Raw genomic sequence first — 114,096 nt, 5'->3', positions numbered from 1 at the left:
CCAGCCGCATCGTCCCCACGACGTTGTTTTGGTAGTAAGTCATGGGTTGAGCGCTGGACTCGCCGACCGCCTTGAGCCCGGCGAGGTGAATTACCGCGGTCACGCCGTGGGTGCGCAGGATCTCGTAAACCGCATCCTCGTTGCAGATATCGACATGACGGAATACGAGCGACCGCCCGCAGATGGCCTGTACCCGCTCAAGCGATGCGCGATTGCTGTTGCAAAGATTGTCGACCGCAACGACATCCAGCCCGGCGTCGAGGAGGGCGACCGCGATGTGTGACCCGATATAGCCGGCGCCTCCGGTCAACAGGATCATTCTGATTCCATTTCCATTCCGCGTCTGCACGCGCACGATCGCCAGGCATTTGCAGCTGTCCTGGCAACGCCCGCGTCAAGCGTTTGCACCAACATCAAGGCGGCCGGCACCAATGGTGCCGATCGCCACATCGATGGGTGCCGCATCCATTGATGTGGCACGAACTCCAGCTCGAGATATCCGGCCGAAAGCTTCGCGGTGGGTGGCCGAACCAATTTCGGCTACTTTCGCAGTCGGATCGCTCCCTCGGCCTTCGAACCGATATCCTTGCGGGCGTGGCCGTTTGTAAGAGGCACTTCGAAGTAGTTCACCGCATGGTCGATTGCACCGAGTGGTGCGGGCCGGCCTGTCCTCGCCATCTTGGGAAGTTCTCTCTTCAGTGGGAGCGGGCGCTCGGTTGCGCTAGCGGCCGGGTAGGCTGTCCCGTTTGACGGCCAAGCTGTAGGTCGATGGTTCAGCCCCCAGATCGCCGCCTGTGTTCTGTTTTGAACACGAATCTTGCGGAGGATCGCCTTGATGTGAACCTTCACCGTGGCTTCCGCGATATTGATCTTGCGCGCGATGCACTTGTTGGAATCGCCTTCGATCAGACACTGGAGGATTGAGATTTCTCGCGGCGAAAGCTGCTGTGCAAGCCTACTTTCACCGTCTGCAGCGCCACGACTTTCATCGACGAGTGCAGGGGCACCGTCCGCATCACGCCTTTCGACATCAAGAGCGGACGTCAAGAAGTCGGTCGGAAATACAGTTCCGCCCATCATGACAAGCTCGATGGACTTGATGAACGCATCGCAGTTCATCACGTCGATGAAATAGCCGGTGGCGCCAGCTCGGATTGCAGCAGTCAACTCGCTCAGTCGATAGTGATCCGCGACGACAGCAATGCGTCCATCCGCGTGACAGCGCTTGAAACACTCGATCTGCTCGATTGTAGGGCCGAAATCATCGCCGCTATGAACGATCAGGAAGAGTGCCGGGCAAACCGAAGCACCTTCGACATTGGCCTTGCCAGGCAAACCATCGGCATCGGCCATTGAGGCTAACACTTGAAAATTTTCGGAATTTAGAATTCTGGCGAGACCTTCTTTCCGAAGACTGTTTTCACCGCCAAGCACAACAGAAAAAGAATATTGTCGTCTCATGGAACTCTCCTGGACGCTACAAAAATATGAAACAGGCTCATCGGTTTAACCCGACTCGTTTCTTGGATGGCTTGCCAAGCCAAAACGGCGACGCATTGAAATTGCTTCTTCAGATTCCGATCGCTTGGACAGGAATTTGGGGCGAAAAAAGCCCTGAGCATGCGTCAAAAGATTTACTAAGATTAGATGCTAATCCCCAATATCCATATATGCCGTTGGTTATAGGCATGTTTGGGATGTCGCCCGTAATATTCAGGCCGGTGTTCTACGGGCGCGATCGCCGAAGACTTGCCAGATAGCGCTCGCTCTGGGCGACGTCGATGCTTGTGTGCTAATTAAAGTTGTAAATTTGCGGAATTCGGCCTAGCCGTGATGACAAAATTTTACTTGAATGCCTCAAATTGAAGTAGCTTAGGAGCGATATTGGGGTGCCGATTTGAACTGGGGGACTGAGGATTGGCCGAAAATGCATTTCAGTCGTGTGGTCATTGCTAGCAGATATCCCGTTGTTTTATTGGGTCTGAACTGTCTTCTGGAAGCAGAACGTGATTTCAGCGTTGCTGCTCGATGCAGCGATAGTGCGAGTAGTTTCAATGCAATTCGCGCTCTCGTTCCCGATATCGCCATTTTGGACATATCGATGCCTGACATTTTTGGGCGGGCATTGCTCGATATCGCAAATTCCCGGACTCCTGCTGTTCGGCTCGTGTTCCTCGCAACCTCGGTTGAGGATCGCGACCTCACCATGTTGGCAGAAGTGGGGGCTGCCGGCGTTATCCTGCACGACGAGGAGCCCGAAACTCTTCTCCAGACATTGCGGCAAGTCGCGGACGGCCAAAGGATGCTGCCCGCGCCCTCGAGCGAAGTGGCTATCTCTCCTGGGCAGTCAGCGATCGCGGAGAAGCATCTTTCCGTGCTGACGGACCGGGAGCGTCAGATCATGCGTCTGGTATCGGAGGGATTGTCAAACAAGGAGATTGGCCGTCGTCTGAAGGTAACCGACGGCACCATCAAGGTTCATCTCCACCACATCTTTCGCAAGCTCGAGATCGGCAACAGGACAGCTCTTGCTACGCTCGCGGTCTCATACGCAGGGCAAAGTGGCTTGCCTTCCGATTAGCACGCAAGCTTTTTGACTTAGTACGATATCAACCGACCTGGCGCTCGGCTGCGCCGGGGATTGTATGAGTCTTTGCGCAGCCACCAGCCCAAGACAGACAGTCATCGAGACAGCGCGCGAACCCGTCAGCGCGACAGTTAGGCAGGAAGCCAAAGCGTGCGAACGTCAGGGGCCTCTAGGTCTTTTGATGTAGCCCATCCATACATCTAAATATCCATCAGAGCTCCTTGTTTTCGCGCTTACGTGATTGTTCAATCGAAGAAATCCGCGTGAACGGGAGCTGCCGCTCCAGAAGGAATGCTCCGGCGCGCACGAGCGCTCCTGCGATCGGAATCCGCGTATGACGCTTGACTGGCCTGAGTTCGACCTTACCCGACTTTCTGGCGCGGGCGGGACCGATGGTCGTGGCGCGGTGGCTTTGAGCCAGAATTTTCATGTTGCCAGTTTTCATGTTGCCTCGGCCCGCTCGGGGCCTCGATCGCTGCAGTTCGCCGAATTCGACGTCAGTCGGGCTCTCGTCGAGCCAGCGTCCTTTTCGAGCCTCCTCGATAAAGGAATTGAACTGAGGGCCGGGATCATGGTGCCGGTTCTCGAGAATGATTGCTTGGAGGTTCTCGCATGCATGCTCGATGTGAAGCAGGACATCATTCGCGGCATGGGCGCCTTCCTCAACGGAGCGGAGCGTAGTCGCGCTGAAGGGCTGAAGTCGGAGCGGGACCGCCGTCGCTTTATTGCTTGCCGTGGACAGCTGCGCCAGATCCTCGCTTCCAGACTGGGAATCTCGCCGTCCGACGTCGAACTGGAATATGGACGGTTGGGCAAACCTCGCCTCTCACACCGAATGCCTTCGCGCGATTTGCGCTTCAGCGTCTCTCGATCCGGAGACGTGGCAGTCATCGCGCTCTCGACCGGGCGAGAGGTCGGAGTGGATATCGAGGCAGTGCTTCCCGTGCCCGAAGCGGACGAGATCGCCGCGCTGTGCTTCTCCGCCTCCGACTACGAATCCTATGCCGCCCTCGGTCCGGACGACCGGCTGGAAGGCTTCTTCCGGCGTTGGACCCGGCTGGAGGCTATCTCCAAGGGCCTGGGATGCGGCTTGGGACACCCCAGCTCTTCGGATGACAAGGATTGGGTTGTCCGAAGTTTCGTACCTAAAACGGGGTATCTCGGGTGCGTGGTTGTTCGGAAATGAATGGTCGTCTGGACTGGAGTTTCCGCGATGTAATCTTCACTGAGGATAGCGAGGAACTCGGCCAATTTGTTGGAAAGCACCGAACTTCAATCGAAACCGCGCCTGTTCGAGATACCTCGCGGTCGCAGTAGGGAGCATGGGAATAGCCTATGCACGCGCGCGTGACGCAGTTTTCGGAGCTGCTTGCAGACCTCGCGGTCAAGGACATCAAGGTCTGGGTCGAGGGCGACCGGCTGCGTTGCAGCGCACCGGCGGGTGCGATGACGACGGAGCTGCGCGATCAATTGCAGGGACGGAAAGGTGAGATCATTGCCTTTCTGAACATGGCCACCGCCGCGGCCACGCAACAGCCTGCGATCATTCCCTTGCAGTCGCGCGGAACACGCACACCCATTTTCGCTGTACCGGGGCATGTCGGAGCACCCTTCTCATTCTCGGACCTGTCGAAGCACCTGGGCGGCGATCAACCGTTCTACGCGCTTCAACCGCCTGGCTTCGACGGGCAGAGCACGCCGATGGACCGCGTCGAAGATATCGCAGAGTACTTCGCTCGCCAGATCGTTCAGTATCAGCCGGTCGGTCCGTACGTCATCGCTGGATACTGCTCCGGCGGTCCAACAGCTTTCGAACTGGCCAAAATTCTCACAAGACGCGGAGCAGACGTTCCGTGCGTCGCTCTCTTTGGTCCTCTTCACCCCACCACCCATCAGGAATTGCTGCGTCTGCTGTACTTCACTGCCTGGGGGACGATCCGATCGGTCCGGCGATCGGTGGCGAAGTTGCCGACCTTTGGCGCTCGCCTTCGATATTTCGGCAGTCGCCTTCGCGAGCGCGCCTTGATGCCGCTCGTTCGCAAGGAGCCTGTCACGACGGACCCGGTGCTAGCCAGCAGAGCTCTGCTCAAATCCACGGCGATGGCGGCATTTCGGCGGTACACTCCGACTCCGTATTCGGGCCGTGTGTGCATATTCCTTCCGAACAAGGCCTGGCTGCGATCGGGCGCAGCACCTCATCGATGGCGGCTCGTGGCGCCCGATGCCGAATTCTATTTCGGCCCCGACGACTGCGACGAAGCCTCCATGCTGGAAGAGCCTGACGCACCTGCCGTCGCGGAGCTGTATCGCCGGGCAACCGAGAAACTCGGAGATTGACGTGATTCGATTTTTAAACTTACCGGATGGGAGCGCATTTCATGAATGAAGTCCGACCTATCGTGGCGGAGAGCGTGGCGCTTCCTCTGCTGCAAGATGCCGATCATCGGGCGCTGGTCGTCGATTACAACGCCACGTCGGCGCATTACCCATCGGACAGGACGATCATCGATCTCTTCCATGATCAGGTGATGCTCAGTCCTGACGCTGAAGCTATCCGCTTTGGCGATGCAATGCTGACATACCGGCAGCTCGACGAACGCTCCAACCAGATGGCCGCGCATCTGGGCTCAAAGGGCGTGGGCTCAGGGCGGATCATCGTTGTCTTCATGGAACACTCCATCGAAGTCGTTGTCGCAATCCTGGGTGTTCTCAAGGCTGGCGCAGCCTATGTGCCGATTGATGCGGCGACGCCGAAAGGGCGCATTGCTACGATCCTGAAAGACATTTCCGACGGGACGGGTGGGCAGACGCCGGTGGCGATCACTCAGGCGCGTCTGCGATCCGCCATAGCGCCGGACCTTGCCGACATCTTCGTGCTCGATGCCGATTTCGGCTCGATTCTGAATCAGCCGAAATCGGCCCGACCGTCCGCCGCCAAGTCGAACGGCGTCGCCTACATCATCTTCACTTCAGGCTCGACCGGCACTCCCAAGGGCGTCGAGATCGAGCATCGCAGCCTCGTGAACTACATCTGGTGGGCCGCGCGGGTGTACAGTTCCGGCCAGCCGCTCGCATGGCCACTCTTCTCGTCTCTTGCGTTCGACCTGACCGTCACAACGCTCTTCGCGCCACTCATCACGGGCGGCCGGATCGTGGTCTATCTTGGTGATCCGGGGGTGAAGAACATGGTCGTGCTCAAGGTGGTCGACGACAATGCCGTCGATATCATGAAGCTGACACCGGCGCATCTCGCGATGATCCGCGACCGCAATCTTGAGGCCACGAGATTGCGCAAGTTCATTGTAGGCGGGGAGGACTTCAAGACCGAGTTGGCCCGCGACATCACGAAAGCCATCCCTCATCCTGTCGAGATCTACAACGAGTACGGACCAACCGAAGCCACAGTGGGCTGCATGATTCATCGGTTTGACGTAGAGCAGGATCGCTCTGCATCGGTGCCGATTGGCGTTCCGGCCGCCAATGCGGGAATTTACGTCCTCAGCAAGGAATATCAGCCGACCGGCCCCAACGTCATCGGCGAGATGTTCATCGCAGGCGATGGTCTTGCGAGAGGTTATTTTAATCGCCCGGACCTGACCGAAGAGCGTTTCCGCACGGCTACAGATCCTCGAGATGGCTTTTCGAGGCTGCGGCTGTACAAGACTGGCGATCTTGCCCGCTGGAGCTCGGAAGGGCGCCTGGAATTTCTCGGCCGCGCGGATCATCAGGTGAAGGTTGGCGGCACGCGTATCGAGCTGGGCGAGATCGAAGCGCGGCTTCTCAAGCAGCCCCACGTTCAGGAATGCGCTGTCGTAGCTATTCCCATTCCTGTGGGAAATGCTGAAGAAGGCGCAATCACGCGGCTCGTAGCCTACTATGTCTCCTCGAAACCTCTGACCGTGGCGGAGCTACGCGCTCACCTCGCCGAAGAACTCCTGGAGTCCATGATTCCGGCGCACTATGTCTGCCTCGAACGGATGCCGCTCACGTCCAACGGCAAGATCGACCGCGCCTCGCTTCCCGAGCCGACCGCGGACAGCATTCAGCCGGCTCACGAGTTCGCCGCTCCGTCAACCGAGACCGAGAAGGCTTTGGCCGCCCTCTGGTGCAATCTCCTCAAGGTCAAGTCGATCGGACGTCGCGACAACTTCTTCGACCTTGGCGGGGAGTCGCTCCTGGTCGTGAGAGCAGTGGCGCGCATGCGAAAGATCTTCGGCGTCGACGTGCAGCTTCGTAACCTGTTCGAGCGTCCGACCGTGGCCGAATTGGCGGAAGTGATCGACGGGATGCGCTGGGTGGCCGATTCCAAAGCTGCGCCACTCTCGGGCGGACCGCGAGAAGAACTCGAACTCTAGTCTATCGGAAGGGCCGCAAGTGGTTGTTCTCGGGGCGCCGGTACGGTCTGGACCTCGAGTGTTGGACTCATAGAACGGACGAAGATGATGGATAAAGCTTGGGTACCGGAGCAAGGGCAGGAGCTGCCTTGGGCGGCGGCGGAATATGAGCTCTTGCGGGACCAGGTCCGTCGCTTTGTCGAGGAGGAAATCAAGCCCTGTGCAGATCGCTGGGAGGAGGAAGGGGGGATTCCGCGTCCGGTCCTGCGTCGCATGGGCGAACTTGGCTTCTTCGGTATCCGCTATCCGGCCGAGTTCGGTGGTGCCGAGATGGACGCAGTCGCGTCGACGGTCTTCGCGGAGGAGCTCGGTCGTTCCACCTATGGTGGCGCCGCAGATGCAATGCTGGTCAATGCCGAGATGGCTTCCAGTTATGTCTTTCACGACGGGACCAAATCCCAACGGGCTCGTTGGATGCCCGGCATTGTGAGCGGAGAGGTGATCACTGCGATCGCCATCACTGAGCCGGACGCGGGCTCGGACGTGAAGGCCATCCGCACGCGCGCGCGCCGAGACGGCGACTCCTATGTGCTCGATGGTACGAAACTATACATCACGAACGGCGTCTGCGCGGATCTGTATTGTGTTGCGGCCAAGACCGATCCCGCGGCAGGGAGCAACGGGATCACGATGTTCCTCGTCGAGAAGGGCACGCCGGGCTTCAGCGTGGCTCGCGAGCTGGACAAGCTCGGCTGGCGCTCCTCCGATACGGCCGAGCTCGTCTTCGATGGTTGCCGCATTCCTGCCGAGAATGTGCTCGGCGCGGAAGGACAGGGTTTCTACTCCATCATGCGCAACTTGCAGAACGAGCGCCTTGTCCTCGCCGCCATGGCTATCGGGATGGCCGAGGCGGCGATCGATATGACCCTCACTTACGTGAAAACGCGCCGCGCATTCGAAGGCGTCCTTTGGGACATGCAGGCGATCCGTCAACGACTCGCGATGCTTTCTGCGAGGGTGGAGGCAAGCCGCGCCTTTCTCTATGCCACCGCTTGGCGCATGGCGGCGGACGATGACTGCATGCGCGAGATCTCGATGTTGAAGGCCATCTGCGGCGAACTCGTCAACGAGGTGGTGTATGCGTGCGTCCAGTTCCACGGTGCCATGGGAGTCATGCGGGAAAGTCCGATTGAGCGCATATCGCGCGACGCCCGCGTCCTCTCCATTGCCGGCGGCGCGACGGAGGTGATGCTGGAGGTTGTCGCGTCAATGTCGTGAGCCTAAGGCGAAGAGCGACATTTTTAGACCAACGCCGGGGTTTCTATAATTGGCGACATGGCCAGCCGAACGGTTCAAGCCAATCCCTCGACGTGGAATGCTCGCTATCTTACCTGTCCGGTCGCATCAGTCGCTGCGCTACAGGCCGTCCTGCGGAGCTGAACCGTTCGAACCGAGTTTTTCTACCGGCCATCACCTGCTGTCATTTGCTCAAGCCGTCGCGGGAATTGCGGCCATGCGGCATGGCGGTACTAAATGTCGCCGAGCCATCGGCCGATTTCTCTAGATCCGACGACGCGTTTTGGCTGGTACGGGTTGATCGTTCCGGCCGAAAGGCCCGTGACTCTCCGGTCCTGCGTCAGCGTCCTCGTGAACTGCTTTGCTTCCAGTTCGGATTCGAACGTCGCAGTCCTTCGCGCATGCCTATCGGGTGGAGCGTCGCGTTGATCAACAAAGGAGACGTACCAGATGTGGCCTTGAGTCATGTAGTGACCTCGGAGATGGGGTCAAAGTGCGAAAACGAAGCTCTGCCAGGTTAACCGAGCTGGCGGCCAGGTCCCGGATAAGGGAAGGAAAATACGGCTTCCGCTCAGAGTGTGCCTAGGGTCTTTCTAAGTAATACGTCTGAGCAGAAAGTTTGCAGGCCGTGTGGTGTAAGATGGCGTGAGGTATGACTGACTTCGGCCTCCACGCTGATGGCCCTCTTTTCGCACTGCTGGGCGATCGTCGAGCGCTGCTGAACGGCGCCGACTTTGGATGTGAGGCAACGAATTTCAGCATTGCTTCGTAGCGGTGCTTGTCGGAAAAGCAGAAGCGGCGCCCCTCCCAGGACGCTGTTCGCGCGTCCAACTCTATCATTCTCCAAACCACAAGATCGGCGGCGCGAATTCGGGCGTTGCGGATTGGCTGGCGAAGGACCAGTCTTGCGGCAAGGGAGCGGGCCGCCATGGCGGAATGGTATTTCATCTGGATCGACGGTCCGCGCGGGCCTGAGCCGCAGAAATGGTCGTCGGACGCGCTGTGGGGGCAGGTGGCGCGTCAGGACATCATTGTCCGTTTTCCCTTGAGCGATCGCGAGGCAAGGTTGTCGCTCGATCAGTTGGCCCGGCTGCATCCGATCCCGGAGTGAACCGGCACTGTGGTGTCACACCACTAGCTGTCCTTCGCGCTCCGCGACCGTGATCTGCGCTTCGGTCCCTGAATTGAAATCGAGCCGGTCGGCCTCGATGCCGTCAGAGAAGATGACGCCGTTCTCCGGCATCAGCGAGCGCACGTTGAGGTGCTGGGCGCGCTCGAGGTTGCCGCAGACGAGCGTCGCCTGCGAGGTGCGGCTCGGAAACGGCTCGCGCACGGCAAAGCGCAGCGCGCCGCCGTCCCAGGCTTGCGGCAGATAGGGCGGGCTGTCGCTGCCGCTCCCGAAGGCGCCGGCGATCGCGAGCGATCCGGTCACGATGCTCCTGAACCAGGCGGTCGAACCGAGGCCGGTCGATCAAGGTTGGCCGACGGCACCATCAAGGTTCATTTGCATCACATCTTCCGTAAGCTCGAGATCAGCAACCGGACGATTCTTGCGACGCTCGCCGTCTCACAGTCCGGACCAGGCGGCTGACCAGGACTCCTCGCTGCGTGGTCTTGATCTGAGCTCCCAACATGGATTTCGGCACGTCCCCGTGAACCGGAGGCGTTTTCACGCGAGGGATAAAGCTGCGCCGAATGCTGCTTTGGTGGCGCGCTCGAATGTTAGCACCGTCACACTGCGGACGGACGGCCCGCTGCGGCTTGAGACCCGGTCCGGCCCTCGGCAGGAATGAGCTCGATCGACGACGCGGCAAGCCGCAACACAATTCCGCCCCAACGAGACGCATATTTTTGACCGCCACGACGGGCGCGGGAATGGAAGAGGCGAGAGAATGGCTCGAACGGTGCGGGGCATCACGGCCGGATTGATCGCAGCGATCGCAAGTCTAGCCGGGACTGCCGGCAGCTCGGCGCAAGGGCCGCTGACGTGGTCCGGCTTCTGTGCGCTCGACGCGGCGCAGCCGAAGCCATGCAGCGTCAGCGATACTGTTGCGGCGGATGGGCAGCATGACCTTCGATTTTCGTTCGGAAGCATCGCAGTCAGCTTCTTCGGCAGAAATGCCGGAGCCTGGTGGTCGGGCGAACTGAACGGCCGGCCGGCGATGGGCTACGAGCGAAATCGCGGCCATACGGTGCTCTCCGCCACCGACCTCCAGACCACGTTCGAATGGTGCGACAAGCTCTCGGCGGACCGGACTTGCTGAGCCCCGCATGATGTCCCGGAGATTGCGGTGAGCAAAAGATGGCAGTCGCCATGAAACGAAAAGCGCAGCTCGGGTACGCCTTGTCGGCCGCATTTATTGGAGTAGTGCTAACGGTGGCTCCGGCCGACGTGCGCGCGGTGACGATCCTCGACTCGAAGATCGATTTTCAGGGTGCGGTGTCACTGAAGCTCGGCTCCGGACATGCGGACCTCTCCATCAAGAGCATCTACAATCAGGGCACCATGCCCTCGGGGTCGCTCCGGATCTCGCTGTGGGCGGCACGGGCTCCGAAGGCAGGCAACAGCCCGAATATTCAGGGATACAAGACGGCCGAGATCTATGCGCGGGACCTCTCCGGTGGGGCGGACGTGCTGGGGCCCAATCAATCGTTCGACGATCTCCAGCTTCAGCTGCGGTTTGAGCCGCCCGCCGACCGGGCCTACAACGCCTATTTGCTTGTGGTGGAAGAACGCTTCGCCAATTGCAGCCAACCGGACCACTATTGCGGCGACGCCTACGTCAATGTCGTGCCGGGTCAGTAGCGCGGTATCGGCGACGCAACGCTCCTGAACTGGCAGTCACTGCCGCCCGTTCTTCTCCGCAAGATAGCGTTTCAGGTAGTCCGCAAAGCGTCGGTCGTCGACGTTTCCCGACAGGCGGTAGGGAGCACCGTATCCATAGTCGAACCGGTAACGTCCGTCGCGCTCGATCGTGACAGTGCAGGTCGTCCAGTATGTCCCGCTCTGGGCATGCATATCGCGCTTGACGCGTTCGAGGCCGTCTTCTGCTGCATCGGACAGGCGAAAGTCGACACATTCATGACGACCGTCCCTTCGGCGCGCGACGGAGAACGCAATCGCGCTGGTGGCCTCGTCTGGCACATGAAGCAGCGTTTCGTAATTCACCACGATCTGCTCCCAGTCCCGGTCGCCCCAATCGCCGTCCATCACGTCAGAAACGCAATCGACGATGGCCTGGACGCTGTCGCGGCAGCTGTCTTCCGGATTGTTCATTGCCGTCTCCGCCTGTTCCGCACGGTCGGTCGCATCTGGTCGGGGTTGCCGTCGCTCGCATCAGATCTTCAGGCAATTGTTGTGAGACGACTGCGGCAAATTTTCTACGCTTCCTCTTGACGATCGGGGGCATGGCGGAGGTCCTGTGCGGGTCATAGGGTTTGGTCCGGGGAACCTCCATTGGGAGTGACGAACGGCGCGGCACCCATTATTCGTCGTGTACGGCTTGTCCTGACCGAAAGAGACCCAATGATCGCATCCCCTGTCATGATCAGGCGCCTGAGCCCTGCGGACGCTGCGCTCTATCGCGACATCCGCCTCGAGGCGCTGCGCTTGAGCCCTGAGGCATTCGGCAGTGCGTATGAGACGGAAAGCGCCCATCCCGTCGCCTGGTTTGCGGAGAGGCTCGCACGTGGCGCTGTGATGCTCGGAGCGTTCCGGGGTGGCGAACTCGCCGGCATCGTCGGCTTCGTCGCGGCCGATGGGCCGAAGCGGCAGCACAAGGGCGCGCTGGTCGGCATGTATGTGCGCCAGGCGGCCCGGCGCGGCGGTGTCGGCCGCCTTCTGGTCGAAGCCGCGCTCGAGCTCGCCGCGCAATCGGTCGAGCTGGTGCAACTCATCGTCGTGAAGGGCAACGAGCCTGCCGTTCGGCTCTACGAGAGCATGGGCTTTGTCGCGTATGGGCTGGAGCAGCACGCGCTGAAGATCGACGGCCGCTACTATGACGACATCCTGATGGCGAAGGATCTGGTCGGGCGCGGCTGACGCGCGCGATATGGCGACACAATTCCGGCATTCCAGTACGATAGGCGCATCCATTCGCACATTCGCTTGCTGCCGTCGCCCGGGGAAACTGCCATGCCGAAGATCGACCTGACAAGGGTGCCGGAACGCAAGGGGACCGGCTATCCGGCCGAGTTCGCCGCGCCATGCGCCGAGCGGGTGCGGCAGCGTGTTGGCGATGCCGGCGGGCTCGTCGACTTCGGCGTCAATCTGATGCGGCTGCCGCCCGGCAATTGGTCGAGCCAGCGCCACTGGCATTCGGACGAGGACGAATTCGTTTATGTACTCGCAGGCGAGGTGGTGCTGGTGGAGGACGGCGGCGAGGCGGTGCTGCGCGCCGGCGACTGCGCGACGTTTGCGAAAAACTCCGGCAACGGGCATCATATGATCAACAGGTCGCAGATGACGGCCACCTATCTCGAGGTCGGCTCGCGCTCGCGCGCCGATGTCATCACGTGCTCGGACATCGACATGATGAGTCCGAGCTCCGATGGTCGCTTTCTGCACAAGGACGGCAGGCCGTACTGACATGAGCGCGTCGAGGTGGATGCCGTGATGTTCTGGATCGCGAGTGTTGCGGGATTGGCGATCGCTTACCTCCTCGGTTCGACGCCGACAGGCTATCTGGCGGGCAAACTGCTCAGGGGCATCGACATCAGGGAGCATGGCTCCAGATCCACCGGCGCAACCAACGTGTTGCGGACCTTGGGCAAATGGCCTGCATTGGTGGTTCTCCTGATCGATGTGCTGAAAGGTGCGGGCGCGATTGTCTTTGCCGATTGGTTTTATCCCCGACTCACGACATGGCCGTCCTTCGCGCCGCCGGCGGGGGGGGACCTGCAAATCTGGCTGCCCTGGGCGGTCGGCCTGGCCGGACTGGCTGCGCTGCTGGGGCATGGCCGCTCGGTCTGGCTGAATTTTTCAGGCGGAAAATCGGCAGCCACCGGGCTCGGCGTGTTGCTGGCGTTGTCCTGGCCAGTGGCGTTGGGCGCTGCGGCCATCTTTGCTGCGACGCTGGCAATCTTCCGGATTGTCTCGCTTGGTTCGATGTTCGCGGCGTTGACGGCGATCGCCCTTATCTGCGGCTTGGAGCAGCCGTTGCCCTACCGGTTACTGGTGATTGCAGGCGGCATCTACGTGATCGCGCGCCACCGCGCCAACATTCAGCGGCTGCTGGCGGGGACGGAACCGCGCCTTGGGCAATCAGCCATTGCGGATGCCGCGGTGAAGCGCCAATCTTGAACCCATGCCGATCATCGGACGCTTGCCATGACGCAGTGGTATTTCGTTTGGGTCGAAGGTCTGCGTGGACCAGAGCCGCAGAAATGGTCGTCGGACGGGCTCGTGGGACAGCTTGGCCGTCAGGACGTGATCGTCCGTTTTTTCCCTGACCGATCGGGAAGCCGACCTCTCGCTCGACCAGCTGGCCAAGCGGCATCCTGTTCCGGAGTGACTGCGCTACGCTCGCGGTGGCGTCACACCACCAGCCGTCCTTCGCGCTCCGCGACCGTGATCTGCGCTTCGGTCCCCGAATTGAAATCGAGCCGATCGGCCTCGATACCGTCAGAGAAGATAACGCCGTTCTCCGGCATCAACGAGCGCACGTTGAGGTGCTGGGCGCGCTCGAGGCTGCCGCAGACAAGCGTCACCTGCGAGGTGCGGCTCGGAAACGGCTCGCGCACGGCAAAGCGCAGCGCGCCGGCGTCCCAGGCTTGCGGCAGATAGGGCGGGCTGTCGCCACCGCTCCCGAAGGCGCCGGCGATTGCGTGCGATCCGGTGACGATGCTCTTGAACCAGGCGGTCGAACCGAGGCCGGTCGCCACGATTAGGCCGCTCGACGACTGTCGCTCTTTCTGCTCGGCGAGCGCGATCTCGTAGACGGCCGACGTGTGCGTGCGCGCGCCGATGAAGAGGTCGTTGACCGCGTACAGCGTCTGGCCGTTGGTCAGCTCGGCCTTGGCCATCGTCACCGCCTTGTGGCCCCGCCTTTCGGCGGCGACTTCGCGCAGCAGGGCAGGGATGTCGCGCGGCACGAAGGGCAGCAGGATGCCGTCGTAGCGCTTGGCATCCGGATTGACGCCGATCAGCGGATGGCCGTCGAGATATTTCATCGTGTTGGCGACCACGCCGTCCTGGCCGAGCGCCACCACGATATCGGACGGGCCGAAGATGAAGTTCGGCAAGAAGCTCCGGTCGATGATCTGGTAGCGACCCCATTGCTCCAGCGCCTGCACGGTGACGCGGCGCTCGGCCTGGTAGACATCGTGCTCGCGCTGGTAGTCGGAGAAGTCGGCGCCGAGGTGCTCGACATAGAACCGGGCCTGCGCCGCCGTCAGGTATTTTGCGATCAGCTCCTCGAGCCGCGTCTTGCGGGTGACGAGGACGATCTTGCGGTCATTGTCGGCGGGCACGGGGAGCCTCCACTGCGGGCTTGTCCAGCAGCGTGTTGAGCAGATCGGGCGAGACGTTGAGCTGGCCGATCTTCTCGGCCTTCTCTGCGATGCCGCTGAAGGCCTGCGCGATCAGCTGTCCCGGCTGCATGCCGGCTGAGGCCAGCGCCTGGATCACGCGGGTGTCGACGCCCTCGAAGATCTTCATCAGCGCACCGACCCGATAGGCCTCGGCATCCGCCAGTGTGCGGGTGTTTTCGGCGTTGAGGCCGACGAAATCCTTGCGCCTGCTCTCCAGCGTGATGTCGGCGACCATGCCGGCCTCGCGCAGCTCGGCCTGCTTGGCCGCGACGCTGGCTTCGGCGTCCATCTGGGTCTCCCGGATCGAACGCTTCTTCTGCTCGACCGCGATCTCGGTGTCGAGTTCGCTCTCGCGGATGGCGCGTTCCTGCTCCACCGCAAAGTTGCGCCGTGCGAAGATGGCCTCGTCCGCGCTCTTGAGGATCGCCTCGCGCGCTTCGGCCTCCAGCGCCTTGGCGGTATCCGGTGTCGGCTTCACGCCGCGGATCGAGACGCCGAGGACTTCGAGGCCGAGGGAGGCGATATCGGCGCGGCCGCGCAGTCCGCTCTCGATCAGGCCGGCGATGCGGTCGGCGGCCTGCAGCGCTTCCTTCAGGGTGAGTTCCTTGACCGCCTGCTGCGCCAGCACCTCGACGGTCGCCAGGATCCGCTGCGGCAGCTTTTCCGGATCGTCGGATTCGTAGGTCTTGCCGTCGGCCTTGAGCGTGAAGTTGAGCATCGCGGCGGCCTTCTGCGGCTCGCTGATCCGGTAGGTGACATGGCCCTGAATGGTCAGCGCCTGAAAGTCGCGTGCGATCTGCTGGAAGATGAAGGCGGCGTCGCGGCTGCCGATCGGCACCGCGACCAGCGAGGTGACCGGCCCGTAGTAGAAGCCGGACAGGCCGGCGCCTTGCTGGGTCACCGCACCGCGGCGGTATTTCATGAGATAGGTGGTCGGCTGGGCCTTGATGAAGCGGAGACCGAACATGGCGTTGCACTCCTAGATAAGTGTGTCTGGACAACTAAGTTAGTTTGACTGTACAACTAAGTATGTTATTGTCAAGCCGGGACGTGAAAAGGTTCAGAGGAGGACGGGGAGAGCATGCAAGAGAAGCCGGAACTCGACTTTCCGCGGCCGTTGACGACGGTTGATGTCGTCATCTTCGCCATCAGGTCAGACGCGCTTCAGGTCCTGCTGGTTCAACGCCCGAAGGCGGAAAGCGAGCCGTTTCCAGGAGCTTGGGCGTTACCCGGCGGCTTCGTCGATATCGCCGGCGACCGCGACCTCGAAGCCTGCGCGGTGCGCAAGCTGAAGGCCAAGACCGGCGTCGTCAGTCCGTATCTGGAGCAGCTCGGCAGCTGGGGCAGCGCCACGAGAGATCCGCGCGGCTGGTCTGCGACGCATGCCTACTTCGCATTGCTGCCGGAGCACGCTGCCGGCGGTGCGTTGGCCGCGGATGCGCAGTGGTTCGCGGTCGAGGGCGAGAAGGCGAGGCCGAAGCTTGCCTTCGACCATGCCGAGATCCTGCAGGCGGCCGTGCTGCGTTTGCGCAACAAGGTCGAATACACCTCGCTGCCGGCCTATCTGATGCCACAGGAATTCACGCTGCCGGAACTGCAGCGCACCTACGAGATCGTGCTCGATCGTCCGCTGGAGAAGAGCGCGTTCCGCACCCGCATGCTCGCGGCCGACCTGATCGAGCCGGTCGCGAAGATGCGCAAGGGGCCGAACCGGCCGGCGCAGCTCTATCGGCTGAAGAAGGCCAAGGCGCCGGTGTTCTTCACGCGGACATTCAATCCGCCGGGGTGACGCCGGTCGGGGGCGCGCCCGCGTCACGGCGCGCAGGATCGCTGCAATCCAGACAATTTGAAGCAATCCGTGACGGCAAATTTAATGCGCCTGCGTCAGATCGTTCAACCTGGAATAGTGGAGTGCGAAATGCGGTTGCGGTTGGTTCGCCTTCTGGGCGCTTCGGCGATGTGTCTCGGCGTTTTCTCTGCGCCGGCCAGCGCCAATTCGGAATGGATCATCAACAGGATGGGCGGCGCGATGCGTGCGGACGTGACCTGGGAGCAGGTCAGGTCGCAGATGCTGGCCGCGTTCTATCAGAGCAATCCGGACGAGCGCGGGGTCACCGCGCAAGGCATCGACGATTTGCGCAAGATCGCGGCCGCGCAGCGCCGATTGCAGGTCATTACACAGGTGCTGGCTTACGATCTCGATGGTGACGGAGCGGTCACCAAGGCAGAGGTCGTCGCGGTGATGCAGCCGCGGGCGCGGCAAATGATCCACGCCAACGGGGTGCAGCTCGAGCCAACGCCGGAGCAGGTTCGTCTGCAGCTCGAGAGGCTTGTCAGCGAGGCGCTCAAGCTGGATGCCGACCAGGATGGCGTCATCAGCGCCGCTGAAATCCGGCAAGAAGGCCAGCGACAGGCCGATCAGGCCAGCGTCAGCTGGCAGCAAGGCGCGACCCAGTACGTCCCGATGACGCTCGATGCGAACGGAGATGGCGCCGTCTCGCTCGCCGAATACGAGGCGGCCGTGCGCGAGCAATTTGCCGCGATTGACCAGGATCGCGATGGCCGCATATCCGCCAGCGAATTCGCGGATTTCGGCAAGCGCCTGAATGAGGCCCGACAGGCGGCGCAGCGCGCGCGTGAGATCCAGCTCCGGAAGCAGCAACTGCAAACCGCCGTGGCGGGGTGCGATGTGCCCGCCGTCCCGCGCGAGGTGCGTCTCATTCTTCTGGGGGCGCAGGAGGGCAAGGCGCTGTCGAACGCCTGGGTCGGCAACCAGGACCGGGTCACCTACGTGACGACCGTCGAGATCGCGCCCGGACCCGAACCGATCTATCTCGCGCTGGCGAGTGGCGGCGCGATGATCTGGGATATCGTCGGAGCGACCGAACGCATCGCCGGCGTCGTGGCCGATGCCGACGCGACCGTCGACAAGTCGGGTGACGCGCGTCTGCAGCGGTTCGCGGCCGCAGGCGGTGCAGGACCGCAGCGCGGCGGCAAGCCGCTTGTCGGCATCATGGGCGTGCCGCGCGAAAAGGTCCACTTCACCGCACACGCCGGATGTCTTGTGCCGGCGACCGACGCAACGATGAAGGATGGTCGCGCCGAGGAGATCGCGTCGTTGCTGCTCGGGCGCGCCGTGGATGAGACCGGCGGCGAGCAGAGCGCGGGGACTTTCCGTGTCCCGGCGGCGCGGCATTTTCCGGATCGGCCGGTTCGCAACGCGATCCAGTTGCCGACGGAAGGCCTTGGCGAATTGTTGTGGCGCGACCTGCGGGTGGATTACCCGGCCGGAATTGCGCAGATCGACGTCGAGGCGGTCGTCTCGGCGCATCCGGTCAACCACTATTCCGTCTTGCCGGGCCGCGCCGGTCTGGCGGAATTGGTCGACACCGGCGCGCTCATGGTCACCGGGATGAGCCGCGGCGTTCGGATCAACGATGGCGACTTCAAGCCGTTCACCGTGCCGGACAAGTTCAGGATTTCCAAGAAGCTCAGGCTTCCTGCCGGCGCACGCGGGACCTTCACCTTGCCGTCCCAGGTGCCGCCGCCCGACGGCGATCTGAGCGCGACCTGCGTGCTGTCGGAACCGGAGATGAAGCCGATCAGCGGATCGCGCACGAATTGCAGCTAGGTTTTCGGGTGGAGTAACTGCCGGTTCGGGTGAAGAAAGCGCGTCAAACCGAAAGATCGAAGCCGGGCGTCGCGACATCGGAGAGGAACGAGGCGAGGAGCATCTTGCCGACCACGTGCTTGGCCGCCGGCGTGCCGACCTTGAGTCGGCCGATGCGGGTAGCCTCCGCGAGTTCGGCAAGCGTCGGCGCCGCGAGGCTCGTGTCGGGTGTGGCGCGCGGCGCCGTCGCGGATGCGCTGAACAGCACGCCGGCATAGTAGAGCCGGGTCAGGGCGCGGACATGCGCGAGCCGGGCCCGGAGCGCGTCATCCAGCGGGCGGCCGAGCCAGGCGCGATGCAGAATGTCTTCCAGCTCAGGCGTTCGTGCGATGCTGCCGCCGACGATTGCAAGATCGACCAGCGGATCGGTGCGGTAAGCGGACTCCCAGTCGATCATCCAGAGCCTGTTGCCGTCGAACAGGATGTTAGCGGGCAGCGGGTCGTTGTGGCTCGAAACCGAATTCGCTTCGTCCCAGACATAGGTCGCGCGGATATGCGCAAGATGTTCGTTGCACCGGTCGAGCACGCCGGGCGCAAACAGGCCGGTGCGACAGACATGGGCCCAGAGGCGGGCCACGATGTCCGGGTAGCGCACGAAGGACGGAAAGGTCGGCGTTGCCTGCAGCCTCGCCAGCAATTCGCCGAGTACCTTCGCCAGCGCCGGCAGGCCGCCGGGATAGAGGCCGAGCGGTTTTCGGGAGATAAAGTCCATCACGACGATGCGCGATGTCTCGTCGACAAAATAGAGTCGCGGCGCGATACCGGCGTCAGCGGCAATCCTGAGTGAAACATATTGATACGGATTGCGCAGCGGGCTCGGCACGCCTTCGATTCGTAGCAAATAATTCTCGCCGCTCGCATCGATTCTGAACAGACGCGCCGACGTGGCGCCGCCGGAGACAGGTGTGACGGAGTCGATCGTTGTCGCGCCGATCACCTCACGCAGTGCGGCATGCGCTGCATCGCGCTCGAGCGGCGGGAGTGTATCGAGATCACTCATGCGCAAAAAGTTAGCATGACGGCTATGCGTGCCGAAACTGCAATGAAACCCGGTTCCCGATCTTCAATCACTGGATGCGCGCGATGAAGCATGAAACAATGCCGCAAAAATCATGTCGGGAGAAAACTTGATGTCGTTCGAGCGGGGGTTGCATCGCGCCGTTGCGTGCAGGATCGCTAAGTGCAGTTCGTGGATTGCGTTGCCATTATTCTGCCTGATCAGCACGTTCGGAGTGATGCATAACGCCGTCGCGAACGAATCCCTGGCGATTGTGGATGCGCGCGTACCGGCGATCGACAATGCGGGCGGGGACCTTCCCTTGACGATGACGATCAAGAACGAGGCCGACAGCGCCGATGCGCTGCTTCGTGTCCGCTGCCCGGTCGCGAATTTTTCCGAGCGCCACATCGTCGATCGCGGCGAAGGCGCACCCGCCATGCGATCGATATCCAATATACCAATCCCGCCCAAAGCGACGCTCGAGCTGAAGCGCGACAGCTATCACGTCATGCTGTTGCAGATGCGCCAGGCGCTCGCGCCCGGCGAGACATTCAAATGCGCGGTCGTTTTTCAGAAAGCAGGCACCATCGAGACGGAGGTACAGGTCCAGAAGTGACCCAAAACAGATGACCAAAGACAAGTGACCAACGAAGGCGGCGGGTGGCACAGCCAATCGCCGGGACTCAAGGCTTCTCGCGCGATCGCCCGTGTGTGACGGGCGGTTCGATCAATGAAGAATGCTGGATCCGGAGGAAATGAACTGATGACAAGGTTGAATTGGGTAAAATCTCACATGCTCGCGGCGGCAGTAGCATCCGCCGCGACCTTCGCGGGCTCGTTCGCGCTCGCGGACGACGTCAACCAGGACCGCCTGCTCAACGCTGACAAGGAAGCAGGCAACTGGCTGCACCACCACAAGAACTATTCGGCGACCCGCTTCTCGTCGCTGGCGGATATCAACAAGGACAACGTCAAGAACCTGAAGGTCGCCTGGACCATGCATCTCGGCGGAGTCGAGGGCGGCGGAATCTGGGGGCATGGCGGCCTGGAGGGAACCCCGATCGTCGAGAACGGCTTCATGTACGTCACCGACGGCTGGGGCTCGGTCTACAAGATCGATGCGCATGGCGGCAAAGGCGTGCTGGTCTGGAAGATGGATCCCAAGACCGACCACGACTGGGCCGGCGCGGTCGCCTGCTGCGGCGTCGACAACCGCGGCGTCGCGTTGTGGTACAACCTCGTCATCTCGCACACGCTTGACGGCCGCCTGATCGCGACCAACAAGGAGACCGGGCAGGTCGCCTGGCAGCGTCAGGTCGCCGATCCCGACAAAGGCGAGGTGATCACCGGCGCTCCGCTGATCGTCAAGGACAAGGCGATATCAGGCGTGGCTGGTGCTGAATACGGCATTCGCGGCTGGATCGCTGCGACCGACCTGAACAGCCAGAAGGAAGTGTGGCGCACACACACCATTCCGGGCAAGGACGAGCCGGGGCACGAGACCTGGAAGGACGACAAGAACGCCAAGGCCAGCGGTGGCGGTTCGACTTGGGTCACCGGCAGCTTCGACCCTTCGACCAACACCATCGTCTGGGGCGTCGGCAATCCCGGACCGGACTGGGACAATGAATATCGTCCCGGCGACAACCTCTACACCGACTCGTCGCTCGGTCTCGATGCCGACACCGGCAAGATCAAGTGGCACTACCAGCACACGCCGAACGATCCCTTCGACTATGACAGCGTGGCGGAGAACGTGCTGGTCGACGTCCCCGGTCCGAACAACTCGACGCTGAAGCTCGCGCTCGAGGCCGACCGCAACGGCTTTGCCTATGCGATCGATCGCAACAGCGGCAAGTTCATCTGGGGTCTGCCCTTCGTCAAGAAGGTAACCTGGACCAAGGGGCTCGATCCCGAGTCCGGCAAGCCGGTGGAGTACGATCCGAAGCAGGGCGTGCAGAAGTACAACGCGTCGGTCACACCGAGCCGCACCAACAAAGAAACGGATATCTGCCCCGGCAACATGGGCGGCAAGAACTGGCCGCCGACCGCGTATAATCCGAACCTGAAGCTCTGGTACATTCCCGTCATCGAGAGCTGCAACCACATCAAGGTCGAGGAGATGACGTCGGACAAGGTCAAGGCGCGCGAGTTCTTCACCGGCGGCGGGCCGAGCCAGAACGTCAAGATCACCGGCAGCGTGACCGCGATCGACGTCACCACCGGCAAGGTGGCAGGGAAGGCGGAGACGCAGTTCCCGAACCTCGGCGGTATCCTGGCAACACCCGACCTCGTGTTCTCCGGACAACCGTCCGGCGAGGTGATCGCCTATGACGCGAAATCGCTGCAGCAACTCTGGCAGTTCAACACCGGCGGTGGCGTCAACGCGCCCCCGATGACGTTCTCGGTGGACGGCAAGCAGTACATCGCGATCCTGGTCGGTCTCGGCGGTGCCTGGGACAAGTGGTTCATCGATGCCACGCCCGAGCTGAAGCGGATGCAGCCGGGCTCGATGCTCTACGTGTTCGCGCTCTGACATCGCAAGCGCGGGAGGCTTCCGTGAGGGGCCTCCCGCGTTCGATTTGGCCGAATGAAATAATACAAGAAACAAAAGCAAATGAAGCAAACACGGCTGATTGGTGCGTGGCTCGGCTGCGCGCTGGTGATGGGATTTGGCGCGGCGCATGCGCAGTCGGCGAGCGATCCGACCGATGCGGGCAAGGCGGTGTTCAAGCGCGGCAATTGCATGGGCTGCCACAAATGGCACGGCAACGGCGGCGGCGGCTATGGCGGCGACGCGCTGTCGCTGCGCAAGACCGACCTGACGCGGGAACAGATCATCGAAACCGTGACCTGCGGTCGGCCGGGCACCGGCATGCCGTTCTTCGTGCGCGGCTCCTATGACAACACGAAATGCTACGAGATGAGCCGGCAGGATGTCGCGGACCGCATGCCGCCCGAGGCGAACGTGTTCCTGCGGCCGAACGAGGTCGAGGCTGTCGCCGATTATGTGCTCGCCCACGTCAAGGGCAAGGGTGAGCCGAACTATGACGAATGCATCGCCTTCTTCGGCGACGGCTCGCGCGTCTGCAACATCTACAAGGAGGCCGGCCACGCGGCCGCGCCGTCCGACCCAAGCGAGAAGGCAAAGCCATGAGCAAGCAGAGATCGGCGATTCGCGGGTTGGTCTTCGCCGCCACGATCATGGCGGCCGTACCGGCGATGGCGACCGCGGGCGACCTGCGCGACATCAATGTCGGCATGGCGATCACGAGCGTGCCCGACGCGGGATACATCAACCTGACCTGCGCCGGAGAGAAGGCCACCCACAGATTGGCGGAATGGGCGCAGTGGTCGAGCTGCCCGGAAGGGCCGGATCAGTTGCGCGGCATCCGTTTCGAGTATGATCGTGAGACTGCGCGCGAAGGCACCATGGTCGGCGGCCATCCGGCGATCCTGACCGTGATGATCGACAAGGACGCCAAGATCGCGGCGCTGACCATCGAGACCGATCCGAAGGCGCGGCTCTATCTGCGCAAGAAGGCCTTCCTGCTCGGCCTGCAGGCCAAGTCGCGCTACGGCGAGGACGGCTGGAGCTGCGCGGAGGCGAAGCCGGGCACCGACAAGCAGGAGGTCGGCGGGGTATTCGTCGACGAGACGTGCAGCAAGACCACCGATGGCCGGACCGTGGAGATCGAGCGGCATCTCTATCGTGAGCCGAACAAGGAGCTCAAGGACATGACCGACGAGACCCGGATCACGATTCGCCGCGCCGGGTCCTGACGTCGACCTCACGCATCCCCGATCTCAGGTCTCGATCGGTGGCGCGTCGATGTCGATCTGCGGCAACAGGCCGGGCGACTGCCGCTCGACCAGCTCGCGCATCTTTCCGATGATCGCCTTGCCTTCCGCCGAGATGATTGAGCTCGGGCCTGCGACGGTGATGACAAGCGGAGGCGTCTGGTCGGCCTCGGTCAGCCGCATCGCAATCGCGCTCAGGCCGGGCGTTCCCATGTCGCGCGTATAGGCGAATCCCTGCTGGCGGATCGTCGCCAGCGCATGCTGGATGTCGGGGAAGCGGACGGCGGAGGATGGCGCTTCTTCGGCGTTGATCCGCTGCACGATCCGCCGCGCATCCTCGTCGTTCATCAGGCTGAGAAACACCCGGCCCGGGGTCGAGTGGGTCAGGAGCCGCCGCGCGCCGGGTTCGAGGTAATAGCGCACTGGTGTCGTGCCCTGCAGCACGCGGATATACTGGCTGTAGAGCCGGTTGCGCGCCACCACGAAGGTGGTCAGCCGCGTCGCCTCGTGCAACTCGCGCGTGATCGCATCGAGTGTCGCTCCCGGCAATGTCTGGCTCTTGAGCCAGCCGCCGAGCAGGGCGACGCGGACCGTCGGCACGTAGCTACGCGCCGTCCGGTCGTGGTCGAGATAGCCGAGCTCGACGAGGCTCTTCAGCAGCGCCGACGTGCTCGACGGCGGATAGTTCAGCCGGCGCGCGATCTCGGTCATGGCCGCGGGCCGTTCGATCTCGGCAAAATACTCGAAGATGCGCAGCACGCGATGCGCGGACTTGACGACCGACGGATCGGGGCTGCCGTCGGCGGCGCGGAACAACTCGTCATGCCGGTTGGCCTCGATCACCATTGCCGCGGGATCGTCGGGTTGCGTGCGAACGCGGTCGGCGACGATGCGCCGTCGGCCGCGCCGGGACGGGGGCTGGGTATCGGAGCGAACGCCCTTCATCTTCTTGCCGCTCGTGTCCTCGAACACAGCGCAGGCCTGGTGCGCTGCAACATTCATTGTCGCCTTCTGCTGCCGAATGTGCAGCGAAACCAACGGAGGTCAAGAGTCCGCGGTGCAGCATGGCTTGCCGTACGGTCCGCGCGCGGACGGCATTTCCTTCACGTATCTGAAATTATTCTCGTGCGGGCGTCCGCCGATGGACATCGCCGCGATCGTTCCCGATGTTGCAGGCGAAGTTTGAACACCGATGACTTCGCGCACGCCGGCAAGGCTGCTGCGACGTGATCCCAACAGGAGATCCCCGATGCAGATGAGCGCGCGCGACCTTCGCGGCCCCGACGATGCCGGCGTGCCGGCCGATTCGGCCCGCCACATCTCACATGATTGCGCGGGCCTCAACTTCTATGATCTCGACCGCGGGCTCCGCGGCCTTCTGGGGCTCTATCTGGCGCGCGAGGATCGCGAACGGCTGGAGCCGCACTTCGAGCGTATTGGCGAACTGGCGGGCGGCAGGCTCGACCGACTGGCACGGGTCGCCGACAAGCATGCGCCGGTGCTCAATCCGAGGGACGCCTACGGCCGCGACGAGGACTGGATCGACTATCATCCGGCCTATCGCGAGATGGAGGCGATCGCCTTCGGGGATTTTCAGTTTCATGCCATGAGCCATCGCGCCGGCGTGCTCGGCATGGATCGGCCGCTGCCGGCCGTGGCCAAATACGTGTTTCAGTATCTGTTCGTGCAGTCCGAGTTCGGGCTGATGTGCCCGATCAGCGTCACCGACACCTCGACGCATCTGATCCGCAAATTCGGCTCGGACGAGCTCAAGGCCTATCTGCTGCCGAAAATGCTGTCGGACGATATGGCGACGCTGTGGAAGGGCACGCAGTTCATGACCGAGCGCGCCGGCGGCTCCGACGTCGGCGCGGTCGAAACCGTTGCGCGCCGCGATGGCGACGTCTGGCGTCTGACCGGCGACAAATGGTTCTGCTCGCACGCCGATGCCGACGTCGCGCTGATGCTGGCGCGGCCTGAGGGCGCACCCGCAGGCACAAAGGGGCTCGCGCTGTTCGCGCTGCCGCGCCGCCTCAAGGACGGCCGGCGCAACAGCTACCGGATCGTCCGCCTCAAGGACAAGCTCGGCACCAAGTCGATGGCATCCGGCGAGATCCGGCTCGACAATGCGGTTGCCTATCTCGTCGGCGATCCGACGCAGGGGCTCAAGCAGATGATGGAGCAGGTCAACCTCTCGCGCCTGTCGCACGGCGTGCGTGCCGCCGCGATGATGCGGCGCTGTGTCAACGAAGCCGTGGTCAGCGCCTCATCGCGCGCGGCGTTTGGCCGGCGCGTGATGGATTTCCCGCTGCTGCGCCGGCAGCTGATGAAGCTGATCGTGCCGACCGAGCAGGCGCTATCGATGTTGCTGGTGGCGGCGCGCGCGATGGACGATGCCAATGCCGGCTCGGCGCAGGCGAGGGACCTGCTGCGCATCCTGACGCCGCTGTTGAAGTACCGCGCCTGCCGCGACAACATTCCGGTCGCCACCGGCGCGATGGAGGTACGCGGCGGCAACGGCTACATCGAGGAATGGGTGCAGCCGCGGCTGGTGCGCGACGCCCATGTCGGCGTGCTCTGGGAAGGCACCAGCAACATCAACGCGCTCGACATCATCTCGCGCGCCGTCGGCAAGAGCGGCGCGCACCGGGCGCTTGCGACGGCGTTGCAGGCGCGCCTCGAGGAGGCGAAGGCGTTGCCCGAGCCGTACCGCAAGCGGCTTCGCACCGCGCTCGACCGCTCGATCGCCTTTGCCGAGCAGGTCGCGGCCGATCCCGGCTCGGAGCACACTGCGCGGCTGGCGGCGAGCGCGCTCTACCATGCGGCATCGGCGATCATGCTCGCCTGGGAAGGATGCCAGGCGGAAGTCGATCCGCGGCGGCTGCTGCTGTCGCGGTTCGTGCTCGAGCATCGCCTGACCGCCAAGGACCCGCTGGCCCCGGCCGACGATGCTTGGGAGCGCGATGCCATCGCGCTGGTGCTCGGTGATGCGCCCGTCACGTTCGCTGCGGCGGCCGGGCTCCTGACGGCCTGACCGCAACAGACCAAGAACGCCGAGGGGGAGGTTTCCATGCGATCGATTGCGGCCGTGCTTGCGGCAGTCTTTTGTCTCGCTGCGGTCGGGTCCGCGCGCGCACAAATCTCCGGCGACGTGGTGCGCATCGGCGTCATCAACGATATGTCGGGACTCTACTCCGACCTCGGGGGCGAGGGCTCGGTGGAAGCGGCCCGCCTCGCGATCGAGGATTTTGGCCCGACCGTGCTTGGAAAGAAGGTCGAGCTGGTGTCGGCTGACCATCAGAACAAGCCCGATGTCGCCTCCGGCATCGTGCGTCGCTGGATCGACGAGAACGGTGTCGACATGATTGCCGACGGCGGCAATTCGGCGACCGCGCTGGCCATTCAGGGCATCACCCGCGACAAGAAGCGCATCTTTGTGATTTCCGGGCCCGGCAGTTCCGATCTGACCGGAAAGCAGTGCTCGCCATATGGGTTTCATTTCACCTACAGCACCTACGCCGAAGCCTCAGCCGTCACCAAGGCGATGCTGAAGCAGGGCGCGGATACGTGGTTCTTCCTGACCGCGGACTACGCCTTCGGTCATGCACTGGAGCGTGACGCATCAAGCTTCATCACGGCTGCGGGCAGCAAGGTCGTTGGCTCGGTTCGTCATCCGCTCGGCGCCTCGGACCTGTCGTCATTCCTGCTTCAGGCCCAGAATTCGAAGGCGAAGGTCATTGCATTGGCGAATGCGGGCGGCGATACCGTCAACAGCCTGAAGCAGGCTGCGGAGTTTGGTATCGGGAAATCCGCCAACCAGAGCATTGTCGCTCTCCTGATGTTGATCACGGACGTGCATTCGCTTGGCCTTCAGGCGGCGCAGGGCATCATCTACGCGACGTCGTTCTCATGGACCCAGAACGAGGCGACCCGCGCCTTCGGTCATCGCTTCATGGCGCGGCGACACGGGCAGGCGCCGACCATGATCCAGGCCGGCGTCTACAGCGGAGTGATGCATTATCTGAAGGCGGTGCAGGCGGCCGGGACCGACGATGCCGACGCCGTTGCCGTGGCGATGCGCAAGCTTCCGGTCAACGATTTCATGACGCAGAACGCGGGGATCCGCGAAGATGGACAGGTCATGCGCTCCATGTATCTCGTTCAGGCCAAATCGCCATCCGAATCGCGCGAGCCGTGGGACTATGAAAAGGTGATCGCGACGATTTCGCCGGACGAAGCCTGGCGGCCGCTCGCCGAAGGCGGCTGTCCGCTGGTTCAGCAGAAAGCCCGGTGAGGTTTGCGGTCGCCGCCTTAATGCCGCGCCAGCAGCACCACGATGACCAGGGCCAGGATGGCACACAGCACCTTCCAGAAGGTCACGGGATCGCGGTCGTGCAGCGATCTGCGGGTCGTCACGGCGGGGCCGGCCCAGGTCGCGCCGTTTTCCAGCTCGTGCGCGAACTCGATGGCGTCGCCGAAGCGTTGCGCGGGCTCGACGCTGAGCGCCTTGCCGATCACGGCATCGAGCCAGGCCGGCAGGTCCGGCCGATAACGTGACAGCGGCGCCGGCTTGCCGAAGCGGGGCCGCGAGAACGGCTCGATCTCGCCGAACGGATAGTTCGCGGTGAACATCCGATAGACCGTGACGCCGAGCGCGAACAGGTCGGAGGCCTCGTCGCCGGCCTTGCCGCCGAACAGTTCGGGCGCCATGTAGCTCGCGGTGCCCGGAATGTCCTCGGCGGGAAAATCCTCCAGCAAAGGCACGCGCGCGACGCCGAGGTCGACGAGCCGCAATCCGCCGTCCTTCGCGAGGATCACGTTGTCGGGCTTGATGTCGCGGTGGATGATGCCGGCGCGGTGCAGCGCCGTGACCGCGCGCACCAGCTTGGTTGCGATTGCGATGCCCTCGGTGAGCGACAGCCGCGGCGCACGGTTCAGCCGCTGCTCCAGCGTCTCACCCTCGTAGAGCGGCATCGCCGAATAGAGCCGGGTCTGCCGCTCCGCCGGCACTTCGATGATCTCACCGATCCACAGGCTGCGCACGCGCGCGGCAACCCACGCCTCGCGCACGAAGGCGAGGCGATAAGAGCCTTCGCTTGCGACCCGCGGATGCGGAAACTTGAGCACCACCTCGCGGCCGGCCCGCTTGTCGGTCGCCTTGAACAGGCGGCTGTAGCGTCCGTCGGACAGTACGTCGCCAAGTGCGAAATCGTCGATCGTGTCGCCGGTTTCCGGCAGATCGAGAATCGGCAGCGTTGCGATCGCGTGGGTGAGATCGTCGCGATCCGCCGGCGGCAGGTCGACGACGTCGAGCACCAGCGCCGTCGTGTTGTCGCTGCTGCCGGCCGCGAGCGCGGCATCGACGATGCTGCGCGCCGATTCGTCGGGCGGCGTGCGTTCTTCCAGGAGCAGCTGCAGGCGGGAATCGGCGAGCGCGCCATGAACCCCGTCGCTGCAGATCAGGAGACGATCATGCTGCCGCAGCCCGACGGAGGTATAGTCGAAGCGGGCGAACTCCTCGAAGCCGATGGCGCGGTTGAGCATGTGGGCGAGGTCGCCGCGGCCGGCGATGTGATCCTGGGTCAGGCGCTCCAGCCGTCCCTCGCTCAGGCGATAGGCGCGGGTGTCGCCGATATGGATCACATGGCATTGCCGTCGTGACAGGATAATCGAGGAGAACGCGCAGGCCATGCCGCTGCGCGCGGCATCGACGCGGGCCTGGCCGTAGATCCAGCTGTTCGCGGCCTCCAGCGCCCGCGCGGCGCGGCGGCGGACGCCGAGCGTCTCGGGCAGTGAGTAATAGGCGTCGATGAAGCTGCGGACAGCAGTCTCCGCGGCCTCGCGGCCGCCCTTGTGGCCTCCGACGCCGTCGGCAACCGCGGCCACCACGTCGCGGTGAAGCGTGCCCGGCTGGCCGAGACAAGCCGCCACATAGTCCTCATTGGCGGCGCGCTTGCCGGTCTCGCTGGCAAAGCCTACGCGAACGCCGAGATCCCTTTGCAGGTCTCGCAGCAAATGTCGTTGCGCGCCGTTCGCCACGTCCGAGCCCGTCCTCTCCAGAGGGAGCCGTCAGACGCGCGCTCCCGACACCGCGCCCCAGGTGGTGCGCCAGCGGACCTTGACCATCGCAAGTCCGATGAAGCCAAGCAACGCCAGCGCGCCGAAGAACAGGAAGCCGGCGCCGAAGCCGCCAGTCATGCCCTTGGCGTAGCCGAGCGCCTGCGCCAGGAAGAAGCCGCCGACGCCGCCGGCGCAGCCGACAAGCCCGGTCATCAAGCCGATCTCGTGGCGGAAGCGCAGCGGGATCAGCTGGAATACCGCGCCATTGCCCATGCCGAGCGCCAGCACGCCGATCGAGAACAGCAGCACCGAGACCCAGGCGATCCGCGGCAGCTCGGTCAATGCCCAGCCGCTCGCTGCCGGCGCAGTCGGGCCCTCCGGCATGAAGGCGATCACGAGATAGGCGGCGACAACAACGCCGAACAGGATCGACAGCGAACGGATGCCGCCGATGCGGTCGGCGATCATGCCGCCGACGGGGCGGAATCCCGAGCCGAACGCGACGATCAGCGCGACCAGCATGCCGGCCGCCACGCCCGAGACATGATACTGCACGGTGAAATAGAGCGGCAGCGCGTTGGCGAGGCCGACGAAGCCGCCGAAGGTGATGAAGTAGAAGAACATGAACCAGCGGCTGTCGGAATCCTTCAGCAGCGCGCCATAGGCCTTCAGCGAGATCTTCTTGCGCTCGCCCGGCGCGTCCTTGGCCGCGAACGCGTAATAGGCGAGCACCATCAGCATCGGAATCAAGAGGCATCCGAACACGGCCTGCCAGCCCCAATGTTCGGCGATGCTCGGTGCGAGCAGCGTGTCGAGCACGACACCCATATTGCCGGCACCGGCAATTCCCATGACCACGCCCTGATATTGCGGCGGGTACCAGCGGCTGGCCTGGGGCAAGGCGACCGCGAACGAGGCGCCGCCGACGCCGAGCGCAAGCCCGAACAGCTCGATCGCGAGTTTGCTGGTCAACCCGAAATGCCACACCGACGCGGTCGCGGCGATGACGACGAGCTGGGCGATGATGCCGGTGCGCTTGGCGCCGATGATGTCGGCCAGAATGCCCATCGGCACGCGCAACAGCGCCCCGGCGAGCACGGGGATGGCGACAAGGGTGAACTTCTCGTTCACGGCCAGATTCATGTCGCGCGCGATGTAGACGATCAGCGGTCCGAGCGCGACCCACGCCATGAAACTGATGTCGAAGTACAGGAACGCAGCGAGCAGGGTCGGCCAGTGACCTGCCTTCTTGAACTCGGCTAGCTTCATCGCAAGCATCTCGCGGTGATGCGGCGGAGACAGCCGCACACGTGCGGTCATCTCGGGCGCAGATGAATCGAATGTGGGTGAATGCGTAAGCGCGCTCGCCGTTGAGGCGCACTCCGTCAAGAGTTCAGGTCAGCAATTTGCGTGCCATCGAATCGATCGCGTCGCTTTGCCTTGCACTCGCAAGACGTTGCCGCGAGATCGCGAACCGAGTCCGGCGATCGGAATGGGCGTGGCTTGCAGCAAGCGCCGCCGCGCAAACGCGCACGCTGATGCTTTCTTGTGCGATGCGTCGTCGGCACGCGATGGCGCATCAATGGCGGATTCGCGATCGCCGTGGCGCTGAGTGATGCTGTGATGCACAAGAGATCATCGGCGTGGCTAAAAATTCGGCCAGCCGGCGTGCGGCGTGCTGCCCGGCTGGTTTGAGATTGCCGAAAACTCATTGATTTCACAGTCAGATTCGTTCGCCGCGAGTTGGCACGCGTTTTGAATCCGAATCGGTGACGGAACATCGGTCGTCATCGAAGACGGTCTGCGCCCGCGGCTGGGCTTCCTGCAACTCCAAACCTTTATCGGTGCCCATCAACGACGCACACCGCGTCGCTGGATAGCGCCGTCGGAATTGAAAGGCAGACCATGCTCGACAAAGTGACCAAGCAGAAGCTCGTGGTGATCGGCAACGGGATGGCCGGCATCCGCACGGTAGAGGCGCTGCTCGAGCGCGCCCCCGATCTCTACGACATCACGGTGTTCGGTTCCGAGCCCTACGGCAATTACAACCGCATCCTGCTGTCGCCGGTGCTCGCCGGCGAAAAGACCGTCGACGACATCATGCTCAACACCGTCGATTGGTACGAAGACAACAACATTGCGCTGCGCAAGGGCGAGACGATCTCGATGATCGATCGCCGGACCTGCGAAGTCGTCACCGATGCCGGCGACCGCGTTCCGTACGACCGCCTGCTGATCGCGACCGGCTCAAACCCGATCATGCTGCCGCTGCCGGGCAAGGAGCTGCCGGGCGTGATCGGCTTCCGCGACATCTATGATGTCGATCGCATGATCAAGGCCTCGACCGATTATCGCAACGCGGTCGTGATTGGCGGCGGCCTGCTGGGCCTCGAAGCCGCCAACGGGCTGATGAAGCGCGGCATGAACGTCACCGTCGTGCATCTGCTCGACACCCTGATGGAGCGTCAGCTCGATCCGGTGGCCGGTGGTCTCTTGCGTAAGTCGCTGGAAGAGCGCGGCATGGTGTTCAAGATGCCGGCGCAGACCCAGGCGATCCTCGGCGAGGATCGCGTCACCGGCGCGCGCTTCGGCGACGGCACCGAGCTGGCGGCCGATCTCGTGGTAATGGCGGTCGGCATCCGCCCGAACTTCGAGCTCGCCAAGAAGGCCGGGCTCCACTGCGAGCGCGGCGTCGTCGTCTCCGACACCATGCAGACCTATGACGGCCGCATCTATGCAGTCGGCGAATGCGTGCAGCACCGCCGCCAGACCTACGGCCTCGTCGCGCCGCTGTTCGACCAGGCCAAGGTCTGCGCCAACCATCTCGCGATGAAGGGCTTCGCCACCTATGACGGCTCGGTCACCTCGACCAAGCTGAAGGTCACCGGCATCGACCTGTTCTCGGCCGGCGACTTCGCGCCGGGGCCGGACAAGGAGGAAATCGTGCTGCAGGATGCCAATCGCGGCGTCTACAAGCGCATCATCCTGAAGGACAAGAAGATCGTCGGTGCCGTGCTCTATGGCGACACTATCGACGGCCCCTGGTACTTCCAGCATTTGCGTGACGGCACCGACGTTTCGCATATGCGCGAGCGCCTGGTGTTCGGCGCGGCCAATCTCGGTGAGGGCGGCGTCAGCGGCCAGAACTCGGTTGCCGCGATGAGCGACGAGACCGAGATCTGCGGCTGCAACGGCGTCTGCAAGGGTGCGATCGTCAAGGCGATCTCTGAGAAGAAGCTGTTCACGCTCGACGACGTCCGCGCCCATACCAAGGCGTCATCGTCCTGCGGCTCCTGCACTGGCCTGGTCGAGCAGGTGCTGGCGTTCACGCTCGGCGGCGACTATTCGGCGGCGCCGAAGGTCAAGCCGCTGTGCAAATGCACCGATCACAGCCACGACGACGTCCGCCGCGTCATCATCGAGCAGCAGCTCAAGACCATTCCCGCCGTGATGCGCTTCATGGAGTGGAAGACGCTGAACGGCTGCCATTCCTGCCGTCCGGCGCTGAACTACTATCTGCTCGCGACCTGGCCGGGCGAGTATCGCGACGACCAGCAGTCGCGCTTCATCAACGAGCGCGTCCACGCCAACATCCAGAAGGACGGCACCTACTCGGTGGTGCCGCGGATGTGGGGCGGCGTCACCACCCCGAGCGAGCTGCGCGCGATTGCCGACGTTGCCGAGAAGTTCAACATCCCGACGGTGAAGGTCACCGGGGGCCAGCGCATCGACCTGCTCGGCGTCAAGAAGGAAGACCTGCCGGCGGTGTGGGCCGATCTCAACGACGCCGGCATGGTGTCGGGCCACGCCTACGCCAAGGGCCTGCGCACGGTGAAGACCTGCGTCGGTTCGGAGTGGTGCCGCTTCGGTACCCAGGATTCCACCGGCCTCGGCGTCAAGCTCGAGAAGTTCATGTGGGGCTCGTGGACGCCGGCCAAGGTCAAGCTCGGCGTCTCCGGCTGCCCGCGCAACTGCGCGGAGGCGACCTGCAAAGACGTCGGCGTGGTCTGCGTCGATTCCGGCTATGAGATCCATTTCGCCGGCGCCGCCGGTTTGCACATCAAGGGCACCGAGTTCCTGACCAAGGTCGAGACCGAGGACGAGACGCTCGAGGTGATCGTGGCGCTGACCCAGCTCTATCGCGAGGAGGGCTGGTATCTCGAGCGCATGTACAAATGGTGCGACCGCGTCGGGCTCGAGCAGATCAGGAAGCGGGTGGTCGACGACGTCGCCAACCGCAAGGCGCTGTTCGGCCGTTTCGCTCATTCGCAGCAGTTCGCGCAGACCGATCCGTGGGCCGAACGCGCCAGCCGCGGCGTCGACCGCAACGAGTTCGCGCCTCTTGCCGAATTGGAGCTCGCATGACCGGCTGGATCGAAATCGGCGCGCTCGACGACATCCCGCGGCTCGGCTCGCGCGTAGTGCGGACGCCGGGCGGCAACATCGCGGTGTTCCGGACCGAGAGCGATGAGGTGTTCGCGCTGGACGACCGCTGCCCGCACAAGGGCGGGCCGCTGTCGCAGGGCATCGTGCACAACAAGCGCGTGACCTGTCCGCTGCATAACTTCGTCATCGAGCTGGCCAGTGGCCAGGCAGTCGCGCCCGACGAGGGCTGCACGCATACTCATCCGGCCAAGGTCGAGAACGGCATTGTCTGGCTGTCGGTGCGGCAGGCGGCTGCGGTGAGCTGAGCGGTCAGGCAATGCCGGTCAAGACCACGTGTCCCTATTGCGGTGTCGGCTGTGGCGTCATCGCGTCCAAGGACGCGGCGGGGGTGGTCCGGGTCGAGGGGGACAAGCAGCATCCGGCCAATTTCGGCCGGCTCTGCAGCAAGGGCTCGGCGCTCGCCGAGACCATCGATCTCGACGGACGTCTGCTGGAGCCCGTTATCGACGGCGCGCCGGCCACATGGGACGACGCGCTCGATCGCGTCGCCGACGGCTTTAGCCGGGTCATCCGCGAGCACGGGCCCGACGCGGTCGCGTTCTATGTGTCCGGTCAGCTGCTGACCGAGGACTATTACGTCATCAACAAGCTCGCCAAAGGCTTTGTCGGCACCGCCAATATCGACACCAACTCGCGGCTGTGCATGGCTTCGAGCGTAGCCGGGCACAAGCGCGCGTTCGGCAGCGACACCGTGCCGGGCTGCTACGAGGATCTCGAACAGGCGGATCTTTTGGTGCTGGTCGGCTCCAACGCGGCCTGGTGCCATCCGATCCTGCACCAGCGCATGCTGGCGGCGAAGGAGAAGAATCCGGCCTGCAAGATCGTGGTGATCGATCCACGTCGCACCGCGACCTGCGAGGGCGCCGATCTACATCTGCCGCTGCGTTCCGGCAGCGACAGCGTGCTGTTCAACGGGCTGTTCGCGTTCCTGGCCGGCAGCAATGCGGTCGATCGCGGCTTTGTCGGCAATTGCACCACGGGCGTCGTCGACGCGCTCAAGCAGGTCGGCGGACAAACGCTGGCGCAGACGGCTGCGACCTGCGGCCTGAGCGAAGGTGCGGTGGGGCTGTTCTTCGACTGGTTCACGAAGACCGAGCGCGTCGTCACGCTGTATTCGCAGGGCATCAACCAGTCGTCGAGCGGCGTCGACAAGGTCAACGCCATCATCAATTGCCATCTCCTGACCGGGCGCATCGGCCGTCCCGGCATGGGGCCGTTCTCGCTGACCGGGCAGCCCAACGCAATGGGCGGCCGCGAGGTCGGCGGGCTCGCCAACCAGCTTGCCGCGCATATGGAGATCGAGAATTCAGCGCACCGCGAGCTGGTGCAGCGGTTCTGGCGCGCGCCTGTCATTGCGGAGAAGGGTGGGCTGAAGGCGGTCGATATGTTCGACGCCATCGCCGACGGCCGCATCAAGGCGGTGTGGATCATCTCGACCAATCCGGTGGTGAGCCTGCCCAATGCCGACCGCGCGCGTGCCGCGCTCGACGCCTGCGAGCTTGTCGTGGTGACGGATTGCATGCGCGACACCGACACCACGCGTCATGCCGACGTGCTGTTGCCGGCGCTGGCGTGGGGCGAGAAGGACGGCACCGTCACCAATTCCGAGCGCCGGATCTCGCGGCAGCGGCCGTTCCTGTCAGCGCCGGGCGAGGCACGCGCCGACTGGCGGATCATCTGCGATGTCGCCGCCCGCATGGGATATCCCGGCTTCGACTACGCCTCGGTCGCCGAGGTGTTCCGCGAGCACGCCGAATTGTCGGGCTTCGAGAATCGAGGCCGGCGCGATTTCGACATCTCGGCGCTGGCCGGGCTCGACGACGGCGCTTACGACGCGATGGCGCCGGTGCAGTGGCCGGTGACGTCGGAGCATCCGGCCGGTACGCAGCGGATGTTCGAGAGCCAGCAATTCTTCACGCCCGACCGCAAGGCCCGCTTCGTGCCGGTCGCACCGCGCGCGGCGCGCAACGCGACCAGCCGCGACTTTCCGCTGGTGCTCAACACCGGGCGCGTCCGCGATCAGTGGCACACCATGACCCGCACCGGAAAAACCGGACGGCTGCTGTCGCACATCTTCGAACCCTACGCCGAATTTCATCCCGAGGATGCCCGACAGGCCGGGCTGCAAAACGATGGGCTGGTGCGGCTGACGAGCAGTTGGGGCGAGATGATCGCGCGCGTCGTGGTCAGCTCCGACCAGCGCCGCGGCTGCGTGTTCGTGCCGATGCACTGGAACGAGGAGTTCGCCGGCGAAGGACGCGTCAACGCGCTGGTCAATCCGGTCGTCGACCCCGTGTCCGGTCAGCCGGAGTCGAAGCACACGCCGGTCAAGGCCGATCCTTACACGCCGAAATGGCATGCCTTCATCCTGAGCCGCGACGCCATCAAGCGTCCGGCGTCAGGCTATTGGGTTTACGGCAAGGCCGGCGATTGCACGCGGCTGGAGCTCGCGCTCGACTCCCGCCCGGAGAGCTGGCGCGACTGGGCGAGGGCGCAGCTCGGCCTCGAAGGCGTCGAGATCGAATGGATCGCCTATCGCGATCCCGCCGCAGGACGCTTCCGCTACGCAGCCGTGCGCGATGGCCGGCTCGATGGCTGCGTGTTTATCGCGCCCGATCACACGCTGCCGTCGCGGGCCTGGCTGACCGGGCTGTTTGCGGAACAACAACTCTCGGCCAATGCGCGGATGTCGTTGCTCGCAGGGCGGCCGTTCGGGGCCGGCGAGGATGTCGGCCCGATCGTCTGCTCCTGCTTCAGTGTCGGACGACACCAGATCACCGCCGAGATCAGGAAGGGCGCCGACAGCGTCGATGCGATCGGCCGCTGTCTGAAGGCCGGCACCAATTGCGGCGGCTGCAAGCCCGAGATCGGAAAACTGATCGGCGCCACCGCGCAGCCGCGGCAGGCGATCGCCTCCTAACAGCCGCGGCAGATGCTCTTCAGCTTGCCGTTGAGCAGGCGGTCCTCTTCGTCGGAGGCCGCCTTGGTGTAGGCGTCGTTGCCGTGGCGCGCGTTGCCGGCAGATCCGCCGCCGCGAATGGTGCCGCCGGCATGCATGCCGTGGCTGTGCCCGCTGCCATGACCGTGGCCGCCGCGCGCACCGGCCGGCGGCATCGCGGCCGCAAGCAGCGCCACCAGCCCGATCGTCGTGATCGTCCGCATGGTGTCCTCCTCGTCGCGGCAGAATACCGTTGGGGCTGAGGCAATTCGGTGTCGGCCATCTTCACAATTTCGCTTGGCGGCAATCGGCGCGATTCTCGCGGCCGGTTCCCGCCAGCAGGTCGTACATAGGCCGTCCGGGGATAGCTTCATGCCGACAATGCAGTGCTCCCGGGACCAAAATGGTGTATCGGCAAGCTCTGGCGCGCCCCGACACGGGCAGGACACGGTCCGGCGCTGGGTAATCAAGATTTAGCAAGATTTCGGAGGAACGTTCATGTCGGCTCTGCCACTCTCGGGCATCAAAATTCTCGACCTGACGCGGGTGCTCGCAGGGCCGCTGTCGGCCCAGATGCTGGCGGATCTCGGCGCCGAGGTGATCAAGATCGAGCGGCCCGCCGGCGGCGATGACGCCCGCGCCTTTGGCCCGCCCTATCTCGCCGATCCCGAAGGCAAGGCGAACAACAACAACTCGTTCTACCTCTGCGCCAACCGCAACAAGAAGTCGGTCACGGTCAATATCGCCAAGCCCGAAGGGCAGGCGATCATCCGCGAGCTCGCCAAGTCGGTCGACGTGATGATGGAGAACTACAAGGTCGGCGACCTCAAGCGCTACGGCCTCGATTACGAGACCATCAAGCAGCTCAACCCCGGCATCATCTATTGTTCGGTCACCGGCTTCGGCCAGACCGGCCCGTATGCCACGCGCGCCGGCTACGACGCGATCCTGCAGGCGATGGGTGGCCTGATGAGCGTGACTGGCCATATCGACGGCGAGCCCGGCGCTGGCCCGATGAAGGTCGGCCCCTCGATCGTCGACTACATGACCGGCATGAACACCTCGATCGGAATTCTGTCGGCGCTCTACCATCGCGACGCCAACAACGGGGAAGGGCAGCATGTCGACGTCTGCCTGTTCGACACCGTGATCGCCTCGCTATCCCACTGGCTGCAGATCTACCTCGTCAACGGCAACATGCCGCCGCGCCGCGGCACCTGGGGCAATGGCGGCATGCCGGCCGGCGTGTTCCGCTGCACCGACGGCGAGCTGATGCTGGTGGTCGGCAATGACGGCCAGTTCCAGCGCACCTGCGCCGTGCTCGGCGAACCCGAGCTCGCCAACGACAAGCGCTTCGTCAAGAACAACGACCGCGTCGTGCACGGCAAGGAGATCATGGCGATCTTCGCCTGCCTGTTCCTGAAGCAGCCGGTCGCCTACTGGCTGGAGAAGCTCGAGGAGGCCGGCGTGCCGTCCGGACCGATCAACAATTTCGAGCAGGTGTTCAGCGATCCGCACGTGCAGTCGCGCGGCATGCGGGTGAAGGTCGACCATCCCTTCGAGCCGAACCTGTCGCTGATCCGCAATGCGCTGACCTTCTCGGGCACCCCGATCACCGACTACCGCGCCCCGCCGCTGCTCGGCGCCGACACCAAGGACGTGCTGGCGACCATCGGCTACGACGAGGCCAAGGTCGAAGGCCTGAAGGCGCAGGGGATTTTGTAGGGCAAGTTGGAGCCAGGCCGGGCATCTATCCCGTCATCCTGAGGAGCCGCGAAGCGGCGTCTCGAAGGGTGAACGGCCCGGCTGCTGGCCGTCGATCCTTCGAGACGGCCGCTGCGCGACCTCCTCAGGATGACGGTTCGGCAGCAGCGCCGCTCCTGATACACTTCGACCTGTGTCGAACCATCCTTGACACGAACCTGCTAGATTGGCGCCATCGATCCCTTATCGAAGGTGCCAATCATGAAACGGGAAGTGGTCCGCGTCGAACCGATCTCAAGCTGGCTGGAGCGCTGGAAGGCGCCGGCATCGGCGGTCACGCGCGCCGGTAACATGGTGTTCGTCTCCGGCCTGCCGCCGTTCGATCCCGCAACCGGCGAGATCGCCGCCGGTGCCTCGATCGAGCGGCAGAGCGAGCTCGTCATGGAGCAGCTCAAACAGTGCCTCGCGGCCGCCGGCGCCTCGTTCGACAACGTCATGAAGTGCAACATCTTCTGCACCTCGGCAAAACACTTCGCGACCTTCAACGCGATCTACCGACGATATTTCGCGGATGATCTGCCGGCGCGGATCTTCGTCTGCATTCCGGAATGGACCGGACCGTTCGACATCGAGATCGACTGCATCGCGATGGTGTAGAGCGGGAAGTCCTACAGATCCTGGCGCGTCAGCCGGCCGTGCACCAGGACCGGCCGCGCGGCCGGCTTGCTCGGCACGTCACCCATCGTCAGCGCCATCACCGAGACCGTGACCACGCGGTCGATGATGGCGCGGACGTCGTCGAGGTCGCATTTGCCTTCAGACAGCCGCAGCAGGCGTTCCTTCTCGCGGATGGTGTGGTGTGCCATCGCGAGCGCGAAGTGCAGGCCCCAATAGAGCTCGGTGTCATCGCGGCCGGGCATCGCGCGGCGCATCGCCGCGGCGAATTTGCGCAGATGGTCGACCTCGCGATTCTTGATGCGGCGGATCGGCGGCACCGATTCGATCGAGGCGCGGATCATGAAGCGCGCCGCGGTCGAGCCCTCGCGGTCGGGCCCGAGGCAGCCGCGCAAAGTGGGGCCGACGAGGGCGCGCATGATGTCCTCGATCGCGGCGCGGCCGCCGCCGGCATCTTCCGCCGCCCTCAATTCATTGAGACGCTCGCGGTTGGTCTGGATGCTGCGGGTGACGAACAACTCCGCGATCAGTTCATCCTTGGAGCCGAAATGGTAGTTCACCGCCGCGAGGTTGACGTTCGCCTCCGCGACGATGTCGCGCAGCGTCACGTCGCCGAAGCCGCGGTCGGCATAGAGCCGTTCGGCGGCGGCGAGAATGGCGGATCGGGTGTGGTCGCTGGCCATGGCTGAGAGCCTTTCAGTCAGTCCGCGCGCTGCGCGGGAACGACGAAGACGACAGGGAGTTGCATTTCAAACATTTGTATGAAACTATCGTTTGAAGAGCCGGAAATGTCAATCCGCTGCGCGCGGGGCGTCATTCTGGCACACCACCGCCGCCTGTTCCGCGAACGCCCTTGCGAGCCGCGGAGGCGGGGTCGACAATGTTGCCAACAGGCCCAGTCCAAGGCCCAAGTCTAGGAAACGAGGAGCGTCCCATGGATTTCACGATGTCGCCGAAGCAAAAGGAGTGGCTGGAGCGCGTTCAGGTTTTCATGAAACGCATGTCCGCCCGGCCGTGCCGATCTACGACAAGCAGGACGCCGAAGGCCCGCGCTGGAAAGTGATCCCGATCCTCGAGGATCTCAAGAAGAAGGCGAAGGCCGAGGGCCTCTGGAACATGTTCATGCCGCCGTCCTCGCATGAGGACGACGAATTCCACGGCGCGGGATTGAGCAATCTCGAATATGCGCTGCTGTCGGAAGAGATGGGCCACATCTCCTGGGCGTCGGAAGTCTTCAACTGCTCCGCCCCCGATACCGGCAACATGGAAGTCTTCATCCGCTACGGCACCAAGGAGCAGAAGCGCAAATGGCTGCGCCCGCTGATGGACGGCGAGATCCGCTCGGCCTTCCTGATGACCGAGCCGGCGGTTGCATCCTCTGACGCCACCAACATCGAGACCCGCATCGAGAAGGACGGCGATCACTACGTCATCAACGGCCGCAAATGGTGGTCGTCGGGCGTCGGCGATCCCCGTTGCAAGGTCGCGATCCTGATGGGCAAGACCGACTTCAACGCCGCCAAGCATCAGCAGCAGTCGCAGATCCTGGTGCCGCTCGACACGCCCGGCATCAAGGTCGAGAAGATGCTGCCGGTGTTCGGCTTCGACGATGCACCGCACGGCCACGCCCAGGTGCTGCTCGAAAACGTCCGCGTGCCGAAGGAAAACATCCTGCTCGGCGAAGGCCGTGGCTTCGAGATCGCGCAGGGCCGTCTCGGCCCGGGCCGCATCCATCACTGCATGCGCACCATCGGCAAGGCCGAGGAGGCGCTGGAGAAGATGGTGAAGCGGCTCGCCTCGCGTACCGCGTTCGGCAAGAAGATCATCGAGCACTCGGTCTGGGAGCAGCGCATCGGCGAGGCCCGCACCGACATCGAGATGAACCGCCTGCTGTGCCTCAAGGCCGCCGACATGATGGACAAGGTCGGCAACAAGACCGCACAGGCCGAGATCGCGATGATCAAGGTCGCAGCTCCCAACATGGCGCTGAAGATCATCGACCAGGCGATCCAGGCGTTTGGCGGCGGCGGCGTCTCCGACGAAGCCGGGCTCGCCAAGGACTACGCCCACATCCGCACGCTTCGCTTGGCGGATGGTCCGGACGAGGTGCACAATCGCGCCATTGCCAGGCTTGAACTTCGGAAGTATGCAAACACGTCGCACTGAGCTTGATGCGGAACGCATGGCGTTCGCGCGCACATCGTGCTCAGAATGAAAAGCGAGATCAGGCTGGCGTGCCAGCCTGATTGAGGGAGTGCCGGACGGCTCTCCATAAAAACTGAGGGAGCGTCATCGTGGCGGACGGCGTCAGGAAAGACGAAGAATTTTCCGGAACACGGGAAGTCGAGGAGCGTCATCGCGTCAACGAGGCGAGCCTCGATGCCTGGATGAAGGAACACGTCGAGGGCTATCAGGGCCCGCTCAAGGTCCTGCAGTTCAAGGGTGGCCAGTCCAACCCGACCTACAAGCTCGAAACCCCCGGCCGCAACTACGTGATGCGCCGCCGGCCGTTCGGTAAATTGTTGCCGTCGGCCCATGCAGTGGATCGCGAGTTCCGCGTCATCGCGGCGCTCGGCAAGCAGAATTTCCCGGTCGCGAAAGCCTACGCGCTGTGCACCGACGATGCGGTGATCGGCTCGGCCTTCTACATCATGTCGATGGAGGAGGGGCGGGTGTTCTGGGATCCGACGCTGCCGAGCCAGGAGCCGGACGCGCGCCGCAAGATCTTCACCAGCAAGATCGAGACGTTGGCCAAGCTGCACATCCTCGATCCCGAAAAGATCGGCCTCGGCGATTTCGGCAAGCCCGGCAATTATTTTGCGCGCCAGGTTGATCGCTGGACGAAGCAGTATCGTGCGTCCGAGACGCAGCACATTCCCGAATTCGAGAAGCTCGCGGAGTGGCTGCCGAAGACGGTGCCGGAACAGAAGCGCGTTTCGGTCGTGCACGGCGACTATCGCCTCGACAACATGATCTTCCATGCCACCGAGCCACGGGTGCAGGCGGTGCTGGATTGGGAATTGTCGACGCTCGGCGATCCCATGGCCGACTTCACCTATCTGCTGATGCAGTGGACCATGCCGGGCCTCGCCAATGCCGATCTCAAGGCGTTGAACATTCCGAGCCAGGACGAAGCCGCGCAGATCTACTGCAAGGTCACCGGCATGGCCGTGCCGGATCTGAACTGGTACTTCTCCTACAATCTGTTCCGTCTCGCCGGCATCACGCAGGGCATCGCGGGCCGGGTTCGCGACGGCACCGCCGCCAATGCCAAGGCCCTCGAATCGGCCAAGCGCACCGTGCCGCTGTCGCAGGCGTCATGGGAATACGCGCAGAAAGCCGGCGCAACCTGACAGCATCGAAGGGCGTGACCGTAGGTCGCGCCCTTCGTCGTTTGCGCAGGACTAGGATCAGGACTGGTAGTCCTCAAACTCCCACTTCCCCAGCCGGGAAAGTTTGTCTGCAAGGCGAGCCCAGCTCGGCTCGTCGCCGCAGCTCGCGCAATAGTCCTCGACGAATGCTTTGAGCCGACCGTAGTCGAAGCCTCGAACAAAGAGGTGGTGCCGGCCGATAGTGAATTCGGCGCCGGCATTGGCGGAAAACCACTCCGGCGTGCACAGCATGAAGTCGAAGGATTCCTCGCCCTTGTCCCCGGCAGGGCCAATCATTGCCATAACGAGGATTCCGAATGGACCCGCGGGTTGAAAATCCTCCAGCGGATCGGCATCTGGGCTGAACATCGACTTCAACTCGGCGCGCATGGCCTGAGACCTCGTTCCTTGCAGTGGCAGGCATCCTGTTTCGGGCTGTAGCCATCTGTGACTTGCGTTCGTGAGGACGCTTTGGCAAGTCAATTCGGTCACTATTTCCCGCCCTGGTCCTGATCTGACGCTTTCACTTTGCCCCTTTCCTCGAATCTTCGCGGCAGCCTGTTCATGGCTGCGGCCATGGCCAGCTTCACGGTCAACGACACCATCACCAAGGCGGTGTCGGTGGACCTCAACATCGGGAAGATACTGCTCGTCCGCGGCCTGGTCGCAATGGTGTTGGTCGCAGCGCTCGCCTGGTACCGCGATGCGCTCCGCAGCTTCAGCGCGTTGTTGATCTGGCCGGTCGGCCTGCGCGTGCTCGGCGAGATCGGCGGCACGCTGACTTATCTCTCGGCGATCGCGCAGATCCCGCTCGCCAACGCGTCGGCGATCTTCCAGGCGCTGCCGCTGGTCATCACATTGGGCGCGGCGCTGGTGTTCGGCGAGCCGGTCGGCTGGCGGCGCTGGCTTGCGATCGCGGCCGGCTTCATCGGCGTGCTGGTCATCGTCCGGCCGGGCGCGGAGGGTTTCAGCCAGGCCGCGTTGCTGGCGCTGGCCTCGGTCGGCTTCTGCGCGGTGCGCGATCTCGCCACCCGCCGCATCCCGAAGCACTTGCCGACCTTGTTCATCACATTGCTCACCACCGTGACGGTGACGACCGCCGGCGCCGTCGTGCTGGTGCCCCTCGGCGGCTGGAAGGCGCCGTCCGGCCACGCGCTCGGCCTGCTCGCATTCGCGGCGGTGCTGATCCTGATCGGCTACCAATGCATCATCGTGTCGCTGCGCACGGGCGACATCTCGGCGGTGGCGCCGTTCCGCTACACCGCGCTGCCGTGGGCGATGCTGACAGGCTATCTCGCCTTCGGCCATAAGCCCGACGGCGCGATGCTCGCCGGCGCCGCGATCATCGTGGCCTCCGGCCTTTACGCCTTCTACCGCGAGCGCAAGCGCGACAAGCTCCGACCCGCCGCGACGGGGCCGGGGTTGCCTCCGGATGGCCTCTGATCGAAGCTGGCGCAGTGTGTCGATTCCCCACGGAAGCGTGCTCATTCTTCGTATCGACGACGCGCCGCGGTTTCGGCAACGTTGCCGCGAGCAATACGACGCGCTCGTCGAGTGCTCCGCGTTCGTCAATTATCGACGTATGGAGCGGGGCGCCGCGCCGGTGCTCGCGCTGATGTTGAACGGATGGTACGATCAGCGATAGGCGGAGTCCGAAGGACTTAGTATTCCGCGCGTTCGAAGACCGAATGATGAGGTCGCAGATCGTCAATTCTCGCGACAGCTGCACATCGGTGAGAGGCGCAATGGTTGATGAGCGGCGAACGCTGCAGGAACTTGATGGGCAGGATTGGGGAGAGCCGGAGACCGCGCCAACCGGCATGGTGGCGCGCTGCCTGCGCTTGAGGCGTACCCCCTTGAAGAACCTGAGCGCTGGCGACGTGCGTCTCCTGGTCGGCCAAAAAATTGGCCTCCGGGTAATGATTCCGATGGCGTTTCGGTACCTGCGTGCCGATCCTCTCATTGAAACCGAGTATTTTCCCGGCGATCTGCTGAGGTCGCTCCTGTCTGTCGAGCGAGCGTACTGGTCCGATAACCCTGTCGAATATGAGCAACTGATAGCCATAGCTACGTCCGTCGCAGCCGGAGACGGAAAGGTTGCCAATGAGTGCCGAACATTTTTGGCTGCGAGCGGTGGTCCGTAGTTTCGTTGCGCGAACGACGTAGCCCCGGGGAACCGTTCCCGCATTCCGCTTTGCACATGAGGGCTACGCAATCATCGACCGCCTCACTTCGCGCAATGCGCGATCAGCCGTGCGACGAAATCTCCGCAGGCCTCGAGCTGCGACATCTCGACGAACTCATCCGGTGTATGCGCCTGCGCGATCGAGCCGGGGCCGACCACCACCGATGGCACATCCGCCATGCTGACGAACAGGCTGGCCTCGGTGCCGAACGCGACCTTGGCGTGGTCGTTGCGGCCGGCGAATTGCTTGGCAAGCGTGACGATGGGCGCGTCCGCGGCGGTGTCGAGCGCGGGGTAATCGAGGATCTCTTCGAAGTCGATGCCGCACTCCGGGTGGCGTGCGCGCATCGCGGGCTCGATCTCCGCCTTGGCCCAGGCGATAATCGCGTCCGTCACCTCTCGGGACTCGGTGATGCCGATGCCGCGGCATTCGAATTCGACGATGCATTGGTCGGGCACGATGTTCAGCGCGGCGCCGCCGTGCACGATGCTGGTCAGCAGGGTCGAGTGCGGGACGTCGTAGAGACTGCCTTGTTCGGCATCCTCTGCGAGCAACACGGCGCGGCGGCGGATTTCCGTGATCAGATCGGCGGCGTATTCGATGGCGTTGACGCCGTCGGGTGCGATCGAGGAGTGGCGCGCGAGCCCGCGGAACGTGGCGCGCACGCCGTGCTTGCCCTTGTGCCCGATGATCACCTGCATCTGGGTCGGCTCGCCGACGAAACAGCCGAGCGGCCTGATCGGCTTGCGCGCGACCTCGCGCAGCATCGGACGCACGCCGACGCAACCGATCTCCTCGTCATAGGAGATTGCAAGATTGATCGGCGTCTTCAGATCGGCCGCGAGCATTTCCGGAACCATCGCGAGACAGACCGCGACAAAGCCTTTCATGTCGGTGGTGCCGCGGCCGTACAGCCGCCCGTCGCGCTCGACGAGCTCGAACGGGTTGTGGGTCCAGACCTGTCCCGCCACCGGCACGACATCGGTATGCCCCGACAAAGCCAGGCCCGCTCGGTCCTGGGGGCCGACCGTGACCCACAGCGAGGACTTCTGTCCGGTGTCATCGACGATGCGCTGACTGCCGACGCCAAGCGAGGCGAGATAGCGCTCGATGTAATCGATCAAAGGCAGGTTGCTGCGGTCGCTGACCGTGTCGAACGCGACGAGGTCAGCCAATAGCTTGCGGATACGGTCGGGACGTTGATTTTGCATTGCCTGTTCGTTTTGCAGGGATTGTGGATCTGCGGGCGATCTTGCCAGAAGAGTATAACAGCTGGTTTGCCCGCCGGGGCCAAGCAATATCCGGGCCGGGACGACAATGGAACGCTCCGAGGCAGTCGCGCGACAAATGCGGAGCTGCATTTTCATCGACTGCTGTCATCGCCCGGTCCAAGTGTTCAGCCCGGTGATGACATGACGTGGTGTGGACGATGAATCGAGAACCATCCTCATCGTCGTCCCTGCCTGGTGCGCAATTGCGCACGGGAGCAGGGACCCATAACCACGAATGGTCGTTGTTCTGCGATGACGGAACGACGAGTCCCGTTCACAATGTCCGCCGCGGCGTATGGGTCCCTGCTTTCGCAGGGCCGACAGCGGTAGGTGTGGCGCCGTCATCGCGCCACTCCAACTTAGCCGGGGCCGCGAGCGGAGAACGCCCTTGCTAGATCGGCTTGCCCGTATATGGCATCGATGCGGTGAGGCCGCCGTCGACCGGGATCGCCTGGCCGTTGACGTAGGACGCCTCATCGCTCGCCAGGAACAATCCCATTGCTGCGAGCTCGTGCGGCTGGCCGGGGCGCTTCAGCGGATTGAGCTGGCCGATCTTGTCCTGGGTGCCGCGCTCTTTGGCGCGATCGAACACCGGCTTGGTCATGCCGGTTTCGATCAGGCCCGGGCAGACCGCATTGATGCGCACGCCGGTGCCGGAGAGCGAGTAGGCGGTGGTCTGCACCAGGCTGATGACGCCGGCCTTGCTCGCGCCGTAGGGATGTCCGCTGGCGCCGGACTTCAGGCCCGCAACCGATGCGGTGCAGACGATCGAGCCGGACCCCTGCTTGGTCATGTGCGGGATCGAATGCTTGATCGCGAGGAACGGACCGATCAGATTGACGCGCAGGACTTCCTGCCAATGTTCCGGAGTCTGGTCGGCGAGCGGCACGAGGCCGCCGCTGACGCCGGCATTGGCCCAGATCGCATCGAGCTTGCCGTACTTCGAAACCGCCTTCTCGATGAAAGCCTTCACGTCGCTCTCCGATCCGGCATCGGCGGTGACGGCTTCGACGGTGCCGCCGGCATCGCGCACCAGCCTGGCGGTTTCGTTGACGCCATCGGTGCGATCGACCGCGATCAGCTTGGCGCCTTCCTTCGTGAACAGCAGCGAGGCGGCGCGGCCGATGCCGCTTCCTGCGCCGGTGATGATGACGGATTTGCCTTCGAGGCGGCCCATGAGTTTCTCCCTGTTCATATGATCCGTGGCACGCCTGCCGCGCGACGGAATTCAAACAAAATTTCAAACGTCAGAAGCACTTGAGACGATGTGCGGCGTGACGTACAGCGTGACGGGACACTATTGAAGGGCTCATCCGATGTCCAATCCAGAGAAGCCTAACGTGACTGTGACGCGGTGGTGGTGGGTTCGTCATGCGCCGGTGCGCAGCGACGGCGGCAACATCTACGGGCAGGAGGATATCGACTGCGACACCGGCGACGTCGAAGTGTTCGAGGCGGTCGCCAAGATGCTGCCGCGCAACGCCGTGTGGTATTCGAGCAATCTGAAGCGCACGCACAAGACCGCGGATGCGATCTGGGCCGCCGGCTATCCGAAGCCCGAAGGCATGACGCACGAGCGCGACTTCGCCGAGTTGCATCTCGGCCGGTGGCAGGGCATGAACCGCGCCGCATTTCTCGCCAGCCGCCCGCCCGGCAGCATGTGGTTCGCCGACGTCAACGAGCCTGCGCCCGGCGGCGAGAGTTTCATGGATCTCTACACCCGCGTCTGCCGCACCATCGTGCGGATCACCGCAGCCGAGGCCGGCAAGGACATCATCGCGGTCGGCCATGGTGGCGTGATCAGGGCCGCGGTCGGTCTCGCACTTGGCGGCCAGCCGGATCGGGGCCTGTCGTTTGATATCGACAATGTCTCGGTGACGCGGCTCGATCACATCGCAGCGCCCAACCTGTCGATGTGGCGGCTGCCAATGGTGAACCAGCAGCCCTGGATCGCCGATCCGAGGCACGCCGCGATGCACCAGCCGTCCGGACCCGAAGTCAGGCCGGCGAGCAAGCTTGCGTGATTGCTGCTATCGCAACACGACACCGCTGCCTAAGCTCAACGCAGAATTCAAACACCTTACATCAGGGAGAAAACCATGACCTTGTTCGACATGAAGGGAAAAGTCGCCGTCATCACCGGCTCGACGCGCGGAATCGGGCGCGCGATCGCCGAGCGGATGGCCGAGCACGGCGCCAAGGTCGTGATCTCCTCGCGCAAGGCTGATGTCTGCGACCAGGTCGCCAAGGAAATCAACGACAGCTACGGGAAGGGCACCGCGGTTGCGATCGCCGCGAACATCTCGTCGAAGGAAAATCTGCAGAACCTGATCGACGAGAGCAACCGCGCCTTCGGCAAGATCGACGTGCTGGTCTGCAACGCGGCGTCGAACCCGTATTACGGTCCGCTCGCCGGCATCTCCGACGATCAGTTCCGCAAGATCCTCGACAACAACATCGTCGCCAACAACTGGCTGATCTCGATGGTGGTGCCGCAGATGATCGAGCGCAAGGACGGCTCGATCATCATCGTGTCTTCGATCGGCGGCCTGAAGGGCTCGACCATCCTCGGCGCCTACGCGATCTCCAAGGCGGCCGACATGCAGCTCGCGCGTAACCTCGCCTGCGAGTACGGCAAGCACAATATCCGCGTGAACTGCATCGCGCCCGGCCTGATCAAGACCGACTTCGCCAAGGCGCTGTGGGACAACCCGGACAATCTGAAGGCCTCGACCGCGCGCTCGCCGCTGCTGCGGATCGGCGTGCCGGACGAGATCGCGGGCGCAGCCGTGTTCATGGGCTCGCGCGCCGGCGACTTCATGACCGGCCAGACAGTCGTGATCGACGGCGGCGCGACGATCAGCTGACGCAAAGCGTCATCCCGGGGCGCGCGTCAGCGCGAACCTCAGATGCGCAATCGCGCATCGGGGGATCTCGATGTTGTTGCGCGAGTTCCGGGTTCAGCCCTGCGGGCTGCCCCGGAATGACGGGTCACTCCACCGCGGCATAAACCCCGTTGCGCACCAGCGAGCGGGTGTATTCGCGCTGGCCCGGTCCCTGCATCATGAAGACCGCGATCAGGTCTTCGCTCGGATCGATCCAGAAGAACGTGCCGGCCATGCCGCTCCAGAAGTACTGGCCGACCGACCCGGTGAACGGCGCGACACCCTGCTGCATGCGCACGGCGAAGCCGAGGCCGAAGCTGTGGCCGGGCGACACCAGCGCGCCCTGGACCTTGACGCCGGCGCCGAGGTGATCGGAGGCCATGAACTGAAGCGTCTTGCGGCCGATGATTCTGGTGCCGTCGAGCGCGCCGCCATTGAGCAGCATCTGCGCGAAGCGGGCATAGTCCATCGTGGTCGAAACAAGCCCGCCGCCGCCTGATTCCATCGCCGGCTTCTCCAGCATGTTGAACAGCTGCACCTTCTCATTGGTCCAGGGATCGTTCGCAAAGGCCTCGGCGAGCCGGCCGGCATTGGCTTCCCCGGTGTGGAACGCGGTCTCGTTCATTTGCAGGGGGCTAAGGATCCGCTCAGTGAGGAACGCGCCGAGCGTCTGGCCGCTGACGACTTCGATGATGCGGCCGAGGATGTCGGTGGAGCGGCTGTAGTTCCACTCGGCACCGGGCTGGCAGACCAGCGGCATGGCGGCGAGCATGGTGGCGTGCTCGGCATTGGTGATCTTGCGGCTGCGCAGCCGCGACTGCTGGTAGAGCTGCTGCACCGGGCCGTTGCCGGTGTGGTCATACGTCAAACCCGACGTGTGGCGCAGCAGGTCCTGGATCGTCATCTGCCGCTGCACGGGGACGAGCTCGAGCTTGCCGTCGCGTTCGACGCCGACCTTGGTCTCGGCGAATCCGGGGATGAACTTCGCGACGGGGTCGTCGAGCAGGAAGTGGCCGTCCTCGAGCAGCTGCATGATGCCGACCGAGACGATCGGCTTGGTCATCGAGAAGATGCGGAAGATCGAGTCATGGGTCATCGGCGCAGATGCGGTCGGGCCTTGCCGGCCGATCGCGTCGAACCAGCCGATCTGGCCGCGCCGCGCCACCAGCACTGTGAAGCCGGGTGCGGTTCCCTTGTCGACCTCGCGCTTGAAGGTGTCGGACATCGCCTGCAGCCGCGTGCTCGACAGCCCGATCGATTCGGGTTTGGCGAGCGGGAGGGACGGGGTGGTCTGGCTGGCGGCGTGCTTGGTGGCGGTTTGAGCGTTCATGGTCTCTCCCTGGCTCTTGATTCTTGCGGCGAGGTGCCGTCATGGGGTGATCGCCGAAGTCTGGCGCAGAAGTTTTGCAATGAACAGAAGCTTCACCGCTTCGCCCTTGCAAACCGGCCATGCCCTGTGCTTGAAACGGCGCGAACCGGCGGCGACGCTGGTTCCCTGCAGGAGTGTAGCTCAATTGGTAGAGCACCGGTCTCCAAAACCGGGGGTCGCAGGTTCGAGCCCTGCCACTCCTGCCAGCTTTTAGCTAACAATTTGAATGTCTTGGCCGAGGTCTTGGACCCGAAGTCCTGGACCCCGGTCGTGATCATTTTCGGCTACTTGATCAACGGGCAGCCGCCGTCCTTCAGCGGCCGGAACGCCTGGTCGCCGGGCACCTCGGCGAGCACCTTGTAGTAATCCCACGGCGCCTTCGATTCCTCGGGCCTCTTGACCTCGAACAGGAACATCGAGTGCACCATGCGGCCGTCTTCGCGCACCACGCCGTTGTCGGTGAACGCGTCGCGGACCGGGGTCGCACGCATTTTCGCCAGCACCGGCTTGGTCTCCTTGGTGCCGGCGGCCTTCACCGCGTTGAGGTAGTGCAGGGTGGCGCTGTAGGTGGCGGCCTGGTTCATCGTCGGCATCCGCTTCATGCGCTCGAAGAAGCGCTTGCCGAAGGAGCGGGTGCGGTCGTTGAGATCCCAGTAGTAGGCCTCGGTGATGATCAGGCCCTGCGCGAGCTTCAGCCCGAGGCTGTGAATATCAGAGATGAACATCACGATGCCGGCGAGGTTCTGCCCGCCCGCGACGATGCCGAATTCGGAAGCCTGCTTGATGGTGTTGATGGTGTCGGCGCCGCCGTTGGCCATGCCGATGATCTTGGCCTTCGAAGCCTGGGCTTGCAGCAGGAAGGACGAGAAGTCCGGCGTGTTGAGCGGATGCCGCGCGCTGCCGAGCACCTTGCCGCCGGCGGCGCGGACCACGTCGCCGGTATCGCGCTCGATCGAGTGGCCGAACAGATAGTCTGCGGTGATGAAGAACCAGCTGTCGCCGCCGTTCTTCACGATCGCGCTGCCGACGGTGTGGGCGTTGGCATAGGTGTCGTAGGTCCAGTGCAGCGTGTAGGGCGAGCAGGATTTGCCGGTGATGTCGGAGCTCGCCGCATCCGTCACGATCATGATCTTCTCGAACTGCCTCGACATCTCCATGCCGGCGAGCGCGGTCGCCGAGGTCGGCATGTCGATGACCATGTCGACGTTCTCCGCCTCGTACCACTTGCGGGTGATGGTCGCGGCGACGTCGGCCTTGTTGAGGGCGTCGGCGGTGACGAGCTCGATCGGCTTGCCGAACATGGACCCTCCGAACTCCTCGATCGCCATCTTGGTGGCTTCGACGTTCCCGGCGCCGCCGATATCCGCATAGACCGACTGGAAATCGGTCAGCACGCCGATCTTGAGCGGCGTCTGTTGTGCGAGCGCGGGCCCGGCCAGCGCTGCGGCGATCAGGCCGGCAGCGGACAGAGTTGTGACGATGGATTTCATGGTGATGTGCCTCCCCAAGGCGGTGTTCTTATCGGCTTGTCCGACAAAGCTAGATTTGCCCGGTTCCGGTGTCAATTCTGGCCGACTGGGTGCGACAATCCGGCCAAGGAAGGGGCATTTGACGCTCCAGTGGCCTTCGCCTACGCTTTGTCGGACAAACGACAATCGGGAGCCCAAGGTGGCCGCCACGCCGCTGTTCCGGCGCATCGACGTTGCGCCGGCCTACCAGAAGGTCGCGGACGCGATCGAACGGGAAATCATCAACGGCCGGATCAAGCCGGGCGAGCCGATCGGCACCGAGCAGCAGCTCGTCGCGCAGTTCGGCGTCAACCGCTCGACCGTGCGCGAAGGCATTCGCGTGCTCGAGGAGGGCGGGCTGATCCGGCGCGATTCCAGCCGCCGCCTGCAGGCCTGCCTGCCGCGCTACAACAAGCTCGCCACAAGGCTGTCGCGTGCGCTGATCCTGCACGAGGTGACGTTCCGCGAATTGTTCGAGACCTCGATGACGCTGGAGGTCGCGAGTGTCGAGGGCGCGGTGGAGCGCGCCACCGACGAGAACATCGCCGAGCTCGCCGGCAATCTCGAACGCAGCGCTGATGTCGTCGGCAACCCCGCAGGTCTCGCCGAGCTCGATGCGGAATTCCACGTGCTGATGGCCAAGGCCTCGCAGAACCGCGTGCTGCAGCTCGCGCGCGAGCCGGCCGCGCAACTGTTCTTTCCGACCACCGAGATGATCGTCGGCGGCGTACCGGAGGGCGGCGCGCGGCTCGTCGAGGCGCATGGCCACATCCTCGATGCGATCAGGCGGCGCGACAAGGAGGCCGGCGTGCTGTGGACGCGGCGGCATCTGCAGGACTGGCGCCGCGGCTTCGAGAAGATCGCCTCGCTCGATCGCTCGGTCGAGCACACCTACATGGAACACGCCTACGCCGCCCGGCAGTAGCGACGGCGCGGCGACGACAAGACAACGACAACAAGCACATTCGGAAGGGACATATGAGCGGAGACATCGCAGCAACCATCCAGCGCGCGCGTGAGCACAGCATCGGCGATCTGTTGCGCCGATCGGCAAAGCGCTACCCCGACAAGTCCGCGCTGATCTGCGGCGGGGTGAGCTGGAGCTTTGCGGAGATGGACGCGATCTGCAATCGGCTCGGACGCGGCCTGCTCGCGCTTGGCGTTGCGAAGGGCAACCGTGTCGCGGTGCTGTCGCGCAATTCGCATTGCTTCGCCGCGCTGCGCTTCGCGGTGGCACGGATCGGCGCGATCCTGGTGCCGATCAACTTCATGCTCAATCCCGACGAGATCAATTTCATCCTTGCCAATTCCGGCGCGAAGCTGCTCGCGGTCGGTCCCGACTTCGTGGAGACGGCGCACGCAGCCGCGGCCAAGGGATCGGCGGTCGAAACCCTGATCTGGCTGCCGGGCGAGGATCCAGCCGCCGCGCCCGAGGGCATCACGACATTCGACAGCCTGCTGCATAGCGACGCCTCTGCGCCGGATGCGGCGGTCGACAGCCGCGATCCCGCGCAGATCATCTACACCAGCGGCACGGAGTCGCTGCCGAAGGGCGCGATCCTCACCCATGAAGCCGTGATGTGGCAGTATGTCAGCTGCATCATCGACGGCGGCATGGCGACCGACGACACGGTGCTGCACGCGCTGCCGCTCTATCATTGCGCACAGCTCGACGTCTTCCTGGGGCCAGCGATCTATCTCGGCGCCACCAGTCTCATCACCGGCAAACCGGTGCCCGACAACGTCCTGGCGCTGATCGCGGCCCACAAGATCAACTCGTTCTTCGCGCCGCCGACGATCTGGATCGCGATGCTGCGCTCACCGGCGTTCGACCGCACCGATCTGTCGACCTTGCGCAAGGGCTATTACGGCGCCTCGATCATGCCGGTCGAGGTGCTGCTCGAATTGCAGCGCCGGTTGCCCGATGTGAAGTTCTGGAATTTCTACGGCCAGACCGAGATCGCGCCGCTGGCGACCGTGCTGTCGCCGGAGGACCAGCTGCCGAGGGCCGGCTCGGCCGGCAAGCCTGCGATCAATGTCGAGACGCGGGTCGTCAACTCGGACATGACCGACGTCGGGGTGGGCGAGGTCGGTGAGATCGTGCACCGCTCGCCGCATCTCTTGTCCGGCTACTACAACGATCCGGTCAAGACCGCGGCGGCGTTCGCCGGCGGCTGGTTTCATTCCGGCGATCTCGCGACCGTCGATGCCAACGGCTACATTACCGTCGTCGATCGCGTGAAGGACATGATCAAGAGCGGCGGCGAGAACGTCGCGAGCCGCGAGGTCGAGGAGATGATCTATCGGCTGCCTGAAGTGTCGGAGGTCGCGGTGGTCGGGCTGCCCGACCCGCGCTGGATCGAGGCGGTGACCGCGATCGTCGTGGTCAAGGCCGGCGCGAGCCTCGAGCCGGAGGCCGTCGTCAAGCATTGCGCGGCGTCGATGGCCCATTTCAAGGTGCCGAAGCGGGTCATCTTCGTCGATGCCTTGCCGAAGAACCCGAGCGGCAAGCTGCTCAAGCGCGAGCTGCGCCAGCGCTATGTCGGCGGCGCCACGCTGGATCAGGCGGTCCAGAAGAGCTTTGCCGGGTGATCCAGGCGGCCGCCGCGACGGACGGCGGGGCAGTGGACCTCCCGCCGCCAGCCTAAGTGCTTGATTTGAGAGGCCCTGTTCCGATCCGCCCGAGGCGCGGCAGGGGCGGGGCGCGACCCCGCCGACCTTGACGTTTGCCCGGTCTCGCAGTAGATACCGCCCACTCGCAGCCGGCCCGCTTTGATGGCGGATATCCGGCGCGGCCTAATTCCCCGAACATTCGAGCTCGTTTATCGGCTCAACCTTCCAAACGAGGGCTGGGTCCGCAAGGTCGGCTGTTCGGATTCCTTGAAACGTTGCAATCGTCCGGAGACGGACGCGGATCTCACGATGGCTTTCAGCCCGTTCAAATTCCTGCAGGAAGTGCGCTCGGAGACCGCCAAGGTCACCTGGCCGACGCGCCGCGAGACGACCATTACCACCATCATGGTGTTCGTGATGGTGGCGCTGGCCTCGATCTTCTTCTTCGCCGCGGACCAGATCATCCGCTATCTGATTACCCTGATACTGGGCATCCACTGATGAGCACCCAATTGATGGACAAGCGCTGGTACATCGTTCACGCCTATTCGAACTTCGAGAAGAAGGTTCAGGAATCGATCCGCGAGCAGGCCAAGCAGCGCGGGCTGGAAGAGCTGTTCGAGCAGATTCTGGTGCCGACCGAGAAGGTCACCGAGGTGCGCCGCGGCCGCAAGATCGACGCCGAGCGCAAATTCTTCCCGGGCTATGTGCTGGTGAAGATGAAGCTGACCGACGAGGCGTTCCATCTGATCAAGAACACCCCGAAGGTGACCGGCTTCCTCGGCGCGGAAAACAAGCCGATGCCGATCTCGGAAGCCGAGGCGATGCGGATCCTGCACCAGGTGCAGGAGGGCGTGGAGCGTCCGAAGGCGTCGGTGTCGTTCGAAATCGGCGAGAACGTGCGCGTGGCCGACGGCCCGTTCGCCTCGTTCTCCGGCGTGGTGGAAGAAATCGACGAGGCGCGCTCGCGCGTAAAGGTCGCAGTGTCGATCTTCGGCCGTGCGACCCCCGTGGAACTGGAATTCGGTCAGGTCGAAAAGGTGGTCTGACCGGACGGCGCGGGGTATACGCCTCGCGTCAAGTGAGAGGCCGTGGGAGGGAGGAGGCGGTCGCCAGCCCCTTCAACCGAACCACGGAACCTGAAACCGCCGGCACCGTCCGGCACAACAGGAGTGATAAATGGCAAAGAAAGTGACCGGATACCTGAAGCTTCAGGTCCCGGCCGGTGCGGCGAATCCTTCGCCCCCGATCGGCCCCGCGCTTGGTCAGCGCGGTCTCAACATCATGGAGTTCTGCAAGGCGTTCAACGCGCAGACCCAGAAGGAAGAGAAGAACACCCCGATTCCGGTGGTGATCACGATCTATGCAGATCGTTCGTTCACCTTCGAGATGAAGACCCCTCCGATGTCGTTCTTCCTCAAGCAGGCTGCCAAGATCCAGTCCGGCTCGAAGGCGCCGGGCCGCGACAAGGCCGGCAAGGTGACCAAGGCGCAGGTGCGCGAGATCGCCGAGAAGAAGATGAAGGACTTGAATTGCGACACCATTGAATCGGCCATGAAGATGGTCGAGGGCTCTGCCCGTTCGATGGGTCTGGAAGTTGCGGGGTAACGGGCCATGGCAATCGGAAAGCGTTTGAAGAAGGCCCGCGAGGGCGTCGACCGCGAGCACCTCTATCCGCTCGCGGATGCCATCAAGATGGTCAAGGAGCGCGCCAAGTCGAAGTTCGACGAGACGATCGAGATCGCGATCAATCTCGGCGTCGACCCGCGTCACGCCGACCAGATGGTCCGCGGCGTCGTCAACCTGCCGAACGGCACCGGCCGCACGCTGCGCGTCGGCGTGTTCGCGCGCGGCGCCAAGGCTGAGGAAGCCAAGGCCGCCGGTGCCGACGTCGTCGGTGCCGAAGACCTGGTCGAGAAGGTGCAGGGCGGTGCGATCGATTTCGATCGTTGTATCGCCACTCCCGACATGATGCCGCTGGTCGGCCGCCTCGGTAAGGTGCTCGGCCCGCGCGGCATGATGCCGAACCCGAAGATCGGCACCGTGACCATGGACGTCGCCAACGCCGTGAAGGGCGCCAAGGGCGGCTCGGTCGAGTTCCGCGTCGAGAAGGCCGGCATCGTGCAGGCAGGCATCGGCAAGGCCTCGTTCTCCGAGGAGAAGCTGGTCGAGAACGTCAAGGCGCTTGCGGACGCGGTCTCCAAGGCGAAGCCGGCGGGTTCCAAGGGCACCTACATCCAGCGCGTGGCGGTTTCCTCCACCATGGGCCCCGGCGTGAAGGTCGAGCCGGGCACGATCCTCGGCTGAGGTTTCTCGCCGTGACGAGATAAAGAGGGGCGGGATCGGGCAACCGGTTCCGCCCTTTTGTTTTTCCGCCCTCTGTCCTGGTGGGTGAAGCCTCTCGCAGGAAACAACAACAATGCCCGATAAGGTCCTGGTCTATTCACGCTTTCCCAAGGCCCAGCTGATCCGCTTCGGCGAGCGCTATGAACTCCTGAACGCGGCCGGCAAGCGGGTGGACGAAGCGTTCCCGGCGGCCGAGCTCGCCGACGTCCGCGCCATGATCACCGCAGGCGGCACGCCGCTCGGCGCCGATGCCATGGACATGCTGCCGAAGCTCGGCGCGATCGTCTGCTACGGCACCGGCTATGACGGCGTCGATCTCGCGGCCGCCGCAAAGCGCGGGATCGCGGTCGGCCACAGCCCCGGTGCCAATGCAGCCTCGGTTGCCGACATGGCGGTGACGTTGATGCTGGCGTCGGTGCGGCGTCTGCAGGTCGCCGACAATTATGTCCGGAGCGGCGACTGGGCCGGCGCACGGCCGTCGCCGATGATGCGGCCGCAGGCCGGCATGCGCGGCCGCAAAATCGGCGTCTACGGCATGGGCGAGATCGGCCGCAAGATCGCCGCACGCGTCGCCGCGTTCGAGACCGAGGTCGGCTATTTCAGCCGCACCAGATACGATCTGCCGTATAAGCATTTGCCGAGCCTGGAGGCGCTGGTCGATTGGTGCAGCGTGCTGATGATCGCGGTCCGTGCCGGGGCCGACAACACCCACGTGATCAACACCGACATCCTGCGCCGGCTCGGCAGCGACGGATTTGTCGTCAACATCTCGCGCGGCTCCGTGATCGACGAGACGGCGCTGGTCGCGGCGCTGACCGATGGGATGATCGCCGGCGCCGGCCTCGACGTGTTCGCCCGGGAGCCGCATGCACCCGACGCGCTGACGGCGCTGCCGAACGTCGTGCTGTCGCCGCATCTCGGCGGCCACACCCTGGAATCGCACGTCGCGATGCAGGATTGCGTGCTCGCCAATCTCGACGCGTTCTTTGCCGGCAAGCCGCTGCCGTATAACGTATAAGGTGAGTGGCGCCTGAGCGGCTGGCGGTTCCGGCCTCGGAACCGGCTCCCCGTCGTCATATGAAACTGGTCCAATATTTGCTCTTGGCAAGCAGGGCAGGACCGGCTACATAGCGCCTTCCGGGCGTGCTGGCACTTGCTGGCATGTCCGTGCTCGCATTCCGAAAACCTGAGATGATAGGAGATCATTCCTTTCCGCATGCCCGCAAGGATGCTCGAAAGGAAGGAGACCCGTCGCCTCCAGAGGAGTGAGAGCAGGGGCCTTCAGCGTGCTGAAGTGCCTCGATCCTGTCCAAGACTGCAGGCGCCCGCGAGAACTTCGTGTTTTCAACGGCTTAATCGCATGGCCTGCATAGACGGGTGAAGACCGGATTTTGCGCTCCACGTCGCGACCCGTTCGCGGCTGGGAAGCTGGTTTGGTTCGAACCTCGACAGCCCATGGCCGCAAGGCTCTGGGAGGGCAGGCTTCTAGATGTCGTCTTGCCCGGCATGTCCGAAGGGTCTTGTACCCTGCGGATCAGGTTTAGGGCGGGACGATGGGTGCAACCCGGCGGTCCTGCCTTCGCGGAAAGGCCGCCAACCGGAAAGAGCTTGCTGTGGAACGAGCGGCAAAAAAAGAGTCGGTCGAACAACTTAACGAGGTCTTCAAGACCACGTCGGTTGCGATCGTTGCTCACTATTCCGGCCTCACCGTGGCCCAGATGCAGAAGCTGCGCATGCAGATGAAGCAGGCGGGCGCGTCGGTGAAGGTCTCGAAGAACCGTCTCGCCAAAATTGCTCTTGATGGCACTGACGTCGCTGCCATCGGCTCCCTGCTGAAGGGACCGACCGTGATCGCTACTTCGAACGATCCGGTTGCGGCGCCAAAGGTTGCCGTCGAATTCGCCAAGGCGAACGAGAAGTTCGTCATCCTCGGCGGTTCGATGGGTAAAACCGTCCTGAATGTCGACAGCGTGAAGGCGCTTGCCTCACTGCCGTCGCTCGACGAACTGCGCAGCAAGATCGTGGGCCTCCTCGTGGCGCCGGCGACCAAGCTCGCTCAGCTGTCCAACGCGCCCGCGGCCAAGCTCGCACGCGTCATTCAGGCTCATGCCTCAAAGAGCGAAGCGGCCTGACCCCTTCGCTAATCTCAAACCTGGTTCGAACCAAACGTTTAAGGAACTGAACAATGGCTGACTTGCAGAAAATCGTCGACGACCTCTCGAGCCTCACCGTGCTCGAAGCGGCCGAGCTCGCCAAGCTCCTCGAAGAAAAGTGGGGCGTGTCCGCCGCTGCCGCCGTTGCGGTTGCCGGCCCGGCTGCTGGTGGCGGTGCCGCTGCTCCGGCTGAAGAGAAGACCGAGTTCTCGGTCGTGCTGGCTGCCGCCGGCGACAAGAAGATCGAAGTCATCAAGGAAGTCCGCGCCATCACCGGCCTGGGCCTGAAGGAAGCCAAGGACCTCGTCGAAGGCGCTCCGAAGCCCGTCAAGGAAGGCGTCAACAAGGACGAAGCCGAGAAGATCAAGGCTCAGCTCGAGAAGGCTGGCGCCAAGGTCGAGCTCAAGTAATGCGCGATCCGGGAGCGCCGAATGGCGCTCCCGGGCCATGCAAACGTCGTGCGACAGGTTGTCGTGTGGCGTAGCGGACACAAAAAAGTGTGGGGATGCGTGGACTTAACCCTCGAATCTCCTTTATTGCCATCCCATATGGGGCTGGCAGCGGAAAAACACGGTAGGCGGCGGGGGCGGCAGGGCACCCGGTGTAAGCCGTTGGGAGACAGTCAGATTTCGGGCTTTTTCAGTCCGTAAAGCGAAGCGTTTGGACGAGCGGGTGCAGTGATGCGCCCCGCGCGTCGTTTTGCGTTTTGGAGGCGATGGGGGCCGAGACCGGGATTTAATTCCTGAACTTGGGCTTCGTTCCTTCGGGACGATTCGAAATTCAACCCGGGGCCGATGGCAGTCGCTCCCGGAAGGTTCGCCCCATAAAGGCGACGAAAATGAGAGGCCACGATGGCGCAGCAGACATTCACCGGTCGCAAACGCGTACGCAAGTTTTTCGGTCACATCAAGGAAGTCGCCGAGATGCCGAACCTCATCGAGGTTCAGAAGGCATCCTATGACCAGTTCCTGATGGTTGACGAGCCGGCCGGCGGTCGCCTCGATGAGGGCCTGCAGGCGGTGTTCCGCTCGGTGTTCCCGATCTCGGATTTCTCCGGAACCTCGATGCTCGAATTCGTCCGCTACGAGTTCGAACAGCCAAAATATGACGTCGACGAGTGCCGCCAGCGCGGCATGACCTTCGCTGCGCCGCTCAAGGTGACGCTGCGCCTCATCGTGTTCGATATCGACGAGGAAACCGGCGCCAAGTCGGTGAAGGACATCAAGGAGCAGGACGTCTACATGGGCGACATTCCGCTCATGACGATGAACGGCACCTTCGTCGTCAACGGCACCGAGCGCGTCATCGTCTCGCAGATGCACCGTTCGCCCGGCGTGTTCTTCGACCACGACAAGGGCAAGACCCATTCGTCCGGCAAGCTGCTGTTTGCCGCGCGCGTGATTCCGTATCGCGGTTCCTGGCTCGACATCGAGTTCGACGCCAAGGACATCGTATTCGCGCGCATCGACCGCCGCCGCAAGCTGCCCGTGACCTCGCTGATGTACGCGCTCGGTCTCGACGGCGAGCAGATCCTGTCGACCTTCTACAAGAAGATCACCTACAAGCGGACCAAGGAAGGCTGGCGCGTGCCGTTCGACGCCAACCGTTTCCGCGGCTACTCGACCATCAACGACCTGATCGACGCCGACACCGGCAAGGTGGTGCTCGAGGCCGGCAAGAAGCTGACCGTGCGCAGCGCGCGTCAGATGCAGGAAAAGGGCCTCAAGGCGCTCCGGATGTCGGACGCGGAGCTGGTCGGCAACTATCTCGCCGAAGACCTCGTCAACCCGAAGACTGGTGAAATCTATGCCGAAGCCGGCGAGGAGATCACCGAGAAGTCGCTCAAGGTGCTGAACGAGCAGGGCTACAAGGACCTGCCGCTGCTCGACATCGACCACGTCAATGTCGGCGCCTATATCCGCAACACGCTCTCGGCCGACAAGAACCTGACGCGTGAGGACGCGCTGTTCGACATCTACCGCGTGATGCGTCCGGGCGAACCGCCGACGCTGGATTCGGCGCAATCCATGTTCCAGTCGCTGTTCTTCGACAGTGAGCGCTACGACCTCTCCGCGGTCGGTCGCGTCAAGATGAACATGCGCCTCGAGCTCGATGCGCCCGACACCCATCGTACGCTGCGCAAGGAAGACATCCTGGCGGTCATCAAGACGCTGGTTGACCTGCGCGACGGCAAGGGCGAGATCGACGACATCGACCATCTCGGCAACCGCCGGGTGCGCTCGGTCGGCGAGCTGATGGAGAACCAGTACCGGATCGGCCTGCTCCGCATGGAGCGCGCCATCAAGGAGCGCATGTCGAGCGTCGATATCGACACCGTGATGCCGCAGGACCTGATCAACGCCAAGCCCGCGGCCGCCGCGGTGCGCGAGTTCTTCGGTTCCTCGCAGCTGTCGCAGTTCATGGACCAGACCAACCCGCTGTCGGAGATCACCCACAAGCGGCGCCTGTCGGCGCTTGGCCCGGGCGGTCTGACCCGCGAGCGTGCCGGCTTCGAAGTCCGCGACGTGCATCCGACGCATTACGGCCGCATCTGCCCGATCGAGACGCCGGAAGGTCCGAACATCGGCCTGATCAACTCGCTGGCGACGTTCGCGCGCGTCAACAAGTACGGCTTCGTCGAGACGCCCTATCGCAAGATCAAGGACAGCCGGGTCACCGACGAGGTGGTCTATCTGTCGGCGATGGAAGAGGGCCGTTACCGCGTCGCGCAGGCCAACGTGCCGCTCGATGCCAAGGGCCGCTTCACCGACGACCTGGTGGTCTGCCGTCACGCCGGCGAAGTGCTGCCGGTGACGCCGGACAAGGTCGACTACATGGACGTGTCGCCGAAGCAGCTGGTTTCGGTCGCCGCGGCGCTGATCCCGTTCCTCGAGAACGACGACGCCAACCGCGCGCTGATGGGCTCGAACATGCAGCGCCAGGCGGTGCCGCTGGTTCGTGCCGAGGCGCCGTTCGTCGGCACCGGCATGGAAGGCGTGGTCGCCCGTGACTCGGGCGCGGCGATTGCCGCGCGCCGCTCGGGCGTGATCGACCAGATCGACGCCACCCGCGTCGTGATCCGCGCCACCGAGGATCTCGATCCGACCAAGTCGGGCGTCGATATCTACCGGCTGATGAAGTACCAGCGCTCGAACCAGTCGACCTGCATCAACCAGCGTCCGCTGGTGAAGGTCGGCGACATCGTCAAGAAGGGCGACATCATCGCTGACGGTCCGTCGACCGATCTCGGCGAGCTCGCGCTCGGCCGCAACGTGCTGGTCGCGTTCATGCCGTGGAACGGCTACAACTTCGAAGACTCGATCCTGCTCTCCGAGCGGATCGTGAAGGACGACGTGTTTACGTCGATCCATATCGAAGAATTCGAGGTGATGGCCCGCGACACCAAGCTCGGGCCTGAGGAAATCACCCGCGACATTCCGAACGTTTCGGAAGAAGCGCTGAAGAACCTCGACGAAGCCGGTATCGTCTACATCGGTGCGGAAGTCCGCGCCGGCGACATCCTGGTCGGCAAGATCACGCCGAAGGGCGAGAGCCCGATGACGCCGGAAGAGAAGCTGCTCCGCGCCATCTTCGGCGAGAAGGCCTCAGACGTCCGCGATACCTCGCTCCGCGTGCCTCCGGGCGTGCAGGGCACCATCGTGGAAGTCCGCGTGTTCAACCGCCACGGCGTCGACAAGGACGAGCGTGCGCTGGCGATCGAGCGGGAAGAGATCGAGCGTCTGGCCAAGGACCGCGACGACGAGCAGGCGATTCTGGACCGCAACGTCTACAACCGCCTCGCCGAGCTGCTGGAGAACCGCCAGGGCATCGCCGGCCCCAAGGGCTTCAAGAAGGATACCAAGATCACCCGTGCGGTGCTCGACGAGTATCCGAAGTCGCAGTGGTGGCTGTTCGCCTCGCCGAACGACAAGCTGATGGCCGAGATCGAGGCCATGCGGAAGCAGTACGACGAGTCGAAGAAGGGCCTCGAGCAGCGCTTCCTCGACAAGGTCGAGAAGCTGCAGCGTGGCGACGAGCTGCCGCCCGGCGTGATGAAGATGGTCAAGGTCTTCGTCGCGGTGAAGCGCAAGATCCAGCCCGGCGACAAGATGGCCGGCCGTCACGGCAACAAGGGCGTGGTGTCCAAGATCGTTCCGATCGAGGACATGCCGTTCCTCGAGGACGGCACCCATGCGGACATCGTGCTGAACCCGCTCGGCGTGCCTTCGCGCATGAACGTCGGTCAGATCCTTGAGACGCATCTCGGTTGGGCCTGCGCCGGCCTCGGCAAGCGCATCGGCCAGACCATCGACGCCTACTATCACAAGCAGGATCTCAAGCCGCTGCGCGAGACCCTGAAGAAGATCTACGGCGAGGATGAAACCATCAAGTCGCTGAACGACAACGAACTGATCGAGCTCGGCCGCAACCTGAGCCACGGCGTTCCGATCGCCACTCCGGTGTTCGACGGCGCCAAGGAAGCCGATATCGAGGAGATGCTGAAGCTCGCGGGCTTCGACGCCTCCGGCCAGTCGACCGTCTATGACGGCCGTACCGGCGATCAGTTCGATCGCAAGGTGACGATGGGCTACATCTACATGCTCAAGCTGCACCATCTCGTCGACGACAAGATCCACGCGCGTTCGATCGGTCCGTACTCGCTCGTCACCCAGCAGCCGCTGGGCGGCAAGGCGCAGTTCGGCGGCCAGCGCTTCGGCGAAATGGAGGTCTGGGCGCTGGAAGCCTACGGCGCCGCCTACACGCTGCAGGAAATGCTGACCGTGAAGTCGGACGACGTCGCCGGCCGTACCAAGGTGTACGAGGCGATCGTGCGCGGCGACGACACGTTCGAGGCCGGCATTCCGGAGTCGTTCAACGTGCTGGTCAAGGAAATGCGCTCGCTCGGCCTCAACGTCGACCTGCACAATTCCAAGGTGGGACCGGCATCGACCTCCGAGGCGGCCGAGTAACGCTTGCGATCATGCCCGGCGCGATGCGCGCCGGGCCCTCGCGCTCCGCTCGGACGTTGAGTGGGGCGTGCGCTGAATAAAAGTTTCGAATTTGCTGCCGGTGACGATCGGCACGCGAGGAGAAGACCATGAACCAAGAGATTATGAATCTTTTCAATCCGACGACGCCGGCCCAGGTCTTCGACCAGATCCGGATTTCGATCGCGTCTCCGGAGAAGATTCTGTCGTGGTCCTACGGCGAGATCAAGAAGCCGGAGACCATCAACTACCGTACCTTCAAGCCGGAGCGCGACGGCCTGTTCTGCGCGCGCATCTTCGGGCCGATCAAGGACTACGAGTGCTTGTGCGGCAAGTACAAGCGGATGAAGTACAAGGGCATCATCTGCGAAAAGTGCTCGGTCGAGGTGACGCTGTCGCGCGTCCGGCGCGAGCGCATGGGCCATATCGAGCTGGCGGCGCCGGTCGCCCACATCTGGTTCCTGAAGTCGCTGCCGTCGCGCATCGGCTTGCTGCTCGACATGACGCTGAAGGATCTCGAGCGGATCCTGTACTTTGAATACTACGTCGTTCTCGAGCCGGGTCTCACCGCGCTGAAGGACCGTCAGCTGCTGTCGGAAGACGAGTATCTGAAGGCGCAGGACGAGTACGGCCAGGACAGCTTCACCGCCATGATCGGCGCCGAGGCGATCCGCGAGTTGCTCAAGGGTCTCGAGCTCGAGAAGCTCGAGGCGACGCTGCGTGCCGACATGGCGGAGACCGACTCCGACATCAAGCACAAGAAGCTCGCCAAGCGTCTGAAGATCGTCGAGGCCTTCCGCGTCTCCGGCAACAAGCCGGAATGGATGATCATGACGGTGGTGCCGGTGATTCCGCCGGACCTGCGTCCGCTGGTGCCGCTCGACGGCGGCCGGTTCGCGACCTCCGACCTCAACGACCTGTATCGCCGCGTCATCAACCGCAACAACCGCTTGAAGCGGCTGATGGAGCTGCGTGCGCCCGACATCATCATCCGCAACGAAAAGCGCATGCTGCAGGAGGCCGTCGACGCGCTGTTCGACAACGGCCGCCGCGGCCGCGTCATCACCGGCGCCAACAAGCGTCCGCTGAAGTCGCTCGCCGACATGCTGAAGGGCAAGCAGGGCCGGTTCCGTCAGAACCTGCTCGGCAAGCGCGTCGACTATTCGGGCCGTTCGGTGATCGTGGTCGGTCCCGAGCTGCGCCTGCATCAGTGCGGCCTGCCGAAGAAGATGGCGCTCGAACTGTTCAAGCCGTTCATCTACTCGCGGCTCGACGCCAAGGGCCTGTCCACCACGGTGAAGCAGGCCAAGAAGCTGGTCGAGAAGGAGCGTCCGGAGGTCTGGGATATCCTCGACGAGGTGATCCGCGAGCATCCGGTGCTGCTCAACCGCGCGCCGACGCTGCATCGCTTGGGCATCCAGGCGTTCGAGCCGGTGCTGATCGAAGGCAAGGCGATCCAGCTGCATCCGCTGGTCTGCGCCGCCTTCAACGCCGACTTCGACGGCGACCAGATGGCCGTGCACGTTCCGCTGTCGCTTGAAGCGCAGCTGGAAGCGCGCGTCCTGATGATGTCGACCAACAACATCCTGCATCCGGCGAACGGCCAGCCGATCATCGTGCCGTCGCAGGACATCGTGCTCGGCCTCTACTATGTCTCGATCATGCGCGAAGGCCTGCCCGGCGAAGGCAAGATCTTCGGCGACATGGCCGAGCTCGAGCACGCCCTGCATTCGAAGGTCATCCACCTCCACACCAAGATCAAGTACCGGTGGGAAGGCATGGACGAGGAAGGCAAGATGTCGAAGCGGTGGATCGAAACCACCGCCGGCCGCGTCATGCTCGGCAACCTGCTGCCGAAGAGCACGAAGATCTCGTACGACATCATCAACAAGCTGATGACCAAGCGCGAGATCTCCGGCGTGATCGACCAAGTCTATCGTCACTGCGGTCAGAAGGAGACGGTGATCTTCTGCGACCGCATCATGGCGCTCGGCTTCTACAACGCCTTCAAGGCGGGCATCTCGTTCGGCAAGGACGACATGGTCGTGCCGGCGTCGAAGTGGAAGATCGTGGACCAGACCCGTACGCTCGCGAAGGACTTCGAGCAGCAGTACAATGACGGTCTGATCACCCATGGCGAGAAGTACAACAAGGTCGTCGACGCCTGGTCGAAGGCCGGTGAAGAAGTCGCCAAGGCGATGATGAAGGAGATCTCGTCGACCAAGAAGACGGCGGCGGGAGCCGATGCCGACATCAACTCGATCTACATGATGGCGCACTCCGGTGCGCGTGGTTCGCCGGCCCAGATGCGCCAGCTCGCCGGCATGCGCGGCCTGATGGCCAAGCCGTCGGGCGAGATCATCGAGACGCCGATCATTTCCAACTTCAAGGAAGGTCTGTCGGTGCTCGAATACTTCAACTCGACCCACGGTGCCCGTAAGGGCCTCGCGGACACCGCGTTGAAGACCGCGAACTCGGGCTACCTGACCCGCCGTCTGGTCGACGTCGCGCAGGACTGCATCATCACGCAGACCGATTGCGGCACCAAGCTCGGCATCAAGATGCGCGCCATCGTCGATGCCGGCACGGTCGTTGCCTCGCTCGGCTCGCGCATCCTGGGCCGTACGGCCTGCGATGACGTGCGTGATCCCGCCACCAACGAGATTGTCGTCAAGCGCGACACGTTGATGGAGGAGACTCATGTCGACGCGATCCAGCAGGCCGGCATCCAGGAAGTGAAGATCCGCTCGGCGCTGACCTGCGAGCTGATCAACGGCATCTGCGCCAAGTGCTACGGCCGCGATCTGGCCCGCGGCACCCCGGTCAACCACGGTGAGGCCGTCGGCGTCATCGCGGCGCAGTCGATCGGTGAACCCGGCACGCAGCTGACGATGCGCACGTTCCACATCGGCGGTGCGGCGCAGCTCAACGAGCAGTCGTTCGTCGAATCGAACTTCGACGGCAAGATCGTGATCAGGAACAAGGCAATCGCCCGCAACAGCGAAGGCAACCTGGTCGCGATGGTGCGCAACATGGTCGTTGCGATCGTCGATGCCGACGGCACCGAGCGTGCAACCCACCGTATTCAGTACGGTTCGAAGATGCACGTCGACGAAGGCGACATGGTCAAGCGTGGCCGGCGCATCGCGGAGTGGGATCCCTATACCCGCCCGGTGCTCACCGAAGTCGAGGGCACGATCGGGTTCGAGGACCTGGTCGAAGGCCAGTCGATCTCGGAAACGCTCGACGAGTCCACCGGTATCGCCAAGCGCGTGGTCATCGACTGGCGCACGACGCGCGGCGGTTCGGACCTGCGTCCGGCCATCGTGGTCAAGGGCAAGGACGGCAAGGTGATGAAGCTCGCGCGTGGCGGCGATGCCCGCTACATGCTGTCGGTCGACGCCATTCTGTCGGTCGATACCGGCGCGAAGGTGATGCCCGGCGACATCCTGGCGCGTATCTCGACCGAGAGCGCCAAGACGCGTGACATCACCGGCGGTCTGCCGCGGGTGGCGGAACTGTTCGAGGCTCGCAAGCCGAAGGATGCGGCGATCATCGCGGAGACCGCGGGAACGATCCGCTTCGGCCGCGACTACAAGAACAAGCGCCGTATCTCGATCGAGCCGATGGACAAGACCGAGGAGCCGCGCGAGTACCTGATCCCGAAGGGCAAGCACATCCATCTGCAGGACGGCGACATCGTCGAAAAGGGCGATTTCATCGTCGAAGGCAATCCGGCGCCGCACGACATTCTGGCGATCAAGGGCATCGAGGAGCTCGCTGCCTATCTGGTCAACGAAATCCAGGAGGTCTACCGGTTGCAGGGCGTGCTCATCAACGACAAGCACATCGAGGTGATTGTCCGTCAGATGCTGCAGAAGGTTGAGGTCACCGATCAGGGCGACACCGACATGATCTCGGGCGAGCAGGTCGACAAGATCGAGTTCGATGCGCTCAACACCAAGGCCAAGGAGGAGGGCAAGAAGCCCGCCACGGGTACGCCGGTTCTGCTCGGCATCACCAAGGCGAGCTTGCAGACCCGCTCGTTCTTCTCGGCGGCGTCGTTCCAGGAGACAACGCGCGTGCTCACCGAAGCTGCCGTCAACGGCAAGGTGGACCCGCTCGAGGGCCTCAAGGAGAACGTCATTGTCGGCCGCCTGATCCCGGCCGGCACCGGCGCCTCGATGGCCCGGATCCGCGAAGTCGCGGTCAAGCGCGACAAGCTGATCCTCGACGAGCGCGAGAAGCAGCAGGCGGCGATCGTGCCGACGGCCCCGGAAGCGGAGCCGCTGGCGCTGCCGCCGGCGGAATAGGCCTCCGCAAGACTACGGTAACGACGAGAAGGCCGGCGTTTTGCCGGCCTTTTTGCTGCTTTGTTTCCCTGCTGCGGTGCAGGGACGCAGTTTGTTCATCTTCCCTTCAGGCAGAAAAGTGCTTTTGCTAGGGTGACTTAGACCGGCTGTTTGGCAGTGCCGGAGACGACGGAATCGATATGCTCGACTTGGCAATTGTAGGCGGCGGCCCCGGGGGGCTGATGAGCGCCTGGTATTTGAAGCGCAAACTCGGCGACCTTTGCCGCATCACCATCTTCGAGGCGTCGAACCGCCTGGGTGGCAAGGTCGTCACGCGCAAATTCGAAACCGCGCCTGCCATGTATGAGGCCGGCGTTGCCGAGATCTACGACTACTCGATGACGGGCCCCGATCCGCTGCGCGAGCTGATCCAGCATTTCGGCCTGCAGACGATCCCGATGGATGCCGAGCAGGTGCACCTCGACGGCGAGCTGCTCGCCGACGTCCCCGGCATGCGCCGCAAATACGGGCCGAAGACCGCGGCTGCGATCGAGGCGTTCCGCAAGCGCTGCAGCGACCTGGTGTCGCCGATCGAATATTACGAGGGCGTGGGATCCCACGACAATGAGCACCCCTGGGCCTACAAGACCGCCGAGCAGATCCTCGACGAAGAGGTCGAGGACGCGACCGCCAAGCGCTTCTTCAAGGTGATGGCGCGCTCCGACCTCGCGACCGAGAGCCACAACACCAACGGCCTCAACGCGCTGAAGAACTACGTGATGGATGTCGACGGCTATATCGGCCTGTATTCGATCCAGAACGGCAACGAGCAGCTGATCGATTGCCTGCGCTCGGAAGTCAATGCCGACATCCAGCTCAACCATCGCGTGCTCAAGGTCGGCAAGACCGAACAAGGCCGCTACCAGCTCAACATGATGAACGGCAAGGGGCCGGAGACGCGCGACTTCGATCTCGTGCTGGTCTGCCTGCCGCACTCCTGGCTCGCGACCATGCGCTGGGACGGCGAGGCGCTGCGCAAGTCGATGGTCAAGCACGTCGCCTATTTCGACCGGCCGGCGCATTATCTGCGCGTCTCGATCCTGTTCGACGAGCCGTTCTGGGGCGAGAAGATCCCGGGTGCCTGGTTCATGTCGGAAGCGTTCGGCGGCTGCTGCGTCTACAACGAGGGCGCGCGCCACGATGTCGGCAAGCACGGCGTGCTGAACTGGCTGATCGCGGGCTCCGATGCGCTCGCCTTCGCCAATCTCTCTGACCAGGAACTGATCGACGCCGCGCTGAAGTCGCTGCCTGCCTCGCTCGGCGATGCGCGCGAACACTTCCTCGAGGGCAATATCCATCGCTGGCTGTCGTCGGTCAACGCGCTGCCGGGCGGCCTGCCGGTGCGCGACGTCATGACCAACCACCGCCCCGAGCCGAAGCAGCACCCCGGCATCGTCGTGGTCGGCGACTATTTGTTCGATTCGACGCTGAACGGATTGCTCGATTCCTCCGATGCCGCGACCGACATCATCGTCACCGAGATGATGCGGCTGCGCCGCGCCCGCGCGCAGGACGAGGGCACGCTGTCCGACAGGATCGACCGCAGCTATTTCGAGAATTATCGCGGCGCCGGCCCCTACAGCGAAGTCTGGCGTAACTTCACCGACCCGGCCTATCTGACCGACCTGATCAAGACGGTCTGGGGCAGGGCGAAGGGCTACAAGCTCCTGATCGCGGGCTCCGCCAGCGGCGAACTGGTCGGCGCGCTGCGCGAGAGCGGCATCGATGCCTGGGGTATCGAGAACAACCGCTACATCCACGGCAAGACGCCGAAGGCGCTCAAGAAGTACAACAAGCTCGGCTCGATCGCCGACATGCCCTTCAAGGACAACGAGTTCGACTTCGTGTTCGAGACCTCGCTGTGCCATCTCGGCGAGAAGCAGGTCGTGCGCGGCGTGCGCGAGCTCAACCGCGTGGTCAAGAGCGGCGTCGTGTTCGCGTCGGTGACCTCGGACATGGCGCCCGCTGTGATCGATCGCTACGACCTGCTGCGCGGGGTGAAGAAGCTCGGCACCTGGTGGGAGTGGTCGGAATTGTTCTTCGGCAACGGCTTCGACCTGTCCATGCACCGCCGCGATTGCACCGATGCGCTGTGGACGCTGACGCTGGCCGCCAACAAGGGGCCGGGGCAGTGGTACGCCGACTCCGACAGCCTGCGCTATTCCTTCTTCGACAAGGTCGAAGCCGACCTCGACGACTAGCGGCAGCGACGACCAGTCCCTGACGCAAGGCGATCGGCCTTGCGTCAACCACGTGTCAAACGGCGGCAAACCGTGATCCCGATTCGACCGGAGCGTGTGCGCGCACCGGCCGTTCCAAACGCTTTGCCGAATTCATTGTGATCGCATAGGATTGTACCGGCAGCGTTCGCCGCTGTGGTTTCGATTTGCGGTCATGCCGGCCGTGGAGCATCGGTTGGTTTCATGGCGCCAAGACCTCCTGCATCAAGACCTCCTGCATCAGACGATCCGAATCGCGCATCGGCTGACGATCCCGAGCTGAAGAAGAAGCCTGCTTCCGTCCCCGGTCCGCCCGCTGCCGCCGCCAAGCCGGCCGCCGCGCCGGCTGACGACGAAGAGGATGAGGACGAGGACGACGAGTTCGAGCTCGATGACGATGATGACGAGGATCTCGTCGTCTTCACCGCCAAGGAAGCCGCCGGCGCGCTCTCCACGATCTATGGCTTCATCAGGCCGATCCTGACCAACTACAAGAAGCCGCTCGCATTCGTTGCCTTCGGCGTGCTGGTCGAGACGTTGTTCAACGTCATCATGCCCCTCAGCCTGAAGTTCCTGATCGACGATGCGCTCGGCGAGGAGGATTTCCAGGCCCTCTACAAGATCCTCGGCGTGCTCGCGGTGGCCGGCATCGTCACCTCGATCATCGCAGTCTGGTACGAGCGCTGGGACGCACGGCTTGGCGCCGGCATCATCGCCGACGTCCGGACGCGCATCTTCGAGCACGTCCAGAACCTGCCGTCGGCCTATTTCGCGCGGACCAAGCGCGGCGAGATACTGTCGCGCTTCTCGATCGATCTGTCGGCCTTCGAGGGTTCGGTCAAGACCTTTGCCAACAGCGCGGCGCTGCCGGGCCTCGAGTTGATCGCCGGCATCATCCTGATGCTGTTCCTGAACTGGCAGCTTGCCGTGGTCGCCTTGCTGGTGTTTCCGATCACGCTGATCGGGCCGCGCATCCTGACGCCGAAGGCGGTGCTGGCTAATTACGAGCAGAAGCAGAACGAAGCCGCGCTGCTCGGGACGGTGCAGGAGAACGTCGCCGCGCAGGCGGTGGTGAAGGCGTTCAACCTGCAACGCCGGGCGCTCGGCTGGTTCACGCTGCGCAACCGCGACGTCCGGGCCAAGGCCGCGTCAGCCATGTTCCTGTCGACCATGGTGGAGCGCACCGTCACCATCGCGGTGCTGCTGCTCCACCTCGTGGTGCTGGCGATCGGCGCCTATCTCGCCACCAAGGGCCAGATCACGGTCGGCACCTTCGTGACCTTCGAGAGCGCATTCTGGGAGGTGTCGTACAACATCGCCCATCTCATGCATTTCATCCCGGTGTCGATCTCGTCGGCGGCGGCGGTGCGGCACATCCAGGAGCTGCTCGACGAGCCGACCCGCGGCGCCGACCGGCCCGGCGCGCCGGATCTGCCGCGCATCACCAACGACATCTCCTTCGACCGCGTCACCTTCCAGTATGAGGGGGCGCAGACGCCGGTGCTCGACAATCTCAGCCTCAAGCTCAATGCGGGCAAGAGCATCGCGATCGTCGGTCCGAGCGGCTCGGGCAAGAGCACGCTGATCAACCTGATCCTGCGGCTCTACGTGCCGGACGAGGGCCGTGTCGCCATCGACGGCGTCGACATCCGACGGGTGACGCGCGAGTCGCTGCGGGCCAGCATGGCGGTCGTGTTCCAGGAGAACATGCTGTTCAACATGTCGATCCGCGAGAACATCCGGCTCGGCAAGGAAGGCGCGAGCGATGCGGAGGTCGAGGACGCGGCGAAGAAGGCCGAGATCCATCGCTACATCATGAGCCTGCCGCAGCGATACGACACGCCGGTCGGCGAGCGCGGCGATACCTTGTCGGGCGGCCAGCGCCAGCGCATCGCGATAGCGCGCGCGATCATCCGCAATCCGTCCGTGCTGCTGCTCGACGAGGCGACCTCGGCGCTCGACCAGACCACGGAAGCGGCGATCAACCGCACGCTGCTCAAGGTCGCCGAGGGTCGCACCATGATCTGGTCGACGCACCGATTGGCCTCGGTGGTCGAGATGGACGAGATCATCGTGATCTCCGGCGGCAGGGCGATCGAACGCGGCTCGCACGAGGAACTGCTGGCCCTGAATGGCGTCTACCGCAGGCTGTGGGACGACCAGGGGCATGTCCATCACGACGCTGATGACGAGGACGACGACGACGCGGACGATGATGAAGATGACGAGGATGAAGACGACGAGGATGAGGACGAAGACGAGGCGTGAGTCCCACGCCGCGTCGCCGGCGATGCTCGGACGCTAGATTCTTCTTTGACGCGTTTTCTTTACGCGAACCGGTACTCACTTCGCTCGAAAACGCTCTTGCTGATCGCGCCTCTACGCCCGGTCTGCGGCGTGCGGACGTTGCCGGAAGTGATTGGCGGACCGTGCCGCTGACGCCGCCGGCGAGCCTTGCAGCCTGCGCAGCGTGCCCCGGCCGAGATAGCCGAGGAAGCGCGCCCAGCGCTGGGCTTGCCAATAGGGCCCGCTGCCGACCGAGACCTCGCGGAAGTTGAATGCCTTGGCGTTCGACCAGGCATCGCACGCAGTCTTGACCGGATCGTCGTAATACGCGGTGATCTTCTCCTCACCCATGCCCTCGGTCGAAAGCCAGGCCGGGATGTGGACGTCGCAGAGCTGGGCCACGTCGGTGAACACCTTGTCGGTGCCGGTGCCGGTGACGGGGCAGGTGCTGGCGAAGGCATCACCGACCAGCGCGACGCCGGCCTGCCGATAGCCGGTGCTGACATAGATGTCGGCCGGCCTGATCTTGATGTCGCCGGCGACGCCGAATTCGCCGGTCAGCCGGCGCAGCCGCGGCAGTGCGGCATTCAGCGTCTCGACCGGATTGCGGCGCATCGCCCGCACCCAGGGATCGTCGGCCTGGCGATAGGTGAAGAGGTTGGCGCGCATCCGGTTCTCGACCGGAAACAGCGTGATGTAGGGAATGCGGTCGCTCGGCCGCTCCGAGAAATAGGTCATGGCCGCAAACGGGAAGGCGGGGCGGCCGACGGGTACGAAATCGAAGCCGAGCGAGATCGAGTGGCAGTGGCTGGTGATGAGCCGCTCGATGCCGAGCATCCGGCGCAGTCCGACATTCAGGCCGTTGGCGAGCACCACGAGGCGCGCCGAGATCTCCTCGCCACCGGCGAGCACGAGCTTCTGCCGCTCGGAGCTGGTCGCGACATTGACCACCTTGTCGCAAATGAACTCCGCCGACCCCGCGATCTCGTTCCGAATCGCACCGATCAATGTGTCGTACATGATGCCGTGTTGCCGGCTTGGCTGCCGGTCGAGCAAATAGCCGAATCGCGCGATCCAGTTCTCGCCGTCCAGCGTCGCCGAACGGAGCACGGAATCGGCAATGCCAGTCTTGGCGAATCGCTCGAGCTGGAGGTCGCCGCTGATCTTCTCGACGCGGAAATCGAATGGGTAGACCTGGTGGGGGTCGATCAGCAGGCTCGGTATCCCGGCACGGCCGAGCATGGCGGCTGCGGTCGAGCCCGCAAGACCTCCGCCGATGATCGCGATGTCGGTGTACCGCATGAGAGCTTTCCGTGGCCGTGACCCCGATTTTTGCGCTGCGAATGGCAAATAAAGGCTTAGTTTCGAAGTTTGCCTTCAGGACGAAGTTGGGGAGAGTTGTTTCTATTCATGTTTTATCCGGGTAAATATATGAGTCGGGCGCGCGCCGGAGATTCGGGTAAGGGTGAGGGGAGGCGCCCAGGCTGTCATATTTCGTCGCGCGCCGCGTGTTGGCGAAATGCGAAATACGCAAGTGCTAGAGGCGTTTCTTGGCTTGTCGTTTTGCTTGACTTCACTACCTCTCGATTATACAAGGCGCTCACTTAACGACAGGCGGTGAGCTACGCCAGCGTCGGAACGGAACACCCCAAGGCCCTTTTTCAGGCGCCGGACGGGCACCAACCTCGACGAATGCCGCTCAAACGCTGTCGATGATAGCTAGGCAATGCCAGGACGATTTTAGTTCTCTTGAGCACGTCCTCTTGAGAGTGAATTCGGATGCATGACCTCGGTGGCGGACCGGACAGCGAACGCTGAACGGTTCGGGATCGCGGTCCTCTGTGGCGTCGATGCGCTTTCCGCTCAGTGATGAGTGGTTGGCGCGATTTCGCTTTGCGCGGGTGCTTGTTCCGCGTCGAGCGGGCCGTACGGGACGGCTAGTCCTGAGAAGAAATTTGCGGAGCCATTCAAGGTTTTCGCGCGAACTAAAGGGTGAAGGCTGCATGCCGACGATCAACCAGCTGATCGCAAAACCACGTGAAGTGCAGAAGTCGCGCAAGAAGGTGCCGGCGCTGCAGCAGTCGCCGCAGAAGCGCGGCGTGTGCACGCGCGTCTACACCACGACCCCGAAGAAGCCGAACTCGGCGCTTCGTAAGGTCGCCAAGGTGCGCCTGACCAACGGCTTCGAGGTGATCGGCTACATCCCGGGTGAAGGCCATAACCTGCAAGAGCACTCGGTGGTCATGATCCGCGGCGGCCGCGTCAAGGACTTGCCCGGCGTGCGCTACCACATCCTTCGCGGCGTGCTGGATACCCAGGGCGTCAAGAACCGTAAGCAGCGTCGTTCGAAGTACGGCGCGAAGCGTCCGAAGTAAGCAGGAAACGATCAGATGTCGCGTCGCCACTCTGCTGAGAAGCGTGAAGTTCTTCCGGATCCGAAGTTCGGGAACATCATCATTACGAAGTTCATGAACTCGGTGATGTACGCCGGGAAGAAGTCGGTTGCCGAAAACATCGTCTACGGTGCGCTCGGCATGATCGAGGCCAAGACCAAGCAGCCGCCGCTCGGCGTGTTCGAGCAGGCGCTCGAGAACGTCATGCCGACCATCGAGGTCCGTTCCCGCCGCGTCGGCGGTGCGACCTACCAGGTTCCGGTGGAAGTCCGTTCGGTGCGCCGTCAGGCGCTCGGCATTCGCTGGCTGATCTCGGCTGCCCGTGAGCGCAACGAGAAGACCATGACGGAGCGTCTCTCGGCTGAGCTGCTCGATGCGTCGAACAATCGCGGCAACGCCGTCAAGAAGCGTGAAGACGTGCACCGGATGGCGGAAGCCAACCGCGCCTTCTCGCACTATCGCTGGTAAGGCGAACAACGGAATTTAAGGAACAGTCTCATGCCCCGCCAACATGCCATCGAGGACTACCGTAACTTCGGTATCATGGCGCATATCGACGCCGGCAAGACCACGACCACCGAGCGCATCCTCTATTACACCGGCAAGAGCCACAAGATCGGCGAAGTGCACGAAGGTGCCGCGACGATGGACTGGATGGAGCAGGAGCAGGAGCGTGGCATCACGATCACGTCGGCTGCGACCACCGCGTTCTGGGCCGGCAAGCGTCTGAACATCATCGACACCCCCGGCCACGTCGACTTCACCATTGAGGTCGAGCGTTCGCTGCGCGTGCTCGACGGCGCCGTTTGCGTTCTCGACTCCAACCAGGGCGTCGAGCCGCAGACCGAAACCGTTTGGCGCCAGGGCGACAAGTACAAGGTTCCGCGCATCGTCTTCGCCAACAAGATGGACAAGACCGGTGCCGACTTCTTCAAGTGCCTGTCCGACATCGTCGACCGCCTTGGCGCGAAGCCGATCGCGATCCAGCTTCCGATCGGTGCCGAGAACAACTTCAAGGGTCTCGTCGACCTCGTGAAGATGAAGGGCGTCATCTGGAACGATGAATCGCTCGGCGCGAAGTTCGACTATGTCGATATCCCGGAAGACCTCGTCGAGCAGGCCAAGGAATACCGCGAGAAGATGGTGGAAGCCGCCGTCGAGCTCGACGACGACGCTTTGGCTGCCTTCCTCGACGGCAAGGAGCCGGACGAGGCGACCCTGAAGCGCCTGATCCGCAAGGCCGTGCTGACCGGCGCGTTCTATCCGGTGCTGTGCGGCTCCGCGTTCAAGAACAAGGGCGTGCAGCCGCTGCTCGACGCCGTGGTCGACTACCTGCCGTCGCCGGTCGACGTGCCCGCGATCAAGGGCACCGACGATGACGGCAACGAAGTCGTGCGCCATGCGGACGACAAGGAGCCGCTGGCGCTGCTCGCGTTCAAGATCATGGACGACCCCTTCGTCGGCACCATCACGTTCTGCCGCATTTATTCCGGCATCCTGCAGTCGGGCACCGGCGTGGTGAACTCGACCCGCGAGAAGAAAGAGCGTATCGGCCGCATGCTGCTGATGCATGCGAACAACCGCGAAGACATCAAGGAAGCCTATGCCGGCGACATCGTCGCGCTGGCTGGCCTGAAGGAAGCGCGCACCGGTGACACGCTGTGCGATCCCGACAAGCAGGTCATCCTCGAGAAGATGGAATTCCCGGAGCCGGTGATCGAGATCGCGATCGAGCCGAAGTCGAAGGCCGACCAGGAAAAGCTCGGCGTGGCGCTTGCCAAGCTCGCTGCGGAGGATCCGTCGTTCCGCGTGTCGACCGACCAGGAGTCCGGCCAGACCATTCTCAAGGGCATGGGCGAACTGCATCTCGACATCAAGGTCGACATCCTCAAGCGCACCTACAAGGTCGATGCCAACATCGGCGCGCCGCAGGTGGCGTTCCGTGAGCGCGTGACCAAGAAGGCCGAAGTCAAGTACACGCACAAGAAGCAGACCGGCGGTACCGGTCAGTTCGCCGAAGTGTCGATCGTCGTCGAGCCGAACGAGCCCGGCAAGGGCTACGAGTTCGAATCGAAGATCGTCGGCGGTGCGGTGCCGAAGGAATACATCCCCGGCGTCGAAAAGGGCCTCAACAGCGTGATGGGCTCCGGCGTCGTCGCGGGCTTCCCGGTGGTGGACGTCAAGGTGCAGCTGGTCGACGGCAAGTATCACGACGTCGACTCCTCGGCGCTGGCGTTCGAAATCGCGTCGCGGGCTGCGTTCCGCGAGGCGCTGACGAAGGGCAAGTCCGTTCTGCTCGAGCCGATCATGAAGGTCGAGGTGGTGACCCCGGAAGACTACACCGGTTCGGTCATCGGCGACCTGAATTCCCGGCGCGGCCAGATCCAGGGCCAAGACATGCGCGGCAACGCCAACGTCATCAATGCGATGGTGCCGCTCATGAACATGTTCGGTTACGTGAATAACCTGCGCTCGATGAGCCAGGGTCGCGCAACCTTCACGATGCAGTTCGATCACTACGCCGAAGCTCCGGCGAACGTGTCGGCTGAAGTCCAGAAAAAGTTTGCTTGATTGTCGTTGGTTCGCAACTAACGACTGAACGGAGAGTCAAATGGCCAAAGCAAAATTCGAGCGTAACAAGCCCCACTGCAACATCGGCACCATCGGTCACGTCGACCATGGCAAGACCTCGCTGACCGCAGCGATCACCAAGGTGCTTGCAGAAACCGGCGGCGCGACGTTCACCGCCTACGACCAGATCGACAAGGCGCCGGAAGAGAAGGCGCGCGGCATCACGATCTCGACCGCTCACGTCGAGTACGAGACGCAGAACCGCCACTACGCGCACGTCGACTGCCCCGGCCACGCCGACTACGTCAAGAACATGATCACCGGTGCCGCCCAGATGGACGGCGCGATCCTGGTCGTGTCGGCTGCTGACGGCCCGATGCCGCAGACCCGCGAGCACATCCTGCTCGCCCGCCAGGTCGGCGTTCCCGCACTCGTCGTGTTCCTGAACAAGTGCGACATGGTCGACGATCCGGAACTGCTCGAGCTCGTCGAAATGGAAGTCCGCGAACTGCTCTCGAGGTACGAATTCCCGGGCGACACCATCCCGATCATCAAGGGTTCGGCGCTCGCCGCCCTCGAAGACAAGGACAAGAAGCTCGGCCACGACGCGGTTCTCGAGCTGATGCGCGCCGTCGACGAGAGCATCCCGCAGCCGGCCCGTCCGATCGACCAGCCGTTCCTGATGCCGGTTGAAGACGTGTTCTCGATCTCCGGTCGCGGCACCGTGGTGACCGGCCGTGTCGAGCGCGGCGTCATCAAGGTCGGCGAGGAAATCGAAATCGTCGGTCTGCGCGACACCCAGAAGACGATCGTCACGGGCGTCGAAATGTTCCGCAAGCTGCTCGATCAGGGCCAGGCCGGCGACAACATCGGCGCGCTGCTCCGCGGTACCAAGCGCGAGGAAGTCGAGCGTGGCCAGGTGCTGTGCAAGCCGGGTTCGGTCAAGCCGCACACCAAGTTCAAGGCCGAGGCTTACATCCTCACCAAGGAAGAGGGCGGTCGTCACACCCCGTTCTTCACCAACTACCGTCCGCAGTTCTACTTCCGCACCACCGACGTGACCGGTGTCGTGCATCTGCCCGAAGGCACCGAAATGGTGATGCCGGGCGACAACATCGCGATGGAAGTGCACCTGATCGTGCCGATCGCGATGGAAGAGAAGCTCCGCTTCGCGATCCGCGAAGGTGGCCGCACCGTCGGCTCGGGCGTCGTCTCCGCCATCATCGAGTAATAAGCGAACAGGATTGGCGGGTAGCGGATGAAATCATCCGCTGCCCGTTAGCCACCATTCGCAGATAAGACGACAGAGAAAGACAGCGGCAATGAACGGCCAAAATATTCGTATCCGTCTCAAGGCGTTCGACCATCGGATCCTCGATACGTCGACCCGTGAGATCGTGAACACGGCGAAGCGCACCGGTGCTCAGGTTCGCGGACCGATTCCGCTGCCGACCCGGATTGAGAAGTTCACCGTCAACCGTTCGCCGCACGTTGACAAGAAGAGCCGCGAGCAATTCGAGATGCGCACTCACAAGCGCCTCCTCGACATTGTCGACCCGACCCCGCAGACCGTCGATGCGCTGATGAAGCTCGACCTGGCCGCCGGTGTCGACGTCGAGATCAAGCTCTAAGGTTTTGGATTTTTACGTCCGCCGCTTGTGGACAGAAAGACAGGAAGCACGCCGATGCGCTCCGGAGTGATCGCACAAAAGGTCGGGATGACGCGGGTCTTTACGGAGACCGGTGAGCATATCCCTGTGACCGTGCTGAAGTTGGGCAACTGCCAGGTGCTGGGCCACCGCACGACCGAGAAGAACGGCTATGTCGCTCTTCAGCTCGGCTCGGGCGCCCGCAAGACGGTGTACATGCCCAAGGCCGAACGCGGCCAGTTCGCGGTCGCCAAGGTGGAGCCGAAGCGCAAGCTCGCCGAGTTCCGCGTGTCCGAGGACGCGCTGATCCCGGTCGGCGCGGAAATCCAGGCGGACCATTTCGTGGTCGGCCAGTTTGTCGACGTGACCGGCACCTCGATCGGCAAGGGCTTTGCCGGCGGCATGAAGCGCTGGAATTTCGGCGGTCTGCGCGCCACCCACGGTGTGTCGGTGTCGCACCGTTCGATCGGTTCGACCGGTGGCCGTCAGGACCCCGGCAAGACCTTCAAGAACAAGAAGATGCCCGGCCACATGGGCGTCGACCGCATCACCACGCTCAATCTGCGCGTGGTTTCGACCGACGTTGAGCGCGGCCTGATCCTCGTCGAAGGCGCCGTTCCCGGCTCCAAGGGCGGCTGGATCTCGGTGCGCGACGCGGTCAAGAAGCCGCTGCCGAAGGAAGCCCCGAAGCCCGGCAAGTTCAAGGTTGCCGGCGGCGACGCTGCTGAAGCCGTGGCCGAGAAGGAGGGCGTGTGAGATGGAACTGAAAGTCACCACCCTTGAAGGCAAGGACGCTGGCTCGGTCCAGCTCTCGGACGAGATTTTCGGTCTCGAGCCGCGCAAGGACATCATTCAGCGCTGCGTGCAGTGGCAGCTGAACAAGCGGCAGGCCGGCACGCACAAGACCCAGGGCCGTGCCGACGTCTGGCGCACCGGCAAGAAGATGTACAAGCAGAAGGGCACCGGCGGCGCCCGTCACGGCTCGGCCCGCGTGCCCCAGTTCCGCGGCGGTGGCCGTGCGTTCGGTCCGGTCGTTCGCTCGCATGCGACCGACCTGCCGAAGAAGGTGCGCGCGCTGGCGCTGAAGCATGCGCTGTCGGCCAAGGCCAAGGACGGCGGGTTGATCGTGATCGACAACGCCGCGCTCGAGGCCGCCAAGACCAAGGCGCTGCTCGGTCACTTCTCCGGACTCGGGCTCACCAACGCGCTGATCATCGACGGCGCCGAGCTGAACGCCGGTTTCGCGACCGCGGCCCGCAACATCCCGAACATCGACGTGCTGCCGATCCAGGGCATCAACGTCTACGACATTCTCCGCCGCCACAAGCTGGTGCTGACCAAGGCTGCGGTTGATGCGCTGGAGGCGCGCTTCAAATGAAGAACATCGACCCGCGCCACTACGACGTCATCATCTCTCCTGTCGTGACGGAAAAGGCGACGCTCGCCTCCGAGCACAACAAGGTGCTGTTCAAGGTCGCCGGCAAGGCCACCAAGCCGCAGATCAAGGAAGCGGTCGAGAAGCTGTTCGACGTCAAGGTGAAGAGCGTCAACACTCTCGTTCGCAAGGGCAAGACCAAGGTGTTCCGCGGCAATCTCGGCTCGCAGTCGGACACCAAGCGCGCGATCGTGACCCTTGAAGAGGGCCACCGCATCGACGTGACTACCGGACTATAAGGCGCAACGACGATGGCATTGAAAACCTACAATCCCACGACGCCGGGCCAGCGCCAGCTGGTCATGGTCGATCGTTCGGCGCTCTACAAGGGCAAGCCGGTGAAGACGCTGACCGAGGGCAAGCTCGGCAATGGCGGTCGCAACAACACCGGTCGCATCACCGTGCGTTTCCGCGGCGGCGGCCACAAGAAGGCCTACCGCACCGTCGACTTCCGCCGCGACAAGGTGGACATGCCGGCGGTCGTGGAACGGCTCGAGTACGATCCGAACCGCACCGCGTTCATCGCGCTGATCAAGTATCAGGACGGTGAGCTGGCCTACATCCTGGCGCCGCAGCGTCTGGCCGCGGGCGACACCGTCGTCGCCGGCAACTATGTCGACGTGAAGCCGGGCAACGTCATGCCGCTCGGCAACATGCCTGTCGGCACGATCGTGCACAACATCGAGCTGAAGATCGGCAAGGGCGGCCAGCTGGCGCGCTCCGCCGGTACCTACGCCCAGGTTGTCGGCCGCGACCAGGACTACGTGATTGTCCGCCTGAATTCGGGCGAGCAGCGTCTCGTGCACGGCCGTTGCCGCGGCACGATCGGCGCGGTCTCGAACCCGGATCACATGAACATCTCGATCGGCAAGGCCGGTCGCACCCGCTGGCTCGGCTGGCGTCCGCACAACCGCGGCGTCGTCATGAACCCGATCGATCACCCGCACGGCGGTGGTGAAGGTCGTACCTCGGGCGGTCGCCACCCGGTTACTCCGTGGGGCAAGCCGACCAAGGGCAAGAAGACCCGCACCAACAAGTCGACCAACAAATTCATTCTCCTCAGCCGCCACAAGCGGAAGAAGTAAGGAACGCCGGACATGGTTCGTTCAGTCTGGAAAGGCCCGTTCGTCGAGGGTTCTCTGCTCAAGAAGGCAGATGCCGCCCGCGCGTCCGGCCGTCACGACGTCATCAAGATCTGGAGCCGCCGCTCGACCATCCTGCCGCAGTTCGTCGGCCTGACGTTCGGCGTCTATAACGGCCACAAGCACGTGCCGGTGGCAATCAACGAGGAAATGGTGGGTCACAAGTTCGGCGAGTTCTCGCCGACCCGGACCTTCCACGGCCATTCGGGCGACAAGAAAGCCAAGAAGGCTTGAGGATTAACCGATGAGCAAACCAAAGCGCGAACGTAGCCTCGCGGACAATGAGGCCAAGGCCGTCGCCCGCATGCTGCGCGTCAGCCCGCAGAAGCTCAACCTGGTGGCGCAGCTGATCCGCGGCCGCAAGGCGTCCGCTGCGCTCGCCGACCTGCAGTTCTCGCGCAAGCGGATCGCGGTCGACGTCAAGAAGTGCCTGGAATCGGCGATCGCGAACGCCGAGAACAACCATGACCTCGAAGTCGACGATCTCGTCGTCGCCGAGGCGCATGTCGGCAACGGCATCGTGATGAAGCGTTTTGCTCCGCGCGGCCGTGGCCGTTCGGGCCGTGTGTTCAAACCGTTCTCGCACCTGACCATCGTGGTTCGTCAGGTCGAGGCCGAGGCAAGCGCTTAAAGCGGCGCAGGAGAAGACGATGGGTCAAAAGATCAATCCAATCGGGCTGCGTCTCGGCATCAACCGGACCTGGGACTCCCGTTGGTTCGCCGGCAAGCAGGAATACGGCAAGCTGCTGCATGAAGACGTCAAGATCCGTGAGATCCTGCACAAGGAGCTCAAGCAGGCGGCCGTCGCCCGCATCGTGATCGAGCGTCCGCACAAGAAGTGCCGGGTGACGATCCACTCGGCTCGTCCGGGCGTCGTAATCGGCAAGAAGGGCGCCGACATCGACAAGCTGCGCAAGAAGGTCGCCGACATCACTTCGTCGGACGTCGTGATCAACATCGTCGAAATCCGCAAGCCGGAGCTCGACGCGACCCTGGTCGCCGAATCGATTGCCCAGCAGCTCGAGCGCCGCGTGGCGTTCCGCCGCGCCATGAAGCGCGCCGTGCAGTCGGCGATGCGTCTCGGTGCCGGTGGCATCCGCATCAACTGCTCGGGCCGTCTCGGCGGCGCCGAAATCGCGCGCATGGAGTGGTACCGCGAGGGCCGCGTGCCGTTGCACACCCTGCGCGCCGACGTCGATTATGGCGTTGCCACCGCGTTCACGACCTTCGGCACCTGCGGCGTCAAGGTCTGGATCTTCAAGGGCGAGATCCTCGAGCACGACCCGATGGCCCAGGACAAGAAGATGGCCGAGGGCGATAACACCCCGCGTTCGCGCCGCGACGCCGCTTGAGGCAAAGCAGGAATTTGAGGGCTTAAAGCCATGATGCAACCTAAGAAAACGAAGTTCCGGAAGGCGCATAAGGGCCGTATCCACGGCGTCGCGACCTCTGGCGCGACGTTGGCGTTCGGCCAGTTCGGCCTGAAGGCGATGGAGCCTGAGCGCGTCACCGCCCGCCAGATCGAAGCCGCCCGTCGCGCGCTGACCCGTCACATGAAGCGCGCCGGCCGCGTCTGGATCCGCGTGTTCCCGGACGTGCCGGTGTCGAAGAAGCCCGCCGAAGTCCGCATGGGCTCCGGCAAGGGTGCGCCGGAATTGTGGGTGGCGCGGGTCAAGCCGGGCCGCGTGATGTTTGAGATCGACGGCGTGACGGTGCAGACCGCCAAGGAGGCGCTGACGCTCGCTGCCGCCAAGCTGCCGATCAAGACGCGCTTCGTTGCGCGCATTGCGGAGTAATCGCCATGGCCGAGATGAAAGTTGAAGACATTCGCGCGATGAGCGACGACCAGCGGGAAGACGCGGTCCTGAACCTGAAGAAGGAACGCTTCAACCTGCGTTTCCAGCGCGCCACCGGGCAGCTGGAGAACACGTCGCGGATGCGGGAAGCCCGCCGCGATATCGCTCGTATCAAGACCATCGCCGCGCAGCAGCGCGCGAAGAAGAAGTAAGGGGCCAGCTATGCCGAAACGTACTCTGCAGGGCGTGGTCGTCAGCGACAAGCAAGCCAAGACGATCGTGGTGCGGGTCGATCGCCGCTTCACCCACCCGATCTACAAGAAGACGATCCGCCGTTCCAAGAACTACCACGCGCACGACGAGAACAACCAGTTCAAGCCGGGCGACATGGTCTGGATCGAGGAATCGAAGCCGATCTCGAAGCTGAAGCGCTGGACCGTGGTCCGGGGCGAACACAAGAAAACGGCCTGATTTCTTCGGCCTGGCCGAAGTACTTCAGGGAAATTTTGAGCGCGCTAAAGCGCAGAAAGAGGACGAGGTGCATCAATGATTCAGATGCAGACCAACCTCGACGTGGCCGATAATTCAGGCGCACGCCGTGTCATGTGCATCAAGGTTCTTGGAGGTTCCAAGCGCCGCTATGCCACCGTGGGCGACGTTATCGTTGTGTCGATCAAGGAAGCCATTCCGCGTGGCAAGGTGAAGAAGGGCGACGTGATGAAGGCCGTTGTGGTCCGGGTCCGCAAGGACATCCGCCGCGTCGACGGTTCGGTCATCCGCTTCGACCGCAACGCCGCCGTGCTGATCAACAATCAGTCCGAGCCGGTCGGCACCCGTATCTTCGGGCCGGTGCCGCGCGAGCTGCGCGCCAAGAACCACATGAAGATCATTTCGCTCGCGCCGGAGGTGCTGTGATGGCTGCCAAGATCCGCAAGGGCGACAAGGTGATGGTGCTCACCGGCCGCGACAAGGGTCGCACCGGCGAGGTGTTCGAGGTGCGTCCGGACGAGAACAAGGCTCTCGTTCGCGGCATCAACATGGTGAAGCGTCACCAGAAGCAGAGCCAGACCCAGGAAGGCGGCATCATCTCCAAGGAGATGCCGATCAACCTGTCCAACATTGCGTATGTCGGCAAGGACGGAAAGCCGACCCGCATTGGGTTCAAGATTCAGGCCGATGGCAAGAAGGTCCGCGTTGCCAAGAGCTCGGGAGCAGAGATCGATGGCTGATACCGCTTACACGCCGCGCCTGCGCGCGGAGTTCGACAAGAATATCCGCGGCATGATGACCGAGAAGTTCGGTTATGCCAACGTGATGCAGGTGCCGCGCCTGGACAAGGTCGTGCTCAACATGGGCGTCGGCGATTCCGTCAACGACCGTAAGAAGGCCGAGACCGCCGCTGCCGAGCTGAGCCAGATCGCCGGCCAGAAGGCGATCGTGACCTATTCCCGGATCGCGATCGCGACCTTCAAGCTGCGTGAGAACCAGCCGATCGGCTGCAAGGTCACGCTGCGCAAGGCCCACATGTACGAGTTCATCGACCGTCTGATCAACGTGGCGCTGCCCCGCGTCCGCGACTTCCGCGGCCTGAACCCGAAGAGCTTTGACGGCCGCGGCAACTACTCGCTCGGCATCAAGGAGCACATCATTTTCCCCGAGATCGACTTCGAGAAAGTCTCGGAAGCGCGTGGCATGGACATCACGGTCTGCACCACCGCCAAGACCGACGACGAGGCCCGCGCCTTGTTGACCGCTTTCAATTTCCCGTTCCGGCAGTGAGTAGCTGAACCAAAGCCACTCAAACGCGGATACCCAGGAGCCAAGCATGGCAAAGAAGAGTTCAATCGAGAAGAACAACCGGCGCAAGCGGATGGCGAAGAACGCCGGCCCGCGCCGCGAGAAGCTGAAGGCGATCATCGCCGACAAGACCATTCCGATGGAAGAGCGCTTCGCGGCGACGCTGAAGCTTGCCGAGATGCCGCGCAACTCGTCGCCGACCCGCATCCGCAACCGCTGCGAACTGACCGGACGTCCGCGTTCGAACTATCGCAAGAACAAGCTCTCGCGCATCGCGCTGCGTGAACTCGGCTCCAAGGGCCTGGTTCCCGGGCTCGTGAAGTCGAGCTGGTAAGGAGGGTCGGAACAATGTCTACGCACGATCCGATCAGCGATCTCATCACCCGCATCCGCAACGCGCAGATGCGTTCGAAGTCCAAGGTTTCGACCCCGGGCTCGAAGATGCGCGCCAACGTGCTCGAGGTGCTGAAGTCCGAGGGTTATATCCGCGGCTACGCCAGCGTCGAGCATGCCTCGGGCCGCAGCGAGCTCGAGATCGAACTGAAGTATTTCGACGGCGAGCCCGTCATCCGCGAGATCGAGCGGGTGTCGAAGCCGGGCCGCCGCGTTTACGCCTCGGTGAAGAACCTGCCGCGCGTGAACAACGGTCTCGGCATTTCGGTGTTGTCGACGCCGAAGGGAATCATGGCTGACCACGAGGCGCGCGACGCCAACGTGGGCGGCGAAGTTCTCTTCACGGTGTTCTGAGGAAGGATTTTACGATGTCACGTATCGGCAAAAGGCCGGTGGCGATCCCGTCGGGTGTGACGGCAAGCGTCGAGGGCCAGACGGTGAAGGTGAAGGGGCCGAAGGGCCAGCTTCAGTTCGTCGTGCATGACGACGTCGAGGTGAAGTTCGAGAACGGCCAGGTCAAGGTCGCTCCGCGCGTCAAGACCAACCGCGCGCAGGCGATGTACGGCACCGCGCGCGCGCAGGTCGCCAACCTCGTCGAGGGCGTCACCAAGGGCTTCGAGAAGAAGCTCGAGATCACCGGCGTCGGTTACCGCGCCGCGATGCAGGGCAAGAACCTGCAGCTCGCGCTCGGCTACAGCCACGACGTGGTCTACGCGATCCCGGAAGGCATCACCATCGCGGTGCCGAAGCCGACCGAGATCACGATCACCGGCAACGATCCGCAGCGCGTCGGCCAGGTCGCCGCCGAGATCCGCGCCTACCGTCCGCCGGAGCCCTACAAGGGCAAGGGCGTGAAGTACGCCAACGAATTCATCTTCCGCAAGGAAGGCAAGAAGAAGTAACGGAGCCGGTCATGTCACTCAAGGTTACGAATGCCCGGCGCAAGCAGCGCGTGCGCCTTGCGCTTCGCCGCTCGGCAGGCGGCCGTCCGCGGCTGTCGGTGTTCCGCTCGTCCAAGCACATCTACGCCCAGGTCATCGACGACCAGAAGGGCGAGACGCTCGCGTCCGCCTCGTCGCTCGAGAAGACCATGCGCGACGCCGGCAAGACCGGCGCCGACATCGATGCGGCGAAGGCGGTCGGCAAGCTGCTCGCGGAACGCGCGGCGCAGAAGGGCGTCAAGGAAGTCGTGTTCGATCGCGGCGCCTACATCTATCACGGGCGCGTCAAGGCGCTCGCGGATGCAGCGCGCGAAGGCGGATTGAGCTTCTAAACGAATCGAACGATTACAAGGCAAGAGGCGTAAGGCCTCCTAGAGATTGGAAAACACCATGGCAGGTGAACGCGAACGCGGCGGCCGCGAACGGAGCAGGGAGCGCGAGGAGCGCGACAGCGAGTTCGTCGACAAGCTCGTCCACATCAATCGCGTGGCGAAGGTCGTCAAGGGCGGCAAGCGCTTCGGTTTCGCAGCGCTGGTCGTGATCGGCGACCAGAAGGGCCGGGTCGGTTTCGGCCACGGCAAGGCGCGCGAAGTGCCGGAAGCGATCCGCAAGGCGACCGAATCGGCGAAGCGCAATCTGACCCGTGTCGCGCTGCGCGAAGGCCGCACGCTGCATCACGACGTCGCCGGCCGTCACGGCGCCGGCCGCGTCTATCTGCGTACCGCTCCGGCGGGTACCGGCATCATCGCCGGCGGCCCGATGCGCGCGGTGTTCGAGACGCTCGGCATCCAGGACGTGGTGGCGAAGTCGATCGGCTCGTCGAATCCCTACAACATGGTTCGCGCGACTTTCGACGCGCTGAAGCATCAGGATTCGCCGCGCTCGGTGGCTGCGCGCCGCAACATCAAGGTCTCCACCCTGCAGTCGCGCCGCGTCGGCGGCGACGCCGAAGTGGTGGCGGAATAACCCGCGCGACCAGCGCTTTCTGGAGTTCAAGACGATGGCCAAGGCCAGCAAGACGATCAAGGTCGAGCAGACCGGCAGCGCAATCCGCCGCCATCACTCGCAGCGTTCGACGCTGATCGGCCTCAAGCTCAACAAGATCGGCCGGGTTGCCGAGCTGCAGGATACCCCTGAAGTTCGCGGCATGATCAGCAAGGTTCAGCATCTCGTCCGCGTCGTCGGCGAGTAAGCAGAGATAAGGAGAAGGGCGATGAAGCTCAGCGATATCGCCGACAACGCCGGCTCGCGCAAGAAGCGCATGCGTGTCGGCCGTGGCATCGGTTCCGGCAAGGGCAAGACCTCGGGCCGCGGCGGCAAGGGCCAGACCGCGCGTTCGGGCGTCCGCATCAAGGGTTTCGAAGGCGGCCAGATGCCGGTGCATCGCCGTCTGCCGAAGCGCGGCTTCAACAACATCTTCCGGCTCGACTTCGCCGAGATCAATCTCGACCGTCTGCAGGAAGCGATCGACAACAAGCTGGTCGACGCGAGCGCGACGGTGAACGTCGAAACGCTGGTCAAGGCCGGCGTGCTGCGCCGCGCCAAGGACGGCCTGCGGCTGCTGGGCCGCGGCGAGATCAAGACCAAGCTGACCATCGAAGCGCACGGCGCTTCCAAGTCGGCCATTGCTGCGGTCGAGAAGGCCGGCGGCTCGGTCAAGATCCTGGCCCCCGCCAAGGACGAAGGCGAGGCGGCGTAACATCTGCGTCATTGCCCGCCGCCTGGGCGGGCAATCCGCGGATCGAATGATGGACTTATCGAGGCCGAGCACCAGATAATGTCCGGTGTCTGCCGACTGGCCGAGGGGATTTGATCTCCGGGGCCGTCGGCGAAGCGGGCTCCGGGAGAAAGCCGAACATGGTCTCAGCAGCCGAACAACTTGCCGCAAACCTCAATTTCGGATCTCTGGCGAAAGCCGACGAGCTGAAGAAGCGCATCTGGTTCACCCTGGGTGCGCTGCTTGTTTATCGGCTGGGCACCTACATCCCGCTGCCGGGCATCGATCCCAACATCTGGGAGCAGGTGTTCCGCAGCCAGTCCGGCGGCATCCTCGGCATGTTCAACATGTTCGCCGGCGGCGGCATCCACCGCATGGCGATCTTCGCGCTGAACATCATGCCGTACATTTCGGCATCGATCATCGTCCAGCTCTTGACCACCGTGTCGCCGCAGCTCGAGGCGCTCAAGAAGGAAGGCGAGGCGGGCCGCAAGACGCTGAACCAGTACACCCGCTATCTGACGGTGATCCTGGCGCTGTTCCAGTCTTACGGCATCGCGATCGGCCTCGAAGGCGCCGGCAATGTCGTCAGCGACCCCGGCATGTTCTTCCGGATCTCGACCGCGATCACGCTGACCGGCGGCACCATGTTCCTGATGTGGCTCGGCGAGCAGATCACCTCGCGCGGCATCGGCAACGGTATCTCGCTGATCATCCTGTCCGGCATCGTCGCCGAGTTGCCCTCGGCGCTCGCCAACATGCTGGAACTCGGCCGCCAGGGCGCGATGTCGACCGGCTTGATCCTGATCGTCATCTTGATGGCGGTCGCCGTGATTGCCTTCATCGTGTTCATGGAGCGTGCGCAGCGCCGGCTCCTGATCCAGTATCCGAAGCGCCAGGTCGGCAACAAGATGTTCGAGGGCCAGTCCTCGCATCTGCCGCTCAAGCTCAACACCTCGGGCGTGATTCCGCCGATCTTTGCCTCGTCGCTGCTGCTGCTGCCGACCACGGTCGCGAACTTCAACGCCGGCAAGGGACCGGAGTGGTTCCAGTGGCTCACCACCCAGCTCAGCCACGGCCGTCCGCTGTTCCTGCTGATGTATCTCGCGTTGATCGTGTTCTTCGCGTTCTTCTACACCGCAATCGTGTTCAACCCGACCGAGACCGCGGACAATCTGAAGAAGCATGGCGGCTTCATCCCCGGCATCCGGCCCGGTGAGCGTACCGCCGAATACATCGACTACGTGCTGTCGCGCATCACCGTGCTCGGCGCGATCTATCTCGCGATCGTCTGCCTGATTCCTGAAATTCTGATTTCCTACGCCTCGGTCCCGTTCTACTTTGGCGGCACTTCGCTCCTGATCGTCGTCAGCGTGACGATGGATACGGTGTCGCAGGTGCAGGGCTATCTGCTCGCGCATCAGTATGAAGGGTTGATCAGGAAGTCGAAGCTCAGGGGAGGCCGCCGTCGCTGATCGCGGCGCGGCTTCAAACTCAAAACACAGGTGTGCGGAATTCGCCCACCTAGCCGGGGGGCGAAACAGATATGAGATTGATCCTTTTGGGGCCGCCGGGCTCGGGCAAGGGAACCCAGGCGCAGCGGCTGGTGCACAGGCACGGCATCGTTCAGCTCTCGACCGGCGAGATGTTGCGTGCTGCGGTTGCCGCGGGCACGCCGATCGGCTTGCAGGCCAAGGAGATCATGGCCAATGGCGGCCTGGTTCCCGACGAGGTCGTGGTGGGAATCATCGCCGACCGGATCGACGAGCCCGATGCCAAGAAGGGTTTTATCCTGGACGGTTTCCCGCGCACCGTGCCGCAGGCCGCGGCGCTCGACGAACTCCTCAAGAAGAAGCACCTCAAGCTCGATGCCGTCGTTGAGCTGCGCGTCAACGAGAGCGCGCTGCTCGCCCGCGTTGAGAAGCGCGCCGAGGAAACCCGCGCGCGCGGCGAGGAAGTGCGGCTCGACGATACGCCGGAAGTGCTGACGAAGCGCCTCGCGCAGTACCGCTCGATGACGGAACCGCTGATTCACTATTATTCGGAGCGGCGGAAGCTCTTGACGGTCGATGGCATGATGACCATCGAGCACGTGACCCGCGAGATCAACCGGATCCTGACCGCGCTCGGCGCGCTGGAACCGAAGGAGCACGAGGAGCCCAAGGCGACTTCCCGGGCGGCCAAGAAGGCCTCCAAGGCGGCCAAGAAGGCCTCCAAGGCGGCCAAGAAGACCAACAAGAAGACCACCAAGAAACCGGCCAAGAAGGCTGCCGAATCTGCCAAAAAGGCCGCCAGACCGGCCGGGAAGGCCGCCAAGGCGGCCTCCAAGGCCAAAGGCGCCGGCAAAGGGGCCAGGAAGGCTGCGAAGAAGCCGGCCAAAAAGGCCGCAAAGAAGGCCGCTGGTGCCGCGAATGCCCGCAAGGGTGCAAAAGTCGCCAAAAAGGCGGCAAAAAAGCTCACGAAAAAGCGAGCTAAACGCTAGGAGCGGTTGACGAAACCGACATGAATCCTTTAATAAGCCCCGCATCCAAGTTGGATAGTTTTATGACGATGCCGGGCCCCGAAGGACACAAGGGGAAGGGCGTCGTGTTCGCGTTTGTGGACACAAGCCCGCAAGTAGCAAGCACTTGAGAAGCCCGTATCCGTGATGGAGCGGCGACAGGAGAGAAGTCCGTGGCCCGTATTGCCGGCGTCAACATTCCTACCAACAAGCGCGTGCTGATCGCGCTTCAGTACATCCATGGTATTGGCCAGAAGAACGCGGCCGACATCATCGAGAAGGTCAAGATCCCCGCGGACCGTCGCGTCAACCAGTTGACCGACCAGGAAGTCCTGCAGATCCGCGAAGTCATCGACCGTGACTATCTGGTCGAGGGCGACCTCCGTCGTGAGGTCGGCATCAACATCAAGCGGCTGATGGACCTCGGCTGCTATCGCGGCCTGCGTCATCGTCGCGGTCTGCCGGTGCGCGGTCAGCGCACCCACACCAATGCGCGTACGCGCAAGGGTCCTGCCAAGGCGATCGCCGGCAAGAAGAAGTAAGTTTTGCGAATTGCAGGTGGGGAGCAGCGAATCGAAATTCGCTGCTCGCCATTTGCGTTTTGAGGTGTAGCCGCTGGCACTACGGCGGCGTTTGAGATCACAGGAAAGGTTAGAAATGGGCAAGGAAGCCACCCGCGTACGCCGCCGCGAACGCAAGAACATCGCCTCCGGCATCGCGCACGTGAATTCGTCGTTCAACAACACGACCATCACCATCACCGACGCACAGGGCAACACCATCGCCTGGTCGTCGGCCGGCACCATGGGTTTCAAGGGCTCGCGCAAGTCGACCCCTTATGCCGCTCAGGTTGCGGCGGAAGACGTCTCCAAGAAGGCGCAGGAACACGGCATGCGCACGCTGGAGGTTGAAGTGGCCGGCCCGGGTTCGGGCCGTGAGTCGGCGCTCCGCGCGCTGCAGGCTGCGGGCTTCACCGTCACCTCGATCCGCGACGTGACCACGATCCCGCACAATGGCTGCCGTCCGCGCAAGCGTCGGCGCGTTTGATCTAAGTCGCGGGCGGCCTTGGCCGCCCTGCGATCGTTTTTGGAATTGACCGCGCGGACTGATCCGCGATCTCCAACGCCAGGTTTGGCCATTCGACTGGCCTGAACGACCGGCAAAGGGTGAACAAGTGACGATCCAGAAAAATTGGCAAGAACTTATTCGACCGAACAAGCTGCAGGTCACGCCGGGCTCGGACGCGAGCCGGTTCGCCACCGTCGTCGCCGAGCCGCTCGAGCGCGGCTTCGGCCAGACGCTCGGCAACGCGCTGCGCCGCATCCTGCTGTCCTCGCTGCAGGGCGCAGCGGTACAGTCGGTGCACATCGACGGCGTGCTGCACGAGTTCTCCTCGATCGCCGGTGTCCGTGAAGACGTCACCGACATCGTCCTCAACATCAAGGACATCTCGATCAAGATGCAGGGCGAAGGCCCGAAGCGCATGGTCGTGAAGAAGCAGGGCCCGGGCGCCGTCACCGCCGGCGACATCCAGACCGTCGGCGACGTCACCGTGCTCAACCCCGACCTCCAGCTCTGCACGCTGGACGACGGCGCCGAGATCCGCATGGAGTTCACGGTCACGACCGGCAAGGGCTATGTCGCCGCCGAGCGCAACCGTCCCGAGGATGCTCCGATCGGCCTGATCCCGGTCGACAGCCTGTTCTCGCCGGTCCGCAAGGTCTCCTACAAGGTCGAGAACACCCGTGAGGGCCAGATCCTCGACTACGACAAGCTGACCATGACGATCGAGACCAACGGCGCGATCACGCCGGAGGACGCGGTGGCTTACGCTGCGCGCATCCTGCAGGATCAGCTCAACGTGTTCGTCAACTTCGAGGAGCCGCGCAAGGAAGTCACGCAGGAGATCATCCCCGATCTCGCGTTCAACCCGGCGTTCCTCAAGAAGGTCGACGAGCTCGAGCTGTCGGTGCGTTCGGCAAACTGCCTGAAGAACGACAACATCGTCTACATCGGCGATCTCGTGCAGAAGTCGGAAGCGGAAATGCTCCGCACCCCGAACTTCGGTCGCAAGTCGCTGAACGAGATCAAGGAAGTGCTGGCCCAGATGGGTCTGCATCTCGGCATGGAAGTGCCGGGCTGGCCGCCGGAGAACATCGACGAGCTCGCCAAGCGCTTCGAGGATCACTACTGATCCGATTTCACCGTCGTGGTCGGAGGAATCTCCGGCCACGATTTTTTGATGGGCGAACGCAGGATGCCCACCTGCACTTGTCGCTGAACCACCGCGGCAGAATTGAAGAAGGAATAAGTCAATGCGTCACGGCAAGGTTCATCGGAAGCTCAACCGCACTGCCGAGCACCGGCGTGCGATGTTCGCCAACATGGCGGCCGCGCTGATCAAGCACGAGCAGATCGTCACCACGCTGCCGAAGGCCAAGGAGCTGCGGCCGATCGTCGAGAAGCTCGTCACCCTCGGCAAGAAGGGCGGGCTGTCGCTGCGCCGCCAGGCGATCTCGGAGCTGCGCGACCTCGACCAGGTCAAGAAGCTGTTCGACACGCTGGCGACCCGCTACAAGGACCGCCAGGGCGGCTACACCCGCATCATCAAGGCCGGCTTCCGCTACGGCGACAACGCGGCGATGGCCGTGATCGAGTTCGTCGACCGCGACGTCGATGCCAAGGGCCAGGACTCCGGTCCGGCCCAGGGCGGTGAAGCCGAGGCGGCGTAAGCCGGTCTCAAGCCAAGATTTTGAAAACGGCGCCTTCGGGCGCCGTTTTTGTTTGGCGGCGTCGCTCCATCCCCGCCGTCGTCCTGGCTTTCGCTGGGACGACGAGGTGTGTTCTACTTCCTCACGCGTCGGTGAGATGCAATTGCGGTGCCTCATGCCGCGCCCGATATTTCCATCGACATCAATGGAGATGACAGATGAAAATCGACCTTTCCGGAAAGACCGCGCTCGTCACCGGCTCGACCGCGGGCATCGGCAACGCCATTGCAAAAGGGTTGGCGGGAACCGGCGCGGAGGTCGTGCTCAACGGCCGCGGTCAGGCCAAGGTCGATGCGGCGGTGGCCGCGATCGCCGGCGCGGTGCCCGGCGCAAAGGTCCGCGGCATTGCGGCCGACGTCTCGACCGCGGCCGGTTGCAAGGCGCTGCTTGCTGCGCTGCCGGAGGTCGACATTCTCGTCAACAATGCCGGCATCTTCGAGCCGAAGGGCTTCTTCGACATTCCCGACGAGGACTGGAGCCGCTTCTTCGAGGTCAACGTGATGTCGGGCGTGCGGCTGTCGCGCGGCTACATGCAGGGCATGCTGAAGCGCAACTGGGGCCGCATCGTCTTCATCTCTTCGGAGTCAGGCCTCAACATCCCGACCGAGATGATCCATTACGGTATGACCAAGACCGCACAGCTTGCGATCGCGCGCGGGCTCGCCGGGCTGACCAAGGGCACTGCCGTGACCGTCAACTCGGTGCTACCAGGACCGACCATGTCCGAGGGCGTCGAGACTTTCGTCAAGGATCTCGCCAAGCAGAACGGCCAGTCGGTCGAGGAGGCAGCCTCCAACTTCGTCAAGCAGCACCGGCCGACCTCGCTGTTGCAGCGCTTTGCCAGCACGGAAGAGATCGCAAATCTCGTGGTCTATGTCTGCTCCAAGCAGGCCTCGGCAACCAATGGCGCCGCGCTGCGTGCCGAGGGCGGCATCGTCAATACGATCGCGTGAGGCGCGACCATGTCAGCCTATGTGATATCCGAGGTCGACGTGAAGGATGCCGCAGGCTTCGAGGCCTATCGCACGATCGCTGCCAAGGCGATCGCGCAATATGGCGGACGCTATCTGGTGCGCGGCGGTGCCGCTGAAGCGGTTGAAGGCGGACCGCCGCCGAAGAACATCATCGTCGTCGAATTTCCGTCGATGGCGCGGCTGCGCGAATGGTACGCGTCGCCGGAATATGCCGAAGCGCTCAAGCATCGGCGGACCGCGCTCGACCGCCGCTTGATCTTCGTCGAAGCCGTGCCGCCGAGCTAGGCTTTGGCACCGTCGAGAAACTCACTGAACCCTGCGGGACGGTAGGGGCCGAAGCATATCTGCTCCAGCACGCCGATTCCCGTCTGGCTGTCCTGGCGGGCGCGTACCACCTGTTGCACGTGCACGTTCTCGCGGGCCAGTGGGTCGAGCGTCAAGGGATCGAACGACTCGCCGCCGATCTCCAGCTCGCCCTTCCACATGCCCTGGCCCCATTGCGGATGGCCATAGCCGAGGCCCTTCATCTGGAATTTGAGGATCGGGTCGAGCGCGATGGTCGTGGTGTGGCCGTCGATATCGACCAGGTCGATCTCGGCCGACTGTGCAAGCCGCGTGTTCGGCACGTAGGTCACGCGGTGCCGTGCGGTCGCCATGCGGCGGTCGAGCCCGTCGACCACGCCGGGGATCTCAGCCTCGCTTCGGTAGAGCGGCGCGGTGATGCCCTCGCGGACCAGCGCCTCGCCCTGCGTGCCGTCGAAAAAGATCGCGTGCGAGATGTGGTCGTCCCAGACCAGCGGCGCCCAGAGGAAGAACACGCTCGGCGGCGGCATCGGCGCGCCTCCGACGTCGCGTTCGCCGACATTGCGCACGCCCCAGGAGCGATCCTTGGTGCCGTAGCAGGTGCGATCGTCGACCTTGATCCCGCCATCGGGGTGGTGGATGACGCCGCTCCAGCGGCCGAACTGGTCGAACCGGGTCGAATCCATGGCGCGGCGGTCGCCCGACCAAAGCGTCTGGCGTGCTTCCTGGATCGCGGCAGTGCGCGCCGAGAAGGTCAGGTCGCAGGCGAGGCCGGTTGCGTTGTCGTCGAGCACGACGCGGGTCCGCAGCATCGGTTCGAGCACCTCGAGCCGGAACGGGCCGACCTGCATCTCGGTGCGCTCGATCGGCGCCCGCCGCGAACCGTAGAAGCAGTGCTGGCGTCCGCCGCGCTCCACGACGCTGAACGCGCAGTCGAGGATCTTGCGGTGCGGGTAGATCGCAATGCCGATGCCGAAATAATACGCGCCGTCGGCGGTGTAGCCATTGAACCAGGTTCGATCATAGACGTTGCGGTCGCTGGTCGAGGGCACCGCAATCGGTTCCGGCGTCTGGTGGATGGGGAAGTCGTCCAGTTTGTTGAGCACGCCGATCCCTTTCGAATTCGCGCGAAACAGCGTTAGTCCTGCCAGTATGAAAAACTGTCGTGGTCGAGGGCTTGCGCGCAGGCGCCGCGGGTCATTTTCAGGAACAGCGCGTCGCCGCGCTCGGAGCGCTGCACGCTGAGCGCCGAGACCACACCCATCATGATGCCATGCAGCGTGTAGCGCCGGTAATCCCGCCAGCACTCATCCCAGCCATAGTCCCGCACGCCGCGCCGGATCAGTTCCGAATGATAGAACCGCACCAATTCGGCTTCATGACGCCGCCGCTCGATTGGATCGACACCGGCCGACAGGAAGTAGGCGACGTCGACGATGCCGGGCCCCACCGTCAGCGTCTGCCAATCCAGCGTCGCCATCGGACGGGTGTTGCCGCGCACGTCGAACAGGATGTTGTCGAGCCGGAAGTCCGCATGCTGTAGGGTTCGCGGCACCGATCGATCGGACTGGTAGCGCGGTATCGCATCCGGAAGCCGGTCGATCAGATCAAGGAATTCCGGCTCGATGACGCCACGATATCGCTCCTTGTAGTGACCGATAATGCCGGGCAGCACCGCGCGAAGGCCTCTGCGCCGGCCGGCCGCGACCACGAAGCATTGCACGGCGTCGAGCGTCGGGTCGTTCCATCGCGGTGCATGCAGCGCGGCGGCCTCGGTCATTGCTGTCAGGCAGTCTGCGATCGAACATCCGGCGAGCTGGTCGCCCGGGCGGGCGGGGGCCAGGTCCTCCAGGATCAGCGTGAAGTCGTCGGTGGCCGGATCGATTTCGGCGAGGATCGGCCGCGGGGTGTGAATGGCGACGGTCGCGGCTAGCTCGCGATAGAACGCGACCTCGCGAATATAAAGCGTGTGCGCGGATCCGGAACGGCGGCTGTCGGGATCTGCGGCAGGGAATTTGCCGACGACGCTTAAGGGCGCATTCGGCTCATTGCCGTCATAGCTCAGGCGAAATCGATAGCTGTCGCCGACGAGGCCGTTGCCGACCGGGTTGCAGGCGAGATCGATGACCCTGACCTGGTCGATCACACCGGCTGCGCGCAGCGCCCGGGTCATCCACTCCGGATCGATCCGCGACGGATCGGCCGTGAGCAAACTCATCGGTTTCCTCCCATCCCCGTGGGCGTCACCACCGTTCCAGCCGCGTTTTGCGTCGGCCGGATTGAAGGCGGGGTGATCGTTGCGCAAATCATACAGGCGCTGGCGGCTTTGGCAAAAGCCGCGAGCCGGCCTGTGGGGATATCTCGCGAGGTGCGGAGGTGCGTAGGGCGGGTTAGCTGCTCTTACTACCTTGGAGGTGCTTTGCACGGATCCAGCGGCGGGCGAGTTCGACCGTCATTGCGAGGAGCGGTAGCGACGAAGCAATCCATCCAACCGCGTTTGCGGGCAGATGGATTGCTTCGCTTCGCTCGCAATGACGGCGGAGGCAGAACCGCGACGCAGTAAGCTCAACTACCTACGCATCGGGGCCTACCAGCCTTCCAGCACGATCTTGCCGCGCGACTTGCCGCTTTCGAGCAACGCATGGGCGCGCTTGAGGTTTGCGGCATTGATGGTGCCGAAGGTCTGATCGAGCGTGGTGCGCAACACGCCCTTGTCGATCAAATCGGCAACGTCATTGAGCAGGTGGTGCTGGGCGATCATGTCAGGCGTCTGGAACGAGGAGCGCGTGAACATCGATTCCCAGTGCACCGACACCGCCTTGCCCTTGAACGCGGCGACGTTGAACTCCGCAGGATCGTCGATCAGGCCGAACTTGCCCTGCGGCGCGATGAAATCGGCGATCGACTTGTAGTGCTGCTCGGTGAAGGTGAGGCTGGCGACCAGTCCGACGGGCGGCAGCTTCAGTTTCTCGATCTGCTCCTTCATCGGCTGCGAGTGGTCGATCACCGCATGCGCGCCGAGATCGAGACACCATTTCGCCGACTCCGGCCGCGTCGCAGTTGCAACAACGGTGAGGCCGGTGAGGCGACGTGCAAGCTGGATCAGGATCGATCCGACGCCGCCGGCGCCACCGGTGATCAGCAGCGTGCGCGGATCAAGGCTCTTGCCCGGCACCGCACCGAGCCGGTCGAACAGCAGCTCCCAGGCGGTGATCGAGGTCAGGGGCAGGGCGGCAGCTTGCGCGAAGGACAGCGATGCCGGCTTGTTGCCGACGATGCGCTCGTCGACCAGATGAAATTCCGAATTGGTGCCCTGGCGCAGGATCGAACCCGCGTAGAACACCTCATCGCCGGGCTTGAACAGCGACACGTCGGGCCCGACCGCCTCGACCACGCCGGCCGCATCGAAGCCGAGGATCTTGTAACTGCCGTCGGTCGGGGCCGCGCGCTTGCGCACCTTGTAGTCGACCGGGTTGGCCGAGATGGCCTTCACCGCGACGCGGATGTCGCGCCCCTTCGGCTCGGGCTTGGCGATCTCGAAATCGACGAGCGACTCCGCCGCCTCGATCGGCAGCGATTTTTGGTATCCGACGGCCTTCATGCCTGGTCTCCATGGTGGGCGATTGCCTGCCGTCTTACCTGTCGCGCTGGCGTCCTTTTGGCAAGTACTGTAAGATCAGGGAACTAGTCCCTGTTTGTATACTATTGGGAAATAGCAGATGAAACGGAAGAATTTTGCCCGCCGGCCGGGTTGCGCGGTCGAGGCGGCGCTCGACCTGATCGACGGCAAATGGAAGGGCGTGATCCTGTTTCATTTGCAGGCCGGCACCCAGCGCTTCGGCGAGCTGCGGCGGCGGATGCCCGGCATCACCCAGCGCATGCTGACCAAGCAGCTGCGTGCGCTCGAGGACGATGGCCTCGTGATCCGCAAGGTCTACGCCGAGGTGCCGCCGCGGGTCGAATACACACTGTCCGAACTCGGCGAGAGCCTGCGCCCGGTGATCGACATCCTGAAGGCCTGGGGCGAGGGCCATCAGGAGCGGCTGTCCTGCGCGCGGCGCCGGAGGTCGTGGTGAAGAAATCGAAGCGCGCAGCCTGACAATTTCCAAACGAAGTAGGCCGGGAGCGGTGTCGCTCCCGGCCGTTGTCATCGACGAAATCGGATCGCCTCAGAACGCTACCTGCGTGCGCAGCGCGACCGCGTCGAACTTGGAGCCGGCATCCGCGCTCGAGGTCGACGAGACCTGCTTGGCGACGTCGCCGTGCAGGTAGTTCAGCATGAAGCGGACGTTGTTGTTGACGTACCAATTCAGTGCGGCGGTGTAGACGGTCTGCCGTCCGCCGGCGATGCCGACCGCCTGGCCGACTTGGTCGTTGAGGTTCATCTGGCTGACGCGGCCGGCGATTTCCCAGGCGCCCCAGCCGCCGCCGGCAAGCGAGAACGGATCGTGCGGCTTGATCCCGCCGTATGAGGCCGTGGCCGGGTTGTAGGCGTGATTCTCGCCGGTCAGCACGTAGCCGACCTGCGCATAGCCGCCGTCGAATTTCAGGCTCGGCGCGCCGAACGGCGGCAGCCCGGTATTCGCAGTGCGGTCGACATTGAACCAGTAGTACTCGCCCTGTGCGATGAACGGGCCATAAGTCGCCGCCGCCTCGACGCCGTAGACCTGCGCGCCGGAGACGTTGGCGATCGCACCGGTCGAGATCAGCGTCGTCGGATCGATGCGCAGCTCGGGCCGGTCGCTGAGCGTGAGGGTCTGCGCCTGCGTGAGCTGGTTGCGCGGCGGCTGCACCAGCCATTCCGCATCGGCGCCGATATGCACCGAGTAGTTCTTGCCGCTGATCGGATTGCCGGCGATACGGACGACGCCGCCATATTGCTCGGACGTTCCGGCCGGCGTGACCGAGGAGGCGGAGTGGATTGCGCCCGTGGTCGGTCCGGTGACATAGCCGCCGATCCAGAGCTGGTCGTTCCACCAGCGGGTGCCGGCACCCGAACGGAAGTCACCGGCCGCGATGTTCTGTGCGATGATGCCGACCGACGCGCGCTCCATGAACAGGATGTCGTTGGAGCTGGTCGACTCGTCCATCGTCCACGGGATGTCCATGATGCCGGCTTCGATCGCCATCTTGCCGCCGAACGGCTTGAAGCCGGTGTAGCTCAGATAGGCATTCTCGACGCCGGAGGTGCCGCCGCCGGGCAGCGATCCCGGTGCTGCGCCGCCGAAGCCGTCGGCCGAGCCGCCGAAGTCGTAGATCAACGCGTAATTCCAGTCGCCGAAGAACTTGCCGACGATGCCGATGCGAGCGCGGCGGAGATTCTCGCCGCTGTCGAGCTTCTGCGGCGAGGTGCTCGCCGTGTTCGGACGATAGTCGTAGCCGCCGACATCCCAGTGCACGCGGCTGGTGATCGCAACGCAGTTCTGTTCGTCCGCGGTGCAGATCGTCGGCCGGTTGTTCGGCATCGTCACGACGACGCCCGACGGCGCGACCGGGCCCTTCACCGGGATCGCGGCGTTGGCGCTTGCGACGCGCGCGGCCTTCGCATCAGTTGCCTTGGCATCTGCCGCCTTCGCGTTGGCGTTTGCACTGGCTGCGGTCGCGGTATTGGCGTTGGTCTGCTTCTGCAGCTTGTCGAGCTTCTGCTCGAGCATCTTCAGTTGCTGCTTGAGCAGCGCGATCTCCGCGTCGCTGCCGCCTCCGGCCGATTGCGAATAGGCCGGCGAGGCGGCAAGCGCCCCGGCCAGCCCTATGGCGATTGCACCAACTTTTGTCGCACCCATTGTGCACCCCTGTTGTGTTTGAAGTCCCCACTCACTCACTGAGACGTCCTAGGAGTCGAACGTGACTGACGCACGACAGCGATTTCGAGCCTCGCAGTTCCGCTTGTTGTCCGCAGGCAACAAGCGGAGCAGCGCAGTGAGATGACAGCCATCATAGATGCTCGGCGGTGTGCTTCAACGCGGCTGGCAGGGGTTTTGCACCGGTTCGGCGGGGGCCGTTTATCCGGCCGGGCGCCCTTCAATTGCCGCGCGAACACGCCTATATTCCGGCGTTTCCTCGAGAGGTGAGAATGCTCCGACCCGCCCATTTTGCTGCTATATCCGCTCTGTGCACGTTGGCTTCCGTGGGGAATCTTTTCCCGGCCGCGGCCCAGGATCGCCGCGTGCCGTCCTCGCAGGCCGAGCTTCAGCTATCCTATGCGCCGATCGTGCAGCGGGTGCAGCCGGCGGTGGTCAACGTCTATGCCGCCAAGACGGTGCAGAACCGCAATCCGTTCCTGGATGACCCGATTTTCCGCCGCTTCTTCGGTGTGCCGGGGCAGCAGCCCGAGCAGATGCAGCGCTCGCTCGGCTCCGGTGTGATGGTCGACGGCTCCGGCCTTGTGGTCACAAACAATCACGTGATCGAAGGCGCCGACCAGGTGAAGGTCTCGCTCTCCGACAAGCGTGAATTCGAGGCCGAGATCGTGCTGAAGGATAGCCGCACCGACCTCGCGGTGCTGCGCCTGAAGGGCACCAACAAGGAAAAATTCACAACGCTCGATTTCGCCAATTCCGACCAGTTGCAGGTCGGCGACGTCGTGCTTGCGATCGGTAATCCGTTCGGCGTCGGCCAGACCGTGACGCACGGCATCATCTCCGCCCTGGCGCGGACTCAAGTCGGGATCACGGATTATCAATTCTTCATTCAGACCGACGCCGCGATCAATCCCGGCAACTCGGGCGGTGCGCTGGTCGACATGACCGGCCGGCTCGCCGGCATCAACACCGCGATCTTCTCGCGCTCCGGCGGCTCGCAGGGCATCGGCTTTGCGATCCCGGCCAACATGGTGCGCGTGGTGGTGGCCTCCGCCAAGAGTGGCGGCAAGAATGTGAAGCGGCCATGGCTCGGCGCGCGGCTGCAGGCGGTCACGCCGGAGATCGCGGAGACGCTCGGGCTCAAGCTGCCGACCGGTGCGCTGGTCGCCAATGTCGCGCCGAACAGCCCCGCGGCGAAGGCCGGGCTCAAGCTCTCCGACCTGATCATCGGGATCGACGGCACGCCGGTCGACGATCCCAACGCGTTCGACTACCGCTTCGCGACCCGTCCGCTCGGCGGCAGCGCGGAGGTCGAGGTGCAGCGCGCCGGCAAGCCGGTGAAGCTCACCGTGCCGCTGGAGACCGCGCCCGATACCAACCGCGACGAGATCGTGCTGACCGCGCGCTCGCCGTTCCAGGGCGCCCGGGTCGCCAACATCTCGCCGGCGCTGGCCGATGAGCTGCATCTCGACGCCGGCGCCGAGGGTGTCGTCGTCACCGAGCTCGCCGATGACGGCACCGCCGCCAATGTCGGCTTCCAGAAAGGCGACATCATCTTGGCGGTCAACAATGAGAAGATCGCGCGGACCAACGATCTCGACAAGGCCTCGAAGGCGGGGTCGCGGGTCTGGCGCATCACGCTGGTGCGCGGCGGTCAGCAGATCAACGTGACGCTCGGCGGATGAGCCCAAAGCAACCGCGTGAGGCCAGCAACCTCTTTGCCGCGGCGGGGATGGAGCAGGACGCGCCACACCCGCTGCCGGACCGGCTGCGCCCGCGCACGCTGGCCGACGTCGTTGGCCAGGATCACATCCTCGGGCCCGACGGCGCGCTGACCCGCATGCTGGAGACGCGCACGTTGGGCTCGCTGGTGTTCTGGGGGCCGCCCGGTACCGGCAAGACCACCGTGGCGCGGCTGCTGGCGGATGCGACCGAGCTGCATTTCGAGCAGATCTCGGCGGTGTTCTCCGGCGTCGCCGACCTCAAGAAGGCGTTCGATGCCGCGCGTGCTCGCCGCGAAACCGGCAAGGGCACGCTGCTGTTCGTCGACGAGGTGCATCGTTTCAATCGCGCGCAGCAGGATTCCTTCCTGCCGGTGATGGAGGATGGCACGGTGGTGCTGGTCGGCGCCACCACGGAGAACCCGTCCTTCGAGCTCAACGCGGCGCTGCTGTCGCGCGCCCGCGTGCTGGTGTTTCACTCGCTCGACACGGCCGCGATCGAACGGCTGTTTGCCAATGCCGAGAAGATCGAGGGCAAGAACCTGCCGCTCGATGCGGAGGCGCGTGCCGTGCTGGTGCGGATGGCCGATGGTGACGGCCGCGCCTCGCTGACATTGGCCGAAGAGGTCTGGCGCGCCGCGCGCAAGGGCGAGGTGTTCAATGCCGAACAGTTGCAGGCCATCCTGCAACGCCGTGCGCCGATCTACGACAAGTCGGCCGACGGCCACTACAATTTGATCTCGGCGCTGCACAAGTCGGTGCGCGGCTCCGATCCGGATGCAGCATTGTATTATCTCGCGCGGATGCTCGATGCCGGCGAGGATCCGCTGTTCCTGGCGCGGCGCGTGGTGCGCATGGCGGTCGAGGATATCGGTCTGGCCGATCCGCAGGCGCTGGCGGTCTGCAACGCCGCCAAGGATGCCTATGATTTCCTGGGCTCGCCGGAGGGGGAGCTCGCTATCGCGCAAGCCGTGGTCTATCTCGCCACCGCGCCGAAATCGAATGCGGTCTATATGGCGTTTGGTGCGGCGATGCAGACCGCAAAGCAGGGCGGCTCGCTGCTGCCGCCAAAACACATCCTGAATTCACCGACCAAGCTGATGAAGTCGGAGGGCTACGGCTCCGGCTACCAATATGATCACGACGCGCCCGACGCGTTCTCCGGCCAGGACTATTTCCCGGAAGCGCTGGGTCGCCAGACCTTTTACGATCCGCCTGATCGCGGCTTCGAGCGCGAGATCCGCAAGCGGCTGGATTACTGGAACAGGCTGCGTAAGGAGCGCGGCGGGAGCTAGAGCGAGATGAAATCAGGCCGTGGACTCATTAGCGCGCAGCGTTGCGAGCGCGGTAGAGATACGGACTGAAGCAGATCGGATCGCTGCGATTGCTTTTCGGCGGGATGTTGGCCCACGGCGCTCGACGTACGGCCGCTATCCCCGTTGAGCGCATCCGCTTATGATCGGCCACATGGATATAGCTGGCTTCGACCTCAACTTGATGAAGGCCTTTGACGCGCTGTACGCGGAGCGTCACGTGACGCGCGCCGGATCGCGGATCGGCCTCAGCCAGTCGGCGATGAGCGGAGCACTCACGCGCTTGCGAGAGCTTCTTGGGGATGAGCTCTTCGTGCGAACGCCTTCAGGCATGCAGCCGACGCCCCGCGCCCATGACCTTGCAGGTCCCGTCTCGGATGCGCTCCGGCTGCTCCGGAGCGCGCTACAGGCCGATAGCTTCGACCCCGCGACGGCGGACAATACCGTCACGCTCGCGATGACCGACTATGCGGCGTTCGTCTTGTTGCCGCCGCTCATGGCCCGCCTCAGCGTCGATGCCCCGCACATCAACGTGCGCGTTTGCGGAATGTTCGGACGAGACGAAGCTATCACGCTACTCGACAGCGGCGAGGCGAACCTCGCGATCGGCTTCCCCGTCGAGACGTCAGCGCGTATTATCAGCAGCCCGCTGTTTTTTGAGAGTTTCGCCTGCGTCGTGCGGGAGGGACACCCGGCGTTCGCCGATGGTCCAAGCCTCAAGGCTTTCGCAGCGGCGTCGCATCTTCTGGTTTCTCCCGAAGGCGACCGCTCCGGGATCGTCGATCTAAGGCTTGCCGATCTCGGCCTCGAACGGCGCGTCGTGCTGAGCCTGCCGCAATTTCTGGCGGCACCCTTCGTGATCGCCGGAACCGATCTCATCGCGACGCTGGCCTCCCGGGTCGCACGCAGGTTCGCTGATACCGGAGCTGGAATAGCGATGTACGATCCGCCGCTCGAACTGCCCACCTGGCCGCTCAACTTGATGTGGCACCGGCGGGCGGATACGCATGGAGCTATCGCCTGGCTGCGCGGCATCATCACCAAAATCGCCGCCTCGGCTTGACGCCATCGGCGCGATCGATAGCGCCACATCAGGACTAGCGATTTCCATCCGCATTGCCGTTCCGCTTTGTTGGATTCACCGACATTGAAGAGGTGATCGACATGCGAGTTTTGGTAACAGGCGCGACCGGCTTGATCGGCGGTGCGGTAGCGCATCGATTGAAAGAGGGGGGTCATGAAATCGTGGGGCTCGCCCGGTCGGAAGCGAGCGCGGCCAAGCTGCTGGACCGAGGCTTCGCGGTGGAGATAGGTGAGCTTGCCGACCCGGCGAGCTTGGCCTCCGCGGTGCGGGGCGTGGACGCCGTCGTCCATGCCGCTTCGCCCAACGATCAGAACGCTGCGTCTCTCGATGAGATTGCGACGCGTGCAATCCTCGAAGCCCAGCGCGGAACGGGTAAGCGCTTCATCTATACCAGTGGCAGCTTGGTCTACGGCTCCACGGGCGACACGTCGGCGACCGAGGACACGCCACTCAACCCGGTCGAGATGGTTCGTTGGCGCCAGGCGCTGGAACGCGAGATCCTCGCTGCCGGAGCCGAGGGCGTCCGTCCGGTCGTTATCCGGCCTGCCTGGGTATATGGCAACCGGGGCGGCGCCGCGATGATGATGGTCGCAGCGGCCAAGGAACATGGCGCGGCGCTTCATGTCGGTGACGGTCAAAATCGCTGGTCGACCGTGCATGCCGACGACCTGGCCGATCTCTATGCACTCGCGCTCGAGCGGGCACCGGCGGGATCCGTCTTCAATGGCGCGCACGGTTCGGCGCCGCGGCTTGTCGAGATCGCACGCGCAGCGAGCGAGTTAGGCGGCGCCGGGGGCCGAGTGGCGGCATGGCCGCTCGACGAGGCGCGCAAGGTCCTCTGGGGCTTCGCCGATGCGATCGCCTCCGATCAGATCATCTCGGGCGAGAAGGCGAAGCGTGAACTCGGCTGGAATCCCTGGCGGGCATCGATCATCGACGAGTTGCGCGCATATGCGTTGGCGGTCGCTTAAGTCATGCACATGATATTCGTCAGGTTGCTTGCCGCTGCCTTCGCCAGTGCGGGTCTGTTCAATGCGATCGCGACATCGACGACGCGGAGCAACTTTGTTCGATGGGGGTATCCTGCGTGGTGGTGCCGAGTGACCGGGGGATTGGAAATATCGGCCGCAATCCTGGTCGCTATACCGGCAACCCGTGCAGCAGGTTTGATCCTCTGCGCCGTTATTCTCGCGGCGGCAGCTTTGACCATCCTGCGACATCGGGAGTTTTCCCATCTCGCACCGATCGGTTGCTTTGCCGCGTTGCTCTTGATGGCGATTCGGATGTCTTGAAAGATCGGTGGCTTCCGGGCACTTCCGGAAGCTGCCGGTCGGCTTGGAATGCCGAAGGAGAACGAGTCCCCTTGGGCTTCAACCGTCGTATGCAAAAGCCTTGGGGCGAGGAGCATTTGCGAAATTTCGGAATATTAGAAGAATATCCCTGAGTTGCCCGACGTGTCAAGTTGCTTGGTCGAACGCCGGCCGCCGGCTACTTTGCATGGGGTTGTTTTCGATATTTTGGCAACGCTCGCTGCGACGGCCCAAACTTGATACTGCTCCAGCGCGTCATTTGACGCTCTTCACGAAGTCCAGAATCTCACCCGTCAGCCGGGTATCCGGCGTGTTGATCGAATAGACCTCCGACATATGGCTGTGCTGCGGCAGCATGAAGCTGCGGGCGCAGCCGCTCGGCCGCTTGCAGGTGGCCTGCTTCAACAGCTCGAATTGCTCGACGAAGCGCGGCGGATCGAGCTCGGCCGCGGTGATCAGGAGCGGGATCGGGCTTCCGACCAGGCCTTGCAGCGAGGAGCGTTCGGCATAGCGCGAGGGGTCGGAGCCGTAATAGGCGAGCTCGGCGTCGCCGGCCGGCGAGGCGGTCAGGTCGTAGATGCCCGACGCCATGATCGCGCCGGCAAGACCGCCGCCCTTCACCTTGTGGAATTCGCGGTGGGAGACGTAGCTTGCGACATGGACCGCGCCGGCGGACTGGCCCATCAGGAAGATGCGTGCAGCGTCGCCGCCGCGGGAGGCGATGTTTTCCGAGACCCACTGCACGATCGCGCCCATGTCTTCCGCGCCTGCCGGCCACGGAAACGCCGGCGCCAGGCGGTAGGTGGCATTGACGCCGACGAAGCCGCTCTTTGCGGCCCACAGCATGACGTTGTCGTAGAACGGGCTGCCGGGGCCGTGCTTGTTGCCGGCCACAAGGCCGCCGCCATGGATATAGATCAGCACCGGCCGTGGCGGCGCCGCCGCGTCCGGCGTGAAGACGTCGAGCAGGTGGCGCTCGGCGGGGCCGTATTTGACGTCGCGCTCGACCTTGACGCCCTGGTAGGGCTCCTTCTGTTGCAGCGGTGCGTACAGCGCGGCCGTCTTGGGCGGGTCGATGACGCGGCCGAGTTCCAGGAGCTTCCAGGCCAGATCTTCCGGCATCGGGCTTTGCTGGGCCAGCGCCGGTCCGGAGAGCATCAGGGCCGCCGCCAAAGCCGATACCGCCAGTCTCATTCCAAAGCTCCCGTCGATTGCCGTGCGGCCCAAGATGGCCGGCGCCGCGCCGGATTCATACCGATTTCGCCGTGACGATTCGCGGCATTTGCGCTACCCACGGGCTTAACTTCGGAGTTGCAACCCCATGAGCCGCCGCGTCAAGAGACCTCTCCGCCCAGCGAGCGACCGCGCCAAAGGCGCGCGTCCCCATCGCGGCCCGGCCGCCGAGCGGGGGCCGGTGCATCGTGCGGGCGGCAAGTCAACAGCGGTGCGCCTTGGCGACAAGCAGCGGGCGCCCAAGCCATTCGTGCCCGAGCCGGAGAAGAGCGTCGCCGAACCGCCGCCGTTGCCGACCAAGGTGCAGACCGTGGTGGTGACGGCGGACGAGGACAACATGCGCGTCGACCGCTTTCTCGAGGCGCGTTTCCCAGGCCTGTCGTTTTCCCACATCCAGCGCATCGTTCGGAAAGGCGAGTTGCGCGTCAACGGCAAGCGTGCGGACAGCAAGGACCGGCTGGAAGAAGGGCAGAGCGTCCGCATTCCGCCGCTGCGGCTCGATACGCCGAAGGCGGCCACCAGCCTGTCTGAAGCGGCGAAGAAGACCCTCCAGGATCTCAAGGACATGATCCTGTTCGAGGACGCCGACGTGATGGTGCTGAACAAGCCCGCAGGTCTGGCGGTTCAGGGCGGCTCCGGTATCACGCGCAATGTCGACGACATGCTGGAGGTGATGCGCGACGCCAAGGGGCAGAAGCCGCGGCTGGTGCATCGGCTCGACCGCGAGACCTCGGGCTGCCTCCTGATCGCCAAGACGCGTTTCGCCGCCACCGCACTGACCGGCTCGTTCCGCCATCGCTCCGCGCGCAAGATCTACTGGGCGCTGGTCGCCGGCGTGCCGAAGCCGAAGCAGGGCCGGATCTCGACCTACCTCGCCAAGGAGGAGAGCGAGGAGGACAGCATCATGCGGATCGCCGAGCATGGTGACGAGGGCGCAAGCCACGCCGTAACCTATTACGCCGTGGTCGAGGCCTCGGCGACCAAGCTCGCCTGGGTCTCGCTCAAGCCGGTGACCGGCCGTACCCATCAATTGCGCGCCCACATGGCGCATATCGATCATGCCATCGTCGGCGATCCCAAATATTTCAACAAGGAAAACTGGCAGCTGCCCGGCGGCTTGCAGAACCGGCTGCATCTGCTCGCCCGCCGCATCGTGATTCCGCATCCGCGCGGCGGCGTGATCGATGTCAGCGCGCCGCTGCCGCCGCACATGCTGCAATCCTGGAATCTGCTGGGGCTCGAGGCCGACCGGTTCGATCCGATCGAGAACGCGCCGGAGGAGTGACGAGGCGGGCCGCGCCGCCTCAATATCCCTCGCACACAGCAAGAACGATCAAACCGCGCCACACAGAGCCTCTATGTTGCCGCGCGCCGGACCGTTGCCGGCATGCAATCCTGAAAGAGGCTGTCCATGACCGGGATCCGGCTACGCGTCGCGCTTGTCCTCATCGGCTTGGCCGTCACCTCGGCCGCGTCTGACGCCGAGACCGTGGTGCTCAAAGGCGGCACGCTTTACGCGTCGGCCGATGCGGCCGCGCTCCCTGATGCCGTGATCGTGATCTCCGACGGCGTCATCAGCGCGGTCGGCAAGTCCGGCGAGGTCTCGGTGCCCGCGGATGCGCGGGCGATCGATTGCAGCGGCAAGACCGTCGTTGCCGGGTTCTGGAACAGCCATGTGCATTTCACCGAACATGTCTGGCACAATACCGGCGCAGCGCCGGCCGCACCGCTGACGCAGCATATGCAGGAGATGCTGACGCGCTGGGGGTTCACCACGGTCTGGGACCTCGGCTCCGATCCAAGCAACACGCTGCCGCTGCGCAAGCGCATCGCCGCGGGCGAGGTCGCCGGTCCCACCATCCTGCTCGCCGGCAACATCTTCCCGAAGGGCGGGCATCCCGTCTACGTCCCGAGCGAGGTGCAGCTGCCCGAAGTCGCCACGCCCGAGGAGGCGACGAAATGGGCGCGCGACTGGCTCGCGATGGGCGAGGACGGCATCAAGCTGTTCACCGGCGCTTTCATGGGCGACAAGCCTGTCATCAACATGGACCCGGCGATTGCGAAGGCGGCCGTCGACGTCGCGCATGCGCAGGGCCGGCCGGTGTTCGCGCATCCGCAGAACAAGGTCGGCGTCGAGACGGTGATCGCATCCGATGTCGATGTGCTCGCCCACACCACGCCGAGCGAGCGCGCCTACACCGATGATCAGCTGGCACGTTGCAAGGCGCAGGGCACCGCGCTGATTCCGACGCTGGGGCTGTTCACCACAGTCGTGCTCGATCCGAATGTGACCAACCGTCTGATTGCTGCGACCGTCAACCAGCTCAAGCAGTTCTCTGACAACGGCGGCACCGTGCTGTTCGGCACCGATGTCGGCTTCACCACGCAATACGACACTACGCAGGAGGTTCAGCTGATGCACCGCGCGCTGTCGGAGCGACAGGTGCTGGCCTCGCTGACGACCAACCCGGCGCGGTTCTTCAAGGCTCCCAAGAAGGGCAAGGTGGAGCAGGGTTTCGATGCTGATCTCGTGGTGCTCGACGGCGATCCGCTCGCCGACGTCGGCAATCTCGCAAAGGTGAGCACCACGATCCGCGCGGGTCACGTGATCTATCAGAAGCCGTGACAGCCAGCCGGTGAGCGGCTTCCGTCGATCTATTTCGCAGGAAGTCGCAGTGTGGCGAGATCCGAGCCGACGATCGTCGTGCCGGTAAATCCGCCTGCCTCGGCGGCGGCGCGATAGTCCGCTTCGGTGAGCGGGCCGCCGGGGACCTTGTAGGGGCCGTGATGCGTTGCCCCGACCTGCGGCGCAAGGTGGGTCAGCATCAGGTATCTGGCGCCGGCGCGCTTTGCCATGGCGCCAAGGTCGGGGGCGAGGCTCTGGCGGTAGAAGACGGGCGGCGGCATGCCGCTGTCGCGTTCCGGACCCATCACCGGATGCATGGTCGAGTGCACAATCACGTCAGCGCCTTGGGCCAGCTTCTCGACCTGCGCTGACGTCGACGTCGGACGCGGCGGAGCCGCACTGTCATTGCTGGCATCGCCGCCGATCACGACGCTGCCGGCCGGCGTGTCGACGCGATAGGAGGCATGGCCTGCGATGTGGGTCGAGCGGATTGCGCTCACCCGGACCTCGCCCTTCGACCAGATCATTTGTGGCTCGTCCGTTGGCTCGAACGTAACGAGATGCACAATTCCGGCGGGGCCGCCCGCCAATCGCTTCCTGTCCTCTGAAACCCGCTGTGCGATTTCGCCGGATTGAAGAAAGGCGTCGCCGATATGTGCGACAAACTTGCCGCAGCTCAAGGTGAAGCCGAGCGGTGAGGGCGCATCGCTGCTGCAGACGACGTCGAGCGCGGTCCCGCCGGAACTCCAGTTCCAGCGCGCGAGCAGCAGGTCGACCAGGCCCTCGGTGTGATCCGAGTGCATATGCGTGAGGAAAACGGCGTCGATCTGGCCGGGATCGACGTTCAGTTGCGACAGCCGCAGTTCGGTGCCGCGGCCTGCATCGAACTGCAGCTTCAGCGTGCCGCAGTCCGCACTGTCGTCGCCGTAGCGCACAAGGGTGCCCGCGCCGGCGACGCCATTGATCAGGGCCGGCCCGCTCATCGTGCCGGTCAAGGTGACGAGCAGGCAAGGCGCTGATTGGGCGCGAAGCGGAACGAGCAGCCAGATCGCGGTCAGCAGGGCCGTCGGAAGAAAGAAGCGCCGCATGCTGCCGGCTCCGGTGTCGTTCCGATGATCGCGGAGACTGCCGAAGTTCGTGCTGCGCTACAAGCGCCCGACCCACCGCATCGAGACGTTGTGATCATGCGGGATGCACTGTCCTGATGCCGGATAAAATCTGACGTTGCGGCCGGACGAAACGAAATCCGCCGGCCTTTCGGGCCGGCGGATCGTTAAGTCGCGAGGTGTGGTCGTCAGTTGTTCCAGTTACCGCCCTGATCGTTGCCGTCGCCATCGCCGTGATGATGATGATGGCCGCCGCCGTCGAAGTCGAAGAAGTCGAAGAGATCGCTGAGCGCCGGGCTGTTGACCGGAACATAGGGATTGCCGGGCGCCGCAACCGGGTTCGGGAAGTTGTCGCGGCTGCGGTTGGTGATCGGCTCCAGGCGCCAGTTCCGCTCGATGAACTTGATGATCGAGACGTGATCGGCATATTCATGCGAGATGTGGCCCTGCCGCGCGAACGGCGACACCACGATCAGCGGAATACGGGTGCCGTCGCCGAAGTAATCCAGCGGCTGCACATAGCCCGAGTCGAAGTAGCCGCCACCTTCGTCGAAAGTGATGAAGATCGCGGTGTCCTTGGCGTAGTCCGAGGCCTGGACCTGATCGACGATCTTCTTCGCGAAGCCTTCGAACAGGTTGAGCTTGGACGACGACGGGTGACCGTCGGTGAAGCCGCTCGGCTTGACGATGGAGACCGCCGGCAGCGAGTGCTTGGAGAGGTCGGAGTACAGATCAACCGAGTCCTTGATGTGGGCTGCGACCTGCTCCGGGTGCGACATGATCGAGGTGTCGTACTGGAACGGATTGCAGATGTTGCAGTACTCGTCGGCGGTCGGGCCGGCGACACCCCAGTTGAGCTGGTAGGGATCGTTGACGTAGTTGTTCCACTGGTCGCCGTAATATTTCCAGGAGATGTTGCGCTCGTTCAGGCTGTCGCCGATGCTCTTGCGGGTCGACGGCGGGATCGTGAACGGCGTGTTGGACGGGTTGGTGTCGGTGTAGGCGTTCTTGCCGTTGCCGAAATAACCGGGATTGTAGTTGTTCAAGAGATAATAGTGGCCCGGCTCGCAATTCGCGTTGATCCGGATTCCCTTCAGATAGTCCAGGATCGGCTTGACGCCGGGCTGGGTCGCATCCGAGCAGTCGCTATAGGAGCCGCCGCCGGACACCGGGCTCGTCTGGTAAGGCGCCGGGAAGCCGCCATTGCCGCCGGCGCCGTAGCCGTCCTCGGTGTACCAGTTGTTGGTGCCCATTGCCGGATTCGGATTCTCGATTTCATGCACGATGCCGGCGTCGGGCGTACCGCCGAAGACCTGCGTGCCGTTCGGCGGGACCGCGGCGTTGCCGTAGGTGTCGCTGAAGTAGATCATGTCGGCATGACCGAGCATGATGTGGTTGGCACCGGTGCCGCCGTTGACGGACTGATGGAAGTTGTCGCTCATCGCGTATTTCTGCGCGAGCGAGGTGAAGTAGGGCACGTCACCCTTCTGCACATTGTAGAAGCCGAGTGCCGTCGAACCCTCGCCGGTGGTCGTTGCGGTCGGCGAGTACTGCGTGGAGAAGTTGGAGGGCTGCGCCGCGCCGTCTGCGCCGGCACCGACGGTCACTTCGACCCAGGCGAACAGGTTGGCGCCGCAACCCGACGGATTGTCGCGGCTGGCCGCCGAGTGGCTGCAGTTCAGCTGCTGCCACATCTGGTAGAAGCGATGCACCGGGCTTGCCGAATAGGCATCGTAGGGCATCGCATCGCCGTTGGTGAGCTGGAACGGACCGGCCGGCAGCGTGCCGACATTGCTGATGCGCTGGTCGGGGGTGTGCGAGGTCTGGCCGGTGCCGCCGGACAGGAGGAACTGGTAGTACTCGGACGGCAGGCCGGATTCAGACTGCTGCGCCAGCGCAAGCGACGCCTCGCAGGTGGTGATCGGCGAGCTGCCGCATTTGTTGGGGATGTAGGAGACCTTGGGGCCGCCGACCTGAGGAGCAGGCAATTGATCGTTCGGGAAGTTCTGCTTCGGCGGGCTCAGCAGGAACGCATCGGTCAGGCCGGTATCCGTCGCCGCCTGCTGATGCGCCTTCTCGAAGTTCGGCCCGGGGACCGCGTTCTTGTTGTGATCGAGCTTGACGATGCCCTGCGAGAGCAGGTTGAACACGCTCTGGTCGCGCCGTTCGGGCACGTAGGTCGCGAACACGTGGTCGAAGCTGCGGTTCTCGCCGACGATGACGATCACGTGCTTGATCGGCGTCCGGGTCTCGTGTCCACCGTGGTGATTCGAATCCTCCGCAAGCACCGGGCCGGCGGTGAATTGACCCAGCGCAAGTGCGCTGAGGGTGAGGCGGCATCCCTGCAGCCAACGTGACTTGTGCCTGTCGCGCATTAAAGCTCTCCTTTTTGCTCATTGAGCGGCTTGATGGAACTTGCAGTGTCTCTCGGCACGACCTTGATCCGCCCCATCATGCCGCCGTCCTCATGTTCGAGGACGTGGCAGTGGTAGACGAAGGTGCCGACGATGTTGGGATCGCGGAAATCCATGCGCAGGCGCACGCTCGGGTATTTCAGCATCCGCCCGTTGTAGTAGGGCACGTTGACGGTATCGCGCAGGAACGGCTCGTTGACGGCGACGCCGGACCAGTCGAGCAGCTGGAAGTGAAGCTGATGGATGTGGAAATCGTGCAGCTCCATCGAGCGGTTCTCGATGATCCAGTCCTCGACGTCGCCTTGCCTCACGGTGATGTCGGGAACGTCCGATTGTGGGTCGAACGGCTTCGGGGTGTTGCCGTCGAGGGTCATGAAGAACTTGGTCGGACTGTTGGGATCGTTCGGATTCTCCGGCTGTTCGGAGAAGAACAGCTTTCTGACGCGCACCGGTGCGACGTTGCCGACCCACGGTCGCTCCGGTCGCGGCGGCGGCTCCGCGTGCGCGGGCAATGCGG

109 protein-coding genes, 1 tRNA gene and 2 pseudogenes (1 of these 112 only partly in view) are annotated in these 114,096 nt (G+C 63.7%); 85 read left to right on the top strand and 27 right to left on the bottom strand.

The window, feature by feature from the left end:
* Positions 1-319, bottom strand: partial view of a UDP-glucose 4-epimerase GalE gene (gene galE / locus H8A95_RS02315; RefSeq protein ID WP_229181608.1) — the beginning only. 692 nt of this gene lie to the left of the window's left edge; the window shows 319 of its 1,011 coding nt (coding positions 1-319); the start codon lies at positions 317-319; its stop codon lies beyond the left edge, outside the window.
* A 221-nt stretch (positions 320-540) separates the two neighbouring features.
* Positions 541-1,461 carry a LuxR C-terminal-related transcriptional regulator gene (locus H8A95_RS02310; RefSeq protein ID WP_229181607.1) on the bottom strand — a complete coding sequence of 307 codons (921 nt, stop codon included), beginning with the start codon at positions 1,459-1,461 and terminating at the stop codon, positions 541-543.
* 466 nt (positions 1,462-1,927) lie between these two features.
* Here H8A95_RS02310 and H8A95_RS02305 point away from each other — a divergent pair, with 466 nt between their 5' ends.
* From H8A95_RS02305 to H8A95_RS02280, 6 genes are all read left to right on the top strand, one after another.
* Positions 1,928-2,581 (top strand): LuxR C-terminal-related transcriptional regulator, encoded by a 654-nt coding sequence (locus H8A95_RS02305; protein WP_229181606.1) that lies wholly within the window; start codon positions 1,928-1,930, stop codon positions 2,579-2,581.
* A gap of 340 nt (positions 2,582-2,921) precedes the next feature.
* Positions 2,922-3,773 carry a 4'-phosphopantetheinyl transferase family protein gene (locus H8A95_RS02300; protein ID WP_229181605.1) on the top strand — a complete coding sequence of 284 codons (852 nt, stop codon included), beginning with the start codon at positions 2,922-2,924 and terminating at the stop codon, positions 3,771-3,773.
* Between the two features lie 149 nt (positions 3,774-3,922).
* Positions 3,923-4,924, top strand: coding sequence for a thioesterase domain-containing protein (locus H8A95_RS02295; protein ID WP_229181604.1), 1,002 nt, complete (start codon positions 3,923-3,925; stop codon positions 4,922-4,924).
* A gap of 41 nt (positions 4,925-4,965) precedes the next feature.
* A complete protein-coding gene (locus H8A95_RS02290; protein WP_229181603.1) occupies positions 4,966-6,942 on the top strand; it encodes a non-ribosomal peptide synthetase in 1,977 nt (658 codons plus the stop codon).
* An 87-nt stretch (positions 6,943-7,029) separates the two neighbouring features.
* On the top strand, positions 7,030-8,199 hold the full coding sequence (locus H8A95_RS02285; RefSeq protein ID WP_229181602.1) for an acyl-CoA dehydrogenase family protein: 1,170 nt from the start codon (positions 7,030-7,032) through the stop codon (positions 8,197-8,199).
* 946 nt (positions 8,200-9,145) lie between these two features.
* Positions 9,146-9,328, top strand: coding sequence for a hypothetical protein (locus H8A95_RS02280; protein WP_229181601.1), 183 nt, complete (start codon positions 9,146-9,148; stop codon positions 9,326-9,328).
* Positions 9,329-9,343: 15 nt separating this feature from the next.
* Here the strand turns inward: H8A95_RS02280 and H8A95_RS02275 are convergent, their stop codons facing one another.
* Positions 9,344-9,649 carry a hypothetical protein gene (locus H8A95_RS02275; protein ID WP_229181600.1) on the bottom strand — a complete coding sequence of 102 codons (306 nt, stop codon included), beginning with the start codon at positions 9,647-9,649 and terminating at the stop codon, positions 9,344-9,346.
* A gap of 460 nt (positions 9,650-10,109) precedes the next feature.
* On the opposite strand from H8A95_RS02275, the gene H8A95_RS02270 reads away from it, so the two are divergent.
* Complete coding sequence (locus H8A95_RS02270) at positions 10,110-10,481, top strand: hypothetical protein (protein WP_229181599.1); 372 nt, start codon at positions 10,110-10,112, stop codon at positions 10,479-10,481.
* 38 nt (positions 10,482-10,519) lie between these two features.
* Positions 10,520-11,023, top strand: coding sequence for a hypothetical protein (locus H8A95_RS02265; RefSeq protein ID WP_229181598.1), 504 nt, complete (start codon positions 10,520-10,522; stop codon positions 11,021-11,023).
* 36 nt (positions 11,024-11,059) lie between these two features.
* On the opposite strand, the gene H8A95_RS02260 is transcribed toward H8A95_RS02265, so the two are convergent.
* The gene (locus H8A95_RS02260; protein ID WP_229181597.1) at positions 11,060-11,494 is read right to left on the bottom strand and encodes a hypothetical protein; all 435 of its coding nucleotides are present in this window, start codon (positions 11,492-11,494) and stop codon (positions 11,060-11,062) included.
* Positions 11,495-11,743: 249 nt separating this feature from the next.
* Between H8A95_RS02260 and H8A95_RS02255 the strand changes: the two genes are divergently transcribed.
* The 3 genes from H8A95_RS02255 to plsY all read left to right on the top strand — a co-directional run bounded on the left by H8A95_RS02255 (position 11,744) and on the right by plsY (position 13,519).
* Complete coding sequence (locus H8A95_RS02255) at positions 11,744-12,259, top strand: GNAT family N-acetyltransferase (RefSeq protein WP_229181596.1); 516 nt, start codon at positions 11,744-11,746, stop codon at positions 12,257-12,259.
* Positions 12,260-12,352: 93 nt separating this feature from the next.
* A complete protein-coding gene (locus tag H8A95_RS02250) occupies positions 12,353-12,805 on the top strand; it encodes a cupin domain-containing protein (protein WP_229181595.1) in 453 nt (150 codons plus the stop codon).
* A gap of 24 nt (positions 12,806-12,829) precedes the next feature.
* The gene (plsY, locus tag H8A95_RS02245; protein WP_229181594.1) at positions 12,830-13,519 is read left to right on the top strand and encodes a glycerol-3-phosphate 1-O-acyltransferase PlsY; all 690 of its coding nucleotides are present in this window, start codon (positions 12,830-12,832) and stop codon (positions 13,517-13,519) included.
* 233 nt (positions 13,520-13,752) lie between these two features.
* Here plsY and H8A95_RS02240 read toward each other — a convergent pair whose 3' ends face one another.
* Both H8A95_RS02240 and H8A95_RS02235 read right to left on the bottom strand, forming a co-directional pair.
* Entirely contained in the window at positions 13,753-14,688 is a 936-nt protein-coding gene (locus H8A95_RS02240) for a diacylglycerol kinase catalytic domain-containing protein (RefSeq protein WP_229181593.1), read from the bottom strand.
* The gene (locus H8A95_RS02235; RefSeq protein WP_163150672.1) at positions 14,672-15,715 is read right to left on the bottom strand and encodes an SPFH domain-containing protein; all 1,044 of its coding nucleotides are present in this window, start codon (positions 15,713-15,715) and stop codon (positions 14,672-14,674) included. Before H8A95_RS02235 ends, H8A95_RS02240 begins: the two co-directional genes overlap by 17 nt.
* A gap of 114 nt (positions 15,716-15,829) precedes the next feature.
* Here H8A95_RS02235 and H8A95_RS02230 point away from each other — a divergent pair, with 114 nt between their 5' ends.
* Together H8A95_RS02230 and H8A95_RS02225 are read left to right on the top strand one after the other, a co-directional pair.
* Positions 15,830-16,537, top strand: coding sequence for an NUDIX hydrolase (locus H8A95_RS02230; RefSeq protein WP_229181592.1), 708 nt, complete (start codon positions 15,830-15,832; stop codon positions 16,535-16,537).
* Positions 16,538-16,666: 129 nt separating this feature from the next.
* On the top strand, positions 16,667-18,379 hold the full coding sequence (locus tag H8A95_RS02225; RefSeq protein WP_229181591.1) for an EF-hand domain-containing protein: 1,713 nt from the start codon (positions 16,667-16,669) through the stop codon (positions 18,377-18,379).
* Positions 18,380-18,422: 43 nt separating this feature from the next.
* On the opposite strand, the gene H8A95_RS02220 is transcribed toward H8A95_RS02225, so the two are convergent.
* Positions 18,423-19,418 carry a phosphotransferase gene (locus tag H8A95_RS02220; protein ID WP_229181590.1) on the bottom strand — a complete coding sequence of 332 codons (996 nt, stop codon included), beginning with the start codon at positions 19,416-19,418 and terminating at the stop codon, positions 18,423-18,425.
* Between the two features lie 130 nt (positions 19,419-19,548).
* Between H8A95_RS02220 and H8A95_RS02215 the strand changes: the two genes are divergently transcribed.
* The 4 genes from H8A95_RS02215 (at position 19,549) to H8A95_RS02200 (ending at position 23,201) form a co-directional block, all read left to right on the top strand.
* The gene (locus H8A95_RS02215; RefSeq protein WP_229181589.1) at positions 19,549-20,034 is read left to right on the top strand and encodes a copper chaperone PCu(A)C; all 486 of its coding nucleotides are present in this window, start codon (positions 19,549-19,551) and stop codon (positions 20,032-20,034) included.
* A 147-nt stretch (positions 20,035-20,181) separates the two neighbouring features.
* Complete coding sequence (locus H8A95_RS02210; RefSeq protein ID WP_229181588.1) at positions 20,182-21,954, top strand: PQQ-dependent dehydrogenase, methanol/ethanol family; 1,773 nt, start codon at positions 20,182-20,184, stop codon at positions 21,952-21,954.
* Between the two features lie 81 nt (positions 21,955-22,035).
* Complete coding sequence (locus tag H8A95_RS02205) at positions 22,036-22,575, top strand: c-type cytochrome (protein WP_420839315.1); 540 nt, start codon at positions 22,036-22,038, stop codon at positions 22,573-22,575.
* A complete protein-coding gene (locus H8A95_RS02200) occupies positions 22,572-23,201 on the top strand; it encodes a hypothetical protein (RefSeq protein WP_229181587.1) in 630 nt (209 codons plus the stop codon). Before H8A95_RS02205 ends, H8A95_RS02200 begins: the two co-directional genes overlap by 4 nt.
* Before the next feature lie 24 nt (positions 23,202-23,225).
* Here H8A95_RS02200 and H8A95_RS02195 read toward each other — a convergent pair whose 3' ends face one another.
* Entirely contained in the window at positions 23,226-24,221 is a 996-nt protein-coding gene (locus H8A95_RS02195; protein ID WP_229181586.1) for an IclR family transcriptional regulator, read from the bottom strand.
* Between the two features lie 247 nt (positions 24,222-24,468).
* Between H8A95_RS02195 and H8A95_RS02190 the strand changes: the two genes are divergently transcribed.
* Positions 24,469-26,253: an acyl-CoA dehydrogenase family protein gene (locus H8A95_RS02190; RefSeq protein ID WP_229181585.1), complete on the top strand. Its 1,785-nt coding sequence runs from the start codon at positions 24,469-24,471 to the stop codon at positions 26,251-26,253.
* A 36-nt stretch (positions 26,254-26,289) separates the two neighbouring features.
* Positions 26,290-27,513: an ABC transporter substrate-binding protein gene (locus tag H8A95_RS02185; protein ID WP_229181584.1), complete on the top strand. Its 1,224-nt coding sequence runs from the start codon at positions 26,290-26,292 to the stop codon at positions 27,511-27,513.
* A 17-nt stretch (positions 27,514-27,530) separates the two neighbouring features.
* Here H8A95_RS02185 and H8A95_RS02180 read toward each other — a convergent pair whose 3' ends face one another.
* Both H8A95_RS02180 and H8A95_RS02175 read right to left on the bottom strand, forming a co-directional pair.
* Positions 27,531-29,258, bottom strand: a complete 1,728-nt coding sequence (locus H8A95_RS02180) for a bifunctional protein-serine/threonine kinase/phosphatase (RefSeq protein WP_229181583.1) — start codon at positions 29,256-29,258, stop codon at positions 27,531-27,533.
* Between the two features lie 30 nt (positions 29,259-29,288).
* Positions 29,289-30,599 (bottom strand): nitrate/nitrite transporter, encoded by a 1,311-nt coding sequence (locus H8A95_RS02175; protein ID WP_338027762.1) that lies wholly within the window; start codon positions 30,597-30,599, stop codon positions 29,289-29,291.
* A gap of 585 nt (positions 30,600-31,184) precedes the next feature.
* Here H8A95_RS02175 and nirB point away from each other — a divergent pair.
* From nirB to H8A95_RS02160, 3 genes are read left to right on the top strand one after another with little or no spacing between them, the layout of a single operon-like run.
* On the top strand, positions 31,185-33,644 hold the full coding sequence (nirB, locus tag H8A95_RS02170) for a nitrite reductase large subunit NirB (protein WP_229181582.1): 2,460 nt from the start codon (positions 31,185-31,187) through the stop codon (positions 33,642-33,644).
* The gene (nirD, locus tag H8A95_RS02165; protein WP_229181581.1) at positions 33,641-33,970 is read left to right on the top strand and encodes a nitrite reductase small subunit NirD; all 330 of its coding nucleotides are present in this window, start codon (positions 33,641-33,643) and stop codon (positions 33,968-33,970) included. The genes nirB and nirD overlap by 4 nt, the downstream gene beginning before the upstream one ends.
* 11 nt (positions 33,971-33,981) lie before the next feature.
* Complete coding sequence (locus H8A95_RS02160; protein WP_229181580.1) at positions 33,982-36,645, top strand: nitrate reductase; 2,664 nt, start codon at positions 33,982-33,984, stop codon at positions 36,643-36,645.
* Here H8A95_RS02160 and H8A95_RS02155 read toward each other — a convergent pair.
* Complete coding sequence (locus H8A95_RS02155) at positions 36,642-36,887, bottom strand: hypothetical protein (protein WP_229181579.1); 246 nt, start codon at positions 36,885-36,887, stop codon at positions 36,642-36,644. The two genes, H8A95_RS02160 and H8A95_RS02155, sit on opposite strands and share 4 nt — an antisense overlap.
* A 274-nt stretch (positions 36,888-37,161) precedes the next feature.
* Here H8A95_RS02155 and H8A95_RS02150 point away from each other — a divergent pair, with 274 nt between their 5' ends.
* Together H8A95_RS02150 and H8A95_RS02145 are read left to right on the top strand one after the other, a co-directional pair.
* Positions 37,162-38,388 carry a CaiB/BaiF CoA transferase family protein gene (locus tag H8A95_RS02150; protein ID WP_229181578.1) on the top strand — a complete coding sequence of 409 codons (1,227 nt, stop codon included), beginning with the start codon at positions 37,162-37,164 and terminating at the stop codon, positions 38,386-38,388.
* A gap of 240 nt (positions 38,389-38,628) precedes the next feature.
* Positions 38,629-39,024, top strand: coding sequence for a Rid family hydrolase (locus H8A95_RS02145; protein ID WP_229181577.1), 396 nt, complete (start codon positions 38,629-38,631; stop codon positions 39,022-39,024).
* A gap of 11 nt (positions 39,025-39,035) precedes the next feature.
* Here H8A95_RS02145 and H8A95_RS02140 read toward each other — a convergent pair whose 3' ends face one another.
* Positions 39,036-39,725, bottom strand: a complete 690-nt coding sequence (locus tag H8A95_RS02140) for a TetR/AcrR family transcriptional regulator (RefSeq protein WP_229181576.1) — start codon at positions 39,723-39,725, stop codon at positions 39,036-39,038.
* A 251-nt stretch (positions 39,726-39,976) separates the two neighbouring features.
* On the opposite strand from H8A95_RS02140, the pseudogene H8A95_RS02135 reads away from it, so the two are divergent.
* A pseudogene (locus H8A95_RS02135) lies at positions 39,977-41,208 on the top strand (acyl-CoA dehydrogenase family protein).
* A gap of 128 nt (positions 41,209-41,336) precedes the next feature.
* Positions 41,337-42,395: a phosphotransferase family protein gene (locus tag H8A95_RS02130; protein ID WP_229181575.1), complete on the top strand. Its 1,059-nt coding sequence runs from the start codon at positions 41,337-41,339 to the stop codon at positions 42,393-42,395.
* Between the two features lie 57 nt (positions 42,396-42,452).
* Here the strand turns inward: H8A95_RS02130 and H8A95_RS02125 are convergent, their stop codons facing one another.
* On the bottom strand, positions 42,453-42,803 hold the full coding sequence (locus H8A95_RS02125; RefSeq protein ID WP_229181574.1) for an immunity 8 family protein: 351 nt from the start codon (positions 42,801-42,803) through the stop codon (positions 42,453-42,455).
* A 138-nt stretch (positions 42,804-42,941) separates the two neighbouring features.
* On the opposite strand from H8A95_RS02125, the gene H8A95_RS02120 reads away from it, so the two are divergent.
* Entirely contained in the window at positions 42,942-43,856 is a 915-nt protein-coding gene (locus H8A95_RS02120; RefSeq protein ID WP_229181573.1) for a DMT family transporter, read from the top strand.
* 302 nt (positions 43,857-44,158) lie between these two features.
* Entirely contained in the window at positions 44,159-44,557 is a 399-nt protein-coding gene (locus H8A95_RS02115; protein ID WP_229181572.1) for a contact-dependent growth inhibition system immunity protein, read from the top strand.
* An 83-nt stretch (positions 44,558-44,640) separates the two neighbouring features.
* Here H8A95_RS02115 and argE read toward each other — a convergent pair whose 3' ends face one another.
* Positions 44,641-45,810, bottom strand: a complete 1,170-nt coding sequence (gene argE / locus H8A95_RS02110; RefSeq protein WP_229181571.1) for an acetylornithine deacetylase — start codon at positions 45,808-45,810, stop codon at positions 44,641-44,643.
* 451 nt (positions 45,811-46,261) lie between these two features.
* Positions 46,262-47,047, bottom strand: coding sequence for an SDR family NAD(P)-dependent oxidoreductase (locus H8A95_RS02105; protein ID WP_229181570.1), 786 nt, complete (start codon positions 47,045-47,047; stop codon positions 46,262-46,264).
* Between the two features lie 139 nt (positions 47,048-47,186).
* Between H8A95_RS02105 and H8A95_RS02100 the strand changes: the two genes are divergently transcribed.
* Both H8A95_RS02100 and H8A95_RS02095 read left to right on the top strand, forming a co-directional pair.
* On the top strand, positions 47,187-47,894 hold the full coding sequence (locus H8A95_RS02100; protein WP_229181569.1) for a histidine phosphatase family protein: 708 nt from the start codon (positions 47,187-47,189) through the stop codon (positions 47,892-47,894).
* Between the two features lie 75 nt (positions 47,895-47,969).
* On the top strand, positions 47,970-48,737 hold the full coding sequence (locus H8A95_RS02095) for an SDR family NAD(P)-dependent oxidoreductase (protein ID WP_163150628.1): 768 nt from the start codon (positions 47,970-47,972) through the stop codon (positions 48,735-48,737).
* A gap of 124 nt (positions 48,738-48,861) precedes the next feature.
* On the opposite strand, the gene H8A95_RS02090 is transcribed toward H8A95_RS02095, so the two are convergent.
* Positions 48,862-50,085, bottom strand: coding sequence for a serine hydrolase domain-containing protein (locus tag H8A95_RS02090; RefSeq protein WP_229181568.1), 1,224 nt, complete (start codon positions 50,083-50,085; stop codon positions 48,862-48,864).
* Between the two features lie 169 nt (positions 50,086-50,254).
* Between H8A95_RS02090 and H8A95_RS02085 the strand changes: the two genes are divergently transcribed.
* Positions 50,255-50,330: transfer RNA gene (locus tag H8A95_RS02085), tRNA-Trp, on the top strand.
* A gap of 78 nt (positions 50,331-50,408) precedes the next feature.
* On the opposite strand, the gene H8A95_RS02080 is transcribed toward H8A95_RS02085, so the two are convergent.
* The gene (locus H8A95_RS02080; RefSeq protein ID WP_229181567.1) at positions 50,409-51,614 is read right to left on the bottom strand and encodes an ABC transporter substrate-binding protein; all 1,206 of its coding nucleotides are present in this window, start codon (positions 51,612-51,614) and stop codon (positions 50,409-50,411) included.
* 178 nt (positions 51,615-51,792) lie between these two features.
* Here H8A95_RS02080 and H8A95_RS02075 point away from each other — a divergent pair, with 178 nt between their 5' ends.
* The 13 genes from H8A95_RS02075 (at position 51,793) to H8A95_RS02015 (ending at position 72,571) form a co-directional block, all read left to right on the top strand.
* Positions 51,793-52,557, top strand: coding sequence for a FadR/GntR family transcriptional regulator (locus tag H8A95_RS02075; protein ID WP_229181566.1), 765 nt, complete (start codon positions 51,793-51,795; stop codon positions 52,555-52,557).
* Between the two features lie 53 nt (positions 52,558-52,610).
* Positions 52,611-54,224, top strand: coding sequence for an acyl-CoA synthetase (locus H8A95_RS02070; protein ID WP_229181565.1), 1,614 nt, complete (start codon positions 52,611-52,613; stop codon positions 54,222-54,224).
* Between the two features lie 330 nt (positions 54,225-54,554).
* Complete coding sequence (gene secE / locus H8A95_RS02065) at positions 54,555-54,746, top strand: preprotein translocase subunit SecE (protein WP_016840554.1); 192 nt, start codon at positions 54,555-54,557, stop codon at positions 54,744-54,746.
* A gap of 14 nt (positions 54,747-54,760) precedes the next feature.
* Positions 54,761-55,294 (top strand): transcription termination/antitermination protein NusG, encoded by a 534-nt coding sequence (gene nusG, locus H8A95_RS02060; RefSeq protein ID WP_021081670.1) that lies wholly within the window; start codon positions 54,761-54,763, stop codon positions 55,292-55,294.
* Positions 55,295-55,424: 130 nt separating this feature from the next.
* Positions 55,425-55,853, top strand: coding sequence for a 50S ribosomal protein L11 (gene rplK, locus H8A95_RS02055; RefSeq protein ID WP_008136439.1), 429 nt, complete (start codon positions 55,425-55,427; stop codon positions 55,851-55,853).
* A 6-nt stretch (positions 55,854-55,859) separates the two neighbouring features.
* Positions 55,860-56,552, top strand: coding sequence for a 50S ribosomal protein L1 (rplA, locus tag H8A95_RS02050; protein ID WP_163150617.1), 693 nt, complete (start codon positions 55,860-55,862; stop codon positions 56,550-56,552).
* Positions 56,553-56,664: 112 nt separating this feature from the next.
* Complete coding sequence (locus tag H8A95_RS02045; protein ID WP_229181564.1) at positions 56,665-57,609, top strand: 2-hydroxyacid dehydrogenase; 945 nt, start codon at positions 56,665-56,667, stop codon at positions 57,607-57,609.
* A gap of 595 nt (positions 57,610-58,204) precedes the next feature.
* Positions 58,205-58,723 (top strand): 50S ribosomal protein L10, encoded by a 519-nt coding sequence (rplJ, locus tag H8A95_RS02040; protein ID WP_163150613.1) that lies wholly within the window; start codon positions 58,205-58,207, stop codon positions 58,721-58,723.
* Positions 58,724-58,776: 53 nt separating this feature from the next.
* Complete coding sequence (rplL, locus tag H8A95_RS02035; RefSeq protein ID WP_229181563.1) at positions 58,777-59,154, top strand: 50S ribosomal protein L7/L12; 378 nt, start codon at positions 58,777-58,779, stop codon at positions 59,152-59,154.
* 441 nt (positions 59,155-59,595) lie between these two features.
* Complete coding sequence (gene rpoB, locus H8A95_RS02030; RefSeq protein ID WP_229181562.1) at positions 59,596-63,714, top strand: DNA-directed RNA polymerase subunit beta; 4,119 nt, start codon at positions 59,596-59,598, stop codon at positions 63,712-63,714.
* Between the two features lie 128 nt (positions 63,715-63,842).
* Complete coding sequence (gene rpoC / locus H8A95_RS02025; RefSeq protein WP_229181561.1) at positions 63,843-68,045, top strand: DNA-directed RNA polymerase subunit beta'; 4,203 nt, start codon at positions 63,843-63,845, stop codon at positions 68,043-68,045.
* Positions 68,046-68,224: 179 nt separating this feature from the next.
* Complete coding sequence (locus H8A95_RS02020) at positions 68,225-70,285, top strand: FAD-dependent oxidoreductase (RefSeq protein ID WP_229181560.1); 2,061 nt, start codon at positions 68,225-68,227, stop codon at positions 70,283-70,285.
* Between the two features lie 222 nt (positions 70,286-70,507).
* A complete protein-coding gene (locus H8A95_RS02015; RefSeq protein ID WP_229181559.1) occupies positions 70,508-72,571 on the top strand; it encodes an ABC transporter ATP-binding protein in 2,064 nt (687 codons plus the stop codon).
* Positions 72,572-72,682: 111 nt separating this feature from the next.
* Here the strand turns inward: H8A95_RS02015 and H8A95_RS02010 are convergent, their stop codons facing one another.
* Positions 72,683-73,891, bottom strand: coding sequence for an FAD-dependent monooxygenase (locus H8A95_RS02010; RefSeq protein ID WP_229181558.1), 1,209 nt, complete (start codon positions 73,889-73,891; stop codon positions 72,683-72,685).
* Positions 73,892-74,592: 701 nt separating this feature from the next.
* Here H8A95_RS02010 and rpsL point away from each other — a divergent pair.
* The 33 genes from rpsL (at position 74,593) to H8A95_RS01845 (ending at position 94,953) form a co-directional block, all read left to right on the top strand.
* Positions 74,593-74,964 (top strand): 30S ribosomal protein S12, encoded by a 372-nt coding sequence (rpsL, locus tag H8A95_RS02005; RefSeq protein ID WP_028168167.1) that lies wholly within the window; start codon positions 74,593-74,595, stop codon positions 74,962-74,964.
* Between the two features lie 15 nt (positions 74,965-74,979).
* Positions 74,980-75,450, top strand: coding sequence for a 30S ribosomal protein S7 (gene rpsG / locus H8A95_RS02000; protein ID WP_021081660.1), 471 nt, complete (start codon positions 74,980-74,982; stop codon positions 75,448-75,450).
* A gap of 30 nt (positions 75,451-75,480) precedes the next feature.
* Positions 75,481-77,553, top strand: coding sequence for an elongation factor G (fusA, locus tag H8A95_RS01995; RefSeq protein ID WP_229181557.1), 2,073 nt, complete (start codon positions 75,481-75,483; stop codon positions 77,551-77,553).
* A gap of 40 nt (positions 77,554-77,593) precedes the next feature.
* On the top strand, positions 77,594-78,784 hold the full coding sequence (tuf, locus tag H8A95_RS01990; protein ID WP_229181556.1) for an elongation factor Tu: 1,191 nt from the start codon (positions 77,594-77,596) through the stop codon (positions 78,782-78,784).
* 91 nt (positions 78,785-78,875) lie between these two features.
* Positions 78,876-79,184: a 30S ribosomal protein S10 gene (gene rpsJ / locus H8A95_RS01985; protein WP_002712302.1), complete on the top strand. Its 309-nt coding sequence runs from the start codon at positions 78,876-78,878 to the stop codon at positions 79,182-79,184.
* 54 nt (positions 79,185-79,238) lie between these two features.
* Complete coding sequence (rplC, locus tag H8A95_RS01980) at positions 79,239-79,958, top strand: 50S ribosomal protein L3 (protein ID WP_229181555.1); 720 nt, start codon at positions 79,239-79,241, stop codon at positions 79,956-79,958.
* Position 79,959: 1 nt separating this feature from the next.
* Entirely contained in the window at positions 79,960-80,580 is a 621-nt protein-coding gene (rplD, locus tag H8A95_RS01975) for a 50S ribosomal protein L4 (protein WP_229181554.1), read from the top strand.
* Complete coding sequence (locus H8A95_RS01970; RefSeq protein ID WP_016843746.1) at positions 80,577-80,876, top strand: 50S ribosomal protein L23; 300 nt, start codon at positions 80,577-80,579, stop codon at positions 80,874-80,876. Before rplD ends, H8A95_RS01970 begins: the two co-directional genes overlap by 4 nt.
* Before the next feature lie 12 nt (positions 80,877-80,888).
* Complete coding sequence (rplB, locus tag H8A95_RS01965; RefSeq protein WP_229181553.1) at positions 80,889-81,722, top strand: 50S ribosomal protein L2; 834 nt, start codon at positions 80,889-80,891, stop codon at positions 81,720-81,722.
* 12 nt (positions 81,723-81,734) lie between these two features.
* A complete protein-coding gene (rpsS, locus tag H8A95_RS01960) occupies positions 81,735-82,013 on the top strand; it encodes a 30S ribosomal protein S19 (protein WP_024578574.1) in 279 nt (92 codons plus the stop codon).
* A 10-nt stretch (positions 82,014-82,023) separates the two neighbouring features.
* A complete protein-coding gene (rplV, locus tag H8A95_RS01955; protein ID WP_016843750.1) occupies positions 82,024-82,410 on the top strand; it encodes a 50S ribosomal protein L22 in 387 nt (128 codons plus the stop codon).
* A 19-nt stretch (positions 82,411-82,429) separates the two neighbouring features.
* Entirely contained in the window at positions 82,430-83,131 is a 702-nt protein-coding gene (gene rpsC / locus H8A95_RS01950; protein ID WP_024578575.1) for a 30S ribosomal protein S3, read from the top strand.
* Between the two features lie 30 nt (positions 83,132-83,161).
* A complete protein-coding gene (gene rplP, locus H8A95_RS01945; RefSeq protein ID WP_044538547.1) occupies positions 83,162-83,575 on the top strand; it encodes a 50S ribosomal protein L16 in 414 nt (137 codons plus the stop codon).
* Between the two features lie 5 nt (positions 83,576-83,580).
* Complete coding sequence (gene rpmC / locus H8A95_RS01940) at positions 83,581-83,787, top strand: 50S ribosomal protein L29 (protein WP_024578576.1); 207 nt, start codon at positions 83,581-83,583, stop codon at positions 83,785-83,787.
* A 10-nt stretch (positions 83,788-83,797) separates the two neighbouring features.
* Complete coding sequence (rpsQ, locus tag H8A95_RS01935; RefSeq protein WP_016843754.1) at positions 83,798-84,046, top strand: 30S ribosomal protein S17; 249 nt, start codon at positions 83,798-83,800, stop codon at positions 84,044-84,046.
* Positions 84,047-84,121: 75 nt separating this feature from the next.
* Positions 84,122-84,490: a 50S ribosomal protein L14 gene (gene rplN, locus H8A95_RS01930; RefSeq protein ID WP_229181552.1), complete on the top strand. Its 369-nt coding sequence runs from the start codon at positions 84,122-84,124 to the stop codon at positions 84,488-84,490.
* Positions 84,490-84,804 (top strand): 50S ribosomal protein L24, encoded by a 315-nt coding sequence (rplX, locus tag H8A95_RS01925; protein WP_229181551.1) that lies wholly within the window; start codon positions 84,490-84,492, stop codon positions 84,802-84,804. Before rplN ends, rplX begins: the two co-directional genes overlap by 1 nt.
* Positions 84,797-85,354, top strand: a complete 558-nt coding sequence (rplE, locus tag H8A95_RS01920; protein ID WP_229181550.1) for a 50S ribosomal protein L5 — start codon at positions 84,797-84,799, stop codon at positions 85,352-85,354. Before rplX ends, rplE begins: the two co-directional genes overlap by 8 nt.
* A gap of 46 nt (positions 85,355-85,400) precedes the next feature.
* On the top strand, positions 85,401-85,706 hold the full coding sequence (gene rpsN, locus H8A95_RS01915; protein ID WP_229181549.1) for a 30S ribosomal protein S14: 306 nt from the start codon (positions 85,401-85,403) through the stop codon (positions 85,704-85,706).
* Between the two features lie 14 nt (positions 85,707-85,720).
* Positions 85,721-86,119: a 30S ribosomal protein S8 gene (rpsH, locus tag H8A95_RS01910; RefSeq protein WP_029081761.1), complete on the top strand. Its 399-nt coding sequence runs from the start codon at positions 85,721-85,723 to the stop codon at positions 86,117-86,119.
* 14 nt (positions 86,120-86,133) lie between these two features.
* A complete protein-coding gene (gene rplF / locus H8A95_RS01905) occupies positions 86,134-86,667 on the top strand; it encodes a 50S ribosomal protein L6 (protein ID WP_092114986.1) in 534 nt (177 codons plus the stop codon).
* An 11-nt stretch (positions 86,668-86,678) separates the two neighbouring features.
* A complete protein-coding gene (gene rplR, locus H8A95_RS01900) occupies positions 86,679-87,038 on the top strand; it encodes a 50S ribosomal protein L18 (RefSeq protein ID WP_016843760.1) in 360 nt (119 codons plus the stop codon).
* A 58-nt stretch (positions 87,039-87,096) separates the two neighbouring features.
* Complete coding sequence (rpsE, locus tag H8A95_RS01895) at positions 87,097-87,672, top strand: 30S ribosomal protein S5 (RefSeq protein ID WP_021081649.1); 576 nt, start codon at positions 87,097-87,099, stop codon at positions 87,670-87,672.
* 34 nt (positions 87,673-87,706) lie between these two features.
* Entirely contained in the window at positions 87,707-87,898 is a 192-nt protein-coding gene (rpmD, locus tag H8A95_RS01890) for a 50S ribosomal protein L30 (RefSeq protein WP_024578582.1), read from the top strand.
* A gap of 21 nt (positions 87,899-87,919) precedes the next feature.
* Positions 87,920-88,405 carry a 50S ribosomal protein L15 gene (gene rplO, locus H8A95_RS01885; protein WP_229181548.1) on the top strand — a complete coding sequence of 162 codons (486 nt, stop codon included), beginning with the start codon at positions 87,920-87,922 and terminating at the stop codon, positions 88,403-88,405.
* Positions 88,406-88,563: 158 nt separating this feature from the next.
* A complete protein-coding gene (gene secY / locus H8A95_RS01880; protein ID WP_229181547.1) occupies positions 88,564-89,898 on the top strand; it encodes a preprotein translocase subunit SecY in 1,335 nt (444 codons plus the stop codon).
* Between the two features lie 71 nt (positions 89,899-89,969).
* The gene (locus H8A95_RS01875; RefSeq protein ID WP_229181546.1) at positions 89,970-90,905 is read left to right on the top strand and encodes an adenylate kinase; all 936 of its coding nucleotides are present in this window, start codon (positions 89,970-89,972) and stop codon (positions 90,903-90,905) included.
* A gap of 191 nt (positions 90,906-91,096) precedes the next feature.
* On the top strand, positions 91,097-91,465 hold the full coding sequence (rpsM, locus tag H8A95_RS01870) for a 30S ribosomal protein S13 (RefSeq protein WP_050402258.1): 369 nt from the start codon (positions 91,097-91,099) through the stop codon (positions 91,463-91,465).
* A gap of 115 nt (positions 91,466-91,580) precedes the next feature.
* Positions 91,581-91,970: a 30S ribosomal protein S11 gene (gene rpsK, locus H8A95_RS01865; RefSeq protein WP_006021048.1), complete on the top strand. Its 390-nt coding sequence runs from the start codon at positions 91,581-91,583 to the stop codon at positions 91,968-91,970.
* Positions 91,971-92,097: 127 nt separating this feature from the next.
* A complete protein-coding gene (locus tag H8A95_RS01860; protein ID WP_018272129.1) occupies positions 92,098-93,117 on the top strand; it encodes a DNA-directed RNA polymerase subunit alpha in 1,020 nt (339 codons plus the stop codon).
* Between the two features lie 121 nt (positions 93,118-93,238).
* The gene (gene rplQ, locus H8A95_RS01855) at positions 93,239-93,655 is read left to right on the top strand and encodes a 50S ribosomal protein L17 (protein WP_212014904.1); all 417 of its coding nucleotides are present in this window, start codon (positions 93,239-93,241) and stop codon (positions 93,653-93,655) included.
* Positions 93,656-93,852: 197 nt separating this feature from the next.
* Positions 93,853-94,647, top strand: coding sequence for an SDR family NAD(P)-dependent oxidoreductase (locus H8A95_RS01850; RefSeq protein ID WP_229181545.1), 795 nt, complete (start codon positions 93,853-93,855; stop codon positions 94,645-94,647).
* Between the two features lie 9 nt (positions 94,648-94,656).
* Entirely contained in the window at positions 94,657-94,953 is a 297-nt protein-coding gene (locus tag H8A95_RS01845; protein WP_229181544.1) for a DUF1330 domain-containing protein, read from the top strand.
* Here H8A95_RS01845 and H8A95_RS01840 read toward each other — a convergent pair.
* The 3 genes from H8A95_RS01840 to H8A95_RS01830 form a co-directional block, all read right to left on the bottom strand.
* Entirely contained in the window at positions 94,950-96,077 is a 1,128-nt protein-coding gene (locus tag H8A95_RS01840) for an Rv3169 family protein (protein ID WP_229181543.1), read from the bottom strand. The two genes, H8A95_RS01845 and H8A95_RS01840, sit on opposite strands and share 4 nt — an antisense overlap.
* Before the next feature lie 32 nt (positions 96,078-96,109).
* Positions 96,110-97,189 carry a phosphotransferase family protein gene (locus H8A95_RS01835; RefSeq protein ID WP_229181542.1) on the bottom strand — a complete coding sequence of 360 codons (1,080 nt, stop codon included), beginning with the start codon at positions 97,187-97,189 and terminating at the stop codon, positions 96,110-96,112.
* 369 nt (positions 97,190-97,558) lie between these two features.
* The gene (locus H8A95_RS01830) at positions 97,559-98,572 is read right to left on the bottom strand and encodes a zinc-binding alcohol dehydrogenase family protein (protein WP_229181541.1); all 1,014 of its coding nucleotides are present in this window, start codon (positions 98,570-98,572) and stop codon (positions 97,559-97,561) included.
* Between the two features lie 118 nt (positions 98,573-98,690).
* On the opposite strand from H8A95_RS01830, the gene H8A95_RS01825 reads away from it, so the two are divergent.
* Entirely contained in the window at positions 98,691-99,047 is a 357-nt protein-coding gene (locus H8A95_RS01825; RefSeq protein ID WP_229181540.1) for a winged helix-turn-helix transcriptional regulator, read from the top strand.
* Between the two features lie 93 nt (positions 99,048-99,140).
* On the opposite strand, the gene H8A95_RS01820 is transcribed toward H8A95_RS01825, so the two are convergent.
* Positions 99,141-100,754, bottom strand: coding sequence for an OprO/OprP family phosphate-selective porin (locus H8A95_RS01820; RefSeq protein ID WP_229181539.1), 1,614 nt, complete (start codon positions 100,752-100,754; stop codon positions 99,141-99,143).
* Between the two features lie 290 nt (positions 100,755-101,044).
* Between H8A95_RS01820 and H8A95_RS01815 the strand changes: the two genes are divergently transcribed.
* Complete coding sequence (locus H8A95_RS01815; RefSeq protein WP_229181538.1) at positions 101,045-102,457, top strand: DegQ family serine endoprotease; 1,413 nt, start codon at positions 101,045-101,047, stop codon at positions 102,455-102,457.
* A complete protein-coding gene (locus tag H8A95_RS01810; RefSeq protein WP_229181537.1) occupies positions 102,454-103,788 on the top strand; it encodes a replication-associated recombination protein A in 1,335 nt (444 codons plus the stop codon). Before H8A95_RS01815 ends, H8A95_RS01810 begins: the two co-directional genes overlap by 4 nt.
* A 40-nt stretch (positions 103,789-103,828) precedes the next feature.
* Here H8A95_RS01810 and H8A95_RS01805 read toward each other — a convergent pair.
* A pseudogene (locus tag H8A95_RS01805) lies at positions 103,829-103,906 on the bottom strand (IS5/IS1182 family transposase); the annotation flags it as partial.
* A 42-nt stretch (positions 103,907-103,948) separates the two neighbouring features.
* Between H8A95_RS01805 and H8A95_RS01800 the strand changes: the two are divergent.
* The 3 genes from H8A95_RS01800 to H8A95_RS01790 are packed head-to-tail and all read left to right on the top strand — an operon-like array spanning position 103,949 to position 106,182.
* The gene (locus tag H8A95_RS01800) at positions 103,949-104,869 is read left to right on the top strand and encodes a LysR family transcriptional regulator (protein WP_229181536.1); all 921 of its coding nucleotides are present in this window, start codon (positions 103,949-103,951) and stop codon (positions 104,867-104,869) included.
* Positions 104,870-104,922: 53 nt separating this feature from the next.
* A complete protein-coding gene (locus H8A95_RS01795; RefSeq protein ID WP_229181535.1) occupies positions 104,923-105,861 on the top strand; it encodes an NAD-dependent epimerase/dehydratase family protein in 939 nt (312 codons plus the stop codon).
* A 3-nt stretch (positions 105,862-105,864) separates the two neighbouring features.
* Positions 105,865-106,182: a DoxX family protein gene (locus tag H8A95_RS01790; RefSeq protein WP_229181534.1), complete on the top strand. Its 318-nt coding sequence runs from the start codon at positions 105,865-105,867 to the stop codon at positions 106,180-106,182.
* Positions 106,183-106,455: 273 nt separating this feature from the next.
* On the opposite strand, the gene H8A95_RS01785 is transcribed toward H8A95_RS01790, so the two are convergent.
* Positions 106,456-107,394: an alpha/beta hydrolase gene (locus H8A95_RS01785; RefSeq protein ID WP_229181533.1), complete on the bottom strand. Its 939-nt coding sequence runs from the start codon at positions 107,392-107,394 to the stop codon at positions 106,456-106,458.
* A 127-nt stretch (positions 107,395-107,521) separates the two neighbouring features.
* On the opposite strand from H8A95_RS01785, the gene H8A95_RS01780 reads away from it, so the two are divergent.
* Both H8A95_RS01780 and H8A95_RS01775 read left to right on the top strand, forming a co-directional pair.
* Positions 107,522-108,718: an RluA family pseudouridine synthase gene (locus H8A95_RS01780; protein ID WP_229181532.1), complete on the top strand. Its 1,197-nt coding sequence runs from the start codon at positions 107,522-107,524 to the stop codon at positions 108,716-108,718.
* A gap of 126 nt (positions 108,719-108,844) precedes the next feature.
* The gene (locus tag H8A95_RS01775) at positions 108,845-110,059 is read left to right on the top strand and encodes an amidohydrolase family protein (protein WP_229181531.1); all 1,215 of its coding nucleotides are present in this window, start codon (positions 108,845-108,847) and stop codon (positions 110,057-110,059) included.
* A gap of 29 nt (positions 110,060-110,088) precedes the next feature.
* Here H8A95_RS01775 and H8A95_RS01770 read toward each other — a convergent pair whose 3' ends face one another.
* The 3 genes from H8A95_RS01770 to H8A95_RS01760 form a co-directional block, all read right to left on the bottom strand.
* Positions 110,089-111,147 (bottom strand): MBL fold metallo-hydrolase, encoded by a 1,059-nt coding sequence (locus H8A95_RS01770; RefSeq protein WP_229181530.1) that lies wholly within the window; start codon positions 111,145-111,147, stop codon positions 110,089-110,091.
* A gap of 206 nt (positions 111,148-111,353) precedes the next feature.
* Positions 111,354-113,540 (bottom strand): alkaline phosphatase family protein, encoded by a 2,187-nt coding sequence (locus tag H8A95_RS01765; protein WP_229181529.1) that lies wholly within the window; start codon positions 113,538-113,540, stop codon positions 111,354-111,356.
* On the bottom strand, positions 113,540-114,096 hold a 557-nt coding region (locus H8A95_RS01760), incomplete at its 5' end, for a multicopper oxidase domain-containing protein (protein WP_229181528.1). The genes H8A95_RS01765 and H8A95_RS01760, both read right to left, overlap by 1 nt.

The sequence above is a fragment of the Bradyrhizobium oropedii genome, from assembly GCF_020889685.1.
Taxonomy (GTDB): Bacteria; Pseudomonadota; Alphaproteobacteria; order Rhizobiales; family Xanthobacteraceae; genus Bradyrhizobium; species Bradyrhizobium oropedii.
This window is presented reverse-complemented; position numbering and strand designations above follow the sequence as displayed.

Coding starts and splice junctions, on each gene's coding strand:
- H8A95_RS02260 (WP_229181597.1), bottom strand. CDS start 11,494: ATGAACAATCCGGAAGACAGCTGCCGCGACAGCGTCCAGGCCATCGTC.
- secY (WP_229181547.1), top strand. CDS start 88,564: ATGGTCTCAGCAGCCGAACAACTTGCCGCAAACCTCAATTTCGGATCT.
- H8A95_RS02150 (WP_229181578.1), top strand. CDS start 37,162: ATGTCGGCTCTGCCACTCTCGGGCATCAAAATTCTCGACCTGACGCGG.
- rplV (WP_016843750.1), top strand. CDS start 82,024: ATGAGCAAACCAAAGCGCGAACGTAGCCTCGCGGACAATGAGGCCAAG.
- H8A95_RS02270 (WP_229181599.1), top strand. CDS start 10,110: ATGGCTCGAACGGTGCGGGGCATCACGGCCGGATTGATCGCAGCGATC.
- rpsQ (WP_016843754.1), top strand. CDS start 83,798: ATGCCGAAACGTACTCTGCAGGGCGTGGTCGTCAGCGACAAGCAAGCC.
- rplP (WP_044538547.1), top strand. CDS start 83,162: ATGATGCAACCTAAGAAAACGAAGTTCCGGAAGGCGCATAAGGGCCGT.
- H8A95_RS02145 (WP_229181577.1), top strand. CDS start 38,629: ATGAAACGGGAAGTGGTCCGCGTCGAACCGATCTCAAGCTGGCTGGAG.
- H8A95_RS02225 (WP_229181591.1), top strand. CDS start 16,667: ATGCGGTTGCGGTTGGTTCGCCTTCTGGGCGCTTCGGCGATGTGTCTC.
- rplQ (WP_212014904.1), top strand. CDS start 93,239: ATGCGTCACGGCAAGGTTCATCGGAAGCTCAACCGCACTGCCGAGCAC.
- rplO (WP_229181548.1), top strand. CDS start 87,920: ATGAAGCTCAGCGATATCGCCGACAACGCCGGCTCGCGCAAGAAGCGC.
- secE (WP_016840554.1), top strand. CDS start 54,555: ATGGCTTTCAGCCCGTTCAAATTCCTGCAGGAAGTGCGCTCGGAGACC.
- H8A95_RS02200 (WP_229181587.1), top strand. CDS start 22,572: ATGAGCAAGCAGAGATCGGCGATTCGCGGGTTGGTCTTCGCCGCCACG.
- H8A95_RS02230 (WP_229181592.1), top strand. CDS start 15,830: ATGCAAGAGAAGCCGGAACTCGACTTTCCGCGGCCGTTGACGACGGTT.
- H8A95_RS02205 (WP_420839315.1), top strand. CDS start 22,036: ATGAAGCAAACACGGCTGATTGGTGCGTGGCTCGGCTGCGCGCTGGTG.
- rplA (WP_163150617.1), top strand. CDS start 55,860: ATGGCAATCGGAAAGCGTTTGAAGAAGGCCCGCGAGGGCGTCGACCGC.
- H8A95_RS02185 (WP_229181584.1), top strand. CDS start 26,290: ATGCGATCGATTGCGGCCGTGCTTGCGGCAGTCTTTTGTCTCGCTGCG.
- H8A95_RS01765 (WP_229181529.1), bottom strand. CDS start 113,540: ATGCGCGACAGGCACAAGTCACGTTGGCTGCAGGGATGCCGCCTCACC.
- H8A95_RS02220 (WP_229181590.1), bottom strand. CDS start 19,418: ATGAGTGATCTCGATACACTCCCGCCGCTCGAGCGCGATGCAGCGCAT.
- rplX (WP_229181551.1), top strand. CDS start 84,490: ATGGCTGCCAAGATCCGCAAGGGCGACAAGGTGATGGTGCTCACCGGC.
- H8A95_RS02210 (WP_229181588.1), top strand. CDS start 20,182: ATGACAAGGTTGAATTGGGTAAAATCTCACATGCTCGCGGCGGCAGTA.
- rpoC (WP_229181561.1), top strand. CDS start 63,843: ATGAACCAAGAGATTATGAATCTTTTCAATCCGACGACGCCGGCCCAG.
- H8A95_RS01780 (WP_229181532.1), top strand. CDS start 107,522: ATGAGCCGCCGCGTCAAGAGACCTCTCCGCCCAGCGAGCGACCGCGCC.
- H8A95_RS02190 (WP_229181585.1), top strand. CDS start 24,469: ATGCAGATGAGCGCGCGCGACCTTCGCGGCCCCGACGATGCCGGCGTG.
- rplF (WP_092114986.1), top strand. CDS start 86,134: ATGTCACGTATCGGCAAAAGGCCGGTGGCGATCCCGTCGGGTGTGACG.
- H8A95_RS01815 (WP_229181538.1), top strand. CDS start 101,045: ATGCTCCGACCCGCCCATTTTGCTGCTATATCCGCTCTGTGCACGTTG.
- H8A95_RS02160 (WP_229181580.1), top strand. CDS start 33,982: ATGCCGGTCAAGACCACGTGTCCCTATTGCGGTGTCGGCTGTGGCGTC.
- H8A95_RS01800 (WP_229181536.1), top strand. CDS start 103,949: ATGATCGGCCACATGGATATAGCTGGCTTCGACCTCAACTTGATGAAG.
- H8A95_RS02300 (WP_229181605.1), top strand. CDS start 2,922: ATGACGCTTGACTGGCCTGAGTTCGACCTTACCCGACTTTCTGGCGCG.
- rplB (WP_229181553.1), top strand. CDS start 80,889: ATGGCATTGAAAACCTACAATCCCACGACGCCGGGCCAGCGCCAGCTG.
- rplD (WP_229181554.1), top strand. CDS start 79,960: ATGGAACTGAAAGTCACCACCCTTGAAGGCAAGGACGCTGGCTCGGTC.
- H8A95_RS02285 (WP_229181602.1), top strand. CDS start 7,030: ATGGATAAAGCTTGGGTACCGGAGCAAGGGCAGGAGCTGCCTTGGGCG.
- nirD (WP_229181581.1), top strand. CDS start 33,641: ATGACCGGCTGGATCGAAATCGGCGCGCTCGACGACATCCCGCGGCTC.
- rplK (WP_008136439.1), top strand. CDS start 55,425: ATGGCAAAGAAAGTGACCGGATACCTGAAGCTTCAGGTCCCGGCCGGT.
- H8A95_RS02155 (WP_229181579.1), bottom strand. CDS start 36,887: ATGCGGACGATCACGACGATCGGGCTGGTGGCGCTGCTTGCGGCCGCG.
- rpsG (WP_021081660.1), top strand. CDS start 74,980: ATGTCGCGTCGCCACTCTGCTGAGAAGCGTGAAGTTCTTCCGGATCCG.
- H8A95_RS02265 (WP_229181598.1), top strand. CDS start 10,520: ATGGCAGTCGCCATGAAACGAAAAGCGCAGCTCGGGTACGCCTTGTCG.
- H8A95_RS01790 (WP_229181534.1), top strand. CDS start 105,865: ATGCACATGATATTCGTCAGGTTGCTTGCCGCTGCCTTCGCCAGTGCG.
- H8A95_RS02070 (WP_229181565.1), top strand. CDS start 52,611: ATGAGCGGAGACATCGCAGCAACCATCCAGCGCGCGCGTGAGCACAGC.
- H8A95_RS02115 (WP_229181572.1), top strand. CDS start 44,159: ATGGTTGATGAGCGGCGAACGCTGCAGGAACTTGATGGGCAGGATTGG.
- rpsK (WP_006021048.1), top strand. CDS start 91,581: ATGGGCAAGGAAGCCACCCGCGTACGCCGCCGCGAACGCAAGAACATC.
- rpsH (WP_029081761.1), top strand. CDS start 85,721: ATGTCTACGCACGATCCGATCAGCGATCTCATCACCCGCATCCGCAAC.
- rpsL (WP_028168167.1), top strand. CDS start 74,593: ATGCCGACGATCAACCAGCTGATCGCAAAACCACGTGAAGTGCAGAAG.
- H8A95_RS01770 (WP_229181530.1), bottom strand. CDS start 111,147: ATGCGGCGCTTCTTTCTTCCGACGGCCCTGCTGACCGCGATCTGGCTG.
- nirB (WP_229181582.1), top strand. CDS start 31,185: ATGCTCGACAAAGTGACCAAGCAGAAGCTCGTGGTGATCGGCAACGGG.
- H8A95_RS02020 (WP_229181560.1), top strand. CDS start 68,225: ATGCTCGACTTGGCAATTGTAGGCGGCGGCCCCGGGGGGCTGATGAGC.
- H8A95_RS02215 (WP_229181589.1), top strand. CDS start 19,549: ATGTCGTTCGAGCGGGGGTTGCATCGCGCCGTTGCGTGCAGGATCGCT.
- H8A95_RS02295 (WP_229181604.1), top strand. CDS start 3,923: ATGCACGCGCGCGTGACGCAGTTTTCGGAGCTGCTTGCAGACCTCGCG.
- H8A95_RS01830 (WP_229181541.1), bottom strand. CDS start 98,572: ATGAAGGCCGTCGGATACCAAAAATCGCTGCCGATCGAGGCGGCGGAG.
- rplN (WP_229181552.1), top strand. CDS start 84,122: ATGATTCAGATGCAGACCAACCTCGACGTGGCCGATAATTCAGGCGCA.
- H8A95_RS02090 (WP_229181568.1), bottom strand. CDS start 50,085: ATGAACGCTCAAACCGCCACCAAGCACGCCGCCAGCCAGACCACCCCG.
- H8A95_RS02125 (WP_229181574.1), bottom strand. CDS start 42,803: ATGCGCGCCGAGTTGAAGTCGATGTTCAGCCCAGATGCCGATCCGCTG.
- rpoB (WP_229181562.1), top strand. CDS start 59,596: ATGGCGCAGCAGACATTCACCGGTCGCAAACGCGTACGCAAGTTTTTC.
- H8A95_RS02015 (WP_229181559.1), top strand. CDS start 70,508: ATGGCGCCAAGACCTCCTGCATCAAGACCTCCTGCATCAGACGATCCG.
- H8A95_RS01845 (WP_229181544.1), top strand. CDS start 94,657: ATGTCAGCCTATGTGATATCCGAGGTCGACGTGAAGGATGCCGCAGGC.
- H8A95_RS02280 (WP_229181601.1), top strand. CDS start 9,146: ATGGCGGAATGGTATTTCATCTGGATCGACGGTCCGCGCGGGCCTGAG.
- nusG (WP_021081670.1), top strand. CDS start 54,761: ATGGACAAGCGCTGGTACATCGTTCACGCCTATTCGAACTTCGAGAAG.
- H8A95_RS01785 (WP_229181533.1), bottom strand. CDS start 107,394: ATGAGACTGGCGGTATCGGCTTTGGCGGCGGCCCTGATGCTCTCCGGA.
- H8A95_RS01970 (WP_016843746.1), top strand. CDS start 80,577: ATGAAGAACATCGACCCGCGCCACTACGACGTCATCATCTCTCCTGTC.
- rpsE (WP_021081649.1), top strand. CDS start 87,097: ATGGCAGGTGAACGCGAACGCGGCGGCCGCGAACGGAGCAGGGAGCGC.
- H8A95_RS02195 (WP_229181586.1), bottom strand. CDS start 24,221: ATGAATGTTGCAGCGCACCAGGCCTGCGCTGTGTTCGAGGACACGAGC.
- H8A95_RS02045 (WP_229181564.1), top strand. CDS start 56,665: ATGCCCGATAAGGTCCTGGTCTATTCACGCTTTCCCAAGGCCCAGCTG.
- H8A95_RS02080 (WP_229181567.1), bottom strand. CDS start 51,614: ATGAAATCCATCGTCACAACTCTGTCCGCTGCCGGCCTGATCGCCGCA.
- H8A95_RS02250 (WP_229181595.1), top strand. CDS start 12,353: ATGCCGAAGATCGACCTGACAAGGGTGCCGGAACGCAAGGGGACCGGC.
- H8A95_RS02310 (WP_229181607.1), bottom strand. CDS start 1,461: ATGAGACGACAATATTCTTTTTCTGTTGTGCTTGGCGGTGAAAACAGT.
- H8A95_RS01875 (WP_229181546.1), top strand. CDS start 89,970: ATGAGATTGATCCTTTTGGGGCCGCCGGGCTCGGGCAAGGGAACCCAG.
- H8A95_RS02010 (WP_229181558.1), bottom strand. CDS start 73,891: ATGCGGTACACCGACATCGCGATCATCGGCGGAGGTCTTGCGGGCTCG.
- H8A95_RS02105 (WP_229181570.1), bottom strand. CDS start 47,047: ATGGGCCGCCTCGAAGGCAAATCCGTCATCATCACCGGCGCAGGAAGC.
- H8A95_RS01810 (WP_229181537.1), top strand. CDS start 102,454: ATGAGCCCAAAGCAACCGCGTGAGGCCAGCAACCTCTTTGCCGCGGCG.
- rpsJ (WP_002712302.1), top strand. CDS start 78,876: ATGAACGGCCAAAATATTCGTATCCGTCTCAAGGCGTTCGACCATCGG.
- H8A95_RS02255 (WP_229181596.1), top strand. CDS start 11,744: ATGATCGCATCCCCTGTCATGATCAGGCGCCTGAGCCCTGCGGACGCT.
- rpsN (WP_229181549.1), top strand. CDS start 85,401: ATGGCAAAGAAGAGTTCAATCGAGAAGAACAACCGGCGCAAGCGGATG.
- rplC (WP_229181555.1), top strand. CDS start 79,239: ATGCGCTCCGGAGTGATCGCACAAAAGGTCGGGATGACGCGGGTCTTT.
- rplE (WP_229181550.1), top strand. CDS start 84,797: ATGGCTGATACCGCTTACACGCCGCGCCTGCGCGCGGAGTTCGACAAG.
- argE (WP_229181571.1), bottom strand. CDS start 45,810: ATGCAAAATCAACGTCCCGACCGTATCCGCAAGCTATTGGCTGACCTC.
- H8A95_RS02175 (WP_338027762.1), bottom strand. CDS start 30,599: ATGACCGCACGTGTGCGGCTGTCTCCGCCGCATCACCGCGAGATGCTT.
- H8A95_RS02305 (WP_229181606.1), top strand. CDS start 1,928: ATGCATTTCAGTCGTGTGGTCATTGCTAGCAGATATCCCGTTGTTTTA.
- H8A95_RS02095 (WP_163150628.1), top strand. CDS start 47,970: ATGACCTTGTTCGACATGAAGGGAAAAGTCGCCGTCATCACCGGCTCG.
- tuf (WP_229181556.1), top strand. CDS start 77,594: ATGGCCAAAGCAAAATTCGAGCGTAACAAGCCCCACTGCAACATCGGC.
- H8A95_RS02140 (WP_229181576.1), bottom strand. CDS start 39,725: ATGGCCAGCGACCACACCCGATCCGCCATTCTCGCCGCCGCCGAACGG.
- rpsC (WP_024578575.1), top strand. CDS start 82,430: ATGGGTCAAAAGATCAATCCAATCGGGCTGCGTCTCGGCATCAACCGG.
- H8A95_RS01825 (WP_229181540.1), top strand. CDS start 98,691: ATGAAACGGAAGAATTTTGCCCGCCGGCCGGGTTGCGCGGTCGAGGCG.
- H8A95_RS02290 (WP_229181603.1), top strand. CDS start 4,966: ATGAATGAAGTCCGACCTATCGTGGCGGAGAGCGTGGCGCTTCCTCTG.
- H8A95_RS01850 (WP_229181545.1), top strand. CDS start 93,853: ATGAAAATCGACCTTTCCGGAAAGACCGCGCTCGTCACCGGCTCGACC.
- H8A95_RS02235 (WP_163150672.1), bottom strand. CDS start 15,715: ATGTTCGGTCTCCGCTTCATCAAGGCCCAGCCGACCACCTATCTCATG.
- rpsS (WP_024578574.1), top strand. CDS start 81,735: ATGGTTCGTTCAGTCTGGAAAGGCCCGTTCGTCGAGGGTTCTCTGCTC.
- rplR (WP_016843760.1), top strand. CDS start 86,679: ATGTCACTCAAGGTTACGAATGCCCGGCGCAAGCAGCGCGTGCGCCTT.
- fusA (WP_229181557.1), top strand. CDS start 75,481: ATGCCCCGCCAACATGCCATCGAGGACTACCGTAACTTCGGTATCATG.
- H8A95_RS01835 (WP_229181542.1), bottom strand. CDS start 97,189: ATGAGTTTGCTCACGGCCGATCCGTCGCGGATCGATCCGGAGTGGATG.
- rpmC (WP_024578576.1), top strand. CDS start 83,581: ATGGCCGAGATGAAAGTTGAAGACATTCGCGCGATGAGCGACGACCAG.
- H8A95_RS01775 (WP_229181531.1), top strand. CDS start 108,845: ATGACCGGGATCCGGCTACGCGTCGCGCTTGTCCTCATCGGCTTGGCC.
- rpmD (WP_024578582.1), top strand. CDS start 87,707: ATGGCCAAGGCCAGCAAGACGATCAAGGTCGAGCAGACCGGCAGCGCA.
- H8A95_RS01820 (WP_229181539.1), bottom strand. CDS start 100,754: ATGGGTGCGACAAAAGTTGGTGCAATCGCCATAGGGCTGGCCGGGGCG.
- H8A95_RS02100 (WP_229181569.1), top strand. CDS start 47,187: ATGTCCAATCCAGAGAAGCCTAACGTGACTGTGACGCGGTGGTGGTGG.
- rplL (WP_229181563.1), top strand. CDS start 58,777: ATGGCTGACTTGCAGAAAATCGTCGACGACCTCTCGAGCCTCACCGTG.